The sequence below is a fragment of the Burkholderia sp. Bp9140 genome (assembly GCF_003853425.1).
Lineage (GTDB): Bacteria > Pseudomonadota > Gammaproteobacteria > Burkholderiales > Burkholderiaceae > Burkholderia.
In genome coordinates this window covers 1-110,057 of the sequence record NZ_QTPQ01000005.1, presented here as the reverse complement: position 1 = coordinate 110,057, position 110,057 = coordinate 1, and the positions used below count along the sequence as shown (strand labels likewise).

Sequence of the window (110,057 nt, the reverse complement as noted above, 5' to 3'; positions counted from 1 at the left end):
AATGAAGTCATGTCAGGCCTCCGCGCTGCGTCCCTTCGGGGCGAACATGCCCTGCGGGCGTTTCTGGATGAACAGCACGATCATCACGAGCACCGCGATCTTCGCGAGCACGGCGCCCCAGAACGGCTCGATCGCCTTGCTGACGAGGCCGAGCCCGAAGCCGCCGAGCACGGTGCCGGCGATCTGGCCGACGCCGCCGAGCACCACCGCCATGAACGAATCGATGATGTAGTTCTGCCCGAGGTCGGGGCCCACGTTGCCGATCTGCGACAGCGCGCAGCCGCCGAGGCCCGCGATGCCCGCGCCGAACGCGAACGCATACGCGTCGACGCGCGCGGTCTTCACGCCGACACACGCGGCCATCCGGCGGTTCTGCGTGACCGCGCGCACGAACAGGCCGAGCCGCGTCTTCGTCAGCACGCCCCAGGCGACGAACACGACCGCGAGCGCGAACGCGAGAATCGCGAGCCGGTTGTACGGCAGGATCAGGTTCTGCATCACGGTCACGCCGCCGCTCATCCACGACGGGTTCACGACCTGCACGTTCTGCGCGCCGAACAGCATGCGCGTTGCCTGGATCAGGATCAGGCTCACGCCGAAGGTCGCGAGCAGCGTTTCGAGCGGGCGGCCGTACAGGTGCCGCAGCACGAGCCGTTCGAGCACGATGCCGACCAGCGCGGCCGCCGCGAACGATACGGGCACCGCGACGAGCGGATACCAGTCGAACGCGGCCGGCGCGTAGCGCTGGATCAGCGTCTGCACGACATAGGTTGCATACGCACCGATCATCAGGAATTCGCCGTGCGCCATGTTGATCACGCCGATCAGCCCGTACGTGATCGCGAGGCCAAGCGCCGCGAGCAGCAGCACGCTGCCGAGCGACAGACCCGCGAACACGGTGCCGGCGATCTCGCCGCGGCGCTGCAGCGCGTGCAATGCATCGAGCCCTTGCTGCGCGGCTTCGCGCACGCGCGCGTCGGGTTCCATGTAGCTGCCGTCCGCGTTCTTCGCGACGAGCGGGCGCAACTGCTCGATCATGTCGAGATCGCGGCGCGCGGCCACCACCTGCACGGCATCGAGACGCTTCGCCGGATCGGCATCGTGCAGCGCGGCGATCGCCCACAGGGCGTCGAGGCGGCGCTTCAATGCCGGGTCGGTTTCCTTCGCGCGTGCGCGGTCGATCATCGGCTTGAGCGCCGGGTCGGGCGACTTCAGCAGCGCGTCGATCGCGTCGCGACGCGCGGCGACATCGGGCGATGCGAGCGCGAAACCCGACAGCGCGCCGGCGATCTTCGTGCGCAGCAGGTTGTTCAGCATCACGGGCTGCGCATCGCCGGCCGGCGTCGTGGCCTGCGTCAGTGCGTCGTGCGCGGTGTCGCCGGCCTGGATCAGCAGGCGGCCGTCGCCGGTCGCGAGCGCGTCGCCGGTCGACAGCGCATTGAGCAGTGCGACGGCGCGCAGATCGGCATCGGCGGCGAGCCGTTCGATCGCGGCCGTTTTCGCGTCGAAGTCGTCGCCGGCGAGCGCGGCGGTATCGGCGGCCGTCAGGGCGAACGCGGCGCGCGGCAGCGCGCACGCCAGCGCGGCACAGGCGACGACCGCGACGGCGGCGCGGCGAAAGCGTGTAGGCATCGGGAGATCCTGTCGGGCGTGGGAACGCGAATGCGTGCGGCGGCGCGCGGGCGAGTGCGGTTCGTCACCGCACTCGCGGCGGCCTGCCTGCAGCTGCGTGCGAGCGGCGCGCCACGCCGGTGCGCGGCGCGCCGCATCGCATCAGACGAGCGCCGCGCGCTGCCGGCGCAGGAACGCCGGAATCGAGCTGACGATGTCCGGCTTGCCCTGGTTGCCCGCGATGAACGGGCTCCACGGCTGCGCACGTACCGCGGTCTTGGTCTTCCACACGACGTTGAATTGCCCGTCGCCGCGGATCTCGCCGATCATCACCGGCTTGTGCAGGTGATGGTTGCCGTCCATCGCGAGCGTGAAGCCCGACGGTGCGGCAACCGTCTGGCCGATCATCGCGACGCGCACCTTGTCGACGTCGGTGCTCTTCGCCTTCTCGACGGCCTGCTTCCACATGTGGATGCCCACATAGGTCGCCTCCATCGGGTCGTTGGTCACGCGCTTCGCGCCGCCCGGCAGGCTGTTCGCCTTCACCCATGCGGCGAACTGGTCCTTGAACTTCGTGTTGGTCGGGTTCTTCACCGACATGAAGTAGTTCCACGCGGCCAGATGGCCGACGAGCGGCTTCGTGTCGATCCCGCGCAGTTCTTCCTCGCCGACCGAGAACGCGACCACCGGTACGTCGGTCGCCTTGATCCCCTGGTTGCCGAGCTCCTTGTAGAACGGCACGTTCGAATCGCCGTTGATCGTCGAGATCACGGTCGTCTTGCCGCCCTGCGCGAAGTTCTTGATGTTCGCGACGATCGTCTGGTAATCGCTGTGGCCGAACGGCGTGTAGACCTCCTGAATGTCGGCGTCCTTCACGCCCTTCGATTTCAGGAACGCGCGCAGGATCTTGTTGGTCGTGCGCGGGTACACATAGTCGGTGCCGAGCAGGAAGAAGCGCTTCGCGCCGCCGCCTTCGGCGCCCATCAGGTACTCGACGGCCGGGATCGCCTGCTGGTTCGGCGCGGCACCCGTGTAGAACACGTTGCGCGACATTTCCTCGCCTTCGTACTGCACCGGGTAGTAGAGCAGGCCGTTCAGTTCCTCGAACACCGGCAGCACCGACTTGCGCGACACCGACGTCCAGCAGCCGAACACGCACGCGACCTTGTCCTGCGTGAGCAATTGGCGCGCCTTCTCCGCGAACAGCGGCCAGTTCGAGGCGGGATCGACGACCACCGGCTCGAGCTTGCGGCCCATCACGCCGCCGTTCTTGTTGATCTCGGCGATCGTCATCAGCGCCGTGTCCTTCAACGACGTTTCGGAGATCGCCATCGTGCCCGACAGCGAATGCAGGATGCCGACCTTGATCGGGCCGGTGCCCGCATCGGCCGCGTGCGCGAACGGACTCTTGCCCGCCAGCGCGAGTGCACCGGCCATCGAACCGAACTTCAGCAGACTGCGACGTTTCATCGGGTTCCCCTTGACGTGTTGGATACGCGTGCGCCGTGGCGGCGCCGGCATCGGAGTAACGCAAGGCATGTGCCAGTCGCGCGAATGCACGCCGGGCGTGCCTGTGCGGGAGGGCGCGGGGCGTCGGTGCGGTGCGGATGACACGTCGTGCAGCATGCGCGACCCGTTGCGGTGCGCTCGTGCGGGCGCAAATGGTGCACGGTGCGCACGCTTGGGCATCGAAGCACGCGAAGGCAGGGGAAGCACGGGAGCGGAAACGGAAACGGGCGCGCAAAGCGCGCCCGTTCGGCGGACCGGCGCGACCGGCGGCAGCGTGCCGGTCGGCATGGCGGCGCGCGATGCGCCGCCGGGAAGATCAGTCGTTCAGTAACGCGGCACGGAAGGATCGACGTCACGCGACCACGCGTCGATCCCGCCCTGCAGGTTGTACAGCTTCGTGAAGCCGCGCGATTCGAGGAACATCGCGACCTGCGCGCTGCGCATTCCGTGATGGCACACGCAGACGATCTCGGCTTCGTCGTCGAGCTCCTCGCTGCGCGCGGGGATCTGCTGCATCGGGATCGACACGCTGCCGGCGATCTGCGCGGTCGAGATTTCCCACGGCTCGCGCACGTCGAGTACGACCGGCGCGGGACGGGCCGGATCGCGCAGCCATTGCGCGAGCATCGCGGGCGTCAGGATCTGCATGGAAGCTCCGCTGCTCAGAACTTGAAGCGCGACGGTTCCATCGCGTTGACGAGGTGATTGACGTAGGTTTCGAACACGTCGGCGACGCGGTACTGCTTGTCGTCGATGCGCGTGATGATCTGCGCCTTCATCACCGGGCGACCGCCGACGAACGCCGACAGGCGGCCGCCGATCTTCAGCTGTTCGAGCATTTCCTGCGGCACGACGGGCAGGCCGCCCGCGACGCAGATCACGTCGTACGGCGCCTTGTCCGGCCAGCCGCGCGAACCGTCGCCGAGCACGACTTCCGCATTGGTCACGCCGTCGTTGCGCAGGTTGTCTGCCGCGAACTTCGCGATGGCCGGATCGATGTCGACCGCCGTCACGTGTTGCGCGCGATGCGCGAACAGCGCGGCCAGATAGCCCGAACCCGCGCCGATCACGAGCACGTTCTCGTGCTTCTTGACCGCCAGTTCCTGCAGCACGCGCGCTTCGACACGCGGGAACAGCATCTTGCTGCTGCCGCCGGGCAGCGGCAGCTCGAGGTCGGCGAACGCGAGATCGCGATGTTCCGGCGACACGTAGTTTTCACGCTTGACGATCGACAGCAGGCCCAGGACGTCCAGGTCCAGCACGTCCCACGGCCGGATCTGTTGTTCGATCATGTTGAAACGCGCGTTTTCGATATTCATGGTGTGGTCACGCAGCCAGGTCGGCCATCAGCGGGGATAGAGAAACTTCGTGATTGTACCAAACGGGGCGGCGGCGAAGCCTTCAGACGGCCTGCAACAGACCTTTACCCCTTGCTCTTCTTGATCTGCGCCTCGAACGCGAGGTCGAGCTTGCTCGCCTTGCGCGGCTTTTTGGGGCCGAATTCGTCGACGAACCTGACGAATTCGTCGAGCGGCAGCGGTTCGCTGCGCTTCTCGGTGGTGCCGCTCGAGCGGTCGACCAGATAGAACAGGCCGCCCGCCATCGCGACGGCCGCGAACTGCGGGTTGCCGGAACGGGTCTTCAGGCGTTCGACCGCGTGGGTTGCTTTGGTGGTGCGCATCGTGCGGGTGCTTGCAGGGGCGTTGAGCCCCTTACTTTATCAAACCGGCCGCCCGCATGCGGCCGCGCGGCGTCAGACGGTGCGCGAATAGCGCTGGCGCGGTGTCCGGCCGAGGTAGGCGTCGAACGCCATCGCGATGTTGCGCACGACCATCCGGCCGGCCGGATGGATCGTCAGGCGGTCGCCTGCGACGGTCAGCAGCCCGTCCTGCTCGAACCCGCGCAGCGCGTCGAGCTCGCGCGCGAAGTGATCGGTGAAGCGGATCCCGTGCGCGGCCTCGATATGCGAGAACGGCAATTCGAGGTTGCACATCAGCTGCGTGATCACGTCGCGGCGCAGCCGGTCGTCGGCCGTGAGCCGCACGCCGCGCGCGATCGGCGGCCGGCCCGCGTCGAGCGCGGCGCCATAGGCCGGCAGGTCCTTCGCGTTCTGCGCGTAGACGTCGCCGACCTTGCCGATCGACGACACCCCGAAGCCGACGAGGTCCGTATCCGCGCGCGTGCTGTAGCCCTGGAAATTGCGCTGCAGCGTGCCGTTTCGCTGCGCGCGCACGAGTTCGTCGGACGGCCGCGCGAAGTGATCCATGCCGATGTACACGTAGCCTGCCGACGTCAGCATGTCGATCGCGAGGCCGAGCAGCGCGATGCGCGTTTCGGGTGACGGCAGCGTCGCGTCGTCGATCTGCCGCTGCATCTTGAACAGGTGCGGCATGTGCGCGTAGCCGAATACCGACAGCCGGTCAGGTGCGAGTTCGATGATCGTCTCGAGCGTGCGCGCGAACACGGCGACCGTCTGGTGCGGCAGCCCGTAGATCAGGTCGACGCTGACCGAATGGAAGCCCGTCGTGCGCGCGGCGGACAGCAGGTCGGCCGTCATCGCGAGCGGCTGGATCCGGTTGATCGCCTGCTGTACGACCGGATCGAAATCCTGCACGCCGAGGCTCAGCCGGTTGAAGCCGATGTTGCGCAGGTGGACGAGCGTCGCGGGCGTGACGGTGCGCGGATCGATCTCGATCGAGAACTCGGCGTCGGCGTCCGGCGCGAGCGCGAAATGCTCGCGGGTGGCTGCCATCAGTTCGGCCGTTTCGGCGTCGGACAGGAAGGTCGGCGTGCCGCCGCCCCAGTGCAACTGCGTGACCGGGCGCGCGGGATCGAACAGCGTGGCCTGCAGCGCCAGCTCGCGCTTCAGTTGCTCGAGATACGGGCGTGCGCGGCGATGGTTGTTGGTCGCGATCTTGTTGCATCCGCAATAGAAGCAGGCCGTGTTGCAGAACGGGATGTGGAAGTACAGCGACAGATCGCTCGACGACGCGCCGGGATCGCCCGCGGCGCGCACATAGTCGGCCGGGTCGAAATCGTCGCGGAACTGCAGTGCGGTCGGGTAGGACGTGTAGCGCGGCCCGTTCGCGCCGTACTTCGCGAGCAAATCGGGACGGAACAGTGTGTCTGCAGAACCGGAATTCATGATGGTCTCGCGCTTTTCAGATGCTTTCGAGTATATGAACGCGCGTTTCGGCTGCATTGTGTAATAACGTCGCAGCCGGCGGTGGCACAATGCGCGGTGGGCTGCCGCGCGCTGCGTCCGGTTGCCGCACCGTTTTTTTGGTTGTTTGTCGAGAGAGCCGAGTGTCCGTCGAAATGCCTGTCCGTCCGGCGTCCGCCGATGTCCCGCCGCCGCATGCATGCCGCGAGGCGTGCGGCGCGTGCTGCATCGCGCCGTCGATTTCCTCCCCGATTCCGGGGATGCCCGACGGCAAGCCGGCCGGCGTGCGCTGCGTGCAGCTCGGCGACGACCTGCGCTGCCGGATCTTCGGGCGGCCCGAGCGTCCCGCGTGCTGTTCCGGGCTGCAGCCGTCCGCCGAGATGTGCGGGGTGTCGCGCGACGACGCGCTCGCATGGCTGACGCGCCTCGAGATCGCGACGCAGCCGGCGCCCGGCGCCGCCTTGGCCCGCTGACACACTGCCGTGCAGCGGCTCGCGCACGGAACCGGCGGCGTGCGCGCGAGCACTAACTTCGGTCCACGCCCCACACGCGGCGGAGCCGATGGCCCGACGGCCGCTTCGCCCGATACAGGAAGGAGATTGTCCAGCATGACCGCATCTTGCACGCCCGGCCGGCGCCGTTTCCTCGCCGCCTGCGCCGGCGCCATCGGCGTGTCGGTATCGCTCGCCGCCTGCGCGTCGACGTTCCCGTTCATCCCCGATCACTACACGTTCTCGCGCGGCGACGTGCAGAAAGCCGTCGCGCGCAAGTTCCCGTATCAGAAGACGGTCGCGCAGGTCGTCGACGTGTCGCTCGCGAATCCGGCCGTCAACCTGCTGCCCGACCAGAACCGCGTCGCCGTGCAGCTCGACGCGCATTTCGCGAGTCCGTTCCTGCGCGAACCGGTGAGCGGCAAGTTCACCGTGTCGGGCCAGCTGGCTTACGATGCGCCGAGCCGCTCGGTCGTGCTGAAGGCGCCGGCCGTCGACAGCCTCGTGCTCGACGGCGACGCGCAGATGTACGCGCGGCAGGTCGGCGCGGCCGCCGGCCTGCTCGCGACGCAGGTGCTGACCAACTATCCGATCTACACGTTCAAGCCCGAGCAACTGCAATTTGCCGGAGTGAACTACGAACCCGGTACAATTACGATTCTTACAAACGGCATACGCGTGGCGATCGTCGAAAAGTGACGGCACGCGCGCGGCCGGGCGGGCCGCGGCGGTGACGCGGCCCTTTCTTTCGACTACTTCGGAGTTGGGCCACGGATGGACTGGATCCTGATCTGCAAGGCATTGATCCTCGGCGTCGTCGAGGGGCTGACGGAATTCCTCCCGGTGTCGAGCACCGGCCACCTGATCGTCGCGGGCAGCTTCCTGAATTTCAACGATGCGCACGCGAAGACCTTCGACGTCGTGATCCAGTTCGGCGCGATTCTCGCCGTCTGCTGGGAATACCGGCAGCGGATCGTGTCCGTCGTGTGCGGTCTGCCGAGCCGGCCCGACGCGCAGCGCTTCACGCTGAACGTCGTGATCGCGACGATTCCCGCGATCGCGCTCGGCCTGCTGTTCGAGAAGAAGATCAAGGCCGTGCTGTTCTCGCCGGTGCCCGTCGCGTTCGCGCTCGTCGTCGGCGGCGCGATCATCCTGTGGGCCGAGGCGCGGCAGCGCGAACGCGGCGAGCCGCCGCGCGTGCAGTCGGTCGACGCGCTCACGCCGCTCGACGCGCTGAAGGTCGGCATCGCGCAATGCTTCGCGCTGGTGCCGGGCATGTCGCGCTCGGGCTCGACGATCATCGGCGGGATGCTGTTCGGCCTCGACCGGCGCGTCGCGACCGAATTCTCGTTCTTCCTCGCGATTCCGATCATCTTCGGCGCGACGCTCTATGAAACCGTCAAGGACTGGCAGGCGTTCACCGTCGATTCGCTCGGCCTGTTCGCGCTCGGGCTGGTCGCCGCGTTCGTCAGCGCGTTCGTGTGCGTGCGCTGGCTGCTGCGCTTCGTCGCGACGCACGACTTCACCGTGTTCGCGTGGTACCGGATCGCGTTCGGCCTGTTCGTGCTGCTCGTCGGTTACAGCGGATGGCTGAACTGGGCGTGATGCCGGCGCGGAGGTGAGGGCGCTTCCAATGGAAAACGGCCCGATCGGCAGCAGATGCCGGTCGGGCCGTTCTTCATGGCGAGGCGCGCAGCGTGCGATGCGCTGTCGCAGCAGGGATTCAGCCTCCGCGCTTGCGGAACACCAGGTCCCACACGCCGTGGCCGAGCCGCAGCCCGCGCCGTTCGAACTTCGTGACGGGGCGGTAGTCGGGGCGCGGCGCGTAGTCGGCGGCCGTGTTTTCGAGCGTGGGTTCGGCGCCGAGCACTTCCAGCATCTGTTCCGCGTAGTTCTGCCAGTCGGTCGCGCAATGCAGGTACGCGCCCGGCTTCAGGCGCGACGCGAGGTGCGCGACGAGCGGCGGCTGGATCAGCCGGCGCTTGTGGTGGCGCGCCTTGTGCCACGGATCGGGGAAGAAGATGTGCACGCCGTCGAGGCTTTCCGGCGCGAGCATGTGCTCGAGCACTTCGACCGCGTCGTGCTGGATGATGCGGATGTTCGGCAGGTCCTGCTCGCCGATCAGCTTCAGCAGCGCGCCGACGCCCGGCTCGTGCACCTCGACGCCGAGGAAGTCGTCGCCCTGGCGGTGCGCGGCGATTTCCGCGGTCGACGCGCCCATCCCGAAGCCGATCTCCAGGATGCGGGGCGCGCGGCGGCCGAACACGGCGTCCCAGTCGGGAATGTCGGCTGCGTACGGGACGACGAAGCGCGGGCCGAGATCGTCGAGCGCGCGGCGCTGGCCGGTCGACACGCGGCCGGCGCGTGTCACGAAGCTGCGGATGCGGCGGCGGTGCAGCGGATTGACTTCGTCGGCGCCGTCGGCGGCTTCGTCGGGAAGGGCGGCGTCGTCCGGCGGCAGGCCGGCTTCGTTCGGATCGTCGTGCATCATCGGTGACAGAGAAAGGCTCGGTTCGGGCGCAGGCCCGTTACGCGTAGCGGTGCGCCGGATGAACGGGCACATGGTACAAAAAAGCCGCCTTCGACGAGGCGGCTCTTGCGCTGGCTGCCATGCAGCCGAAGGTGGAGCGGGCGATGGGAATCGAACCCACGTCATCAGCTTGGGAAGCTGAGGTAATGGCCATTATACGACGCCCGCAGAACGGATGATTCTACAGTGTTTCGCCGGGATGTTGCAAGCGATGCGTTTTGACCGCTTGCCGCCGTGTCAATGCGCCAGTGACGCGAGCAGGCCGACCGCGACATGATGCGGCACGCTCGCGCCAGGGTGGCAACGCGAGTCCGGCCGAACGGAACACGCCAGCGGCGCGCCGGCCCGCGAGCCGGTGTCGAAATTAGACGAGTCGGTGTCGGAAGCATACAAGCCGCGCCAACGCTTTCGAACTAACGTGACAGATCTCTTTTACGATCGTTAGTCTGGAGCCGACATGTCCGATTTCATCACCGTTCTGCGCGAAACCTGCCCGACCCCGGTCCTTGACGCGACCAAGTGGAAGCGCATCGGCGGCGATCCGCACACCGTGAACCTCAACGCTTACCTCTCCAAGGACGGCAGCAAGATCATGGGCACCTGGATCTGCACGCCCGGCAAGTTCGAGGTGAACTACGAGAAATGGGAGTACTGTCATTTCCTCGACGGCTACTGCATCATCACGCCGGAAGGCGAGGAGTCGGTGCACCTGAAAGCCGGCGATGTGTTCGTGATCGAACCCGGGATGAAAGGGACCTGGGAAGTGGTGGAGACGGTGCGCAAGTATTTCGTGTTCGCCTGACGCCCGCATGACGCGTCATGCCACCGGGATTTCAGCCGCAATGGCAACCCGGCGGATGCACGCTCAATAAAACTCGTTCCGGTTCGGAAACAACTCGCCGAGCGTGGTCGCACGCTCGGCCGGCTCCACCATCCCGCCGAGCGTGCCGGGTGCCTGACGCTCCCGATAGGCGCTCGGCGACATCCCGTACGCCCGCCGAAACTCGCGCCCGAGATGCGACGCATCGGCAAATCCGCAGGCCGCCGCGATTTCGGAAATGTTCTTGTCCAGGTGCATCAGCATCCACGCGGCCGTGCGAATCCGGATCGCCCGGTAGCAGGCGGCCGGCCCGCTGCCGGTGGCTTCCCTGAACAGCCGTTCCAGCTGTCTCGCCGATAGCTCCAGCCGCCGCGCAAGCTCGTCGATCGTGATCGAGTGGCTGATGTGTTGTTCCATCAGCAGGATCGCGCGCTTCACCTTCGGATGCGCGTTGGGCGCGACACCGGGCGGATGCGGTTGCGGCGCGCTGACTGTCTCGCGCCCGTCGACCAGCAGGATCCGCAGCGCCTTGTAGACGATCGACGGCTCGATGTGCCGCACCAGGATCGCGGCCGCGACGTCGATCGACGCGCGCCCGCCGGAGCAGGTCACGCGCCGGCCGTCCAGCACGTAGAGGCGATCGGACACCACGAGCTTCGCATCGACGGACGGAAACCGCTCGATGAAGTCCCAGTAGTGAAACCAGCTGATGCAGATCCGGTGGCCGGCCATCACGCCCGCACGCGCCAATGCGAACGCGCCCGTGCAGATGCCGACCAGCATCGCGCCTGCCGATGCGGCCGCGCGAATGAATTCCAGCGTGGCCGCGTCGAGTTCCGATCGGGCGTGCAGGAGCCCGCCCACGACGACCACGTAGTCGTATTCCTGGCGCGCATTCAACGACTCCCACGCCGGGATCTGGATCCCGCAACTCGCGCGAACGGGGGCGGCCATGTCGCCGAGGATCGTCCACGACAACCTGACCGGCCGGCTGTTATCGCCCTCGTCGGCCGCGAGCCGCAGCACGTCGATCATGCCCGAGAACGCCGTCAGCGTGAAATTCGGCAACAGGATGAAGCCGAACCGGATACGTGCCGGCGTGTCGGGTTCCGGCGGGCTTGCGACAGGCGTTGCATGAGTCATGATGACGCGCGGATCGTGCAACTGCTCGCGCAGATGCGAAACAAGGAACGCCGGCGCGATTCTCGGTGAATCGCGCCGGCCGGCCAACGTGGGCCGCAGACTCGGGCTGCGGGGCGGATCCGAGCCGCGAACGACGCGGCCCGGACCTCATCGTCCGGGCCGCGTCGAAAACATCGCGTTGCGCGGCGGTCGTCGGCGAAGGGCGCGACGCATTCGAAACGCGCGAAGCCCGATGCGACCGACTTGCCGGCCGCGGCAACCGCGCGCCCGCCTGCGCGCGACGCTTCGTCCTCAGGCCGACGACACGCCGCGGCGGTCGAGGCTCGACCGCGCATCGCGGCTGCGCTGGTTCAGCCGCCCGGCGACCAGCACGAACCCGGCGAGCACGCCGGTTGCCGCGACTTCCATCCGATGGCCGTCGAGGAACAGCATCGTGACGAGCGTCCCGCAGATGAACACGATGACTGCCCACGTGAGCCACGGGAACATCCACATCCGCAGCGTCAGCGCCGAACCGCTCACGTCGAGCATGCGGCGCATCCGCAGTTGCGACACCGCGATCACCAGATACACGAGCAGTGCGATCGCGCCGGATGACGCGATCAGCACGTTGAACACCTGCTCCGGCACCACGTAGTTCGCGATCACGGTCAGGAAGCCGAACGCGGTCGACGCGAGCACGGCCGCCCGCGGCGTGCCGGTCGAATCGGTGCGCTGCAGGAATGCCGGTGCGTCCTTGCGCTTCGCGAGCGAGAACAGCATCCGCGACGCCGTATACAGCGCCGAGTTCAGGCAGCTCGCGACCGACACCAGCACGATCACGTCGATGATCGCCTTCGCATGCGGGACGCCGAGCAGTTCCATCACGCGCTGGTAGGAGCCGTGCACCGGCAGCAGCGGATCGTTCCACGGCACGATCGCGGTGACGAACAGGATCGAGCCGAGATAGAACAGCGAGATGCGCCAGATCACCGAATTCGTCGCGCGCACGATCTGCCGCTCCGGATGCTCGGATTCGGCCGCGGCGATCGTCACGATCTCGGTGCCGACGAACGAGAACATCGTCATCAGCATGCCGGCGAACACCGCGCCGATCCCGTTCGGCATGAAGCCGCCGTGCGTGACCAGGTTCGAGAAGCCCGACGCGTGGCCGCCCGGCAGCAGCCCGAACACGGCCGCGCCGCCGATCGCGATGAACAGGGCGATCGCGACGACCTTGATCAGCGCGAACCAGAACTCGAATTCGCCGTAGTTCTTGACGGAGAAGAGGTTGGTGACCGTCAGCAGCAGCGTCACGCCGAGCGCGAAGATCCACGTTGCGATACTCGGGAACCATGCATTGAGAATGGTGGCCGCCGCCGTCGCCTCGATCGGGATCACCAGCACCCAGAACCACCAGTACAGCCAGCCGATCGTGAAGCCGGCCCAGTGGCCGATCGCGCGATCGGCATAGGTGGAGAACGAGCCGCTGTCCGGATGGGCGACGGCCATTTCGCCGAGCATGCGCATCACGAGGACGACGAGCGCGCCCGTCAGTGCATAGGCGATCAGTGCCGCCGGTCCAGCTGCCGCGATCGCGTGGCCGGAGCCGACGAACAAGCCTGCGCCGATCACGCCCGCGATCGACAGCATCGTGACGTGGCGCTGCTTCAGGCCTGTTGCCAGGCCCGTATGACTACCATTCATGTCGTCCTCCAATCCCTGTTTCCAGTGTCGGTTTGTTGTTCAATGAACTGCGCGTTGCAGGGAGGCGTCGCGACGCTTCGGCACGCTTTGGCCCGCCCGGCGACATGTATCTTCTCGGCACAAAACCATGCGATCTAGAAAATATCCGACCGCCACCCATAACAAATACGACGCGCTGTTGACCGGCAGCGACACTTTTCGCGTGCAAGGCCGATCGGCGAGGCGATGCGACAGTACAAAGGTAAATTGCGGTGCGCTATCGGTTATCGGCAAGCATTGGCGATATCGGGCATGGAGGGCGTGGAGCGACGCGTGAGTGGCGGCTTGCATCGACGAGCCGGGCCTTCGATGGCCGATGAAATTCGCACAAGCGCGTGATGGCGCGGAAGGACCTCATACCGAGGATCCGTCGTTTCGCGAGAGCGTGTCCCGCAAGCGGATCGCGCCTTTCGCGATCCTCGGGCGTGCGGTGACGATCGAAGGGGTGCCGACCGGTCTGGCCGGCTCGGCGATTCGTGCAGACAAGAAGCGCAGCCGATCGGCGGCTGTCGCAACAGGCGGGATGCGTCAGTGCATGTCGGCGAAGAGCGGTTGCTTGCCGTGGTTGCCGTCGATGATTTCCTCCGCGTAGCGAAGCGAAGCCCGGCGTGCTTCGCCCGCCGACTCGAACGGCGCGTGCTCGGGCAGCCGGAATGTTTCGCTGCGGGTCAGCGTGTCGGTGGTACCGCGCAGACAGATCTTCACGGCCGCGTCGAAGCCGGCGTCGTAGTTGTGCGTGTTGCCGTTCTGCGCCGGAACGTGCGGATATATCAGTGGATAGATTTCGAAGCCACGATAGAGATGCATGCTCATGATGAACTCCTGGGTTCGTTCGCGACAAATCGCGTGGACGAACGCGTCCGACCGGTATCACCGCTGCGCGGCGCGACGGGTAGGGTGAAAGGGCAGCAATGTGTGCGGATCAACGCGCAACGCAGCATGGGGGCAGACGGCGGGGCGAGCGGTCGGTGAAATGGCCGGTGCTCGGACGAATTCATCATACGCGCTTCGTATTGGATGTCCATCTTATTCTCGGCCGTGCCGGTGGTGCGCGCTGATCGGCCGCGCCGCGCGTCACGCGCATCGGGCACGACGAATAATTCGTCTGTACTCCGATATTGTTTGACGCGATTCGGACAATGCCGAACAAGCCGCGCGGCTTCACGGCTTCACGGCATCGCGACGGCCGCGCGCCTGCAAGACCTCGCGCAAGCGCCTATGATGCAGCGATCCGCCAGTCGCTGCCGGCCGCGATGCGTGCATGGCCCGCGAACGCCGAACGTTTTCCGCCGGAACCCTGACCATGCGCATCACCGACATCCGCGAGCAAGCGATCCCGGTTTCCCGTTATGCCGACCCGGCGATTCCGTCGGGCGGCCTGACGACGAGCGTCGTCGTGATCGTCACGGATGTCGTGCGTGACGGCCGCCCGGTGACGGGTTACGGCTACGCGTCGGTTGGCCGCCATGCGCAGGGCGGGCTGATCCGCGAACGGTTCGGGCCAAGGCTGCTGGCCGCCGCGGACACCATTGCCGACGACGCCGGCACGAACCTCGATCCGTTTCGCGCATGGCGTGCGATGATGGCAGGCGAGAAGCCCGGCGGTCACGGCGAACGCTGTGTTGCGGTCGGCGTGCTCGACATGGCGATCTGGGATGCCGCCGCGAAGATCGCGGGCCTGCCGCTCCATCGCTTTCTTGCCGGCCGGCTCGCGCGCGACGCCGCGGCCCGCGTGCGCGTCTACGCGGGCTGCGGCTACCGCTATCCGCACGACGATCTCGCGCGCCTGTCGGACGAGATGCGCCGCATTGCCGATCTCGGCTACACGCACGCGAAGATCAAGATCGGCCATCCCGATCTCGACCACGACAAAAGACGCATCGAAGCCGCCGCGGCCTGTCTTGCCGACAGCTCGCATCTCGCGGTCGACGCGATGAATCTGTACGACGCGGCGAGCGGCCGCGCAGCCGCTGCGATGCTGGCACCGTTCGCGCTCTGGTGGTTCGAGGATCTCTGCGATCCGCTCGACCTGCCGCTCCATGCGGACCTGACTGCGCAATACGTGCCGCCGGTAGCGGCCGGCGAGGCGCTGTTCTCGCTCGCGGAAGCGAAGCTGCTCGAACGCTACGGCGGCCTGCGCCCGGATCGCGATGTGCTCGTGTTCGACCCGGTGCATTGCTACGGCCTGCCGGGCTACCTGCAGATCGTCGACCATTTCGTGTCGAACGGCTGGCGGCGCGGTGCGTTCTGGCCGCACGGCGGTCATCTGTTTGCACTGCACGTCGTGGCGGCGCTCGGGCTCGGCGGTGCGGAGGTCAGTCCGTTCGCGTTCCGTCCGTTCGGCGGGCTGGCGGACGGCGAAACGGTCGACGCCGGCTGTGCGGCCGTGCCGCAGGCGCCAGGCATCGGCTTCGAGCTTCATGCCGACGCGTATCGCGCGTTTCGTACGGTAGCGGGCTGCTGAGCGGTGAAGCCGGCCACCGCGCCGCGCCACCCGGCCAGCCGGTAGCCGATCCAGATCGCGAGGTTCTTCACGTTGACGCCCGGCAGCGCCTGCGACAGCGCAAGACCGTTGAGGAAGGCTTCTTCATCGAGCCAGCGACGCTCGTGCACGAAGTCGCGCATCATGCGTCCGCTCAGCCCGCCGCCGAAGCTGGTCAGGCCGATCCGCGCGAAGGCGACGAACAGCGCGATGACACCGGGTGGCGGGGTATCGCCGTGGGGCGGCGCGGGCGCGATCGGGGCGGAGGGCGAACACATCGGGCGGACGGGACGCGGCGGGTGGGCAGTCGCCCATGTTAGCAAGCGGTACCTGTCGGCACGCTGACACCGAGCCGGCGACGATGTCGATGCAACGCCGCTGGTGCCGCCATCGAAGCCGTCGCGCGGCTATGCCCGCACGACCGTCACGCCCGCTGCCTCGATCGGCTCGGTCAGCGCCGCGTCGGTTTCCTGTTCGACCACGATGGCTTGCGCGAGCGCAAGCTCGCCGATCACGAACTGCGAAGCCGCGCGCAATTTGGATTGCGAAGCAAGGACGACCGTCTCGCCGGCGCGCCCGGCCAGGGCACGCTTGATCGCCGCTTCCTCGAAATCGCCGGTGCTCAGCCCCGCGACCGGATGAACGCCGGTCACGCCCATGAAATACAGGTCCGCGTGGATGCGCGAGATGCCTTCCATCGCCGCGGCGCCCACGGCCACGATCGAATGCTTGTACAACCGTCCGCCGATCAGGATCACGTCGATCGACGGATGCGCGGCCAGCGCGACGGCGACGCTCGGGCTGTGCGTGACGATCGTCGCGCGCAGGTCGGGCGGCAACTGGCCGACGAGCAGCGCCGACGTGGTGCCGCCGTCGACGATCGCGACCTGGCCGGGCGCGATCATCTGCGCGGCCCGGCGCGCGATGCGCCGCTTTTCCGCGGTTTCGAGCGTCTCGCGCTGCGCGAACGGCGCGACGGCGGGCGATGCCGGCAGCGCGCCGCCGTGCACGCGCTGCAGCAGGCCTTCGGCCGCCAGTTCACGCAGGTCGCGGCGGATCGTGTCTTCGGACACGCCGAATTGCACGCTCAGCTCGACGGCCAGCACCTGGCCGTCGCGGGCGAGCGTGTCGAGGATCGCTTTCTTGCGCTGGGTCGTCAGCATCGGATTTGCACGAAATTTCTTGAAATTGCACGAGTATGCACGTTACCATGAGCCTCGTCACATGTCGAATGGGGAAGCGCCATGACTGCAACGCGGGACCGCGTCCGCATCGTCGATACGACGGTGCTGTCCGATGACTGGTATGTGCTGAAGAAGGTGACGTTCGATTTTCTGCGCCGCGACGGCACGTGGCAGCGCCTGAGCCGCGAAACCTACGACCGCGGCAACGGCGCGACCATCCTGCTGCGCAACGCGGCGACGGGCGACGTGCTGCTCACGCGGCAGTTCCGGATGCCGGCGTTCGTCAACGGACACGACGGGATGCTGCTCGAAGCCGCCGCGGGCCTGCTCGACGACGCGACGCCCGACGCACGCATTCGCGCGGAAGCCGAAGAGGAGACCGGCTATCGCGTGCGCGGCGTGCGCAAGGTGTTCGAGGCGTTCATGAGCCCGGGCTCGGTGACGGAGAAGCTGCATTTCTTCGTCGGCGAATACGATGCGTCGCTGCGTACGGGCGACGGCGGCGGCATCGCGGAGGAGGGCGAGGATCTCGAGGTCGTCGAGATGCCGCTCGCCGCGGCGCTGGATGCCGTCGAGCGCGGCGAGATCGTCGACGCGAAGACGATCATGCTGCTGCAGTACGTCGCGCTAAGGGAACCCGCGGGTATGCGCGCCGCGACTGCATGATGCCGCGGCGCGGTGCTCGAACGGGCGTATGATCGCGCGACGCCCTTCGCGCACCGTTCGACGCCACCGCCGCTTCATCATGCCGCCTTCCGATTCCTCCGATTCCTCCGATTCCACCGGTTCCAGCGCCGCCGGCGCGCAACTGCCGGCCCATCTGGTCGCGTCCGCCGTCGAGGCACTCGCGCGCGCCGATGCGCTGCTGGTGACGGCCGGCGCCGGCATCGGCGTCGATTCGGGGCTGCCCGATTTCCGCGGCACGGACGGCTTCTGGCGCGCGTATCCGGCGCTGCGCCACGAGCGCTTCGAATTCCACGAAATCGCGTCGCCGCAGGCGTTCCGCGCGCATCCGCAGCTCGCGTGGGGCTTCTACGGACACCGTCTCGAACGCTACCGGCAGGCGTTGCCGCACGCGGGCTTCGCGATCCTGCGGCGCTGGATGGACGCGATGCCGAACGGCGGCTTCGTGCTGACGAGCAATGTCGACGGCCAGTTCCAGAAGGCCGGTTTCGATCCGGCGCGCGTCGTCGAGATTCACGGTTCGATTCATTCGATGCAGTGCCTGCGACCCTGCTCGGACGACACGTGGGACGCCGCGCCGTTCACGCCCGACGTCGATGCCGCCGCGTGCCGGCTGGTCGGCGAACTGCCGCGCTGCCCGCGGTGCGGCGGCCTGGCGCGGCCGAACATCCTGATGTTCGGCGACCATGGCTGGCTCGGCGAACGCTACGACGCGCAGGAGCGGGCGCTGCAGGACTGGATCGCGCAGGCAGGATGGGTGACCGTCGTCGAGATCGGCGCGGGCACCGCGATTCCGACCGTGCGGCTGCTGAGCGAACGGCTCGGGGCCGACGTGATCCGCATCAACGCACGCGAGGCCCATGCGCGCCGCACGGACGTGATCGGGCTGAAAGGCGGCGCGCTCGCGACGCTCGTCGCGCTCGACCGCGCGTGGCGCGGCGGCTGAGCGGCGCGGGACGAATCTTGCGGCGGAGGCTGCCGCCGCGCGGTTACGGTTGCGCGACGAGTGCCTGGACGAGCGCCGGCGCGTTCGGCGAGCCGAGCCCCGTCACATAGTCGTAGCTGCCCGCTGCGTTGCAGACGCTGCCGCAATTGCCGTTGGATCCGGTCGTCACGTCGTGGTAGTCGCTGCCGTAGGCGCTTTTCCCGACCGTATAGAGCGTGTCGTAGGTGCCGCTCAGCGCATGCTTGCCGGCGGCCGCGCGCAGCGAATTCGCGATCGCGACGAGCGCCGACCATTGCGGCGCGCCCGCGCTCGTGCCGCCGACCTGGAACCAGCCGGCCTGCCCCTGATAGGTGACCGAGTCGTACACCGCGAAACCGCTGGACGGGTTCGCGTCGTAGCTGACGTCGGGCACGCCGCGCTTGCCGGCCACCGGAATCGGCCAGCCGGCCTGTCCGGCCGGCTCGGCCTCGACGGTGCTCACGCCGCCGCCGCTGCCGCTCCAGGCTGCTTCGCCGACGTAGCTGCCGGACGCATCGGTGGACAAGGTCGTGCCGCCCACCGCCACCACGCGAGGCGATGCGGCCGGGTACTCGGTGCCGGCGCCGCTGTCGCCGGACGACGCGACGAACGTGACGCCCGGCACGTTGAAATGGCTGTCGAAGCCGGCTTCACTGCTGAATTCGTTGCCGCCGAAACTCATCGACACGACCGACGCGCCGCGCTTGACCGCAACGTCGACTGCGGCCATCAGGTCGTTGAAGCTGGCCGACGCGGCCTCGACGAGCACGATCTTCGCTTTCGGCGCGATCGCGTGCACCCATTCGACGTCGAGCGATATCTCGAGCGACCAGCCCGCATCGGTCCTGGGCCGCGGGCCCCGCGCATACACCTTGGTGAAGCAGCCGTTCGCCGTGGTGCAGGCGGGCAGCGAAAACGCATTGCTGAACACGCCGAGATCGGCCTCGATCTTCGGGTCGTCGTATGCGTCGACGATCGCGACGATCATACCGTCGCCCTGGTTGGCGATCGTGTCGAACCCGTATGCATGTCGTGCGAGCGCGGGCGTGAGGCCGGCTACCGCGGCCGTGCTCGCGCGCGGCTTGGTATGGAACGGCGGGCGCGCGAATCCTTTCGGCGCGCGGTTGCCTTCGACATAGGACGGTGGTCCATTGTCCTCGGCGAGCGCGATGCTCGATGCGAGCAGCGACGCGCACAGCGCCGGAATCAACATGGATGACAGGCGGATATTGTTCATTTTCTGAATCTCCATGTCGATGGAGTAGGGTGGCCAAATGATTTTACGGAATCGGCAATGCCGATTGCATCAAATATCGGCCGAATTCGGGAAAGTCTGATAAGGGAAAGTACGCGGAATGGCCGTGAGACAAGGCGTCCAAGGGATTGCTGCGAGCCGGATAAAATAATCCCCGGGATTCCAAAATCTGACAAATAATCGATCCATTCATGATGGATTTGTAATGTCCTGAGTAATGCTCCGGAAAATATCGATTGCGCGATGCGCGCGGGAATAATCGAATGCATGGTGCCGGCGCGACGCGTTCCGGCGCACGCCGGCCCGGTTCGCCGGCATTGCCGTCGCGGTGCGATTCCGCATACAGTTCGGCGTAGGCCGCACCCGCCATGCGGCGCCGTCAGCGAGGAGTTCCCTTGTTCTATTCGATCGTCGCGATCTTCGTCGGCGCGGGGCTCGGCGCGTTGCTGCGCTGGTTCCTGAGCCTTGCGCTCAACGCGTACTTTCCCGCCGTGCCGCTCGGCACGCTCGCCGCGAACCTGATCGGCGGCTACGTGATCGGCGTGGCCGCCGTCGCATTCACCACGCGCGTCGGGCTGCCGCCCGAGTGGCGGCTGTTCGTGATCACGGGCTTTCTCGGCGGCCTCACGACGTTCTCGACCTATTCGGTCGAAGTGATGACGCACGCGGTGCAGGGCGAATTCGGATGGGCGTTCGCGGTGGCTGCCCTACACTTGACTGGTTCGTTCACGCTGACGGCGCTCGGCATGTGGACCGCGCACGCGTGGTTCGCGGCGGCCTGAGCGCGCCGGCACCGGGAGGAGGCGATGGACAGGGTCTTCTTGCGCTTCTACGTGCACGAGCAGCACCGGCTGCACTGGAAGCCGCTGTGGGAGTGGCTGCTCGAGGAAGCGAACCGGATGGGGGTCGCGGGCGGCTCCGCGTTTCGCGCGATGGCCGGCTTCGGCCAGCATCGCGTGCTGCACGAGGACCGCTTTTTCGAACTGCAGGGTTCGCTGGCGATCGAGGTCGAGTTCATCGTCACCGAGGACGAGGCGCAGCGACTGCTCGAGCGGCTGTCGCGCGAGAAAGTGCGCGTGTGCTACGCGATGATTCCGGCGCGCTTCGGCGTGATCGACACGCTCGGGGCGCCGCCGGCGCAGGGGCCGGCAGCGTAGCGCAACGCGTCAGATGCCGAACATCGTCAGCGACACGGCGGCGCGCGTGACGATCATCAGCAGCACCTGGACGATCACGAACAGCAGGATCGGCGACAGGTCGATGCCGCCGAGGTTCGGGATCACGCGGCGCAGCGGGTTCAGGAACGGGGCGGTGAGCTGGTAGAGGATCGGCATCGCCGGCGAGCGCGGGTTGAGCCACGACAGCAGCGCCATCAGGATCGTCATCCAGATCACGAGATTCAGCGCCCACTTCACGACGGTGAGCAGCGCGACCACGACGAGCGTCGCGATCACCGAGGCCGGATCGAAGCCGGCCATCACGACCATCAGCACCACGTAGACGAGCGCGGTGAGCAGCGCGGCGACGACGCTCGCCCAGTCGATGCCGCGCACGCCCGCGATCACGCGGCGCAGCGGCAGCACGAGCCAGTTGGTCGCCTGCAGCACGGCCTGCGTGACGGGGTTGTACGGCGGCACGCGGACGGCCTGCATCCAGACGCGCAGGATCAGCGCGGCGCCGAACAGCGTGAAGAGGGTATTGAGCAGAAAACGGGCGATCTCGCCGAACATCGTTGGCATCCTTTTTATACAGTCGAGTAGCGTGCGGCCGCCAACGCCGGATGGCGGCGCATCGGCCGACACCTTATCACGCCTCGTCTCGCGGCGGGGAGGGGTGCCCGGTCGTGCGCGCGAGCGACGTTTCGACGGCCTGCGCGAGCGCCGGCAGCGCGGCCGGCGGCGCCGCGCGCTTCGCCGCGAGCGCGACCGCGCGGCGGGTCATCAGTGCATACAGCGTCGCGTGATCGCCGCCGCGCGCCTCGAGCAGCGCGAGCTGGCGCTCGACGATGCCGGTGTCGCCGCGCGACACCGGGCCTGCCAGTGCGTTCGCGAGACCCTTGTCGCGCGCGGTCTCGATCGTGCCGGCGAGCATCGGCAGCAGCGCGCGCAGCGCGGCTTCCTCGTCGAAGCCGAGGCCGCGCCACAGCTCGACCGCTTCCGACAGCCCGCATAGCGCGAAGCTCGCCGCGTAATGCGCGGCCGCGTGATAGAGCATCCGGCCGCCGGCCGGAATCGACAGCGGATGGCAGCCGAGTGCGGCGGCAAGCCGCAGCAGCGTCGCGTGCAGCGCGCCGTCGGCTTCGAGCGTGACCGAGCAGCCGTCGATGCGGGCGAGATCGGCGTCGGTGCCGCCGAACAGGTAGAGCGGATGGAAGCCGCCGGTCGCCGCGCCTTGCCGTCTTGCCGGTTCGAGCAGTTCGACCGCCGATGCGCCGCTGCAGTGAACGAGCGCCTGCCCCGCCGCGCGCGCCGCGTCGAACCGCAGCGCCGCGGCGCTCGACGCGAGATGGTCGTCGGGCACGGTCAGGAAGATCAGGTCGGCGGCATCGACGACCTGCTGCGACGTGTCGACTGCCCGGCAGCCGTCGATGCGCGCGGCGAGTGCGGCGGCCGATTCCGTCGTGCGGCTCGCGATCGCGACGACCGGAAAGCCGGCCGCCGCGAAACGCCGGGCGACGCAGCGCGCCAGGCGGCCGGCGCCGATGAAGCCGAGGCGGGGAGTGTCGGGGAGGGGCATGGCGGGTCACGAAGCGAAAACGGAGCAGCCGCCAGTATCGCAGGAATGACGGGGCGGCCGCGGATGGACGGTGCCGGGCGGGGACGACCTCGACGGCGGCGTTCGATGCGGGCAACCGGTCAATTCGCGCAGCGGATTCGCGGCCCGATGACGACCGTCGAATCCGGCCCCGAATCGCGCGGGGGCCGCGTCCCTCTTGAATTGTCGGCGTCTTGTCTCGAATTTGTAATCGTTCATTACGGAGGCGTGCACGCCATGCTTGCCGGATCCGGTAAGACTGACCGGCCGGTGCGTCGCGATTTTGCTGGTCGGACGGAATCGCGCGATCCGCAAGGGGGATCGCGAGGCCGGGCAGCCCTGCCGCACGGTGGCTGCAGCCGGGTGGAATTGCAATTTGCAACAAATGCGCAATACGCGCGGGGCGGGTTTTCGCTACATTGCTTGCATGCGACGTGCATGCCCGCCGTTGCCGACAGGAGCGCACAAATTACCGCTCCAGCAGGAGAATCGAAGTGAAAAAGCTCATTCCGTTCATCGCCGCCGCTGCGCTGGGCCTGGGTGCCGCGAGCGCCGCGCAGGCTCACGTGTCGATCGGGGTCGGCATCGGCGTCCCGGTCGCACCTGCGTATCCCGTGTATGCGGCGCCGCCGCCCGTGTACTACGCACCGCCGCCCCCGCCCGTGTATTACGCGCCGGCGCCGGCCTACTATGCGCCGCCCGCCGTGGTCGTCGGCGGCTATGGTGGCTACTACGGTCGTCCGTACTGGCGTCATGGTTACGGCGGCTGGGGTCACCATGGCTGGCGTCGTTGACGCATTCCGCGCGGCGGCCTGACCGCGCGCGGCAAAACGGCGCAACGTCCCTCGCGGGGCGTTGCGCCGTTGTTCATTTGGGGCGCGGCTCGGCGCGCGACGGTCACACCGCGTGGACGATCAGGTCGCGATAGCCGCCGACGATCACGCTGTACGAGAAATACGCGAACAGCAGCGCCGACGCGACATGGCACACGCGCATCAGCCCCGCGCCCGCGCGCTTGCGGCCCTGGCTCGCGAGCGTGCACATGAAGAGCGTCCACGCGAGGCCGCCGAGGAAGAATCCGGACAGGAACACCGATGCCGTCGCCGGCGTGGTCGCGCCGGCTTTCGCGATCAGCGCGCCACCGACCGCCGCGAACCACAGGATCGCGCTCGGCGACGACATCGCGAGCAGCATCCCGCGCATGAAGCTGCGCCGCGCGCTGGCCCGCGGCTGCGGCGTGTCGTCCACAGCGGCATCATCGGCGCCGCCGGCCGGGGCGAGCGCTTCGCGTGCCATCTTCCACGTGAGGAACAGCAGCACCGCACCGCCGCCGATCCAGACGATCCAGCGCACGGCCTCGAACTGCAGCAGCACGGCCATGCCCGCGAGCGCGAGCGCCGCGTAGACGAGATCGCCGACGCACGAGCCGATGCCGAGCCAGAAGCCCGGCCGGAAGCCGTGCGACAGCGTCAGCGACAGCATCGCGACGTTGACGAGGCCGATGTCGAGACACAGCGACAGCGACAGGAAGAATCCGTCGGACAGCATCGAGGCGGGAGGAAAGCTCATCGTCGTGCCTGCCGGGTGCGTTCAACGCGCGGACTCACAGGCCGATCTCCTGCCAGAGCCGGTCGACGCGCGCCTTCACGGCGGCGTCCATCTCGATCGGGCGGCCCCATTCGCGGTTCGTCTCGCCGGGCCACTTGTTGGTCGCGTCGAGCCCCATCTTCGAGCCGAGGCCCGGGACGGGCGACGCGAAGTCGAGATAGTCGATCGGCGTGCTGTCGACCATCACGGTGTCGCGCACGGGGTCGACGCGCGTCGTGATCGCCCAGATCACCTCATTCCAGTCGCGGATGTTCACGTCCTCGTCGACGACCACGATGAACTTCGTATACATGAACTGCCGCAGGAAGCTCCACACGCCGAACATCACGCGCTTCGCATGGCCCGCATAGCTCTTCTTCATCTGGACGATGGCCATCCGGTAGCTGCAGCCTTCCGGCGGAAGGTAGAAGTCGGTGATCTCGGTGAACTGCTTCTGCAGCAGCGGCACGAACACCTCGTTGAGCGCGACGCCGAGCACGGCCGGCTCGTCGGGCGGCTTGCCCGTATAGGTCGAGTGATAGATCGCGTCGCGGCGCATCGTGATGCGCTCGACGGTGAACACCGGAAACCACTCCTGCTCGTTGTAGTAGCCGGTGTGGTCGCCGTACGGGCCTTCGAGCGCGTGCTCGTACGCGGCGGCCGCGTTGCCGGCCGGACGCGGCGGTGCGCCGGCGGCGGCAGGGGCGGGCGTGCCTTCCTGCGGATGGATGAAGCCTTCGAGCACGATTTCCGCGCGGGCGGGGACCTGCAGCGTGTCGACGCCGGGCGTCAGGCACTTCGCGAGCTCGGTGCGGCTGCCGCGCAGCAGGCCGGCGAACTGGTATTCGGACAGCGAATCGGGCACGGGCGTCACCGCGCCGAGCGTCGTGGCCGGATCCGCGCCGAGCACGACCGCGACCGGATACGGCTTGCCGGGGTTCTTCAGCGCGAATTCGCGGAAGTCCAGCGCACCGCCGCGATGCGCGAGCCAGCGCATGATCAGCTTGTTGCGGCCGATCAGCTGCTGACGGTAGATGCCGAGGTTCTGGCGCGGCTTGTTCGGCCCGCGCGTGACCGTGAGGCCCCACGTGACGAGCGGCCCCGCGTCGCCGGGCCAGCAGGTCTGGATCGGCAGCTTGTGCAGATCGACGTCGGCGCCTTCCCAGACGATCTCCTGGCACGGCGGCGACGATACCGATTTCGGCGCCATGTCCCACACGGCCTTCGCGAGCGACAGCAGCTTGCCGGCGTCCTTGAGGCTCTTCGGCGGATCCGGCTCCTTCAGCGCGGACAGCAGCCGCCCGAGCTCGCGCAGCGAGCCCAGCGCGGCCTCGTCGCCTGCATCGACGCCCATCCCGAGCGCGACGCGGCGCGGCGTGCCGAACAGGTTGCCGAGTACCGGGAACGCATTGCCGGGCGGCGCGTTGAACAGCAGCGCCGGGCCGCCCGCGCGCAACACACGGTCGCACAGCTCGGTCATTTCGAGCACGGGCGACACGGGTTGCGTGACGCGCCGCAGTTCGCCGAGCGCCTCGAGGCGCTGGATGAAATCACGTAAGTCTTTGTATTTCATGAAGAAGGTCCGGGCCGCCCGCGGGGCGGGCAGCGATGGGCGGGCGCAGCGGCTGGCTGCGGCCCCGAATCGACCGACGATTTTACCCGGGCCGCCGCGCGCACGCCCGGCACAGAAAAAAGTCGATCACGCGCGGAGCCCCTGCGGCAGAGGGCTCGCGATCTGAAGGGCGACTCAAAATTACTTTTTGTTATAATTTGGAGGTTTTATAGTGTTGACGATCTATAAAACCCTGCTAGAATCCGCTCACATTGGCTGCAGGGTAAAAGGCTTCGAGCCGCCAATCACCGATCTTTGACGCAGCGCGTCACCGTCCGCCGAAACCTGCACGGCGTATTCGACGGCCTTTGTCGTAGTCCCAGCCAGCGCCACCAGACGCTGGTTTTTTGCGTGGGTGCCACCGCGTATGCCCGCCTCGCCCAGTGTGCGAAGGTGCCGGCCTTCTTACACCGTGGCCTCGAACGGTACTTATACCGTTTCCCCGATGCTTGCGCGTCCCAACCAAGGCGTGCGGCGTCGTGATTCCGCGGCGCGTTTTCTGTCTCGCCATCGAGCTGAGCGAGCCGCACGAGTCATGTTCATGGGAGATGATCTGAATGAACGCTTGGTTATCGTGGCGTCCCAGTGAGCAGCATGCGCAGTTCGTGCGCAACATGCTGCGTCGCGGGACGCGTGTCAGTCACCACCTTTTCAGCGTTGTCGGCTGTTGCGCTGTCGCGGTCGCGCTTGCCCTGTGGCTGCTGCCGACCGTGCGCGGGAACCTCGCCGCGAAGCTGATGCCGGTCGTATCCGCGGCCGTGCAGGCCGGTCCGGCCCGTCTGCTGACCGGTCATCCGCTGCCGAACTTCGCGCCTGCCGGCGCGCAGCCGCAGCAGGAAGACGCCCCCGAAACGGACGCGCTCGCCGTCGGTCTCGACGTCGCGCCGGAAACCGCCGCGCAGAACGATGCGTCCGATCCGGCTCGCAACGGCCCGTCGCCCGTCGCGCTCGCGAAACTGATCCCGACCCAGCGGGTCCCGGCCGATGCGCGCGACGATCGTGCGCTCGCGTCGAACCGCGGACAGGCGCTCGTCGCCACCTACCTGTCGCGCCGTTACCGGGTCGCGCAGGAGCCGGTCGGCCAGCTCGTCAAGGCTGCGTTCCAGACCGGCCACGACGTCGGCCTCGATCCGCTGCTGCTGCTGTCCGTGATGGCGATCGAATCGGGCTTCAACCCGTACGCGGAAAGCGGCGTCGGCGCGCAAGGCCTGATGCAGGTCATGTCGAAGGTCCATTCCGACAAGTTCGAGTATTTCGGCGGTACCGATACTGCGCTGCAACCGCTCGCGAACCTGCAGGTCGGCGCGCTGGTGCTGAAGGACTGCATCGCCCGCGGCGGCTCGCTCGCGAACGGCCTGCGCCTGTACAACGGCTCGACCAATCCGGACGACACCGTCTACGGCTCGAAGGTCATGGCCGAGCGCGGCCGTCTGCGCGACGTCGCGCGTGGCCGCAGCGTGCCGACCAACGCGCCGCAGGCGCCGGCCCAGCCGTCGAAGCCGATCGTGACCGCGGCCGTGACGGCAGCGGCAGGCGGCGCGAAGCGCGTGCACGCGACGCTCGACGCCGCGCAACCGATCACCGCGAAGGCCGCTGCCGCGCCGAAGGGCGCCCCGCAGGACGACGCGAGCGTCGACACCGCGAAGCCGTCGCACGGCGACCACTCGGAACTCGGCGCGTAACGCCACGCCGCGCCGGCCGGACCCAAGCAAAAGGCACCCGATTTCGGGTGCCTTTTCTTATTGCGCGGACGGAAACGGCCTGGCACGCCGGCCGGGAAGGCCGGCCGCGCGTCAGTGCTGGCCGAACAGCGTCGCGAGCCGCTCGACGGCCTCTTCGAGGCGCGTGTAAGCGGTCGCATAGGACAGCCGGATATAGTCGCGCGGCGCATGGACGCCGAAATCCATGCCCGGCACCAGCACGACGCCTGCGTCGTGCAGCATCGCCTGCGTGAGCGCCGCGCTGTCGCCGGCCGCCGGATGGGCGACGCCGCCGCAGTGCGCATACACGTAGAACGCGCCGTCCGGCATTACGGGTACCGTGAAGCCGAGCCGTTCGAGCGCCGGCGCGATGAAGTCGCGGCGACGCTTGAATTCGAGGCGGCGCGCTTCGTAGATGTCGAGCGCCGCCGGTTCGAAGCATGCGAGCGCCGCGTGCTGCGCGAGCGCGGACGGGCAGATGAACAGGTTCTGCGACAGCTTTTCGAAGGTGCCGACGAGCGCGGGCGGCACGACCAGCCAGCCGAGTCGCCAGCCGGTCATGCTGAAGTACTTCGAGAAGCTGTTCACGGTGACGACATCGTCGCCGAACGACAGCGCCGACACGGGCGCCGCGTCGTAGCTGAGCCCCTGGTAGATCTCGTCGACGATCGTGAAGCCGCCGCGCGCGCGCACGGCTTCGACGATCCGCCTCAGCTCGTCCGGCTCGAGCGACGTACCGGTCGGGTTCGACGGCGACGCGAGCAGCACGCCGCGCGTGCGGCTGCCCCAGCGCGTGCGGACATCGTCCGCGGTGAGCTGGAAGCGGGCTTCCGGGCCGCTTGGCACGAGCACCGGGCGGCCTTCGGCCGCCGCGACGAAGTGCCGGTTGCACGGATACGACGGGTCGGGCATCAGCACCTCGTCGTCGCGGCCGACGAGCGCGAGGCATGCGAGCAGCAGCGCGGCCGATGCGCCGGCCGTGACGACGATCCGCTCGGGGCTGATCGTGAGGCCGTAGGCGCGCGCATAGTGCGCGGCGATCGCTTCGCGCAGCGGCGCGATGCCAAGCGCGCTCGTGTACTGCGTGACGCCGCGGCGCAACGCGGCCGCGGCCGCTTCCACGACGGGCTCCGGCGCGGTGAAATCTGGTTCTCCGATGCCCATGTGGATAACATCGCGCCCGGAGGACTCGAGCCGCTGTGCCTCCTTCATCAGTTCCATCACGTAGAAGGGCTGGATCGCGTCGACGCGTGCGGCGAGCGTGACGAGCGAATCGGCGGTGGTATTCATCGGTCGGGCGGGGCGGGGAAGGGGAGGGAGAAGGAAAAACGGGCGCTTGCGCGCCCGTGTACAAACGGAATCAGCCGTTGCGGCGCGCCTGCGTTTCGGCGGGGCGCAGCTTCGCGGCGAGCTTGTCGAGCACGCCGTTGACGTACTTGTAGCCGTCGGAGCCGCCGAACGTCTTCGCGAGTTCGACCGCTTCGTTGATGATCACGCGGTACGGCGTTTCGACATGATGCGTGAGCTCGAACGTCGCGATCAGCAGCACGGCGCGTTCGACCGGCGACAGCTGGTCGACCGGACGGTCCAGCGACGGCGTGAGCGCTTCGACGAGCGTCGCATGCTCGCGAATCACGCCGTGCAGGATCGCGTCGAGCAACTCCTTGTCGGCCTTGTCGTACCCGAGCGCGCCGCGCAGTTGCGCGTCGATCTCGCCGGAGGCCGCGTTCGACAGCAGCCACTGATACAGGCCCTGCGTCGCCAGCTCGCGCGATTGTCGGCGGGCGCTCTTCTTCATGCGCGCTCCTCTTCGTCGTCTTCGTCTTCTTCTTCGTCTTCTTCGTCGTCGCCGAGCTGGTCGAGCGCCATCGTCAGGTTCGCCATCTCGACCGCGACGCGTGCGGCGTCACGACCCTTTTCGGTCATGCGCGCGACGGCTTGCTCGTCGTTTTCGGTCGTCAGGACCGCGTTGGCGATCGGCAGGTTGAAGTCGAGGCCGATGCGGGTGATGCCCGCGCCGCTTTCGTTCGACACGAGTTCGAAGTGGTACGTCTCGCCGCGGATCACCGCGCCGAGCGCGATCAGTGCGTCGAACTGGCCGCTTTCCGCGAGCTTCTGCAGCGCGAGCGGGATTTCCAGCGCGCCGGGCACCGACACGAGCAGCACGTCTTCACCGGAGACGCCGAGGCGCTCGAGTTCTTCGACGCATGCATCGGCGAGGCCGTTGCAGACGGGTTCGTTGAAGCGGGATTGCACGATGCCGATACGCAGGCCGTCGCCTTCGAGATTCGGTTGGTATTGTCCGATTTCCATGATCTGGTCCGTGGTTTGGATGAACGGTTATAGGGCGAAAGCGCCGTGGCGGGTTACGCGTTGGACGCCGGGCAGGACTTGGCTTCGCCGCCGGGCATCGGAATGAAGCCCGTGACTTCGAGGCCGTAGCCGGACATGCTGCCCAGCTTGCGCGGATTCGACAGCACCTGCATCTTGGCGACGCCGACATCGCGCAGGATCTGCGCGCCGATGCCGAACGTCTTGAAATCGACCGGCCGGCGCTTCAGCGCAGCGGCCCTTTCTTCCTCGTCGAACGCCTTGAAGACGTCGATCAGATGTTCCTTCGTGTCGCCGCAGTTGAGCAGCACGATCACGCCGAGGTCGCGTTGCGCGATGTCGCGCATCGCCGCGTCGAGCGTCCACGAGTGCGTCGAGATGCCCGTCTCGAGCAGGTCGAGGACCGACAGCGGCTCGTGCACGCGCACGGGCGTATCGACGTCGGGCGACGGCGTGCCGCGCACCAGCGCGATGTGCGGCGAGCCGCTCGGCTGGTCGCGGTACAGCACGGCGCGGAACGTGCCGTGCGCGGTCTGCATCGTGCGCTCGGCGATCCGCTCGATGATCGATTCGGTGCGGCTGCGGTACTGGATCAGGTCGGCGATCGTGCCGATCTTCAGGCCGTGTTCCTTCGCGAACTCGAGCAGGTCGGGCAGGCGCGCCATCGTGCCGTCGTCCTTGATGACCTCGCAGATCACCGCGGCCGGCGTGAGCCCGGCGAGCGCGGTGAAGTCGCAGCCGGCCTCGGTGTGGCCGGCGCGCACGAGCACGCCGCCCGGCTGCGCCATGATCGGGAACACGTGGCCCGGCTGCACGATGTGCTCGGGGCGGACGTCGTGCGCGACCGCCGTGGCGATCGTGTGCGCGCGGTCGGCGGCCGAGATGCCGGTCGTCACGCCTTCGGCCGCTTCGATGCTGACCGTGAACGCGGTGCCGTACTGGGTGCCGTTGCGGTAGGTCATCAGCGGCAGGTGCAGCTGCTTGCAGCGTTCCTGCGTCAACGTCAGACAAATCAGGCCGCGGCCGTACCTGGCCATGAAGTTGATCGCTTCCGGCGTGACGAATTCGGCGGCGATCACGAGGTCGCCTTCGTTTTCGCGGTCTTCTTCGTCGACCAGGATCACCATCCGGCCGGCTTTCAACTCCGCGATGATGTCGAGCGTGGAGGCGAGCGTCATAAGGGGGCGAGAAAGAGGAAAGTGCGTATTTTACGCCAGCCGGACGGCGTTTCGGCTGGCACCGGCTGTGCGCGGCCGGCGAGCGCGCCGGAAAGCGGTGCGACCGGCCTGCGAGGCGGGCCTGCACGGGCCGCCGCGGCACGCCCGAGGACGGGCGGCAGCAGGTCGGCCCGGGCGCGGCCGTGCGTCACGCGTGCTCGTTGCGGCCGCCGAGGTAGTCGAGCTTGCCGAGTTCGACGCCGCTGTGGCGCAGGATGTCGTACGCGGTCGTCACGTGGAAGAAGAAGTTGGGCAGCACGAAGTTCAGCAGGTACGACTGCCCGGTGAACTCGATCGGGCCGACCCGCATTTTCAGTACGACCTGGCGCGCTTCGCTGCCGTCGATCTGCGCGGCCTCGAAGCTCTTCAGATAGTCGATCGTCTTCTGGATGCGTGCATGCAGTTCGTCGAACGTCTGCTCGACGTCCGGATAGCTCGGGATGTCGACGCCGGCGAGCCGCGCGGCGCAGCCCTTGGCCGTGTCGGTCGCGATGTACACCTGGCGGACGAGCGGCAGCATGTCCGGATAGAGGCGCGCGCCGATGAACACCGACGGGTCGATCTGCTTCTCGGCCGCATGCGCCTGCGCCTTGCCGAGGATGTGCTGCAGGTTGGTGAGGCCGCGGATCAGGACGGGCAGCGAAGCCTGGTACATCGAGATGGACATGGAACGACTCCTGGAGGAAAAGGGGCAGCCGGTACGCGGCGCACCGTGCGTCGCGGCGCCGAATCCGCTGCCGTTGCATCTTAGCGCGACGGGATGACTCGTGCGCGTCGTTGGCCGTCAGGCCAGGTGTCGGGCCGAACCGCCGGCCGCCATTCCATGTCCGGGGGCGCAGCCGCCCGCTCAGTCCTGATGCACGCCCTGCGATGCCGACAGCATTCGCTCGACATACCGCGCGATCATGTCGACTTCGAGGTTGAGCTGGTCGCCGGCCTTCACGTGACGCAGCGTCGTGACCTCGACCGTATGCGGAATCAGGTTGATCGAGAATTCGCAGCCGTCCGCGCGATCGTCGACCGTGTTCACGGTCAGGCTCACGCCGTTGACCGTGATCGAGCCCTTGTACGCAAGGTAGCGGCCGAGCTCGCGCGGCGCGACGATCCGCAGCTCGTGCGATTCGCCGACCGGCGCGAAGCGCGTCACGGTGCCGAGGCCGTCGACATGGCCCGACACGATGTGCCCGCCGAGGCGGTCGTGCGCGCGCAGCGCCTTCTCGAGGTTCACTTCGCCGGGTTGCCCGAGGCCGACCGTGCGGTTCAGGCTTTCGCGCGACACGTCGACGTCGAATCCGGTTTCGGTCTTTTCGATGACCGTCATGCACGCGCCCTGGATCGCGATGCTGTCGCCGAGCGCGACATCGGCCAGGTCGAGCCCGCCGGCCTGCACGGTCAGCCGCACGCCCGCGTCGGGCGACGCGCCGAGCGGGTTGATCGACTCGATGCGGCCGACGGCCGCGACAATTCCGGTAAACATCGTGACGGCTCCGTTCAGTGGGGGGCGGGGGGCGGCGCGACACGCGCCAGGATCCGCAAGTCGTCGCCGATCCGCTCGACGCTGTGGAATGCGAGCCGCGTGCGGGCGTCGAGGCTGGCCGGTGCGGCAAGATCGAACATCGCGGCCGCGTCGCTGCCGAGCAGGCTCGGCGCGAGATAGACCAGCAGCTCGTCGACGCACTGCTCGCGCAGCAGCGAGCCGTTCAGCTTGTGGCCGGCCTCGACGTGCAGCTCGTTGACGCCGCGCGCGCCGAGCGCCGCCAGCATCGCGGGCAGGTCCACCTTGCCGTGCGCATTCGCGAGCGGCACGATTTCCGCGCCGCGCGACTTCAGCACGTTCGCGCGCACTTCACCGGCGGCATCGAGCCGGCCGCAGAAGATCAAGAGCGGAGCGCCTTCGAGCAGGCGCGCATCGAGCGGCAGGTCGAGGCGGCTGTCGACCAGCACGCGCTGCGGCTGGCGCGGCGTGTCGATGCCGCGCACGGTCAGCAGCGGGTTGTCCTCGCGCACGGTGCCGATGCCGGTAAGGATCGCGCACGCGCGCGCGCGCCATGCGTGGCCGTCGAGGCGCGCGGCCTCGCCGGTGATCCACTGGCTTTCGCCGGACGGCAGCGCAGTGCGTGCATCGAGCGACGCGGCCGTCTTCATCCGTACCCACGGGCGGCCGCGCGTCATCCGCGACACGAAGCCGATGTTCAGTTCGCCCGCCTCGTTCGCGAGCAGCCCGCAGCGCACGTCGATGCCCGCGTCGCGCAGCATCCCGAGGCCGCGCCCCGACACCTGCGGGTTCGGGTCTTCCATCGCCGCGACGACCTTCGCGACGCGCGCGTCGATCAGCGCGTTCGCGCACGGCGGCGTGCGGCCGAAGTGGCTGCACGGCTCGAGCGTCACGTACACGGTGGAGCCGGCGACGTCGTGGCCGCGCGCACGCGCGTCCTTCAGCGCCTGCACTTCCGCGTGATCCTGGCCGGCCGGCTGCGTGAAGCCTTCGCCGATCACGTCGCCGTCCTTGACGATCACGCAGCCGACGCGCGGGTTCGGCGCGGTGGTATACATGCCGCGCGCCGCGAGCGTCAGCGCGCGCTCCATGTGGGCGAAATCGGTATCCGAGAACATGCGCGCGGACCCGGGTCAGGCGGCGAGGGCCGCGAATGCGCGGCGGGCCGCCGCGAGCGTCGCGTCGATCACCGCGTCGTCGTGCGTACTCGACACGAAGCCGGCCTCGTATGCGGACGGCGCGAAGTACACGCCTTCGTCGAGCATCAGGTGGAAGAAGCGGTTGAAGCGCTCGATGTCGCTCTTCGTGACTTCCGCGAAGCTGGTCGGCACGCGCTCGGCGAAGTACAGGCCGAACATCGCGCCGATCGAGTCGGCCGCGAACGGCACGCCGGCCGCGCGCGCTTCGGCCGCGAGGCCGTCGGCGAGGCGCTTCGTTTGCGCGGTGAGCGCTTCGTAGAAGCCGGGCGCCTGGATCAGCTGCAGCGTCTTCAGGCCCGCGGCGACCGCGATCGGGTTGCCCGACAGCGTGCCGGCCTGGTACACGCCGCCGAGCGGCGCGAGGTGGGCCATGATGTCGCGGCGGCCGCCGAACGCGGCAGCCGGCATCCCGCCGCCGATCACCTTGCCGAGGCAGGTGAGGTCGGCCTTGATCCCGTAGTGTTGCTGCGCGCCGCCGAGCGCGACGCGGAAACCGCACATCACCTCGTCGAAGATCAGCACGGCGCCGTGCTGCGTGCACAGCGCGCGCAGCGCGTCCAGGAATTCGGGCGTGCCGCGCACGAGGTTCATGTTGCCCGCGACGGGCTCGACGATCACCGCGGCGATCTCGTCGCCGAACGCGCCGAACGCTTCTTCAAGCGCGGCGACGTTGTTGTATTCGAGGACGGTCGTGTGCTTCGCGATGTCGGCGGGCACGCCGGCCGACGTCGGGTTGCCGAACGTCAGCAGGCCCGAGCCGGCCTTGACCAGCAGGCTGTCCGCGTGGCCGTGGTAGCAGCCCTCGAACTTGACGATGCGGCTGCGGCCGGTGAAGCCGCGCGCGAGACGCAGCGCGCTCATCGTGGCCTCGGTGCCGCTCGACACCATCCGCACCTGTTCGATCGACGGCACGAGCTTGCAGATTTCCTCGGCGATCTCGATTTCCGCCTCGGTCGGCGCGCCGAACGAGAAGCCGTCGGCGAGCACGTTCTGGACGGCCGCCAGCACTTCCGGATGGACGTGGCCGACGATCATCGGGCCCCACGAGCCGATGTAGTCGATGTACTGCTTGCCGTCGGCATCCCAGAAATACGGGCCCTGTGCGCGCGAGACGAAGCGCGGCGTGCCGCCGACCGAACGGAAGGCCCGCACCGGCGAGTTGACGCCGCCCGGAATGGTCTTTTGGGCGCGTTCGAAGAGGATCTGATTGTTGGACATGAGCGAAACCTGCGTGAGAAGGGCGCGGGGGCCTGTGCACGGGCCGCGGCGCCTGGGCGGAACGATCGTCTGATTGTACCGGAGACGCGCGCGGCGGGCCCGCCGGGCGGTCTGCGGCCTTTCGGCGCGTGGGGGATCGGGCCGGCTCGAACGGCGGGGGCGGGCGGAATCCGACCCCTGTCCGACCGGCTTATCGTGGCGGCTTGCGCTTGCCGGTCAGCTCGGCCCAGCGCTTCTCCAGCGGGCCTTCGACCATCGGCTTGATCGACGTGCCGGAGCTCTGCGCGTCCCAGGTCTGCACTGAGTACGGATGCACGCGCAACGCGTCGCGCGGGATCACGACGTCCTGATGGGCATCGACCAGCCAATCGTAGGCGAAGTCGATGCACAGCCGGTAGCCGCGTTTCGTCGCAGGGTCCGGCACCTCGTAGGGCGCCCGCGTCACGTAGCCCGAGCCGAACACGCCCTTCGGCTCCTTCGCGACGCGGTGCAGGAACACGCGGTCGCCCGGCAGGATGCCGCGTGCGAAGCCGCAGCCCCACACGTCATGCACGGCCTCGCCGGCCTTCACGCGCGCGGCGACGTCGGGCAGCTCGGGCCACGGCCATTTCTTGGGGCTCCAGATCAGCAGGAAGGCGGTCATCGGTTCGGTCGCGCGTCGAATGGGTCAGACAAGAAAAGCAGCAAGCGGCCAGCTTAATCGAATTGGCCGGCGACCACGCACGACACCGCCGCGCGGGCGGTTCACGGCCGTGCGCGGCACACGGCCGGCGGCACGCGAAAAAGTTGCGCGTACAATCATGGGCCTGAGCGCCGTCCGCGGCGCGGTCTCCCGTCTTCACCGCCACGCGCGCCCCGATGCGCGCGGGCTCCATTCCGGATACCCATGTCCCACGTCGTCCGGCGCCGGCCCGATGCCCGGCTGATCCTGTTGCTCGGCGCGCTCGCCGCTTGCGGGCCGATCGCCACCGACATGTACCTGCCGAGCCTGCCGTCGATCGCCGACGGTTTCGCCGTGAGCCCCGGCGCCGCGCAGCGCACGCTGACGAGCTTCATGGCCGGTTTCTCGATCGGCATGCTGCTGTACGGTCCGCTGTCCGACACGTGGGGCCGCCGCCCCGTGCTGCTCGGCGGCATTGCGCTGTTCACGCTCGCGAGCATCGGCTGCTTCGTGTCGAACTCGATCGACATGCTGATTCTCGTGCGCTTCCTGCAGGCGCTCGGCGCGGGCGCGGCGTCGGTGCTGTCGCGCGCGATCGCGCGTGACGCGCACGAGCCGACCGACGCGGCGAAGGTGCTGTCGATGGTCGCGATCGTCACCGCGGTCGGGCCGCTGCTCGCGCCGCTGATCGGCGGGCAGATCCTGCGTTTCTCGGGCTGGCGCGGCGTGTTCGTCGTGCTGGCCGTGTTCGGCGCGGTGTGCGCGGCGACCGCGTACCTGCGCGTGCCCGAGACCTGGCCGAAGGAGCGGCGCAAGAGCGCGGCCGTGCTCGCGTCGTTCGCGTCGTACGGGCGCATCCTGTCCGATCCGGTCGCGTGGGGGCACATGATGTGCGGCGGGATGGCGTTCGCGTCGATGTTCTCGTACATCACCGCGACGCCGTTCGTGTACATCGAGTATTTCCACGTGTCGCCGCAGCATTACGGGCTGCTGTTCGGGCTGAACGTCGTCGGGATCATGATCGGCAACTTCACCAACACACGGCTCGTCGGCCGCATCGGCTCGCTGCGCATCATCGCGGCCGCGTCGCTCGTGAGCTGCATCGCATCGCTCGCGGTCGCGCTCGTCGCGCTGACGGGGTGGGGCGGGCTGTGGTCGATCGTCGTGTGCCTGTTCTTCGTGGTCGGCGTGGTGGGGATCCTGTCCGCGAACTGCACGACCGACCTGATGCATCGCTATCCGCACAACGCGGGCGCGTCGGCGGCCGTGTTCGGCGCGATGCAGCTCGCGCTCGGCGCGCTCGCGAGCGTCGCGATCGGCGCCCTCGCGGACGGCACGCCGTTCGCGATGGGCGCGACGATCGGCATCAGCGGCGTGCTGTGTTTCGTCGGACGCTACCTCGTGCTGCGCTGGCATGGCCGGCCGGTGAAAGCGGGCGCCTGAGCCGGCGCGGCCGCGGAATGAAAAACGCCACCGCGCGCGATGCGCCGGTGGCGTTCTTTTTCGTGCGGGCGCCAGGCCGTCGGCGCCGGACCGTGTCGAGCGTCAGTCCCGCGCGACGTCCTTCGCCGCCGGCGAAGCGCCGTGGCTCAGCCAGTCGAGCACGTCGGCCGTTTCGTCGTCGCTCGCCCGTGCGCGCGCCTGCGCGACGGCCTCCGGCAATTCGCCGTTGGTCGACGCGCGGCGGATCGCGACGCCGACCGCGAGAATGTCGATCATCAGCAGATGCAGGATCCGCGAGATCATCGACAGTTGCGACTCGCGCATCTCGATGTGGTCGGTCTCGAGCGCGACGGTCGCGCGCTTCGCGAGCGGCGTGTTGCTCGACGTGATCGCGATCACCTTCGCGCCGGCCTGCATCGCGACCTCGAGCACCCGCAGCAGCTCGGGCGCGCGTCCCGACTTCGACACCGCGACGATCACGTCGCCCTTGCCGAGCAGCGCGGCCGACGCGGCCTGCATGTACAGGTCGCCGTACGCGATCGTCGGGATCCCGAAGCGGAAGAACTTGTAGTGCGCGTCCTGCGCGACGATGTTCGAGTTGCCGAGCCCGTAGAACTCGATGCGGCGCGCGCCGTTCAGGATCTCGATCGCGTTCTCGACGTGCTCGAAGTTCAGGTGTTCGCGCAGCTGCAGGATCGCGGACACCGTGTTGTCGAGCACCTTCGCGCCGAAGTCGGTGGCCGTATCGCCGAGATGCACCTGGCTGTGGCTCATCGGAATCGTGCCGGTGAGGCCGGTCGCGAGCTTCAGCTTGAAGTCCGACAGCCCCTGGCAGCCGAGCGAGCGGCAGAAGCGGATCACCGTCGGCTGGCTCACGTCCGCCTTGCGCGCGATGTCGACGATCGGGTCGTTGATGATCGAGCGCGGATGGTTCAGCGCGAGATCGGCGACGCGGCGCTCGGCCGGCGTCAGTGCGTCGCGCATCTGGCGGATCCGCTCGAACACGGCCGACGACGCGCCGCCCGAACGGTTCGACAGCTGCTCCGCGAGAATCGCCGACACGCCGAGGAACGCCGGATATTCGGCGGTGATCAGGTAGGTCGGGATGTTCTGGAGATACTGGGTGAAACGGCCCTTCGCCTCGAAGCGCGCACGGAAGGACGAGCGCGTGAACAGTTCGCCGAGCTTCAGCGCGACGCCGCCGCCGATGTAGACGCCGCCGAGCGCGCCGAGTGTCAGCGCGACGCTGCCCGCGAACGCGCCGAGAATCCCGCAGAAGCATTCGACCGCCTCGAGCGCGAGCGCGTCGCCCGCATGCGCGCGCTCGACGATCTCGACCGTGTCGACGGTCGCCGCGACGCGCTTCTTGTCGCGCGCGGCGAGCGCACGATAGACGATTTCCATGCCGGGGCCGGCGCACACGCGCTCGAACGACACGTGCGGAAACTTCTTGCGCGCGTACTGCAGCACGAGATCCTCGCGCTCGTCCTGAGGCGCGAACGACGCGTGACCGCCTTCGCTGCCGAGCGCGATCCAGCGGTCGTCCGCCGGAATCAGGCCGGACACGCCGAGCCCGGTGCCGGGCCCGAGCAGCCCGATCACGCTGTTCTGGCGGCGCGTGCCGCCGCCGATCTGCACGCGCTGCGCGTCGGTGAGGCCGGGCAGCGCCATCGCGAGCGCGGTGAAGTCGTTGACGACGAGCAGCGTGTCGAAGCCGAGCGCGCGGCGCGTCGCCTCGATCGAGAAGCTCCAGTCGTGATTGGTCATCGTGACCTGGTCGCCGTCGACCGGGTTCGCGATCGCGATCGCCGCGTGGTTCACGCGGCTGATCTTCACGTCCTTCAGATACTTGCGGATCGCGTCGGTGAGCGTCGGATAGTCGGCGCCGGGATAGACGCGGATCTGCGTGATCTCGCCGGGGCCGGTTTCCAGCGCGAAACGCGCGTTGGTGCCGCCGACGTCCGCGAGCAGGCGCGGGCCGTCGGCATGCTGGCCCGCGACGACGGCCTTACTTTGCGCACCAGTAGACATCGAGCTGGGTCCCCTTGTCGTTGGCCAGTTGGGAAATCGCGTTGTTCTGCAGCGTGGCGGCCGCGGCGTCGAGCACGTCGCGTTTGCGGCTGCCCGCGATCAGCAGGAAGAGCCGGTCGACGCGCTTCAGCGCATCGAGCGAAAAGCTCACGCGCGCATGCGGCGCGGCGCCGGGATGCACGGCGACGAAGCGCTCGGGCGTCGCGATCGCGTGGTCCCATTCGGGCGCGTCCGCGAAGATCGACGCGGTGTGGCCGTCCTCGCCCATGCCGAGCACGGCGACGTTCGGCACGCGGTAGTCGGCGTTCGCGTTCAGCGCGGCGACGTGCGCGTCGAGCGAGACGCGCGTGTCGACGAGCGGCAGGAAGCGGGCGGGGGCCGCCGCGTGCTGCAGCAGCGTGTCGCGCACCAGGTGCGCATTGCTGGCCGCGTCGTCCTCCGGCACCCAGCGGTCGTCGACCAGCGTGACGTCGACGCCGGCCCAGCCGAGCGCCGCGTGCGACAGCGTTTGCAGGAACGGGCGCGGGCTCGTGCCGCCGGACACCGCGAGCGTCGGGCGCGCGGGGCCGGCGAGCGCGGCGCGCAGCGCATCGCCGACGGCGCGCGCGAGCGCTTCGCTTTGCGCTTCCTGGGTGTCGAAAGCGTGGATCTCGATCACATCTCCTCCGGACTGCTTTGTCTGTTCAATTCGTGTGAATCGTGGGGGCACGTTGCCGCACGCTTGCGCGCACGGCAACGGTCTGCATCAGTTTTCTTCTTCGAGCCAGCAGGTGCCGTGCTGCGCGAGCATCGCACTCGCCGCGGCCGGCCCCCACGTGCCTGCCGCGTAAGGCTTCGGCGGCTTCAGCGAGCGCGCCCATTCGTTCAGGATCGGCTCGACCCAGCGCCACGCGGCTTCCTGTTCGTCGCGACGCACGAAGAGGGCGAGGCGGCCGTTGATCACGTCGAGCAGCAGGCGCTGGTATGCCTCCATCTGCCCTTCCTTGAAGAACCGGTCGAACGCGAGGTCGAGGTGCACGCTCGCGAGGTTCATCCCTTCGCCGGGCTGCTTCGCGAGACAGTAGAGGCGAATCGTCTCGTTCGGCTGCAGCCGGATCACGAGGCGGTTCGACCCGGCGCGCAGCGCGGTGGGCCCGAGCGCCGAGTGCGGCACCGGGCGGAAGTTGACCACGATTTCCGCGACACGGTCGGCCAGACGCTTGCCGGTGCGCAGGAAGAACGGCACGCCGGCCCAGCGCCAATTCTCGATCTCGACCTTCAGCGCGACGAAGGTTTCGGTCGGGCTGTCGGCCTTCACGCCCGGCTCGGTTGCGTAGGCCGGCACCTGCGCGCCCTTGATCACGCCCGCATGATACTGGCCGCGCACCGCGACCTTGCCGATGTCGCGCGCATCGACCGGCTTCAGCGCGCGCAGCACGCGCAGCTTCTCGTCGCGCACCGAATCGGAATCCATCGAGTGCGGCGGCTCCATCGCGACGATCGACAGCAGCTGCAGCAGGTGGTTCTGCACCATGTCGCGCAGCGCGCCCGTATTGTCGTAGAAATCGCCGCGCGCCTCGACGCCGAGCTCCTCGGCGATCGTGATCTGGATGCTCTCGACCCATTCGCGGCGCCACAGCGGCTCGAACAGCGCATTGCCGAAGCGCAGCGCGAGCAGGTTCTGTACCGGCTCCTTCCCGAGGTAGTGGTCGATCCGGTAGATCTGGTCTTCCGCGAAGATCTCGCCGACCGCGTCGTTGATCGCGTTCGACGAGCGCAGGTCATAGCCGAGCGGCTTCTCGAGCACGATCCGTGCGCCTTCGTTCAGGCCGACCGACGCGAGCGCCTTGCAGATCGGCACGAACAGCGACGGCCCCGTCGCGAGATAGAACACGCGGATACCGGGCAGCTGCGCGACCGCGTCGCGCAGCACGACGTAGTCCTCCGCGCGGCCGAGGTCGAGCTTCACGTACTCGATGCGCTCGAGGAAGGACTTCCATGCGCTTTCGTCGAATGCCTTGCCGGCTGCCTTCGCTGCATGCGGCTTCACGTGCGTATCGACCCATTCGAGATAGCCGGCCCGATCCGATTCGTGCCGCGCGACGGCAACGATCCGGCCGTTTTCCGCGAGCATGTTGCCGCGGTGCGCTTCGAACAGCGCGGGCAGGATCTTGCGCATCGACAGGTCGCCGGTGCCGCCGAAAAGTACGAAGGTAAAGCTGGAATCGGTATGCATGTGTCTCCGCCGGTTGAGGTGCTGGGAAGCGATCCGTAGTGCGATAAAAATATTTTTGACACTGAATTGTAGTTTAACTACAATCCGCCGCAAGGGGTAGCACCTGGGTGAAGAAAAAAAGAAGTGCGGTCGATGAACTGCGCGAGCTTCGCCTTCGGGAACGCCTTGTGCCGAATGGTATCGGACATTGACGGTGCGCATCGTCCGCGCGCCGTCGCCCCGGGCTCGCGCCGCGGCATCGCGGCGGGCCAGAAACACAAAGAGGAGACACGCCGTTGAATCTCGATTCACGCTTTCTGTAAGAGCCCGGCCGGTCATCGGCCCCGTACGCTGCATGCGTCTCGCGGCTCGATTTCCCCGTCGTTTATCAAGAAGCCGGTTCCCCGCGGGGGAACTTCACGAGTTGATTCAGTCTGGAGGAGATAAGTAATGAAAGTTCGCTCGATCATGGGCGCGCTCTGCGCCGCGGGTCTGATGGCTGGCGCCGTGGCGGCGCAGGCGGCCGAGAATGTGACGGTGCTGCACTGGTGGACCTCGGGCGGCGAGTCCAAGGCCGTCGGCGTGCTGAAGGACGACCTGCAGAAGCAGGGCTACGTGTGGAAGGATTTCGCGGTCGCGGGCGGCGCGGGCGCGGCGGCCATGACCGCGCTGAAGACCAAGGTGATCAGCGGCGACGCACCGTCGGCCGCGCAGATCAAGGGGCCGCTGATCCAGGACTGGGCCGACCAGGGCGTGCTCGTCAACATCGATTCCGCCGCCGGCGACTGGAAGCAGAACCTGCCGCCGGAAATCGACAAGATCATCAAGTACAAGGGCCATACCGTCGCCGCGCCGTTCTCGGTGCACCGCGTGAACTGGCTCTATATCAACAAGGCCGCGCTCGACAAGGTCGGCGCGAAGGTGCCGACCACCTGGCCCGAGTTCTTCGCGGTGGCCGACAAGCTGAAGGCCGCGGGCATCCAGCCGGTCGCGATGGGCGGCCAGCCGTGGCAGGACCTGACGCTGTGGGAAGACGTCGTGCTGTCGCAGGGCCCGGCGTTCTACAAGAAGGCGCTCGTCGATCTCGACCAGGCCACGCTGACGTCGCCGCAGATGCTGTCGGTGTTCGACACGGTGCGCAAGATCCAGGGCTACTTCGACACCGGCCGCAACGGCCGCGACTGGAACCTCGCGACCGCGATGGTGATCAACGGCAAGGCCGGCATGCAGTTCATGGGCGACTGGGCCAAGGGCGAGTTCGAGAACGCCGGCAAGAAGGCGGGCAAGGACTATATCTGCGCGCCGGTGCCGGGTACGGCCAATTCGTACACGTTCAACGTCGACTCGTTCGTGTTCTTCCAGCAGAAGGGCCAGAAGGACGCGACGCCGGGCCAGATCGCGCTCGCGAAGACGATCATGACGACGGACTTCCAGGAGCAGTTCAGCCTGCTGAAGGGCTCGGTGCCCGTGCGCCTCGGCGTGAAGATGGACAAGTTCGACGATTGCGCGAAGAAGTCGTATGCCGACGAGCAGACCGCGATCAAGTCGGGCGGCTTCGTGCCGTCGCTCGCGCACGGGATGGCGCAGGGCGACGCGACGGCCGGCGCGATTACCGACGTCGTGACGAAGTTCATGACCTCGCAGCAGGATTCGAAGAGCGCGGTCGCCGCGCTCGCGAAAGCCGCGAAGGTGAAGTAAAGCGCGACAGGCGCCCGGCCGGAAACGCATCGTCGGCCGGGCGTTCCTGCATGTGCAGCAAACGGGCTCGCCCGCGGGCCCGTGCCGTACCCGGCGCCGGCCCGGCCTGCGCCGCCCTCGTTCCAGGAGTCGAATCAAGTGGCTGCCCCTCTTAGCGGAAACGGATCCGGCGCTGCCGCCGCACGGCGCACGTCGCCGATGTCGGCCTTCGCCGATCGCTGGATTCCGAAGCTCGTGCTCGCGCCGAGCCTCGCGATCGCCGTGGTGTTCATCTACGGCTTCATCCTGATTACCGGCTATCTGTCGCTGACCAATTCGCGGCTGTTGCCGAACTATGAATTCGACGGCTTCGGCCGTTACGCGGACCTGTTCCAGAACGACGTGTGGTGGACCTCCGCCGCGAACCTCGGCTGGTTCGGGATTCCGTTCATCGCGCTCTGCGTCGCGCTCGGGCTGTTCCTCGCGATCCTGCTCGACCAGCGGATCCGCAACGAAGGCGCGCTGCGCGCGATCTTCCTGTATCCGATGGCGTTGTCGTTCATCGTCACGGGCACCGCGTGGCAGTGGATCCTGAACCCGGGCCTCGGCCTGGAGAAGGTGATGCACGACTGGGGCTGGACGAGTTTCTCGTTCGGCTGGCTCGACGATCCGGACAAGGCGATCTTCTGTATCGTGATCGCCGCCGTGTGGCAGTCGACCGGCTTCGTGATGGCACTGTTCCTCGCCGGATTGCGCGGCGTCGATGCCGAGATCTTCAAGGCCGCGCAGGTCGACGGCGCGACGCTGCCGACCATCTACCGCAAGATCGTGATCCCGAGCATGCGCCCGGTGTTCTTCTCGGTGCTGCTGATCCTCTGCCACATCACGATCAAGACCTTCGACCTGGTCGTCGCGCTGACGGCGGGCGGCCCCGGCACGTCGTCGTCGCTGCCGGCCATGTTCATGTACACGTTTTCGTTCAACCGCGGCCAGCTCGGGCTCGGCGCGGCGTCGTCGGTGATGATGCTCGCGACCGTGGTCGCCGTGCTGGTGCCGCTGATGTATATGGAATCGAGGAGCACCCGCAATGCAGCCTAAGATGACGATCAGCCGGGCAGTGATCTATGCGGCGCTGATCCTGTTCGCGCTGTATTTCCTGTTCCCGATCTACGTGATGCTGTCGACGTCGTTCAAGGACCTCGACCAGCTGCGCACCGGCAACCTGCTGACGCCGCCGGCGCACTGGACCCTCGATCCGTGGGTGAAGGCGTGGAGCGGCGCGTGTACCGGCGTGCGCTGCGACGGAATGAAGCCGTTCTTCCTGAACTCGTTGCAGATGGTGATTCCGGCCGTGCTGATCTCGTCGCTGATCGGCGCGTTCAACGGCTACGTGCTCACGCACTGGCGCTTTCGCGGCGCGGATGCGCTGTTCACGATGATGCTGGTCGGCTGCTTCATCCCGTTCCAGGTGATCCTGCTGCCGATGGCGCGCCTGCAGGGGATGCTCGGCCTCGCGAACACGATTCCGGGCCTGGTGTTCGTGCACGTCGTGTACGGGATCGCGTTCACGACGATGTTCTTCCGCAACTTCTACGTGAGCGTGCCGGCCGAGCTCGTGAAGGCCGCGCGCATCGACGGCGCGGGTTTCTTCACGATCTTCACGAAGATCCTGCTGCCCGTGTCGCTGCCGATCTTCATGGTGTGCCTGATCTGGCAATTCACGCAGATCTGGAACGACTTCCTGTTCGGGATCGTGTTCTCCGGCGTCGACTCGATGCCGATCACGGTCGCGCTGAACAACCTCGTCAACACGTCGACGGGCGTGAAGGAATACAACGTCGACATGGCCGGCGCGATCATCGCCGCGCTGCCGACGCTGCTCGTCTACGTGGTCGCCGGCCGCTACTTCGTGCGCGGGCTGACGGCGGGCGCGGTGAAGGGGTAAGCGCGGCTTCATCCGATACGACGAACCGGCCGCGCACGACGCGCGGCGCATCGAAACGAACCCGACGCGGCGCCTGCGTGCGCCGCGCGAGACGAGACAGAGGATTCACAGCATGGCAAGCCTTTCCATCCGTGACGTGTACAAGACCTACCCGAACGGGGTGCCGGTCCTGAAGGGTGTCGACATCGAGATCGAGGACGGACAGTTCCTGATCCTGGTCGGCGGGTCGGGCTGCGGGAAGTCGACGCTGCTCAACATGATCGCCGGCCTCGAGACGGTCACGAGCGGCGAGATCTGCATCGACGGCAAGGTCGTCAACGACCTGTCGCCGAAGGATCGCGACATCGCGATGGTGTTCCAGTCGTACGCGCTGTATCCGTCGATGACGGTGCGCGAGAACATCTCGTTCGGCCTGAACATCCGCAAGGTGCCGAAGAGCGAGCAGCAGCAGATCGTCGAGCGCGTGTCGGCGATGCTGCAGATCCAGCATCTGCTCGACCGCAAGCCGGGCCAGCTGTCGGGCGGCCAGCGTCAGCGTGTCGCGATGGGCCGCGCACTGGCGCGCGATCCGTCGCTGTTCCTGTTCGACGAGCCGCTGTCGAACCTCGACGCGAAGCTGCGCATCGAGATGCGCGCGGAAATCAAGCTGCTGCACCAGCGCCTCGGCACGACGATCGTCTACGTGACGCACGACCAGATCGAGGCGATGACGCTCGGCGACCGGATCGCGGTGATGAAGGACGGCGTGGTCCAGCAGTTCGGCGCGCCGCAGGAAATCTACGATTCGCCGTCGAACCTGTTCGTCGCGGGCTTCATCGGCGCGCCGCCGATGAACTTCATCAACGGCCGGCTGGTCGAGCAGGGCAGCGGGATCGCGCTCGAGATCGACACGGGCGTCAAGCGCGGCGCGCTGAACCTGCCGTTCGATGCGGGCAAGCTGAAGTCGCACGTCGGCCGCGAGGTGATCCTCGGCCTGCGTCCGGAACGCATCACCGACGTGCGCCACGCGCACAACGGCGACGCGTCGCACCTGCAGCCGTTCGACGTGCGCGTCGACGTGACCGAGCCGACCGGCCCCGACACGCACGTGTTCGCGCAGGTCAACGGCAAGCGGATCGTGAGCCGCGTGCATCCGGCCGCGAACCCGCAGCCCGACCAGACGCTGTCGCTGCTGTTCGACGTGTCGAAGGCGGTGCTGTTCGATCCGGCCTCGGAAGAGCGGATCGCTTGAGGCAAGCGGAATCAGGGCATCGAAGGCGCGTCCGGATCATCGTGCGATCCGGATGCCGTCGATTGCCGCGATTCATTGAGGTAGCGGATTTGTTCGAGCAGGTGCCGCGCCCGCGCACCTCGTGATAGCCGAGGGAGGTAATCACGGATTCGGCAGTGACAAGAAGTACGAACCGATCGCGTGCATGATCGGCATGAACAGAAGGCACGCGAAGACGGCCGGAAAATAAAACCTCGAGCGGCGGACGGTAGAGAACAACCCGGCCACTGCGACGGCCAGACAGACGGTCGCGAGTGCGCCGAACAGGTCGCTATCCGCGATTACCGAAAAGAACGCGCGCATGTTTGCCCCGGCATTACTGATTGAATGCGGCGAAATTCCAGCGATACAGCTGGAATTGCTTTAGAAAGTCCTTCACTTCGGCACCGGTCGTCAACTTGATCGGCAACCCGCGCAGGGCGGCGAACTGTACAAGCAACCGTAACGCGAAGTCCTCGCATGTAAATCGGTTCGTGCGCGTGCTGCCGTTGCGGTCCCAGTACGTTTCCGTCTGCAGTTGTCTTGCCAGTTGCGGAACCGCCATCTGGTATTCGGCGACGTCGGTGTCGGTCCATGTGCGGACCGTTTTCCAGAATGTCTTGAATCGGACGGTGACAGGCTGCGGCGACACATCGTCTGTCGGCGTGGTCTTGCGTGCCGCGATTCGTATGTATCGATTGCCTTCGGGAGAAACGTGGACGCGTTCGGGCATGGTTATTCCGCGAGATAGATCGTGATGTTTTCGGCACGTGAAGTGGACGCGAGCAGGTGCGTTTGCCCATGCGCGTCCGTTCGTCCGTATTCAAACGGTCCGGTGTCTCGCTGCAGTGCATAAGCGACGTCGCTCAGAGGGGCACCCGTGGCGCCCCGAAGAATGTAGCGATCGTTATAGGCCAGCTGAGTCGTTGCCGTGGCCGCATCTGTCGTGACGAGCACGGACTCCATGCCGATGTCGCAATTCGACGCTTCTATTTTCCATTGGCGACCATATCGGGCAATGATGCGAGGAGGGCGCTCACAGCAACATCGGACCCAATCGTTGCTCAAGGCCTGAACTCTTCCCGCGGAAGTGAAGTCGTGGAGTCGCATTTTGCTGGGCGCGCCAGGCGCGGCTTCAATTGTTCCGGTGCTCTCGCAAGTGCTGCACCACGCGCGTTGCCCGACGAACGTGATTCTGCGGCGTTTGCCGTCGTCACCCACGATCGTTCCACACTCACCGCCGTCGACTACGTAGCCGCCGCTGTCCAGCGGATCGTCTTCAACTACCGCGTAAAAAATAGTCATGCCAGTCCACTCGTTTCCGTTGTCGCGTGGAACGTAGCACCGCACGGTCGATCGTGAAAGCGAAGTGTAAAGAACTGTGTCGTGACAGATCGCGTGTTTTCGCATCACCGTCATGCAGCGACGAGGGTCTTTTCAATGGCCTCTCGTGGCTCAGGCGATGGCTGGATTCAGTGCGGCAGCCGCACGTCGAACTTGAACGTCGCGAGCCGCGCGACGAGGATGAAGCCGGTCGCGAGCAGCACGCTGTACACCGAGTCGAACTGCAGCCATGCGAGCAGCAGGTAGAACCAGCAGCCGACGAACGCGCAGGTCGCGTACGGCCGCGAATCGCGCAGGATCAGCGGGATGTCGTTGCACAGCACGTCGCGGATGATGCCGCCGACCACGCCGGTGATCACGCCCATCATCACCGCGATGAAGCGCGGCATCTCGGCATCGAGCGCGATCGCGGTGCCCGAGATGCTGAAGATGCCGAGCCCGATCGCATCGGCCACCAGCAGCAGCCGCTCGGCCGACAGCCGCGACAGCATCCGCAGCACGAACGGCGCGAACAGCGCGAGCACGAAGATCGCGATCACGTAGTCGTCGTGCACGACCCAGTAGAACGGCCGGCGCTCGAGCAGGATGTCGCGCAGCGTGCCGCCGCCGAACGCGGTGGCGAGCGCCACGACGAACGTGCCGACCGAATCGAGGCGGTTCTTGCGCGCCTCGATGAAGCCCGAGATCGCAAAGGCCAGCGTGGCGATCGCTTCCAGTATCGCGATCGCGAGCGTCAGCCTAGGATGCGGCACGCGGCCCCCGGTCGCCGGGTGCCGCGACCGGCTGCAGCAGCACCAGCACCGCGCCCGCGCCGCCGTCGTGGCCGCGCGCCTCGCAGAACGCGATCACTTCTTCCTTCTGCACGAGCCACGCGCGCACCTTGCCTTTCAGCACGGGCTCCTTGCCGATCGAGCCGAGTCCCTTGCCGTGGATCACGCGCAGGCAGCGCAGCCCCTTCTTGCCGGCTTCGCGGATGAACTCGGCGAGCGCATCGCGCGCCTCGTCGCGCCGCATCCCGTGCAGGTCGATCTGCGCCTGCACGATCCACGCGCCGCTGCGCAGCTTGCGCACGACGTCGCGGCTGATGCCGGGGCGGTGGTAGTACAGCGAGTCGTCGCTGTCGAGCAGCGTTTCGGGATCGAATTCGTCGGACAGCGTCGCGTTCAGCACGGCTTCCTCGTCGCGCTGCGTCTGCTTCGGCACCGGGTCGGGCGGCGTGCGGCCGGCCGCCGCGCGCGGCGGTGCATTGAGCGGCTGGATCGCGCCGATCTCGTTGCGGAACAGGTTCGCGTCGGCTTCCGCCTTGCGCTCGGCCTTGGCCGTTTCGATGCGCTCGCGTTCGCGGCGATCGGCTTCGCCTTGCAGCGACTTGCGCAACGCGCCGAGGCCCGCGAGCCCCTGGCCGCGCAACACGGCGGGATCGGGGGCGGGCGCCGGCGCGGCGGGCGCCGGGTTCGCGGGACGGGCGGCGATCTGCCGCTTCGCGGGATCGCTCGGATGGGGCTGGTTCTTCGCCATGATTCGGTAACCGGGCAGGCGCGTTCGGACGCGCGGGCACAAAAAAAGCCGCTGCGCGGCGGCAGCGGCTTTCCGGTCAAGCCCGCTTCGCGGCAGCGGACGCCATTGTAGCGCCCGGCGCGCGAAGGCTTGACGCTTACTTCTTGTCGTGCAGGCTTTCGAGGTAGCGCTGCGCGTCGAGCGCGGCCATGCAGCCCGTGCCGGCGCTCGTGATCGCCTGGCGGTACACGTTGTCCTGCACGTCGCCCGCGGCGAACACGCCCGGCACGCTGGTCGACGTCGCGTTGCCGTGCAGGCCGCTCTTCGTCAGGATGTAGCCGTCCTTCATCTCGAGCTGGCCCTGGAACAGGTCGGTGTTCGGCTTGTGGCCGATCGCGACGAATACGCCCTGCACGTTAAGGTCCTGCTTCTCGCCGGTCTTCACGTTCTTGATGCGCAGGCCCGTGACGCCCGACTCCTCGCCCGTCACTTCGTCGAGCACGTGATCCCACTTGATGTCGACGACGCCTTCCTTTTCCTTCTCGAGCAGGCGGTCGATCAGGATCGGCTCGGCGCGGAACTTGTCGCGGCGGTGGATCACCGTGACCTTCTTCGCGATGCCCGTCAGGTAGAGCGCTTCCTCGACGGCCGTGTTGCCGCCGCCGATCACCGCGACTTCCTGGTTGCGATAGAAGAAGCCGTCGCAGGTCGCGCAGGCCGACACGCCCTTGCCCATGAACGCTTCCTCGGAAGCCAGGCCGAGATACTGCGCGGACGCGCCGGTCGCGATGATCAGCGAGTCGCACGTGTATTCGCCCGAATCGCCGATCAGCCGGATCGGCTGTTCGTGCAGCTTCGCGGTGTGGATGTGGTCGAATACGATTTCGGTGTTGAAGCGCTCGGCGTGCTCCTGGAAGCGCGTCATCAGTTCCGGGCCTTGCACGCCCCTCGCGTCCGCCGGCCAGTTTTCGACGTCGGTCGTGGTCATCAGCTGGCCGCCCTGCGCGATGCCGGTGATCAGCACCGGGGACAGGTTGGCGCGTGCCGCGTAGACGGCAGCCGTGTAGCCGGCGGGGCCGGAACCGAGAATCAGGACTTTGGCGTGTTTGGGCGTGGGCATGTGCGAATCCGTAAAAGGCGGCCGCGGCGGGCGGGGTAAGGCTCGCCGGACGATCCGGGTTGACCGGGATGCCGTCATAGATGGGTATCAGACGCGCATTATAAAGGCCCCGTTGCTGCGCTGCCGAACGAGAGTTTCAATCGTGGCGATAGCGTTCCCCGGTGGCCGGCCCGCGGCGGCGGGGCGGGCAGGGCGGGCGAGGCACGGCGGCCGCCGCCCGTGGCGGCGCATTGCCGCAGCCGGGCGCCGCGCGCCTGTCGGCGATACGCGTCGCATGTGCGGTGTGCGCGCCAGGCACCCCGGCCCTGTTATGTAACCGTCATTTACACTTGACGCCCCGGTGCAGCGTTTACAATAAGCGCGATCGAACGACAGGCGGGCGCGCGGCCCGTCCTCTTTATACGGATTCATGGCAAAAGCTCCTTATTCCGCCCAGGCACAGGCGTTGCCGCACCGGATGTCGAAGCTCCTCACGGAGATCCGCTGGATTCTCCAGGTCGCGCTCTGCGCTTTTCTGGTGATGGCCCTGTTGAGCTACAGCCGGCGCGATCCGAGCTGGACGCACGCCGCGCAGGTGGACCACATCTCGAACTGGGCCGGCCGCGTCGGCGCGTGGACGGCCGACATCATCTTGCTGCTGTTCGGCCTGTCGGCCTACTGGCTGATCGTGCCGCTCGGGCGGCGCATCGCGGTCAACTACCGGCGCATCACGCGTCACGAGGCGGCCGTCGACGAACCCGAGCGGCCGATCGGCTGGCTCACCGAGATCCTCGCGTTCGTGCTCGTCGTGCTCGCGTGCGACGGCATCGAGGCGCTGCGGATGTGGTCGCTGAAGGTGCAGTTGCCGCGTGCGCCGGGCGGTGTGATCGGCGAGGCCGTGGCGGGTGCGATGTCGCACGCGTTCGGCTTCACGGGCGGCACGCTGCTGCTCCTGATCGCACTCGCGATCGGCCTGTCGCTGTACTTCCGCTTCTCGTGGCTGTCGGTCGCCGAGCGCGTCGGCGGCGCGATCCTGTCCGCCGTCAACGTCGCGAAGCTGCGCCGCGAGGCCGAGCGCGACCGCAGGCTCGGCGAGGCCGCGGCCGTGCGCCGCGAAGGCAAGGTCGAGGAGGAGCGCGTGCGCATCGAGGATCACGAGCCCGTGACGATCGTGCCGCCGGTCGTCACGCCGGCGAAGTCCGAGCGCGTCGAGCGCGAGCGCCAGGTGCCGCTCTTCACCGACCTGCCGGGCGATTCGACGCTGCCGCCGGTGTCGTTGCTCGATCCCGCGCCGAAGACGCAGGAAGCGATTTCCGCCGATACGCTCGAATTCACGTCGCGCCTGATCGAGAAGAAGCTGAAGGACTTCGGCGTCGAGGCGAGCGTTGTCGCCGCGTATCCGGGCCCGGTCGTCACGCGCTACGAGATCGAGCCGGCCACCGGCGTGAAGGGCAGCCAGATCGTCAACCTCGCGAAGGATCTCGCGCGTTCGCTGTCGCTCGTGTCGATCCGCGTGGTCGAGACGATCCCCGGCAAGAACTACATGGCGCTCGAGCTGCCGAACCAGCGCCGCCAGACGGTGCACCTGTCCGAGATCATCGGCTCGGAGGTCTATGCGGCGGCGTCGTCGGCGCTGACCCTGAGCCTCGGCAAGGACATCGGCGGCAAGCCGGTGTGCGCGGATCTCGCGAAGATGCCGCACCTGCTGGTCGCCGGCACGACCGGTTCGGGCAAGTCGGTCGGGATCAACGCGATGATCCTGTCGCTGCTGTACAAGGCGACCGCCGAGCAGGTGCGCCTGATCCTGATCGATCCGAAGATGCTCGAAATGAGCGTCTACGAAGGCATTCCGCACCTGCTGTGCCCGGTCGTCACCGACATGCGCCAGGCCGGCCATGCGCTGAACTGGACGGTCGCGGAGATGGAGCGCCGCTACAAGCTGATGAGCAAGCTCGGCGTGCGCAACCTCGCCGGCTACAACAACAAGATCGACGACGCGGCGAAACGCGAGGAAAAGATTCCGAATCCGTTCAGCCTGACGCCGGACGATCCCGAACCGCTCGGCCGCCTGCCGAACATCGTCGTCGTGATCGACGAACTGGCCGACCTGATGATGGTCGTCGGCAAGAAGGTCGAGGAGCTGATCGCGCGGATCGCGCAGAAGGCGCGTGCGGCCGGCATCCACCTGATCCTCGCGACGCAGCGCCCGTCCGTCGACGTGATCACCGGCCTGATCAAGGCGAACGTGCCGACGCGGATCGCGTTCCAGGTGTCGTCGAAGATCGACTCGCGCACGATTCTCGACCAGATGGGCGCCGAATCGCTGCTCGGGATGGGCGACATGCTGTACCTGCCGCCGGGCACCGGGCTGCCCGTGCGCGTGCACGGCGCGTTCGTCGCCGACGACGAAGTGCATCGCGTCGTCGAGAAGCTCAAGGAGCACGGCGAGCCGAACTACGTCGAAGGGCTGCTCGAGGGCGGCACCGCCGACGGCGACGAGGGTTCGGCCGGTGCGGGAACCGGCGAAGGCGGCGGCGAGTCTGATCCGCTGTATGACCAGGCAGTCGAGATCGTCATCAAGAATCGCCGCGCATCGATTTCGCTCGTGCAGCGCCATCTGCGGATCGGCTATAACCGCGCGGCGCGGCTGCTCGAACAGATGGAACAGTCGGGGCTCGTGTCGGCGATGTCGTCGAGCGGCAACCGCGAAATTCTTGTGCCGGCGCGCGACGCGGAATGAGTCCGCGGCGCCCGCGGCGCCGGCCACCCAGGGAGAAAACCGCATCATGCAGCAACTTTCGTTCGTTCCTTCCCTTCGTTCGACGCGGCGCTGGCTCGGCGCGGCGTTCGCCGGCGCATCGCTGATGCTCGCGGCGACGCACGCGTTCGCGGGCGGCACCGAACAACTGAAGGCCTTCGTGTCGCAGGTGCGTTCGGCGAAAGGCGACTTCACGCAGCAGATCGTCAAGGCCCCGGCCAAGGGCGCGAGCGCTGCGCAGGCCGCGCCGAAGCCGAACGACAATTCGAGCGGCACGTTCGTGTTCTCGCGTCCGGGCAAGTTCATCTGGACGTACCAGAAACCGTACCAGCAGGTGCTGCAGGCCGACGGCGACAAGCTCTACGTGTACGACCGCGACCTGAACCAGGTCACCGAGCGCAAGCTGAACGGCGCGCTGGGCGCGAGCCCGGCCGCGATCCTGTTCGGCAGCAACGATCTCGACAAGAACTACACGCTGCGCGATGCCGGCGAGAAGGGCGGCATCGAGTGGCTCGAGATGCTGCCGAAGGCGCAGGACACGCAATTCCAGCGGATCGGCATCGGCTTCCGCAATGGCACGCTCGCCGCGATGGAGCTGCACGACGTGTTCGGCAACGTCACGCTGCTCACGTTCACGAACATCCAGACGAACCCGCCGCTGAAGGGCGATACGTTCAAGTTCGTCGTGCCGAAGGGCGCGGACGTGATCAACGGCTGACCGGCGCCGCACCGTTTTCCCGACACGGGCCTGCCGGCGACGGCAGGCCCGTGTCGTTTCCGGGCGGGCACCGGGCGCGGCGGCGCAGTCGTGCGGCTGTCATAATGTCGGGTCCGGCGGCCGGTTCGGCCGCCATTGTTTGATCGGGAGCGAGGGTTCATGTCCGACCTGTTTCAAGTCGAGCCGCGCCGGCCGCTCGCCGAGGCGCTGCGGCCGAAGACGCTCGCCGAGGTGATCGGCCAGACGCACCTGCTGGGCGAAGGCAAGCCGCTGCGGCTCGCGTTCGAATCCGGCAAGCCGCATTCGATGATCCTGTGGGGGCCGCCCGGCGTCGGCAAGACGACGCTCGCGCGCCTCACCGCGCTCGCGTTCGACTGCGAGTTCATCGCGCTGTCCGCGGTGCTCGGCGGCGTGAAGGACATCCGCGAGTCGATGGAGCAGGCGAAGGACACGCTGAACCGCACCGGCCGCCACACGATCCTGTTCGTCGACGAAATCCACCGCTTCAACAAGGGGCAGCAGGATGCGCTGCTGCCGTTCGTCGAGTCGGGGCTCGTGACCTTCATCGGCGCGACGACCGAGAACCCGAGCTTCGAAGTCAATTCGGCGCTGCTGTCGCGGGCGCAGGTGTACGTGCTGCAGTCGCTGAACGACGACGAGATGCGTCAGCTGCTCAAGCGCGCGCAGGAAATCGCGCTCGACGGCCTCGCGTTCGACGACAAGGCGATCGATACGCTCATCGGTTACGCGGACGGCGACGCGCGGCGCTTCCTGAACCTGCTCGAGCAGGCGCAGACGGCCGCCTCGTCCGCCCGGGTCACGACCATCGATGCCGATTTCGTCAGCAGCGCGATGACGCTGAACGCGCGGCGCTTCGACAAGGGCGGCGACAATTTCTACGACCAGATCTCGGCGCTGCACAAGTCGGTGCGCGGTTCGAGCCCGGACGGCGCGCTGTACTGGTTCTGCCGGATGATCGACGGCGGCGCGGACCCGAAATATCTCGCGCGGCGGATCGTGCGGATGGCGTGGGAAGACATCGGTCTCGCCGATCCACGTGCGCTGCAGGTCGCGAACGACGCGGCCGAGACCTACGAGCGGCTCGGCTCGCCCGAAGGCGAGCTGGCGCTCGGGCAGGCGGTGATCTATCTCGCGTGCGCGGCGAAGAGCAACGCGGGCTACAACGCGTTCAACCAGGCAATGGCGTTCGTGAAGCAGGACAAGTCGCGCGAGGTGCCCGTGCATCTGCGCAATGCGCCGACCAAGCTGATGAAGGAACTCGGCTACGGTCATGCGTATCGCTACGCGCACGACGAGCCGAACGCCTATGCAGCCGGCGAGACCTACCTGCCGGAGGGGATGCGTGAGCCGCGCTGGTACAAGCCGGTGCCGCGCGGGCTCGAATCGAAGATCGCCGACAAGCTCGCGTGGCTGCGCGAACTCGACCGCGAGGCCGGCAAGAAGGACTGACCGGCCAAGCGCGGCCGGGTGGCCGGCGCCGTCTGGAGCGCGTCAGCGCCTGCGGCCCGGCTGCTTCTTCCAGTATTCGAACGGCTCCTCGTGGCATTCGATGTCGAGTTCGGCGACCCGTGCGTGCAGGCGCTCCTGCGCATCGGCGATCGCGAGGTTGTAGATCGCCGGCGCGATTTCCTCGACGAAGAAGTGCAGCAGCGCGCCGGCCTGGATGTTGCCGATCGGCTCGTCCATGTTTTCTGTGAAATAGCGTTGCAGCGACGCGATCGCGCGGTCGCGGACATCCTTGTCCAGTTCGATGGCCATCGGGTTCCCTCGGGTGATGGTGATGCGAAGGCGGGTGCGTTGCCCGCCGCGTTGCGCCCGGCCGGGGCGGCCGTTGCGCGCGGCGCGGCGGCATCGCACGGCGCGCCTCGCCGGGTGCCGACGCGCAGGCCGACAATGCGATACTGCCACGCCCGTCGCGCGTTTGCGGCACTGTCCATCCGGCCAGTGCCGTGGCGGCCCCGCGGTGCGTTAGAATTCCCGTCTTACACAACGATTTTCCAAGTCCTCCCATGCTCGACATCCAGTTGCTGCGCAAAGACCTCGACGGCGTCGCGAAGCGCCTCGCCGATCGCGGCTACACCCTCGACGTCGCCGCGTTTTCCGCACTCGAAGCGGAACGCCGCGCGATCCAGACCCGTACCGAAGAGCTTCAGGCGCGCCGCAACAGCCTGTCGAAGCAGATCGGCGCGATGAAGGGGAAGGGCGAGGACACGTCGGCCGTGATGGCCGAAGTCGGCGGGATCGGTGACGAGATGAAGGCGTCGGAAGCGACGCTCGGCGAGATCCAGGCGCGCCTGTCAGACCTGATGCTGGGCATGCCGAACATCGCGCACGAAAGCGTGCCGGTCGGCAACGACGAGGCCGACAACGTCGAGGTGCGCCGCTGGGGCACGCCGCGCCAGTTCGACTTCGAGGTGAAGGATCACGTCGATGTCGGCACGCCGCTCGGCCTCGATTTCGAAACCGGCGCGAAGCTCGCCGGCGCACGCTTCACGATGCTGCGCGGCGCGATCGCACGCCTGCATCGCGCGCTCGCGCAGTTCATGATCGACACGCACACGCTGCAGCACGGCTACAGCGAGACGTACACGCCGTACATCGTGAACCCCGAGATCCTGTACGGCACGGGCCAGCTGCCGAAGTTCGCGGACGACATGTTCCGTGTCGAGAAGGGCGGCGCCGAGAACACGATCACGCAATACCTGATCTCGACGTCCGAAATTTCGCTGACGAACACCGTGCGCGAGTCGATCGTCGAAGGCGCCGCGCTGCCGATCAAGCTGACCGCGCATTCGCCGTGCTTCCGCTCGGAAGCCGGCTCTTACGGCCGCGACACGCGCGGGATGATCCGCCAGCACCAGTTCGACAAGGTCGAGATGGTCCAGGTCGTCGCGCCCGACGCATCGTACGCGGCGCTCGACGAGATGGTCGGCCACGCTGAAGCGATCCTGCAGAAGCTCGGCCTGCCGTACCGCGTGATCACGCTGTGCACGGGCGACATGGGTTTCTCGGCCGCGAAGACGTTCGACCTCGAAGTGTGGCTGCCCGCGCAGAACACCTATCGCGAGATCTCGAGCTGCTCGAACACCGAGGCGTTCCAGGCGCGCCGGATGCAGGCGCGTTTCCGCAACGCGCAAGGCAAGCCGGAGCTCGTGCATACGCTGAACGGCTCCGGCCTCGCGGTCGGCCGCACGCTCGTCGCGGTGCTCGAGAATTATCAGAATGCCGACGGTTCGGTCACGGTGCCGGAGGCGCTGCGTCCGTACATGGGCGGCATGGAGCGAATCGAAGCGCCTGTACAGGCGTCGTGAGATTGCTCCGCGATCGGTTTTCGAAGGCCTCGCAAAAAATTTGAAAAAAGGGCTTGTGAGGTTCAAAGAGATCGTTCTATAATCTTTTCTTTCCCGGACACGACCAACCGGGAAATGAAGCAGGAAGGAGAGGTGGCAGAGTGGTCGAATGTACCTGACTCGAAATCAGGCGTACGGTTTCCCCGTACCGTGGGTTCGAATCCCACCCTCTCCGCCAAAATACGAAGCCCCGTGATCCGGAAGGATCACGGGGTTTTTCGTTTGGGTCGTGCTGTGGTGAACGTGGCAAGGCGGGGCTGCGTCGATGCCGATGCCCGATAGCACAGGCATGCGCTCCGTCCGGCATTTGCTTGCCGGCGCCCCGCTTCTGATCGTCGCCGGATCATCACTAACATCTCGCTCGCCCACGGGATTCACGCCGCCGCTTTCCCGCTTCAGCCTTCGTTTCGCGCGCCGTTTAACGGTGGGCGTCGACCTCACGCGTGACGTCGACGCGGCCGGCTGCGACGATCTCGCCGACCGGGAGCGCGCTGTCGTGCATCACGACGCGGCCGGATACCGCGCGAGCACGCGCGCGCGGATCGATGGCTTGATGTTCGACTGCGCCATGTTGTCGCCGTAGTGCGCGACGACCCGCGGATTCATCACGCGATACCAGAGCGGCGGCACATAGGCGAACAGGATCATCGTCGCATAGCCGGCCGGCAGTTGCGGCGAGTCGTCGAAGTGGCGCAGCGCCTGGTACGAGCGCGTCGGGTTCGCGTGATGGTCGGCGTGCCGCTGCAACTGGTACAGGAACAGGTTGGTGACGACGTGATTGCTGTTCCACGAATGCTGCGGCGTGCAGCGTTCGTAGCGGCCGCTCGGCAGCTTGCGGCGGCCGAGCCCGTAGTGCTCGACGTAGTTGACGACTTCGAGCAGCGACGCACCGTACACGGCCTGGATCACGAGGAACGGGATCACGACCTTGCCGGCCATGGCGATCGCGATGCCCCACACGACGGCGGTCATCGCCCACGCGTGCAGCACCTCGTTGCGCCAGGTCCACGGCGAATGCCCGAGCCGCTCGAGACGCGTCGTTTCGAGCCGCCACGCCGAGCGGATGCTGCCCGTCACCGTGCGCGGCAGGAAGGCCCAGAACGATTCGCCGTAGCGCGCGCTCGCCGGGTCCTCGGCCGTCGCGACGCGCACGTGATGGCCGCGGTTGTGCTCGACGAAGAAATGCCCGTACGCAACCGGCGCGAGCGTGACTTTCGCGAGCCAGCGCTCGAAGCGGTTGGTCTTGTGCCCGAGTTCGTGCGCGGTGTTGATCGAGATGCCCGTCGCGGCACCGAGCGACAGCGCGAAGCCGGCGTAGTCGTACCACGCGAGCGCATGCGTGCCGACGATCCACGCGCACATGAAGAACGCGATGTATTCGACCAGTGTCGCGAGATAGACGATGTAGCGGTAGTAGCGCACCCGTTCGAGGTGCGGGACGACGGCTTCGGGCGGATTGTCGCGATCGTCGCCGATCAGCGTGTCGAGGACCGGAATCACGCCGAACGCGAACAGCGGGCCGAACCACCAGAACACGTGAAAACCCGTCGACAGCGCGAGCTGGGCCGAGAGGATCGGCAGCGTGATCGTCACCGCGCCGAGCAGCCACAGATAACGTTTGCCATCCGACCAGCCAGGGGCTGATTCGTCGGTCATTGCCATTGTCTCCCTCCTATTGGGGCCGGCGCCTGCGCTTGCGGGCGCGGCGGCCCCGGGTACGCGTTATCGTCGTTCGAATCGTTGTCGGTCCGCGGCACGGCACGCGGCACCGGATCGGTGGTCCGGTTGTGCCAGTTATACGACCGTCGCGCACGCTTTCCAAACTCTGGCGCTAGGCGTGAAGCTCCAAACGGCGGGCCGTGAATGACGCGGGTCGGGAAGGGCCGGAAAGGGGGGGATTGAAACAGGCCGGCAGATGCACGATACGTTCATGCGACCGACGTTCTCGTCAGATGAATGCGTGACGCGACACGCGCGCAACGGGAGGGCGGTCTGCAACAAATGTTGCAATGCAATAAGCATGGCGTGACGGCACGCGGCGGCACCGCTCTTTTGCGTGCTGATCTGACGGCCGCGGCGACGTAACGCCGGCCCTTCGCCGCATGAATGCCGTGCATGACAAGGCGAGCGGGGCGATGCGTCCGGCGTCGCGGTTCTGCGTGCCATGCGTCTTTGCGCTCGCCGCGCCGATGCTGCACCTGCACACCCGCGCGTGCGCGGCACCTGCTGCCTTTCGATCCGCGCTGTCATTTGAAAATAACGATTTGACTCATGCCCCGCTTTCGGTTGAAGCTACTAGCTTGCTGTCCGAAGGGGGCTGTGCCTGCATGAGTTCGACCTTGACCGTTCGTCGTATCGCTGCCGACCAGGGCGGTGTGTATCGCGAACTCCGCGCCGCATCGCTGCGTGAGCCCTACGCGCCCGGCGAAGCGCCGGAGGCCGAATTGCTGAACGTCGATTCCGACGCGGCGGCGGCCATCGCCGCGCTGCGTGCCGTGTCCGACGAGTCGACGACTTTCCTGCTGTACACCGAAGGCCATCCGGCCGGCATGATCGGCGCGTATTTCGACAATACGCCCGAACGGCGCGCGTTCGTCAGCGAGCTGTGGGTCGCGCACGCGGTCCGCCACCTGCGCGGCGGCGTGCTGCTGCTCGAAACGGCCACCGCGTGGCTGGCCGAACGCGGTGCGCAGGACGTCTACGCATGGATCGCCGATGCGAACCGCAACGCGATCCGTTTCTACGAACGCGCGGGTTTCGGCAACACGGGCGAGCATGCGCCGATCGTGCGGATGCCCGGCGCGATGAAGTCGTTGTTCGTGTCGCACTTCAACACGCCGTGACGCATGCACGCGCGGGCCGCCCGGCGCGATGAAGGCCCCGCCGCCCGTCCGGCTGCCCGCCTGCCGGTTGCGCGCTCGCCGCGACCGTTGCCACCCGGTTCCCCAAAAATAATGGCCGCACGCGTGGACGCCTGTAAAATACGCAAAAATTTTTTGCAGAGTGTCCATGTCGCTTAAAAAATCGCCATTCTTCGAGCTGCGCAGCGGATCGGTCGATACGTTGCTGTTCACCGTGAAGACGACCGATCTCGATGCGTTGCGTACCGAACTGGTCAAGCGCTTCGAAGCGACTCCCGAGTTTTTCGCCGATGATGTCGTTGCGATCGACGTCCGCCGCCTCGCGGAAGGCGAGCGTGTCGCGCTCGCCGACATCCGCCAGATGCTGAACGACGTGCGGATGCGCCCGGTGGGCGTCGTCGCGCTGGCCACGCAGGGCTGGGCGGGGGAAGCCGGCCTGCCGTTGCTCGAGGCGCGCGATCGCCGCGTGTCGGCCGCGAAGCCGGCCGACGAAGCGGAGCCGGCGGCTGCCGTTGCTGCAGCCGCTGCCGTAGCAGCCGAACCGGCGCTGGAGCCTGCCCCGACGCCGATTCCGGCGGGCGGCCAGACGCTGGTGATCGACCGGCCGCTGCGTTCGGGACAGCAGATTTACGCGAAAGGAGACCTCGTGGTGCTTGCGCCGGTCAGTCACGGCGCCGAGATCATCGCGGAAGGCAACATCCACATCTACGCGCCGTTGCGCGGCCGCGCACTCGCGGGCGTGCACGGCAATCACGACGCGCGCATTTTCTGCACGTGTCTCGAACCGGAACTGATTTCGATCGCGGGTATCTATCGAACGACCGAGAACCCGTTGCCCGCCGACATCCTGGGCAAATCGGTACAGATCCGGCTCGAAGAGGAAAAACTGATGATCGAACCGCTGCGCCTGACGTGATTCACGCGGCACGCTCCGGATCGATCGGCTCTCATTGACGAACACAGGGTATTGGGTAAATGGCAAAAATCATCGTGGTGACTTCGGGCAAGGGCGGCGTGGGCAAGACGACGACCAGCGCGAGCTTCGCGTCCGGCCTCGCGCTGCGCGGCCACAAGACGGCCGTGATCGACTTCGACGTCGGCCTGCGCAACCTCGATCTCATCATGGGCTGCGAGCGTCGCGTGGTGTATGACCTCGTCAACGTGATCCAGGGCGAAGCGAACCTGAACCAGGCGCTGATCAAGGACAAGAAGTGCGAGAACCTGTTCATCCTGCCGGCGTCGCAGACGCGCGACAAGGACGCGCTCACGCGTGACGGCGTCGAGAAGGTGCTGAACGACCTGGTCACGATGGACTTCGAATACATCGTCTGCGATTCGCCGGCCGGTATCGAGGCGGGCGCGCTGCACGCCATGTACTTCGCGGACGAAGCGCTGATCGTCACGAACCCGGAAGTGTCGTCGGTGCGCGACTCGGACCGCATCCTCGGCATCCTGTCGTCGAAGACGAAGCGCGCGTCCGAAGGCAAGGATCCGATCAAGGAACACCTGCTGATCACGCGTTACAGCCCGAAGCGCGTGAGCGAAGGCGAGATGCTGTCGCTCGAGGACATCAGCGAGATCCTGCGCATCAAGCTGATCGGCGTGGTGCCCGAATCGGAAGCCGTGCTGCACGCATCGAACCAGGGTCTGCCGGCCGTGCATATCGACGGCACCGACGTCGCGGAAGCGTACAAGGACGTCGTCGCCCGCTTCCTCGGCGAGGACAAGCCGCTGCGCTTCACCGATTACCAGAAGCCGGGCCTGCTGCAGCGCCTCTTCGGCAGCAAGTAACGGAGGCCGTCCATGTCCATCCTTTCGTTTCTCCTCGGCGAGAAGAAGAAGTCCGCATCGGTCGCGAAGGAGCGCCTGCAGCTCATCATCGCGCACGAGCGGGTCGGCGGCCGGCCGCCGGCCGATTACCTGCCGGCGCTGCAGAAGGAGCTGGTCGCGGTCATCTCGAAGTACGTCCATATTTCGAACGATGACATTCGCGTGAGCCTCGAGCGTCAGGACGATCTCGAAGTGCTCGAAGTAAAGATCGAGATCCCGCAAGCCTGACCTTTGCTGGTGTCCCTCCGCACGGCGGCGCATGCCGCCGTGCGCGTCTTACGCCCTGTTGCACTTTCGGGCTCGCCGTAACACGGTGTCTGTCGGCCGTTGGTCGACCTCCCGCATTGAACGAAGACGCTCGCGTCAATTGTCAATCAGGAGGTTGTGATGGCTGTCTCTATTGTTCAACGTCGTATCGTCTCGCTCGCGCTGTTCGCCGCGGGCCTGTCAGCCGTCGCCGCGCCGCTCGCCGCACGCGCAGACGAGATCCTCGTCGGCGCGCCGGTGCTGGTGCAGTCGGGCCGGATGGTCGTCGCCGAACCGGTGGCCGTGCCCGCCGAGGAAATCGTCGTCGTCGCGCCGAACGCGCCGCCGCCCGTGCGCTACGAGGTCGTGCCCGATGCACGCGTCGGCTATGCGTGGGAGCGCGGTCACTGGCGCTGGGATCATGGTCGCTACGTCTGGATCGGCGGCCACTGGGAAACCGAGCGTATCGGCATGCACTGGGTGCCGGGCCACTGGGATCAGCGCGGCCCGAACTGGTTCTGGACCCGCGGCCACTGGGCTTGACGGAGGCGTGCGATGAAACGAACCGCCATTGCCATCGCGCTCGTCGCGATCACGCTTGCCGGCTGTATCGTCGTGCCGGCGCGGCCTGTCTACTATCGGCCGGCGCCGGTGGTGATCTACTGAGCTACTGGGCGTCGCGCGGGCCGCCCTGCGCGTGCCGCTCGCCGTCGCCTTCCTCGCGCAGCGTGTCGAGCGGATCGGCGGGTGCGGCAGCCGCATCCTGCGGCTCGGTGACGCCAGTCGAAGCCGCCGGCGCCGCAGCGGCTGCAGCCGCAGTTTCCGCGGCGGCGGCGGGCGGCGCGAGATAGCGCTGCGCGAGCGTCTCGTAGAGCGGCGGCGCGAAGAAGCGCGCCATGCGGCTCGACACCAGCGCGGTCGCCATCAGCGAAATCACGAGCGCATGGCCGTTGATCATCTCCATCACGATCACGAACGACGTGATCGGCGACTGCGTGACCGCCGCGAGGTAGCCGACCATCGCGAGCGCGATCAGCATCGGCAGGCTCATGTCGCCGAACGCGATGTGCAGCAGGTTGCCGAACCCGGCGCCGATCGACAGCGACGGCGCGAAGATCCCGCCCGGGATGCCCGGCAGGTACGACGCGACCATCGACACCATCTTCAGGAACGGATAGAACACCGACAGCTGTTCATGGCCGTCGAGCAGGCCGCGCGCCTCGGCATAGCCGCTGCCGAACGTCGTGCCGCCCGACACGAGGCCGACGACGGCGATCACGAAGCCGCACAGCGCGGCGAACGCGATCGGGCGCTCGCGATACAGGCCGAGCAGGCGCGCGGGCAGCCAGCGCCCGGTATTGAGCAGCAGCCAGCTGAAGAGGCCGCCCGCGATGCCGGTCACGATCGCGGTGACGAGCACGGCGACGGCGAGCATTTTCGGAAAATGCTGGCCGGCGTCGATCGTGCCGAAGTACGTGTAGTTGCCGTTCAGGCCGAGTGCGACCACGCCCGCGAGAATGATCGCGGTGATCAGCACGCCGCTGGCACGTGCGGAGAAGCTGCGGGTCAGTTCCTCGATCGCGAACACGATCCCGGCGAGCGGCGTATTGAACGCGGCCGACAGGCCGGCCGCCGCGCCGGCGAGCACGAGCTGCCGTTCGATCTGCGCGTTCGAGCGCGGGTAGAAGCGCCGCAGGTTGAACATCAGCGCCGCGCCGACCTGCACGGTCGGTCCTTCGCGGCCGATCGTGAAGCCGCCGAGGATGCCCATGAACGAGATCAGCACCTTGCCGAACAGGATGCGCAGCGTCAGCAGCCGAGCGCCGAATGCGCCCGGGCTCGCATGCAGCGTCGCGATGACCTGCGGGATCCCGCTGCCCTCGGCGCCCCGGAAGAAGCGGCGCGTGACCCACGCCGATGCCGCTGCGATCGACGGCGTGAGCAGCAGCGGCAGCCACGCGGCGTGGTCGCGCATCGTGCGGAAGGTGTCGTAGCCCCAGTCGATCAGCCGCGCATACAGGACGGCCGCGAGGCCCACGGCAATCGCGCCGAGCCAGAACACGCCGTACTGGCGCCAGATCCGCAGCGAGCGGCGGGTGAGGGCGGGAAACAGGGCTGGAAGCGCGAGGCGTTGCATCGGCAGCGGGCCGGGAGGGCAAAGAACGCATTATAAAAAGAACCGGATGCGCCGGGGGCTCGACAAACTTTCACAAAAGCGATGCACTTTGTTGCAAATGTAATGATGGTGTAATGTGCGCGCACGACAACCGTCGTTAGCATGACGCATGGCCTGCCATTCCCCACAGGAAACGTGAAACGCATCCTTATCGTGAAAGTGACGTCGCTCGGCGACGTCGTCCAGACGCTGCCGGTCGTCGCGGACCTCCATCGTGCATTTCCGGGCGTGACGGTCGATTGGGCCGTGGACGAGTCGTGCGCCGAGGTGGTGCGCTGGCACCCGGGTGTGAGCGCGGTGCTCTGCGCGCCACTGCGGCGGTTCAAGAAGCTCCGGAACGGCGGCGACCTGAAGGCGATTTCCGCGTCGATCGGCGCGCTGCGCGCGCACCGCTACGACGCCGTCATCGACCTGCACGGCGTCTACAAGAGCGCGATCATCTCGGCACTCGCGCGCGCCGCGCGCCGCGTCGGCTACCAGACGCAGGATCTCGGCGAGACGGGCGCCCGTTTCGCATACTCGCATCGCTTCGGCCCCAGGCCGGACTGCGACGCGTGGCATGGCATGCGCGTGAGCGCCGGCGAGGCGCTGGGCTATGTCCCCGAAGGCATCGCCGCGTACGGGATCGTCGCGCCGCAGGATGTGACACTGCCGGCCGCCGTGACCGACGGTGCGCCGTTCATGCTGCTGTTTCACGCGACCTCCAATCCTGACAAGCAATGGCCGGCCGACCACTGGGCCGCGCTGGCCACGCAGATGATGGCGCGCGGCGTGCGCGTGCTGCTGCCTTGGGGATCGGCGGCCGAACATGACGATGCGCAGGACATTGCCGCGCGCGCGCCGGGCGCGATCGTGCTGCCGGCGATGTCGGTGCGGGAACTGGGCGCGGCGATCGGCCGGGCCGCGCTCGTGGTGGGCGTCGATACAGGATTCGTGCACATGGCGCATGCCCTGAAGCGCCCGACCGTGATGATTTTCGTCGCGACGTCGCGCCACCATTGCGGCATCGGCGGCGCGCCGAATGCGCTGTCGATCGGCGAGCCGGGCGTGCCGCCGTCGGTTGAACAGGCCCTCGACGCGATCGATGCGGTCGGCCCGGTCTATGGCGCGTTGCGTGATCGGCTGACGGCCTAGGGTCTGCGCAAGCCGCTATTCACGTGAACCGGCCCCGGGGAAGCGGGGCCGGGCGTTCAGGCGAGCAGCGCTTCGACCGTGATCACCGCGGCGATGGCTGCCAGGTTGGCGAGCAGCGCCTCGAACAGCAAACCGCGCCAGGTTTTCGGCCGAAAGCGTGCCGCGAGCAGCAGAGCACCGCCCGGCGCGAGCGCCAGGATCAGGACGAGGTCGGCGTTGTCGAGAAGGATGGTCATCGCGGCGGCTCCTTCAGGGACGGATCCCGGGGGGCGCGCGGCGGCGCACCCGGGATCGAGCATAGGCAGCGCCCCTCGTCGCACAACCCGGGTCGTCCCGCAGGCTCAGACGAGCGAGGCGTCGCGGGTTTCGCGCATCAGCAGCACGCCGCTCAGGCTGATCGCCGCCGCCACCGACACGTATCCGCCGACCCACGACAGGCCGCCGTGCGCGGCGAGCAACTGAGCGATGTACGGCGCGATCGACGCACCGAGGATCCCGCCGAGGTTGTACGCGACGCCCGCGCCCGTATAGCGGACGTTGGTCGGGAACAGCTCGGGCAGCAACGCACCCATCGGCGCGAACGTCACGCCCATCAGGAACAGCTCGAGCGTCAGGAACAAGGCGACGAGCGGCATCGAACCGCTGCCGAGCAGCGGTTCCATCGCGAAGCCGGACAGCAGTGCGGCGATCGCGCCCACGACCAGCACCGGCTTGCGGCCGAAGCGATCCGAGGCCCACGCCGAAAGCGGCGTCGCGAGCCCCATGAACACCACCGCGAAGCACAGCAGGCCGAGGAAACCCTGGCGTGGAATATGCAGCGTCGACACGCCGTACGACAGCGAGAACACCGTCGAGATATAGAACAGCGTGTAGCAGACCACCATCGCGAGCGCGCCGAGCAGCGTCGGCCGCCAGTGTTGCGAGACGAGCGTCGCGACCGGCACGCGCACGCGCTCGTTGCGGTCGAGCGCGGCCTGGAACGCCGGCGTCTCGGTGATCTTCAGCCGCACGTACAGGCCGAGTGCGACGAGCACCGCGCTCACGAGGAACGGGATGCGCCAGCCCCAGCTGCGGAACTGTTCGTCGGACAGCGACAGCGCGAGCGCGAAGAACAGCCCGTTCGACATCAGAAAGCCGACCGACGGCCCAAGTTGCGGGAACATCCCGAACCAGCCGCGCTTGCCTTGCGGCGCGTGCTCGGTCGCGAGCAGCGCCGCGCCGCCCCATTCGCCGCCGAGGCCGATCCCCTGGCCGAAGCGCAGCACGCACAGCAGCACCGGCGCGAGCGCGCCGATCGTGTCGTAGCCGGGCACGAAACCGATCGCGGTGGTGGACACGCCCATGACCAGCAGCGATGCGACGAGCGTCGATTTGCGGCCGATGCGGTCGCCGAAATGGCCGAACAGGAACGAACCGATCGGCCGTGCGATGAAGGCGATGCCGAACGTGACGAATGCAGACAGCGCCTGTGCGGTCGCGGAGCCGTGCGGGAAGAACACGGGACCGATGACGAGTGCCGCGGCGGTCGCGTACACGTAGAAGTCGTAGAACTCGATCGCGGTGCCGATGAAGCTTGCGAACACGATGCGCCGGTGGCTGACGGCGCCGGCCGAACCGGTTGCGTGTGCAACGGCCGGGGGAGATGCGGACATGGATGTCTCCGTTTTTTCATTGGGGCGGTCGGCTGAGCGTGTGCTCGGGCAGGCGGACGCCTGCCGGGAGCAGCCGAGCGGACGATGCAGCAGCGGGGTGGACGCGCGCCGTGGCGCGGACGTCATCCGCCGGTCGACGATGGAGACGGATAGGTCGCCGCCGCCCGGTGCCGGCGTAGTCGCATGCCGGGTGCGGCGCGCGAACGCATGCGCGGGAGGGTGGCCGCGCGATTGCGGAAAATTATAGCCAGCGCCGCGACGTAGCGGCAATTGCACGCGGCGCGAGGTCAGTCGAGCGATTGCGCCTGCGCCGACGCGGTGCTTTGCAACTGGAAGTGGCCGTCATCGTTGAACAGCCAGCCTTCCATCATCTCGACCCGACCATTGCCGTCGAGCAGCTTCGATGGCGGTGGCGGCAGCGGTGCCGAGCGGCGCAGCGACGCGAGCGCGAGCGCTTCCGCTTCGCTGTCGCCGTTGCTGCGATAGACGGATGCGTTGACGAGGCGGCCGGTGCGATCGACGGTGAACGCGACAACGACGAGCGAACGCAGCATCGCCTGCGGCGTCCCGTGCGATACGCCGGACGGATTGTGCTCGGCGACGCATTGCGCGACTTCCACGCGGTACTGGTCGCGATTTGCGCTGCGGATGACCGACGGAATCGTCAGGACCGAGCGCAGCGACGGGGGCGGTGTGATCGTGCAGGCAGCAAGCAGCAAGGCGGCGACCAGCGCGGCGATACGCAGCCGGTCGACGCCCGGGCGGGGAAGAGGGGGCATGGGAGGTGAACCGGAGGGTGACTATAAAAAAATGATAGGCGCCCGGGCGCGATGCGTTATCGGGAGAAACGCATAACGCGCGATTGCGGATGATGACCAGGGCAGGCACGACGTATGCGCATGCGATTCATGCGCCGACGCGCAGCGTAGCCCAGGGCGGCGCGCGATGCGAATTGAAATGCGGCATGAGCGATTCGCGTGCGGCGGCGGCCGCGCGGCCGGCCCGCTCAGTAGCCGTGTGTCACGAGCGACAGAACCGACAGATCGGGATGCGTGCCGTCGATGATGCTCTTGCCGATGTGCACGGCTTCATGAACCGCTTCGTCGATGCTCGCGAAGCTTTCCTCGCCGTCCGCGTGGAATGGCACGGCATGATCGGGCAGCGCGGGATTCGCGCCCGGATGGCATACGTAGCCGGTATAGGTGTAGCGCGCGTCGGTACCGGGGACGAGGCCCGGCACCACATGGATCTCGAAGCCTTCGTAATCGACGTGATCCGTCGCTGTCGACAGTTCGGTCATGGCGGTCTCCGTGTGCCGCACGCATGGATGGCGCGGGCGGCATCGAGTCGCGGCGGCGGTCGTGTCGCCGTGCTGATCGAATTCTAGGCGATGGCGGCCCGGGCCGGGAGGCTTCCCCGTATCGCCCGCGGCAACGTCGAGCGTGCCTTGTCGCGCGTTACCGCGTGCAGCGCGCGTCCTTGCGCTGCACGACGAGGATCACGGGATACTTCTGGCCGTGCTCGAGTTCCACCGGCGCGACGACCGTCAGCGTCGCCGGGTCGGAATCGTCGTACACGCTGACCTGCTCGTTGCGGATATACGTCACGCCGGTGCAGTTCGACGCGCGCCCGTCATCCGACACCTTGCACTGGATCTCGTTTTCCTTCAGGTAGTTGTACGGCGTCGGGCTCGCGAGATATTCGCGCAGGCTGCGCGGCGAGCCGCCGACGCCCTTCACGTACGCGATCGCGCACGACGGCGTTGGCGCGTCGGTGCCGGACGCGGAATCGGCGGCCGCAGCGTGCGTGCTGACGGCGGCCAGCAGGGCGACGAGCGACGAGGCGATGAAGGGCTTCATGACGTGGGTTTCCCGTTTCGCGAATCGGAGCGCCGGATTGTAACGGCATCCGGCGGGACGCGTCGGCCTGCGGGGCGGGCACCGCGCGCTGCGTGCGGCGGGCAAACAAAAACCCCGTCATTCGATGAATGGACGGGGTTTGGCGAACTTCCTGGCGGAAGCGGTGAGATTCGAACTCACGGACAGTTTCCCGTCGCCGGTTTTCAAGACCGGTGCCTTAAACCGCTCGGCCACGCTTCCACACGAGGCGGCATTGTAACCGAAATGCCGCCTCGTTCCGCTTCAATCGTCGCGCAGGAACAATTCCTGCAGGTCGTTGAGGAAACGCTGGCCGAGCGGCGTCGGCGCGATCTGCGCAAAATCGCGCGTGATCAGCCCGCGCCGCTCCGCTTCCTTGAGTGCCGGCTCGATCGTGCCGATCGGCAGGCCGGTGCGTTCGACGAAGCTGTGCACGGGGAAGCCCTCGACGAGCCGCAGCGTGTTCAGCATGAACTCGAACGGCAGGTCGCGCGCGCCGACTTCACGCTCTTCCTGTATCGGCGTGCCGGCCATCGCCTGTTCGATGAAGGTCGCCGGATGCTTGTAGCGCGCCTGCCGCAGGATCCGGTTCGGGAACGACAGCTTCGTGTGCGCGCCCGCGCCGATCCCGAGATAGTCGCCGAAGCGCCAGTAGTTCAGGTTGTGCTTGCACTGATGATTCGGCTTCGCGTACGCGGACACTTCGTAGCGTCCGTAACCGGCCTCGGCCGTGCGTTCGTGAATCCATTCCTGCATGTCGGCCGACGCATCGTCGTCGGGTACCGCGGGCGGAAACTTCGCGAACATCGTGTTCGGTTCGAGCGTCAGGTGATACAGCGACAGATGCGGCGGTGCGAACGACAGCGCGGTCTCGATGTCGGTCCGGCATTCGTCGAGCGTCTGGTTCGGCAGCGCGAACATCAGGTCGAGGTTGAAGTTGTCGAACGTCTTCGCGGCGATTTCGACGGCCGCGCGCGCCTGTGCGGTGTCGTGAATGCGCCCGAGTGCTTTCAGATGGCCTTCGTTGAAGCTCTGGATGCCGACCGACAGGCGGTTCACGCCGCTCGCGCGGAACTGCGCGAACTTCGCGGCCTCGAACGTGCCCGGGTTTGCCTCGAGCGTGATCTCGGCATCGGCATCGAGCGGCAGCAGCGCGCGCACGTCGGACAGCAGCCGGTCGAGGCCGGCCGCGGACAGCAGGCTCGGCGTGCCGCCGCCGATGAACACCGTATGCACCTGCCGGCCCCAGACGAGCGGCAGCGCCTGCTCGAGATCGGCACGCAGCGCGTCGAGATATTCCGTTTCCGGAAACCGCTCGCCCTTCCATTCGTGCGAGTTGAAATCGCAGTACGGGCACTTGCGCACGCACCACGGAAAATGCACGTACAGCGCGAGCGGCGGCAGCGACGTGAGCCGCACCTGCCCGGGCGACGTGAACGTCGCGACGACGCGCGCGCCGGTTTCCGCTGCCTGGCTCATGCGTCCTCCGGCTGCGAATGCGTGACGAAGACGATCATGCGGGTTCCTCTGCAAGCCGCGCGAGCAGCGCTTTCAGCGCGAGCGCGCGATGGCTGTGCGTGTTCTTCACGGCCGGCTCGAGTTCGGCCGCCGTCGCGCCGAGCGACGGCAGGTGGAAATACGGGTCGTAGCCGAATCCGTGCTCGCCGCGCGGCGTGTCGACGATCTCGCCGATCCAGCGACCTTCGGCGAACAGCGGCTCGGGATCGTCCGCGTGGCGCACCAGCGCGAGCACGCAGCAATAGTATGCGCGCCGGTCCTCGACGCCGCGCAACTGCTCGACGAGGTACGCATTGTTCGCCGCGTCGCCCCTGGCGCCGCCCGCGCGCTGCGCGTAGCGCGCCGAATAGACGCCCGGCGCGCCGCGCAGCGCGCGCACGCACAGGCCCGAATCGTCGGCGATCGCCGGCAGGGCGGTGAGCCGCGACGCATGCCGCGCTTTCGTCAGCGCATTCTCGATGAACGTGCCGAACGGCTCTTCCGCCTCGGGCACGGCCAGGTCACCCTGCGGCACGATCTCGATGCCGAGCGTCGAGAACAGCGCGGTGAATTCGCGCAGCTTGCCGGCGTTGTTCGACGCGAGCACGATGCGCGACAGCGGCGCGAGGGTGCGATCAGACATGGCCGGCGCCCAGCACGTCCTTCTGCAGTTGCACGAGCTGGCCGATCCCGTTTTGCGCGAGGTCGAGCAGCGCGTTCATCTCGGCGCGCGAGAACGGCACGCCTTCGGCGGTGCCCTGGACTTCGACGAAGCCGCCGGCGCCCGTCATCACGACGTTCATGTCGGTGTCGCAGCGCGAATCTTCCGCGTAGTCGAGGTCGAGCACGGGCGCGCCTTCGTACACGCCGACCGAGATCGCGGCGACGTGGTCGGTGATCGGCGAACGCGCGAGCTTGCCGGCCGCGATCAGCTTCGATACGGCGTCGTGCGCGGCGACGAAGGCGCCGGTGATGCTCGCCGTGCGCGTGCCGCCGTCGGCCTGGATCACGTCGCAGTCGATGTGGATCGTGCGCGCGCCGAGCGCCTCGAGATCGAACACCGCGCGCAGCGCGCGGCCGATCAGGCGCTGAATTTCCTGCGTGCGGCCCGTCTGCTTGCCGCGTGCGGCTTCACGGTCGCTGCGCGTGTGCGTCGCACGCGGCAGCATCCCGTATTCGGCCGTCAGCCAGCCCTGGCCGCGATCGCGCAGGAATTCGGGCACGCGTTCTGCGACGCTCGCGGTGCAGATCACCTTGGTATCGCCGAATTCGACGAGCACCGAGCCTTCGGCGTGTTTCGTGTAGTGGCGCGTGAGGGCGACCTTGCGCAGTTCGTCGGCGCGACGGCCGCTCGGGCGGGACAGGGAAGACGTCATGGGGGAATCGTGGACGGAAGAGGAAACCTCGATTTTAGCGCCGAACGGCAGCCTTGCCCGGCGGGGTGGGGCGCAAAAATGGGATAATGCGCGCTTCCCGCCCCGCGCCTTGCAATGCGCCGGGCGCCTCGACATATTCCGCCCCGAGAAGGGCACCCAGACGGCGAGACGAACCATGATCTACAGCATGACGGGCTATGCGAGCGCGACGCGCGAACTCGCGACGGCCACCGGCAACGGCGGCACCAGCGTGTCGGTCGAACTGCGCACCGTGAACTCGCGCTTCCTCGACCTGAATTTCCGCATGCCGGACGACGTGCGCGCGTGCGAACCCGCGCTGCGCGAAATGCTGATGAACAAGCTGTCGCGCGGCAAGGTCGACGTGCGCATCAACCTGCAGCGCGGCGAGCAGAGCATCGGCGCGGGCGCGCTGAACCAGTCCGCGCTCGGCCAGCTCGCCGAGCTCGAGCGCTCGGTGCTGGATTCGTTCCCGGGTGTCGGCCGCCTGCGCGCGGGCGAGATCCTGCGCTGGCCGGGCGTGCTGGCCGAGAGCGGCGTGTCGGCGGAAGCGATTCGTGACGCGGTGCTCGCGTGCGGCAAGGAAGCGATCGGCGAGCTCGTCGTCGTGCGTTCGCGCGAAGGCGCACAGCTGGCGACCATGCTGCTGTCGAACGTCACCGAAATGGAAGCGATCGTCGCGCGCATCACGCCGCTCGTGCCGGAGCTGATCGCGAAGCATCAGCAGAAGATCGTCGAGCGGCTGCAGGAAGCGCTCGGCATCGCGGCGCCCGAAGGCAGCGCGGCGATCGTCACGCGCGAGGAAGCCGCGGAACGCATTCGTCAGGAAGTGACGATGTACGGGATCCGGATCGACATCGCGGAAGAGCTGTCGCGACTCACCGCGCACCTGAACGAAACGCGTCACGTGATCGAGAAGGGCGGCCGCGTCGGCAAGCGTCTCGACTTCATGATGCAGGAACTGAATCGCGAGGCGAACACGCTCGGCTCGAAGGCGGCGGCGAAGGAACTGGCCGACGCATCGATGGCGCTCAAGCTGTTGATCGAGCAGATGCGCGAGCAAGTGCAAAACCTGGAGTAAAGCAACATGACCGAATCCCATCGCGACGGCCACGCGTCGCATTCGCTGCACGGTGGCGTCTATCCCGGCAACCTGTTCATGGTCGTCGCGCCGTCGGGCGCCGGCAAATCGACGCTCGTGAATGCGCTTCTGTCGAAGGACAGCGACATCTGCCTGTCGATCTCGTATACGACGCGCAAGCCGCGCCCGGGCGAACAGGACGGCCAGCACTACCACTTCACGACCGTCGAGGATTTCCGCGGACGTCACGCGGCGCACGAATTCCTCGAGAGCGCGGAAGTGCACGGCAACTACTACGGCACGTCGCGCGTCTGGATCGAGGAGCAGATGAAGAACGGCCACGACGTGCTGCTCGAAATCGACTGGCAGGGCGCGTTGCAGGTGAAGAAGCAGTTCCGCAACGCGGTCGGCATCTTCATCCTGCCGCCGTCGCTCGACGCGCTCGAGGAGCGCCTGAAGAAGCGCGGGCAGGACGAGCCGAACGTGATCACGCGGCGCCTGCTGGCCGCCGGCAGCGAGATCGCGCACGCGTCGGAAGCGGAATACGTGGTGATCAACGAGAATTTCGAGCGTGCGCTCGCGGAGCTCGAATGCATCGTCGCGGCGACGCGCCTGCGCTTTGCTTCGCAGTACGCGCGACATGCGGAGCTGTTCATCGAGCTCGGTATCCATCTGCCCCACGCGGAATGACGCGGGGGTAGAGGGACATAAGGTAGAATAAGCACTATATTCAGAAGGAATTACCAACATGGCTCGCATTACCGTCGAAGACTGCCTGAAGCAAATCCCCAACCGCTTCGAACTGGCGCTCGCCGCCACCTACCGCGCGCGGCAGCTCGCGCAAGGCCATACGCCGAAGATCGAGAGCCGCGACAAGCCGACCGTCGTCGCGCTGCGCGAGATCGCTGCCGGGCAGGTCGGCGTCGAGATGCTGAAGAAGGTGCCGGTTTAACGCGCATCCGGCCCGTTCCAGCCATGTAGTCCACGCGCGCAACGACTCGACCTGGAGGCGAATATGAGCACCACCCCATCGTCCGCCTCCGCGGATTCGACCACCGAAGCCACGGCCCAGTCGCCTGCGCGCCAGTACATCGACGCGGTCCTCGAACAGTCCTTCCGGCACCTGTTCGGGCCGACCGCCACTCCGGAGCAGCCGCGCAAGCACGGCGTCGTTTCGATCGCGAAACTGACCGCCGCGCTTGCCGAGTATCTCGCTCCGGATGAAATCAAAGAGGTCAAGGCGGCGTTCCACTTCAGCGACGAAGCCCACCTCGGTCAATATCGCCAGAGCGGCGAACCCTACATCACCCATCCCGTCGCCGTCGCGGAAATCTGCGCCGGCTGGAAGCTCGACGCGCAAGCCGTGATGGCGGCGCTCCTGCACGACGTGATGGAAGACCAGGGCGTGACCAAGAGCGAGCTGGCCGAGCGCTTCGGCCCGAAGGTCGCCGAACTGGTCGACGGCCTGTCGAAGCTCGACAAGATGGAGTTCCGCAGCCGCGAGGAAGCGCAGGCGGAAAACTTCCGCAAGATGCTGCTCGCGATGGCGCGCGACGTGCGCGTCATCCTCGTCAAGCTCGCCGACCGTCTGCACAACATGCGCACGCTTGGCGCGGTGCCGATGGAAAAGCGCCGCCGCGTCGCGCGCGAGACGCTCGACATCTATGCGCCGATCGCGCACCGCCTCGGGTTGAACAACACGTATCGCGAGCTGCAGGACATGAGCTTCGCGAATTTCAACCCGCATCGCTACGCGACGCTCGAGAAGGCCGTGAAGGCCGCGCGCGGCAACCGCCGCGAAGTGATCAGCAAGATCCTCGAGGCCGCGCAGCGCGCGATGGCCGACGCGAAGATCGACGCCGAGATCACCGGCCGCGAAAAGACGATCTACAGCATCTACCGCAAGATGCGCGACAAGCAGCTGTCGTTCTCGCAGGTGCTCGACGTGTACGGCTTTCGCGTCGTCGTCGAGAGCCCGCTCGACTGCTACACGTGCATCGGCGCGCTGCACGCGCTGTACAAGCCCGTGCCCGGCAAGTTCAAGGACTACATCGCGATCCCGAAGATCAACGGCTATCAGTCGCTGCACACGACGCTCGTCGGCCCGTTCGGCGCGCCGATCGAGTTCCAGGTGCGCACGCGCAAGATGCACGAGATCGCCGAGGCCGGCGTGGCCGCGCACTGGCTGTACAAGAACGGCGGCGCGGATCTGAACGACGTGCAGAAGCGCGCGCACCAGTGGCTGAAGTCGCTGCTCGACATCCAGAGCGAAGCCGGCGATTCGAGCGAATTTCTCGAGCACGTGAAGATCGACCTGTTCCCGGATGCGGTCTACGTGTTCACGCCGAAGTCGAAGATCATGGCGCTGCCGCGCGGCGCGACGGCACTCGATTTCGCGTATTCGATCCACAGCGACCTCGGCAACCAGTGCGTGGCCGTGAAGATCAACAACGAGCTGCTGCCGCTGCGTACCGAGCTGAAGAGCGGCGACATCGTCGAGGTGATCACCGCGCCGTATTCGAAGCCGAACCCCGCGTGGCTCGGTTTCGTGCGCACCGGCAAGGCGCGCTCGGCGATTCGTCACTACCTGAAGACGATGCGCCTGAACGAGTCGGTGCAGCTCGGCGAGCGGCTCGTCGACCAGAGCCTGAAGGGTTACGGGCTCGCGCTGGCCGACGTGACGCCGGAAGTGTGGGAAAAGCTCGTGCAGTGGACGGGCAACAAGAGTCGCCAGGAAATCTTCGCGGACATCGGCCTCGGCCGCCGCGTCGCCGCGGTGATGGCCAAGCGCATCGAGGTGCTGATGAGCGGCCGCGATGCGGACGACGATCTGCCGAAGTCCGAGCGACATCCCGCGCACAATGCGCCGCCGGTCGTGATTACCGGCACCGAAGGGATGTCCGTGCAGCTGTCCGCGTGCTGCCGGCCGATTCCGGGCGATGCGATCATGGGCTATATCGGCATCGGCCTCGGGATGGCGATTCATACGACCGATTGTCGTGTCGCGCAGCGCATCCATCGCCGCGATCCGGGCCGCTGGATCGACGTCGAATGGGCGCCGCAGCCGGGACGTCTCTTCGACGTCGCGGTGAAGGCACTCGTGAAGAACACGAAGGGCATCTTCGCGCGCGTCGCGGCGGACATCACGTCGGCCGACGCGAACATCGTCCACATCGCGATGGACGAGGACCTGACGCACGAATCGACGGTGCTGCGCTTCGTGATCCAGGTCAGCGATCGCGTGCACCTTGCGAACGTGATGCGGCGCGTGCGGACCAATCCGGACGTGATGCGGATCATGCGCGAGCGCTCGACCGACGACAGTGTGCATGCGCGTCACGATGGCGGCATGCGCATCGAGCGCGAGCGGCAGGATTACTGACCTGCGCGTTGCCTGGGCGGGATACGACGGCGGCCGCGGGCCGCCGTTTTCGATTGTGACGCGGGCCCGGCGGCGTTGCGCGGTGACAGCGCGGCTCGAGTCGAGCGAGCAGTGATCGTCGGGAAGGGGGGGCGGAAAAGAAAAAAGGGCCTTCCCGGAGGAAGGCCCTTCTGAGGTGGCGCGGCTGGCAGGATTCGAACCCACGACCCCTTGGTTCGTAGCCAAGTACTCTATCCAACTGAGCTACAGCCGCACGCAAAAACGAAACTACTACTGCTTCGAACTGAAAGGGCCTTCGGTTCGGAAGGCCCTCGAAAAAGGTGGCGCGGCTGGCAGGATTCGAACCCACGACCCCTTGGTTCGTAGCCAAGTACTCTATCCAACTGAGCTACAGCCGCACGCAAAAACGAAACTACTACTGCTTCGAACTGAAAGGGCCTTCGGTTCGGAAGGCCCTCGAAAAAGGTGGCGCGGCTGGCAGGATTCGAACCCACGACCCCTTGGTTCGTAGCCAAGTACTCTATCCAACTGAGCTACAGCCGCACGCAGAAGCGGAAGTATAGCAGAGTCGCATAAAAAGGGAAGCCTTATTCGCAAAATATGTCGCACGATCTTGCGCGGCCGCCTTCGTGTACCCTTGGAGCATCAGTCATCCAGGTATTGAATCCGCATCATGAACAAGGCGTTTGTCAAAGAGTCGGACGGCGACGACGACGATCTCGACCCCGGTCAACCGGCGATTCCGGCGGGCACGAAGAACTACATCACGCCGGCCGGCCACAAGCGGCTCAGGGACGAACTCCTGAACCTGATCGACGTCGAGCGTCCCGAGGTCGTGCGCCTCGTGTCGTGGGCCGCGTCGAATGGCGACCGGTCGGAGAACGGCGACTACATCTACGGCAAGCGGCGGCTGCGCGAGATCGATCGCCGGATCCGCTTCCTGACGAAACGGCTCGATCTCGCCGAAGTCGTCGACGCGAGCCGGCAGGAGAACGTCGACCAGGTGTTCTTCGGCGCGACCGTCGATTACGCGACGCCGGACGGCGAGGATCACACCGTCACGATCGTCGGGATCGACGAGGTCGATCTCGATCGCGGTTGCGTCAGCTGGATCTCGCCGGTCGCGCGGGCGCTCATCAAGGCGAAGATCGGCGATACCGTCACGCTGATGACACCCGCCGGTCCGCAGCCGATCGACGTGCTCGACGTTCGCTATCCGGCATCGGGCAGCGCATGAGCATGGCGCGACGCATCCGCGCAACGGCGCGCTGAGGCGAACAGGCGTCCCGGGCGGGGCGCTTCGTCACGACGGTCCGGGCGAGTGCCCGGGGCCGATCGTCTCGCTCAGAAGCGGTGGCGCATGCCGGCCGTGACGGCGATCTGCTTGTTCGTCGACGACGCGGTGCCCAGCCCGTTGATGTTCGCGCCGATCGCCAGGCCGTCCGCATTGACCCGCTGGTATTCGCCCTGCAGGTACAGGTCGGTGCGCTTCGACAGCGCATAGTCGGCCTGCAGGTTGAACTGGTGCCAGCTCGGCGTCTGGCCGTCGAGACGGCTGTCGGTATACGTGTACGAGCCTGCGAGCGAGAACGCCGGTGTCAGCGCGTAGCGGCCGTTCACTTCGTAATTGTTGAAGCGCGTGCCGCCGACGAGCGGGATGCCGCCCGACACACCGGACTGCCCGGCGCTGACCCTGGCCGAATCGGTCAGGCGCGTCTGCGTGAACACGAAGCCGGCCGTCGCGGGCCCGAACGTGTAGTTGAGGCCCGCGCCCCAGGTGCGCTGCCGGCTGGCCGCGAACGTCCAGTCGCCGGCCACCGCGCCGGGATCGCTGGCCGCGAGTGCGAGCGAGTTGATGTTGTTGTTGAGCTGCATGTAAGCGGCTGCGACGTTGAAGCCCAGGTAGCTGTACGACGCGCCCACGCTGTACGCGCGGTTGTTCGAGAAATTGCTGGAATTCGAGAAGCCGTACAGCGCGCCGAACTTCAGGCCGCCGTAGTTCGCGCTCTGGTACTTGACCGAGTTGTTGATCCGGAACGAGTTGTTCAGGTTGTCGTTGTCGAACGGGTGCGCGAACTGCGTGCCGCCGTACTGGGTGCCGGTCAGCGACAGCGGACCGAGGAAATCGACGACGCTGTCGTACTGGCGGCCGAGCGTGACCGAGCCGTAGCGGTCGTGCGCGATCCCGACAAACGCCTGGCGGCCGAATTCGCGGCCGTTCTGCTTCAGTGAACCGTTGTTGATGCCGAAGCCGTTCTCCAGCGTGAAGATCGCCTTCAGTCCGCCGCCGAGATCCTCGGTGCCGCGCAGGCCCCAGCGGCTGCCGTTGATCGAGCCGCTCGTTTCCTGCCACGCGCTGTGACCGCCCTGGTTGTTCGTATAGGTGATGCCGGCATCGATCAGGCCGTACAGCGTGACGCTGCTTTGCGCATGGGCGGCGGTGGCCGCCACGCTCGCCAATGCGGCGACGATCAGGGACTTTTTCATGATCTGTCTCCAAACAGGATGATGTCGATCGAACCTGCTGCGGGCATCGGCGGTGTCGCGGGTCGGCGACGCCGTGCGCGTGGGGCGCGGCACCCTCGTCGGAATCCATTTGCAGTGTAAGGATCGGTCCGGGCGCAGAGGAAAATCGCTTCCGGCAATACTGTATTTTGAATCGCGCAAGAATGACGATGGGCGCCGAGAGCCGCGGCCATCAAGGCGTTGCGGCGGCGCAGCAGGGGGGAAGCTGATCGGGACTGCCGTCAGGCGCGTTGCGCGATCGCGACAGGCGATCAGTGGCGGGCGAGGGTAGCGCCAGCGCGATTATTGACACAACGGCAATAGAGGTTTGTGTGTAGCATGGATAATGAAAGGATGTTATCTCGCTATACTGCGATCTCTGCTTTCCGAAGCAGACTTTTTCGTTGACGGAAAAGATCTCCAAACCTTTGTCGGCGCGACTTCCCAGTCGCGCTTTTTTTTTGCCCGTCTTCCCGATCCCTATTGCGCGTGCGAGCGCCGCTTGCGCTTGCCTGTCGGCTGCGCGTCGTCGGCTTCGGCCGGCGGCGGCGTGTACGTCCAGTCTTCCATCACGTAGTGACGGGCGTCCAGCGGTGACGCCAGCAGGTTCTGCCAATGATCGCCGTGCCAGGTCGGATCGAACTCGGTATCGCACGGCGCTTCACGGGACTCGGCCAGCGCGCGGGACTTGCGGCGTACGCGTGCGAGCCGGCTCGCAAGGCGCTTGATTCCGTCCAGCCACATGACCTTCTCCTTCCATTGCCTGGCACCAGCATCGCAATGTCCTCCGTTGTCTGCAATCCGGAAAAAACCCGAGGATTTTACCGGCTTGATTTGTCCCCGGTAGGTTTTTCACGGTCCCGATTATCGGCGACCTGATCCCGGTAACATTGACAGGTTTTTGATGCGAATCAATTAATAAAAGACGATGGTGTACCGATTCCAGTGGTATTGACGTATTTTTGATAAAGAAGGCGCTAAAAATTCCCTTGACGCACCCGGATTGTCCAATTTATAAAGTCAGCACTCCGTCCCCGGGCGGGGCGCTGCGGGTGAGTGTCGGCGTGCTGTTGCGGGATTTCGGGAAGCGGCTATAAACAGTAGCTTTTTTGATCTAAACGAGTGGGGAACGAAGGTATGGATACCGGTATCGTAAAATGGTTTAACGATGCTAAGGGTTTCGGTTTTATTACGTCCGACAATGGCGGCGAAGATTTGTTTGCGCACTTTTCCGAAATCCGGATGGACGGCTTCAAAACGCTGAAGGAAAACCAGCGCGTTTCCTTCGACGTGAAAGTCGGGCCGAAAGGCAAGCAGGCAGCGAATATCCAGGCGGTCTGACGCGCCACGCATTGCCGATCATGTCCGGCCCCCGCATCGCGGGGGCTTTTTGCTTTTCGGGGGCACGAAAACCGGCAGCCGCCGAATCGATTCCGGTTCGGACTGGTCGCGAACATGCATGCCGGTGCATACTCACGAAAGCATCGTTTCCCTGTCTTTTCATGTCCGATTCCCGCCCGTCCGATCCCGCCTGCGAACTGCCGCTCGTCTTCGTCGACCTTGAAACCACCGGTGGCTCGTCCGCCGAGCACCGCATCACCGAAATCGGCGTGGTGGAAATCGGCCCGCTCGGCGTATCGACGTGGACGACGCTGGTCAATCCGGGACAGTCGATTCCGCCGTTCATCCAGCAACTGACGGGTATTTCGGACGAGATGGTGCGCGATGCGCCGTCCTTCGCATCGCTCGCGCCCGCGCTGTTCGAGCGGCTCGACGGCAAGCTGTTCGTCGCGCATAACGCGAGCTTCGACCGTGGCTTCCTGCGTGCCGAATTCGAACGTGCCGGCATCGCGTTCAATCCGGACGTGTTGTGCACGGTGCGGCTGTCGCGCGCGCTGTTTCCGCGCGAGGCGCGGCACGGACTCGATGCGCTGATCGAGCGTCATGGCCTCATCCCCGCCGCCCGCCACCGGGCGCTCGCGGATGCCGATCTCCTTTGGCAGTTCTGGCGGCAATTGCACGAGATCGTGCCGCTCGAGCGGCTGCGCGACCAGATCGCGCGCACGACGCGCCACTTCCGTCTCGGGGGGAACCTGACCGAAGCGTGGCTCGATACCGCGCCCGCCGGATGCGGCGCGTACGCGCTGTTCGGGGAGGGCGACGAAGCACTTTACGTCGGGCGCAGCGTGCGCGTGCGGCAGCGCTTGCGCGCGCTGCTGACCGGCGAGCGGCGCTCGTCGAAGGAAATGCGGCTTGCGCAGCAGGTGCGGCGTGTCGAATGGCGGGAAACCGGCAACGAGTTGGGCGCGATGCTCGCCGAAGCGCAATGGATCGCACACCTGCGTCCGTCGTACAACCGGCGTCCCGCGGCCGACAACGCTCGTGCAGGCAAGGCGCCCTGGCCGTTCGACGGCGCGGTCGCGTTCGAAGCGTGCGGCGAGCGCCGCCTGTTTCACGTGATCGACGGGTGGCGCTATCTCGGTGCGGCCGAATCGCTCGACGCGGCCGTGCGCCTCGTGACCGATGGCGTGGACGGCGCGTTCGAACCCCATACCCATCGCCTGCTGCAGACCCATCTCGCACGCGGCCTGCAACTGATTCCGCTCGCGGCGCTTACCCCTGCCGATTGAGCACCGCTTGCTGCCGCGCGCGATGGCCGTGCGCGCTCAGCTGATCGCGCTGGCGCCGCCGGCGGAGCAGACGTGCGACAGCGCGGTGCCGAGCGCCTGCGTCCGGGTGGCGTCGTAGCGGGTGAGCGTCTTCCAGTTCGCGATGCTGCGTGCGAGCCGCGCCTGGCAATCGGGCGCGTCGCGCAGCGGCGCGACCCGGGCGAGGCCGGTCAGCATCTTTTGCGTGAGCTGGTCGAGCGCCGGCCGCGTGCTGGTCGCGAGGTCGGGCGGCGTGCCTTCGGGCGGCCGCGTCGCGCGCCAGGTGGCAAAGAGCGCATTCTGCACGTCCTTGCTCGCGGCGATCTGATCCTCGAAGAACGTGCGCGCGAATGCCGGATCCACGCCGGCCTGTGCGGCGCGCTTCTCCATCGATGCGAGCAGTGCCGCTTCGCGGGGCCGGTCTTCGATCGCCTTGTGGTTCGCCCATTTCCATCGTGCGACGGGTTCGGCAAGCGCGAGCCGCTGCGATGCGAGCGCGACGAGATTGGTGAGCGCGGTGTCGTCGCCGTCCGCGCGCGCGATCTGCGGTGACGAAAAGAGGGCGACGCCGAGCGCGGCGACAGCGACGCTGGCACGAATGGCTTGTTTCATCGGAACGATCGGGAAAGCCGGGCGGGCCGGAGGTGGAAAACCAGAAGGATAGACGAAGACAGTCGCGCGGCGGAACGACGCGACAGAAGAATCAGCGGACGCGCTGACCCGGCACCGTCAGGCCGTTGCAGCCCGGGTGCGAAGCGATCTGCGCCGAAAACGCAGCGATGAACCGCACGATCTCGATTGACACGTGGCGGTTACAGAACGGAATGCGGGTTCACTTCGGCGAGTACAGCTTGTGCTGCTCGTCGAAGAATGCCCGGACGTGCTCGGGCAATTCGGCGAGGAATTCCACGCCGACAGGTTCCGGATCCGGGCTCATCACTTGCTCGGGCGGGGGCATGCGGGTTGGTCTTTCGTCCATGGTCGTTTCTCCAGCAGGTTCAATAATTATCAACCTCGTGCTCGGATTTATGCCAGTGGCGAATCGTTAGATTTTGTCTCTGTTGTATTAACGGCACATGCGCTGCTGCGCGCCGTGCGATGCCGACTATTGCACCCTGCACGATCGGCAACGATTGAGTCGCTTGCTATACTTGCGCGCACTTTTTCCTGGACCGCGATGAAACGAACGACGCGATGGATCGGCCTCGTCTGGCTGGCGCTGGTACTGAACGTACTGTCGCCCGTCGTCGGCTATGCGCGTCTCGCGTCGAGCGGTTCCGGCGAGCTCACGCTCGAATTGTGCAGTGCGGCAGGCGCCCGCCAGGTCGTCCTCGCGCAGCCCGGCGACGACCGCGGTGCGGCGTCGTTCGACCATGCGGACGTGCCGCACTGCGTGTACTGTCCCGGCTTCGCGGCGAACGTCGCGCTCGGCACGAGCCTGCCCGCGTTGCCGGGCTTCGTGCGCGCGTTCGCGTACCGGGCGGCCGCCCCGGCCGTTCCCGATTTTCCCCGCCAGGGCATCCGTCTCGCGCAGCCGCGCGGTCCGCCTGAAAACGTCCCGATCTGATTGATATCGTCCGCGCGCCCCGGTGGCGCGCGTGCCGCCCGCGGTCCGGTCCGCGCGCCGCGCCGTGTGCGCGCGGCGCGTCGGCTCGCGTCCGGTGGCGGCCCCCGGTCACGTTTTCAGGAATTCATCCATGTCGTTCACTTTCGCCGCGCGGCCGTCGCGCGGTCGGCTCGCGCTCGCCTGCGCGGCCGCTTTTGCCTGGCAGACCGCGCAAGCGGCTCCGACCGATGGTGCATCCGCCGACCCGGTGCCAACCGGCCCGGACAACCGGGCCGGCCGCGCCGCATCGATTGCCGTGCCCGGGCCCGCGCCGACGGGCGACACGCTGACCGCCGTCAGCGTCACCGCCCAGCGGCAACCCGTCGATCCCGATACGCCGGCCGTCGTCGAGTCGATCACGCGCGAGCAGATCGACGCGCACACCAACGTCACCACCGAGGACGCGCTGAAGTACGCGCCCAACCTGATGGTCCGCAAGCGCTACATCGGCGACCGCAACAGCGTGTTCGCCGGTCGCGACTTCAACGAACTGCAGAGCGCGCGCGGGCTCGTGTATGCCGATGGCCTGCTGCTGTCGAACCTGCTCGGCTCGAGCTATGCGTACCCGCCGCGCTGGTCGCTGATCGCCCCCGACGATATCGCGCGCGTCGATGTGCTGTATGGCCCCTTTTCCGCGCTGTATCCGGGCAATGCGATCGGCTCGACCGTGCTGCTGACGACGCGGCGCCCCGACAAACTCGAGGCGTCGCTATCGACGCAGTTCTTCACGCAGCGCTATCACGACGGCTACGGGTTCGCGGATAGCTTCGGCGGCAATCACCAGACCGCGCGGATCGCGAACCGCGTCGGCAAGTTCTGGTTTTCGCTGTCGCTCGACCGGCTGGAGAACGACGGTCAGCCGATGCAGTATGCGAGCCCCAATTCCGCCTACAACTCGCGGCTCGGCGCCGCGGTGCCCGTGACGGGCGCGGCCACCGACATCGGACCCAACGGCAAGCCGCGCACGATCGTCGGCGCGCAGAACATCGAGCGGACCGAGCAGCTCAACGAGACGGTGCGGATGGGCTATGCGTTCACGGACCGCGTCGACGCGACGCTGACGCTCGGGCACTGGGAGAACCATTACCGGCAGCATGGCGAAACCTTCCTGCGCGACGCGGCCGGCAATCCCGTCTACGGCGGCAACGTGTCGATCGGCGGCCGGAACATGACCGTCGCGCCGAGCGCGTTCGCGCCGCAGCGCGGCGACCAGGAGAACTGGCTGTATGCGCTCGGCCTGAACAGCCGGCTCGATTCGGGCTGGCGGCTGTCGGGCATCGTGTCCGCGTACGACGTGTCGCGCGACGTGCTGCGCGCGGCATCGACCGCGCAGGGCGGGGCGGGCACGCTGTTCCAGGGCGACGGCACGGGCTGGCGTACGTTCGACCTGAAGGCCGAGGCGCCGCAGGTGAAGGGCCACACGTTCACGTTCGGCTATCACTACGACAACTATTTCCTGCGCAACGTCACGTACAACACGGCCGACTGGCTGGCCGGGCCGACCACGTCGCTCGCGAGCGTCTACCAGGGCGACACGCGCACGCAGGCGCTGTACGCGCAGGACGCGTGGCGTTTCGCGCCCGGCTGGCTCGCGACCCTCGGCCTGCGCTACGAGCGCTGGGATGCGTACGGCGGCGCGCTCGGCAACGCGAACGGCACGCTCGGCTACGCGGACCGCAGCGCGAATGCGCTGTCGCCGAAAGTCGCGCTGCAATGGGACGCGACGGACGTCTGGCGCTTCCGGCTGTCATTCGCGACGGGCACGCGCTTCCCGACGGTCGGCGAACTGTTCCAGGGCACGATCTCGAACAACGCGATCGTCAACAACAACCCGAACCTGCGGCCGGAAAAGGCGATCGACTGGGATTTCACGGCCGAGCGCGACGTCGGCGTCGGTGTCGTGCGCGCGAGCGTGTTCCAGAGCGATCTGCGCGACTCGATCTACAGCCAGACGACGGTGTCGGGCGCGTCGACCGTCACCAACATCTCGAACGTCGATCGCGTGCGCGTGCGCGGCGTCGAACTCGGATTCAGCGGCCGGAACGTCGGGCTGCGCGGGCTCGACATCGACGCGAACGTGTCGGCGAGCAATGCGCAGATCCTCGCCGATACCGCGAATCCCGCGTACGTCGGCTCGCGCTTTCCGCGCGTCCCGCGCATGCGCGCGAACCTGCTCGCGTCGTACCGCTTCGACGAGCACTGGCTCGCGAGCGTCGGCGTCCGCTACTCGGGCCGCCAGTTCAACACGCTCGACAACAGCGACGTGAATCCGGACGTGTACGGCGGCACGAGCATCTTCACGGTCGTCGACCTGAAGGCGCGCTACCGGTTCGACCGTCACTGGACCGCGTCGGTCGGCATCGACAACCTGACGGACCGCCGCTACTACGTGTTCCACCCGTATCCGGGCCGCACTTTCTTTGGAGAACTGAAATGGTCGCTGTGAAATCGCTCGCGGCAGGCTGCGCGCTGTGGCTCGCGGCGCTGTCGCCCGCCCGCGCGCACGACGCACCGAAAGCCGCCGATCCGCATGCGGCGCACATGAGCATGCAGGCCGCGCCGGCGCAACAGAAGCAGCCGCTCGCGACCGGCGCCGCGTTCGACGCGCGGCACCGGCTGTGGGTCGCATGGGTCGAAGGCGCGCACGTCGTCGTCGCGCACTCGGACGACGCGGGCCGGACGCTATCCGCGCCCGTGACCGTCAACGCGATGCCCGAGCCGATCTACACGAGCGCGGAGAATCGGCCGAAGATTGCGACGAGTCCCGACGGTCGCGCGGCGTACGTGTCGTGGTCGATGCCGCTCGATGCGCCGTACACCGGCATGGTGCGCTTCTCGCGCTCGCTCGACGGTGGTGCGACCTGGAGCGTGCCCGTCACCGTCCATCGCGACCGGCAGGCGATCACGCACCGCTTCGACATGATGGCCGTCGACCCGGCCGGCAACATCGCGATCGCGTGGATCGACAAGCGCGATCTCGCTGCGGCGAAGGCGGCGGGGCAGGCGTACGACGGCGCGGCCGTCTACTACGCGGTGTCGCGCGACGGCGGCGTGTCGTTCGAGCCCGAGCGCAAGGTGACCGACCACACATGCGAATGCTGTCGCATCGCGATGGCGATCGATCCGGCCGGACACATCGAGGCCGTGTGGCGCAACGTGTTCCCGGGGCAGATCCGCGACCATGCGCTCGCGGTGTTGCCCGTACCGGCGTCGGAGCCCGTCGTGCCGATCCGTGCGACGTTCTCGAACTGGCATGTCGAGGCCTGCCCCGAGCACGGGCCGGCGCTTGCGATCACGCCCGACGGTACGCGTCATATTGCGTGGTTCGGTGTCGTCGACGGCCGCGCCGACGTGTTCTATTCGCGCATCGGCGCCGACGGCCGGCCGCGCGGCACGCCGTGGGCATTCGGCGCGAATCCGGCGGTGCCGGCCGAGCAGGCATCGCATGCGGCGCTCGTCGCGCGCGGCGACGTCGTCTGGCTTGCATGGAAGGCGTTCGATGGCGACGCGATGCAGATCAAGCTGCGCCGCTCGGACGATCGCGGCGAGCACTGGTCGGCGCCGCACGTGATCGCGTCGACGTCGGGCGCGAGCGACAATCCGCAACTGCTCGACGATGCGGGGCGCATCTACCTGTCGTGGCGCACGCGTAACGACGGCTACCGGCTGATTCCCGTCGAGGGCGCGCAATGAAACGGCTGATGATCCTGATCGGCGCCGTGCTCGCGAGCCTGCCGGCGTGGGCCGGCGAACTGCAACCGCTGCGCGCGGCCGAGGTCGCGAAGTTGTATGCGACGGCGCACGATCGACCGCTCGCGGTCGAGATCTGGTCGCTCGATTGCGGATACTGCCGCGAGAACGCCGCGCATCTCGTCGCGTGGCAGCGCCGGCATCCGGACGTGCAGCTCGCAATGGTCGCGATGGACGCTTATGACGACAACGGTGCGGCGATCGCGCAGGTGCTCGCGCAAATGAACCTGCCGCCGCAGGTCGCGCAGTATGCGAACGCGGAGCCGATGCCCGAGCGTCTGCGGGCGGCGCTCGATGCGGGATGGCGGGGAGAGATGCCGCGTACGGTGTGGATCGGACGCGATGGCGCACGCGAAGCGCGCAGCGGATTGCTGACGACCGGCGTGCTCGACGGCTGGTTGCAGCGCGGCAAGCGCCGCTGAAACGGAAGGCGGCGCGCGCGCAATGCAGCGCGCCGCTTCGATGCAAGAACGAAACGAAAGCGCGCCCGAAGGCGCGCAAGAAGAGCATCAGGCCGCGCGCCTGAATAGCCGGATCACGAACAGCAGGATCACGGCGCCGATGACCGCGACGATCACCGAGCCGATGAAGCCGCTGCCGAGGCTGATGCCGAGCAGCCCGGCCAGCCAGCCGCCGATCACCGCGCCGACGATACCGACGATGATGTCGACGATCAGCCCGAACCCGCCGCCCTTGACGAGCAGCCCGGCCAGCCAGCCGGCGATCGCACCGATGATGAGCCACATAATCAAGCCATGAGTCATGGTGATCCTCTCCTTGTGTTGAGTCGAAATGACCGGACGTCGGCTGTTTCGCCGCAAGCAGCCTGTAGGCGGCATGCGACCTGCCGCGCCGCCCACGCAATGTAACGCGATAGACGGGTCGGAATAGTTAAGTAATGTTATGCACCCTTAACGGGTTTTTCCAGAGGATTCGTCTGCCTACGGCGCGGTGCATACGCAGACGATGCGTGGCGAAATGAAGATGTAAGGAAAGGATGGCGACCGCGCGGCGGTGCGTCGTGCGTCATTGTCCGTGCGACGGCGCCGGTGCGCGCGTATCTGGCAGGCCGTCGCCGGCGTCGGCAATCAGGCGGCCGACGGTCTGCGCATCGCCGATCGTCTCGATCGCCAGCAGCGCGAAGCGCGCGAGAAAGAGCGGGGTATCGGCTTCGCCGATACGGGTCATCGTGCGGCACAGATCGGTGTAGAGGGCGTCGCGTTCGGTGTCGGTCATCATGCGTTCTCCTGAAGATCGGCTGACGTGCGCGGGTGGAGCGCGCGTTCGAGTGCGGTGCTCAGGTCGGCGGCGCGTGCGTCGTGCCAGCGGCCGAGCACGTGTCCGTCCGGACGCACGAGGTAGACGGTGCCGTCGCGCGCACCGTACAGGTCGAATAACCGGCCGTCTGCATCGTAGCCGCCGCATCCCGTCTGTTGCGGTGCCGCGTGCCGCGCGAGCGTAACCAGCGTGAACGGTATGCCGGCGTCGTGCAGGCGCCGCGCGAGATCGGCGAACGACGGATCGGGTGCGCCGTCGCGGGTGAAGCGGAATGCCGTGAAGCACGGGCCGACGAGATCGGTCAGGTGGCCGCGACGCGCGCCGTCGGCGTTGCCGATGTCGCGCGACGCCTGCAGCATCAGTGGACATTCCGCGAGTACCGTGCCGGGCGCCGGCCCGGCCGAAAATGCATCGCGCTTGGGTGCATTGAGCGGCGACGCCGTGTACGCGATCGCCGACGTCTGGCGCGGATTGATCAGCGAACGCAACGCCGGATGCCGGACCGCGAGCGTGAGCACGGCCTTGCGCATCAGGTCGAACGCGAACGACGGCGGCGCCATGAACTCGGTGCTCTTGGTGCCGTAGCGCAGGTTCTCGTGCGTCGCGAACACGCGTTCGTCCGAATAGCTGTCGAGCAGCGCGTCCGACGCGAGGCCGCGCATCACGTACGCCAGTTTCCACGCGACATTGTCGGCGTCGTCGATGCCCGAATTCGCGCCGCGCACGCCGAAGATCGGCACGAGGTGCGCGGCGTCGCCGCAGAACAACACGCGGCCGTGACGGTAGCGTTCGAGCGTCAGCGCGTTCGCCTTGTAGATCGTGATCCAGATCGGCGACCAGTCGCCGCGCTCGCCCATCATGTCGAGCAGGTTCTGTACGCGCGGGAGCACGTTCTCGGGCTTCACGGCCGCTTCGGGATCCTCGTCGTCGCGCAGCTGGTAGTCGATCCGCCATACGTTGTCGGGCTGCTTGTGGACGAGCACCGTCGAGCCGGGGTTCGACGCCGGGTCGAAATACGCGAGCCGTTCGGTCGGACGGTCGCTGTCGAGCGCGATGTCGACGATCACGTAGCGGCCTTCGTAGCGGGTTCCTTGCAGCGACAGGCCGAGCGCATCGCGCATCGTGCTGCGCCCGCCGTCGCTCGCGACGATCCAGTCGGCATCGAGTGCGTAGCCGCCGAGCGGCGTATCGACGTCCAGCCGCACGCTGTCCGGGTGCCGCGTGACGCCGGCGACTTTCGTCTGCCAGCGGATCTCGATGAGCCCGGGGCGGCGCAGCGCGGCATCGAGCAGGAACTGCTCGATGTGATACTGCGCGAGGTTCACCATCGGCGGCAGCTTCTGGTTCTCGTCCTGCGGCATCGTGAAATGCAGCACTTCGTCGCGACGATGGAAGCTGCGTCCGCCGCTCCACGGCAGCCCGACGCGCATGAAGCTGTCGAGCGCGCCGAGCCGCTCGATGATCTCGAGGCTGCGTCGCGAGATGCAGATCGCGCGGCTGCCGTGGCAGACCGAATCGTCTGCTTCGAGCAGCACGCTGCGGATGCCGTGGTTGGCGAGGCCGAGTGCGACGGCGAGGCCCACCGGCCCGCCGCCGACGATCGCGACGCGGTGCCGCTGCGTATCGACACCGTCGCTGCAGGTCGGCAGGTGCGCGGGATGACGCGCGGCGACGAAAGGATATGGCTTGAACTCGATGCCCATCGTTGGCTTCCAGGTTGCACTGATCGGACGCGCACGCTCGACGACGCGATGCGTGCGGGCAGGTTGGATGCAGTATGGAAGCCGCGCCGGACACCGCTGTCCCCATTCCGGGTACAGCGAACGGCTGGCGGCGGGCCGGGATTTACCCCGACGCGTTCAGGATCGGCCAGCGCCGTTCACGGCTGCAGGCACAGCGCAAACAGCTGGCGCTGGCTCGAGATGCCGAGACGCCGGAACGCGCGCTTCTGGTAGGTGACGACGCTCGATGCCTTCACGCCGATCGTGTCGCCGATCTCCTGCGCGGTCTGGCCTTCGAGCACGCCGCGCAGCACGTCGAGTTCGCGCTTGGACAGGGTCGGGCATGCGCCGCGCAGCCGCGCGAGCATCAGTTGCGGGATGCCGATCTGCGTCGAGCCCGCGAGCGCGTAGTGATGCTGCGCAGCCTGCGTGATCAGCGGCGCGAGCGTTTCGATGGCCGCTATTTCGCGCGGCTGGAATGCGCCGCTGCGATGCGCGCGATACAGGTTGATCGACAGCCAGGTCGAGTCGTTCGGCTGCATCAGCAGCGCGAGCCGATCGGATACGTCGGGGCCGCGGTAGCAGGCCGCGCGATACGCGTCATGACCGATCTCGTCGCCGGTCTGCTGATGCAGCAGCACGTCGCGGCGCTGTGTGCCGCGACCGGCGGCCGAGACGATCTTCTGGTTGCCGTCGAGCGCATAGAAATGTCGCGCGTAGGTGTCGGCGACATCGCGCAGGTAGCGGCCGCCGCGATGATCGGCGACCGACACGGTGCGCGGCCGGTTGCCGAACTCGTACGCGAAGATCGTGCACTGCGTGACGGACAGCGCATCGTCGAACAGCTTCAGGATTTCCGCGGCGAACGCGTTCGGCTCGCTGCCGCCGATCGCGGCGACGAGACCGGTCGCGCGGAACACGTCCAGTTGTCCGCCGAGGTTCGGTCGATCGAGACGCCAGGTGCGCATGATGCAGGGGGAGGGCAGGGTGGTCCGGCGATTGTAGTCGGCGGCGCGCGGCGCGGGAGTCGGGAGATGCCCGCAAGTGAAAACGACGGGGCGGGCGCACGATTTCGTGTATCGGAAAGCGTGGAGAAACGTGGCCGGAAAAGAGAAAAGGCCTGGCAAGCGATGCTTGTCAGGCCTTTATATCTTGGTGCCGGAGATAGGAGTCGAACCTACGACCTTCGCATTACGAATGCGCTGCTCTACCAACTGAGCTACACCGGCAGCAGAGAAATGAAATTATATGGTGAAATCCGAAATCTTGGCAATAGGTTTTGCGAATTTTTTTCAGCTTCCTGCTGCTGCTTCGCGAACCCTCGATCCGGCGGACTTCCCGCTTTCACTTCACTGCGATGCGGCCTGTCAGGGCCACATCGCGAAGGCGCGATTGTACTGACGTCTCGCACCTCCGTCCAGTGCTGCAGTGCAAATTTATTGGCCTTCGTTGTGATAGCCGGTCACGCGCTCGACTTCGTTCTTCGAACCGAGGAACACCGGCACGCGCTGGTGCAGGCCGGTCGGCTGCACTTCCATGATGCGCTGCGTGCCCGTGGTCGCGGCGCCGCCCGCCTGTTCGACGATGAACGACATCGGGTTCGCTTCGTACATCAGGCGCAGCTTGCCCGGACGATCGGGCGTGCGCTTGTCGGCCGGGTACATGAAGATGCCGCCGCGGTTCAGGATCCGGTGCACGTCGGCCACCATCGACGCGATCCAGCGCATGTTGAAGTTGTCGCCGCGCGGGCCTTCCTTGCCGGCGTTCAGCTCGTCGACATAGCGCTGGACCGGCTCGTACCAGTGGCGGGCGTTCGATGCGTTGATCGCGTATTCGCGCGTATCGGCCGGGATCTGCATGTTGCTTTGCGTGAGCACCCACGAGCCGACTTCGCGGTCGAGCGTGAAGCAGTTCACGCCGTTGCCGGTCGTCAGCACGAACACGGTCTGCGGGCCGTACACCGCGTAGCCGGCCGCGACCTGCTCCGTGCCCGGCTGCAGGAACGATTCCTCGGTGGCCTGCTTGCCGTCCGGGCAGCGCAGCACCGAGAAGATCGTGCCGATCGACACGTTCACGTCGATGTTCGACGAGCCGTCGAGCGGGTCGAACACGAGCAGGTATTCGCCGCGCGGATAGTTCGCGGGGATCGGGAAGAACGTTTCCATTTCCTCCGACGCCATCGCGGCGAGGTTGCCGCCCCATTCGTTCGCGTCGAGCAGGATCTCGTTCGACAGGATGTCGAGCTTCTTCTGCACTTCGCCCTGGACGTTCTCGCTGCCGGCGGTACCGAGTGCATCGCCGAGCGCGCCCTTCGACACGTTGTAGCTGATCGCCTTGCACGCGCGGGCGACGACTTCGATCAGCAGGCGGAGGTCGGCGGGGAGGTTGTTGGTCTCACGCTGCTGCTCGATCAGGAACTTGGACAGCGTGGTGCGGCGGGCAATGGACATGACAGACTCCGAAAGGCCAAAGAATCCTTGAATTGCCGCAATTTTACCCGGCGCGCCTGCCGGCCCGTCGCCTTTTTTCGTCCGGTTACATGGCCGGGCGGCCGATTCGGCCGGGTTGCGGCGTGCGCCGCAGCCGGGATTCGTGCCGTCGCGGCCGGAAATCACGGCGTTCGAGCTGCCGTCGGGCCCTGACCCCGACCACGCTTGCGGCAACAAAAAAAGCCGGCGCCGCAACGGGGCGGCGCCGGCTTCGTTGCGCGCGAGCGCGAGGCGAAGCGCGTGCGTGACGTTACGCGAGCGCCTTCTCGACAATCTCGCGCACGTCGCGCGATTTCGCGCCGGCCGCGACCTGCTCGAGCGCTTCGCGCATCCGGTCGCGCAGCGCCGGCGTGAAGCGGCGCCACAGTTCGAGCGAGCGGGCGAGGCGTGCGGCGACCTGCGGGTTGATCGCGTCGAGCGCGAGCACCTGCTCGGCCCAGAACGCGTAGCCCGAACCGTCCGCCGCGTGGAATTGCGCCGGGTTCGCCGCGCAGAAGCTGAAGATCAGCGAGCGTGCGCGGTTCGGGTTCTTGAGGTTGAACGCGGGGTGGGCCATCAGCGTGCGGACCTTCGCGAGCGTCGGCTGGGCGGACGTGCCGCGCTGCGCGGCCTGCATCGCGAACCACTTGTCGATCACGAGCGCTTCCTTCTCGAAGCGACGGTAGAAGTCGTCGAGCGCACGCGTGGCCGCGTCGTTCGCGCCCGAGGCCGCGGCGGACAGCAGTGCGCCGAGCGCGGCGGCGCGATCGGTCATGTTGTTCGCCGCGTCGTACTGCGCGGTCGCGATGCGCACGGCGTCGGCCGGATCCTCGAGTTCGGCGAGATACGCGAGCGCGAGGTTCTTCAGCGCGCGGCGGCCGGACGCTTCGGGCGTCGGCTCGTACGCGCCCGGCGTCTGGTGCTGCTCGTACGCGGCGAGCCACTCGGCGCGCAGCGCGGCCGCAAGCCGGCGGCGCACGAACTGGCGTGCGCGATGCACGGCGGCCGGATCGGCTTCCGCCATCTGGTCGGCCAGGTAGGTTTCCGACGGCAGCGTCAGCGCGAGTTCGCGGAACGCGGGAGACAGGTTTTCGTCGGTCAGCACGCGGCGGAACGCGGCGACGAAGTGCTCGCCGAGCGTGAGCGGTTCGTTCGCGGCGGCGCGCGTGGCGAGCGTCAGCAGCGCGCGCGTCGCGAGCCGCTGGCCGGCTTCCCAGCGGTTGAACGGGTCGCTGTCGTGCGCGAGCAGGAATGCGAGATCGTCTTCACTGTAGTCGTACTCGACGATCACCGGTGCCGAGAAATTGCGCAGCAGCGACGGCAGAGGCTGTTCCGGCACGTCGACGAACGTGAAGGTCTGTTCGGTGTCGGTGAAGTCGAGCACGCGCGTCGTGCCCGACGCGGCGGCTTCGCCGTCGAGGCGCAACGGCAGGTCGCGGCCGTCGCGGCCAATCAGGCCGATCGCGAACGGGATCAGCAGCGGCCCCTGTTGCGTCTCGCGCGCCGCCGGCGACGCGTCGCCGTAGCCCTGCGCGAGCGTGACCGCGTAGCGGCGCGCATCCGCGTCGTACGCGGTGCGCACCGACACGCGCGGCGTGCCGGCCTGACTGTACCAGCGCTCGAACTGCGCGAGATCGCGTCCGTTCGCGTCGGCCATCGCGTGACGGAAGTCGTCGCACGTCACCGCGTGACCGTCGTGGCGCTTGAAGTACAGGTCCATCCCCTTGCGGAACCCGTCGCGGCCGAACAGCGTCTGGTACATCCGCACGACTTCCGAGCCTTTCTCGTACACGGTCATCGTGTAGAAGTTGTTGATCTCGACGTAGCTTTCCGGACGTACCGGATGCGCCATCGGGCCCGCGTCCTCGGCGAACTGCAACTGGCGCAGCACGCGCACGTCCTCGATGCGCTTGACCGCGCGCGCCGCCGATGCGACGTCGTCGCCCGCGGCCATGTCGGCCGAGAACTCCTGGTCGCGGAACACCGTCAGGCCTTCCTTCAGGCTCAGCTGGAACCAGTCGCGGCAGGTCACGCGGTTGCCGGTCCAGTTGTGGAAGTACTCGTGGCCGACCACCGACTCGATGTTCGCGAAGTCGGTGTCGGTCGCGGTCTCGGGGTTCGCCAGCACGTACTTCGTGTTGAAGATGTTGAGCCCCTTGTTCTCCATCGCGCCCATGTTGAAGTCGCCGACCGCGACGATCATGAAGCGGTCGAGATCGAGCTCGAGACCGAAGCGCTTCTCGTCCCATCGGATCGAGTGGACCAGCGAATCCATCGCGTGACGGGTCTTGTCGAGATCGGCCGGTTCGACCCACACCTGCAGCAGCTTTTCCTTGCCGGAGCCGGACGTGATCTTCTCCTCGATCGCGACGAGCTTGCCCGCGACGAGCGCGAACAGGTAGCTCGGCTTGCGGAAAGGGTCTTCCCATTTCGCGAAGTGGCGGCCGTCGGGCAGCTCGCCCGAGTCGACCAGGTTGCCGTTCGACAGCAGCACCGGATACGCGGCCAGGTCGGCGCGCAGCGTGACGGTGTACGACGCCATCACGTCGGGGCGGTCGAGGAAGTAGGTAATGCGGCGAAAGCCTTCGGCCTCGCACTGCGTGAAGAAGTTGCCGCTCGATACGTAGAGGCCCGACAGCGTCGTGTTCTGGTCCGGCGTGCACGCGCTGTCGAGCGTGAGTTCGAACGCGTCGGGCACGTTTTCGACGGTCAGCCCGTGTTCGTGTGCGCGCACCGCACCGTACGGCGCGCCGTCGAGCTGCGCGCCGAGGAATTCGAGCGCTTCGCCCATCAGCTCCAGATGCGGGGTGGGCACCGCATCCGGATTGCGGCGCACGCGCATCGTATTCCTGACGATCGTGCGGGCCGGCGCGAGATCGAATTCGAGTGCGACGGAATCGATGAGGAAGGCCGGCGGCGTATAGTCGGCGCGGCGGATCACGGTGGAGGAGGCGTTGTCGGACATGGTCGTCGAGATCGGTGGAGTGGGGATCGGGCCCGCTGCGCGGGCCGGGTGAACCGGGCCATTGTACAAAGGCTTGCGGCCGCGTGCCGGGCGAACTTTTTACCGGTTCCGGCAGTCCGCGTATTATCGGCATCCCGTGCGGTTCGCGTGGTGCGACGAACGGGTGACGGATCGACGAGGATCGACATGAAACGTGAATGGATTCAACGCGGTGCGGGCTGGACGGCGGTGCTGTGCGTGGCGCTGCTGACGGGCTGCACCAGCTACGTGACGACGCAGGTCACGGCCTTCTCCGACTGGAGCGGCAGCGACGCGACACGCACTTACGCTTTCACGCGCACGGATGCGCAGAAGCACAGCATCGAGCAGTCGACCTACGAGCCGATCGTCTCGAACGAGCTGTCCGCGTATGCGTTCCGGCAGGTGCCGGCCACGCAGGCGCGCTATCTGGTCGGGCTGGCCTACGGGGTCGGCAGCGATCTGGTGACGGTGCCGCAGCCGGTCTACTACGATCCGTGGTTCATGGGGCCGGGGCCGTACTGGCGGGGCGGGCCGTGGGGCCCGTGGGGGCCCTGGGGGCCGATGCCGGCCGGCTACGTCGCGCAGACCTATCAGGTCTTCGACTACACGCTCGGCATCCGGATTACCGAGCGCGCGACCGGCAAGGAGGTCTATAACGTGACCGCGCGCACTACCGGCGACAACGGCGCGCTGCTTTATGCGATGCCGTTCCTCGCACGCAGCGCGCTCGCCGATTTCCCGTTGGCGAACGGCGCGATCCGCACGGTGCGGCTGCCGGTCGACAAGCGCGGCGGGCCGGCTGCGCCGCCGGCCGCCAACGAGCGAGCGGTGCCGGCCGTGCCGGCATCGGGCGCGGCGGTCGCGAAGTAACGCGCCATCTCGTCACCGGCGCGGCCGTCTGGCCGCGCCGCCTGTTGCCTGCCTGCGTCAGGCCCCGACGCCCAGCAGCGCCAGCGCGCCCAGCACGACGAACAGCGCGGCCGCGATGCCGTGCACCAGCTTCGTCGGCAGGCAGTGCGCGAAACGGTCGCCCAGCAGGATCGCGGGCACGTTCGCGAGCATCATCCCGAAGGTCGTGCCGGCCACCACGCCGATGTAGTCCTGGAAGCGCGCGGCGAGCGCGACGGTCGCGATCTGCGTCTTGTCGCCCATTTCCGCGAGGAAGAACGCGACGAGCGTCGCGCCGAACACGCCGAGCCGCGAGCGGTTCGTGTTGGCTTCGTCGGCATCGAGCTTGTCCGGTACGAGGATCCACAACCCCATCGCGATGAACGAGAACGCGAGCGCCCAGCGCATGATCGACGGCGTGACGAGTACCCCCAGCCATTCGCCGAGCGCACCGGCGAGGCCATGGTTCACGAGCGTCGCGACGAGCACGCCGAGAATGATCGGCATGGGCTTGCGATAGCGCGCGGCCAGCACGAGGGACAGCAGTTGGGTCTTGTCGCCGATTTCAGCGAGGGCGACGGCGCCGGTGGAGATCAGGAAGGCTTGGGACACGTACGGGGTTCCACGGGCCGGTGTTGTGCGTGCGAGCGACGATCCGCCGCGCGCCGGGCCCTGATGCGGCGCGCAGTGAACCATCGGTCTCGCCAGGCCTCGGTGGCTGCATCCGCCATGGCCGAACGGCCAAGTCTGTTGACGGACGCCCCCGTCACGATGCGCGCCGGGGGCGCGGGACATCGAGCGGAGCGGCTACTCCCCAATGAGCGGCGAATTCTAGCACGGCGCGTGCCGTGCGCGGTGCGGATTCGGCGGCCCGGCATGCGCTGCAGCGCACGCCGGAGCAGGGTGAGGCAAACGCGCGTGAGTTACGCGGCGGCGCGGCGTGCGGCGCCGCGCTCGTGCACGAGCCGGCCGGCCGCGTACGTGCGGTACACGGCGCGGTCGTCGCCGAGCAGCGCGAACGCGAACAGCAGTTCCTCGAGCGACTCCGCGCGCTTCGTGCGGCGCGCGAGCAGCGGCGTGGCCTGCGGGTCGAGCACGACGAAGTCGGCTTCGGTGCGCGGCGCGAGCGTGCCGACCGTGTCGGCGAGATCGAGCGCCTGCGCGGCGCCGGCCGTCGCGAGCCAGAACATCCGCGTGGCGGTCAGATGGTGGCCCGACAGCCGCGCGACCTTGTGCGCCTCGTTCATCGTCTGCAGCATCGAGAACGACGTGCCGCCGCCGACGTCGGTCGCGAGCGTGACGGGCACGTCGTATTCGCCGGCCTTGTCGAAGTCGAACAGCCCGCTGCCGAGGAAGAAGTTCGACGTCGGGCAGTGCGCGACGACAGTGCGCGTCTCGGCCATCCGGCGGCGGTCCTCGTCGTCGAGGTGGATGCAGTGGCCGTATACCGCGCGCGGCCGCAGCAGCCCGTAGTGGTCGTAGATGTCGAGATAGCTGCGGTGCCCGGGGAACAGCTCGGCCACCCATTTCACTTCATCGACGTTTTCCGCGACATGGCTTTGCACGAACACGTCCGGATGGCGGCGCGCGAGTTCGCTGCACGCCTCGAGCTGCGCCTCGGTGGACGTCGGCGCGAAGCGCGGCGTGAGCGCGTACATCTGGCGGCCGTTGCCGTGCCAGCGGTCGATCAGCTCGGCGCTGTCGTCATAGCCCGATTGCGCGGTGTCGCGCAGGAACTCGGGGCAGTTGCGGTCCATCAGCACCTTGCCCGCGATCATCCGCAGGTCGCGCGCGTCGCTCGCCGCGAACAGCGCGTCGGCCGACTGCTTGTGCACGGTGCAGTAGACGAGCGCGCTCGTCGTGCCGCAGGCGAGCAGTTCGTCGACAAAGAAGTCGGCGACCTCGCGCGCATGCTCCGGATCGCCGAACTGGCGCTCGGTCGGGAACGTGTACTTGTCGAGCCACGGCAGTAGGCCGGGGGCCGGCGACGCGATCATGTCGGTCTGCGGATAGTGGATGTGCGTGTCGATGAAGCCGGGCACGATCAGCTTGTCGCGCAGGTCGTGGACGACCGCGTCGCGCGCGAGCGTCGCGGCGAGCCGCGCATGCGGGCCGGCCGCGACGACCTTGCCGTCGTCGACGATCAGGAGGCCGTCGGTCTCGTGGATCGCGGCCTGGCTCGACTGTGCCGGGTCGCCGTTGAAGGTCAGCAGCTGGGAACGGAAAGCGGTTTGCGTCATGACGAATGGTCCTGCATCAAGGTGAGGCGAACAGAAGAAAACGGTCGGCGCCGCGCGGGCGACGGCATGGAGGGCGCTGCCCGCGCATGCGCGATGGCGGGGGCGCCGCGGCAAGCGCGCACGCGAGCGTGGCGGCCGCAGCCGCCATCGCTGGGTGGCCGGCAGGCAGCGCCGCGACGGCGGGCGCAATCGCGACCGGCGCGGCAGCGCGCTGCATGACGAACCGCAACGACAGGCTTCGGCGCGCGACGACGCACGACGCCGTCGCCGCGCGGGCGACCGGCGCGATGCCGGCGTGCATGGGCCGCGCACGCATGCGGCCAGCGCGGCGCAGGGCCGGACCGGTCGTCGCGAAGCGGATGTCGTTGCGGTGTTTCATCTGTCTAGCGAACCTCGATGCCGGCCGTCACGCGGCCTGCCAGTACGTATCGAGACGCGCGATCAGCGCATCGCGCTGCGCCGCGTCGACGAACGACGCCTCGAAGCCGTTGCGGATCACCGCGTGCACTTCGGCGTCCGTCAGTTGCAGTCCGTCGACCGTCGCGAAGTAGTTGTCGTTGACGTAGCCGCCGAAGTAGGCCGGATCGTCGGAGTTGATCGTTACCGCGACACCGCGATCGAGCAGCGCCTTCAGCGTGTGCTTCGCCATGTCGTCGAACACGCACAGCTTCAGGTTCGACAGCGGGCACACGGTCAGCGCCGTGCGCGTGCGCGCGAGGCGTTCGACGAGCGCCGCGTCCTCGATGCTGCGCACGCCGTGGTCGATCCGGTCGACCTTCAGCACGTCGAGCGCTTCGTGGATGTAGGCCGGCGGGCCTTCCTCGCCGGCATGCGCGACGAGCTTCAGCCCGAGCGCGCGCGCCTTCTCGAACACGCGCGCGAACTTCGTCGGCGGATGGCCGAGCTCGGACGAGTCGAGGCCGACGCCGATCAGCCGATGGCGATAGCGTTCGAACAGCGGCAACGCGGATTCGAACGTCGCGAGCGCGTCCTCTTCGGACAGGTGGCGCAGGAAACACAGGATCAGCTTGCTCGACAGCCCGCGCTGCTCGGCATCGGCGAGCGCGCGGTCGATGCCGGCCACCACCGTTTCGATCGGCACGCCGCGTTCGGTGTGCGTCTGCGGGTCGAAGAACAGTTCAGTGTGGACGACGTTGTCGGCGAGCGCGCGCTCGCAGTACGCGGCCGTCATGTCGTAGAAATCCTGCTCGGTCAGCAGCACGCTCGCGCCGGCGTAGTAGATGTCGAGGAACGACTGCAGGTCGGTGAACGCGTAAGCGGCGCGCAGCGCGTCGATCGACTCGTACGCGAGCTTCACGCCGTTGCGCTGCGCGAGCGCGAAAATCAGTTCGGGCTCGAGCGAGCCTTCGATATGGATGTGCAGCTCCGCTTTCGGAGCGCGGGCAATCTTGTCCTTGAATGTCGGGGTCATGGCGTTGTTCTTGGTCGGTCAGAATGTTGGGGAAGCCTGCGCGGACGCGTTTGCCTCGACGGCCTGCAGCAATTGCGCAGCCACCGAGATTGCGATCACTTCGGGCGCCTTGTCGATGATGCCTTCGACGCCGATCGGGCAGCGCATCCGCGCGACCTGGGCCGGGTCGATGCCGATCGCTGCCAGCCGATGATCGAACTGCACGCGTTTGGTGTGCGAGCCGGTCATCCCGAAGTACGCATAGTCGCCGCGCCGCAGGATGCGCTCGGCCAGCACGAAGTCGAGCGTGTGATCGTGCGTCATCACGACGAAGTACGCGTGCGGCGGCGCCGTGTCGACGGCATCGGCCGGGCTGGCGACCGCGTCGATCGCGAGATTGCCGATCCCGGCGAGTGCCTCGGCCGGCGGGAACACCGCATCGGGCCCGTCGATCCAGCGCACGTGGCACGGTAGCGTCGCCAGGATCTTCACGAGCGCGGTGCCGATGTGTCCGGCGCCGAACAGCACGACCGGGAACGCATACGGCGCGATCGTTTCGGTCATCAGCGACACGCCGCCGGTTTCCCACAGCAGGCAATCGGCACGCGCGGCGGGCGATTCGGGCTCGCTCAGCAATGGCACACCCGGCGAGGGGCCGAATGATACGCTACGCACGGTCGCGGCGCCGGCCGCGACGCGCTTCGCGAGCGACATGATCCAGCCGAGGTCGCCGACGTCGAGCCGCTCGAACGCGAGCACGACCGCGCCGCCGCAGCACTGGCCGAGGCTCGGGCCGAGCGCGAGCCGTTCGAGCCTGCGCGCGTGGGGCACGTGCGCGCCGTCCTTCAGCAGATGCCGCGCGATCTCGATCGCCTTCCATTCCAGATGGCCGCCGCCGATTGTATGGCGGGCCGTGTCGCGCGTGACGAGCATCTTGGTGCCGGCCTCGCGCGGCGCGGAGCCGTCGGTATGCGCGACCGTCACGAGCACGGCCGCTTCGCCGTGCGCGAGCAGTTGCTGCAGATCGCCAAGCCAGGCTTCCATCAGCACGCTCCGTTCGGGGCGACGCGGCACGACGCGCGGTGCGGGCGGGCGGGCGTGGCGGCAGCGAGGACGGATGGGAGCGAGGCGGGCCTGCCGCACGACTGATGCCGTGCGGTGGCCGTGCGCCGAAGGCGCGCGCGAACGACGCCGCGGGATGCGCGGACGCCATGAGGGTGACGGATGCGGATGGTTTGCGTTGTCATGATGAATCCAGTCGACATTGCGGATCGGGCGCGCGTTACGCTGGAGGTGAGACCGCCTGGCCTCGCGCACGTAGATCGCCATCCAGTCGCGAAGATAGCACCGCAAAGCGACGGGAACATTGCCGGGCGGTGATCCGGGCTATCAGACAGCGATCATGTCGATCATAGGCCCGCCGCGCGGGATCGGGGCGCCGATGCGCACGCATCGGGCCGAAACGCTTGCGCGGCGGGGCGTGCGCGCGGATGTCGCGCGATGCGCGTTCGCCCGGAAATCCGGGCTGCGGCGGCGGTAGGTGTTTACGCGCGGCCGGCAGGGTGCGGCCGCGCGGGGACGTTGCCGGCGCAGGCGGGCGGTGCGGCTTCGCGGCCTCGACCGGTCGGCCGGACCGCGTGGCGCGGCCGGTCAGCCTGCCAGCTTGCGGCGATGGCGCCAGAGGCTCGAGACGACGGCAACCAGGATCACGGCGAAGCCGATCAGCGCCCAGCCGGGCAGCAGGATGCCGAAAATCGGCGGGTAGACCGTCTCGCACAGGCCGGCGACCTTGAACATGCCGGGGAACCACTGGGCGGGCGGCAGGCTGTCGACGATCGGCTGCAGCGTGTCGAAGCCGCAGCTGAAGCCCGGATTCATCTGGATCGACAGATGGCGCGCCGCCGTGCCGACGCCGCCGGCCGCGGCGATCGCGATCAGCAGTTCGAGCACCCAGATGCCGCGCCAGTTGCGCATTCCGGCGGCGAGGAACGCGAAGATGCCGATCGCCGCGAAGAAGTAGCGCTGGATGATGCACAGCGGGCATGGGTCCTCGTTCTTCACGTACTGCAGGTACAGCGCGCCGGCCAGCAGGGCGATGCACACCCAGCCGAGCAGCATCAGCAGGCGGCGTTCACGGCGGAGGGCGAGCGTGGTGTCGTTCATGTCGGCGGGATTCCTGTCGTTGGTCGGTCCGAGAAACAATCGCGCGATTTTAGCGCGAACGATCTGGCACGAAACTGACAGCGCGCGTGCGGCACCACGCCGCAGCCGCTTCGTCCGCTCCATCGCCCGCCGTCATTGCGCGGGTGCGCTCAGCGGATCGTGTTCAGCACGGCCTCGACTGCCTGGCCGATCGCGAGCAGCGCGTCGTCGCGTTGCGGCGCGGCCGCGAGCATCAGGCCGACCGGCGCCGCGTCGCGCGGATGGCAGGGCAGCGACAGCGCACATGCGTCGAGGAAGTTGAACGCGCTCGGGTTGCGCAGGATCAGCGCATTGGTGCGCGTGAACACGGCGTCGTCCGCTTCGAGTTCCGCGATGCGCGGCGGCACGACGGGCACGGTCGGCGCGACGAGCGCGTCGAAGCGCGCCCAGACCGTGTGCGCCGCTTCGTCCAGCATCGCGTGGCGGGCGGCGAGCAGGTCGAGATAGTCGGCCGCGCTCGCCGGCTCGCCCTTCAGGATGCGCGACAGCACGCGCGGGTCGTATTGGTCGCGGTGCTGCGCGAGCAGCGGGCGATGCCACGCGTACGCCTCGATCGGCGAGAAGCCGAAGCGGTTGATGTCCGGCAGCCGGTCGAGCGCGGAAAAGCGTACTTCCTTGACGATCGCGCCGGCGGCTTCGAGATGCTTCAGCGATGCGTCGAGCGCGGCGGCGACGTCCGCGTCGACGCCGTCCGTCACATAGTTGGTCAGCACGCCGAGCCGCACGCCTTCGAGCGGCCGCGTTGCAGGCACGTGCGGCTCGAGGCCCGCGAGCATCCGGTCGACGAGCGCGCAGCACGCAACCGTCAGGCCGATCGGGCCGAACGAGTCGAGCGTCGTCGACAGCGGCACGCCGCCTTGCGTCGGAATCCGGCTCGCGGTCGGCTTGAAGCCCGTGAGCCCGCACAGCGCGGCCGGAATCCGGATCGAGCCGCCGGTGTCGGTGCCGAGCGCAACGGCCGCCATCCCGTCGGCGACGGACGCGGCCGCGCCGGACGACGAGCCGCCGGCAATCCGCGCGTCGCCCGGTACGTCGCGGCGGTATGGCGAGCGCGGCGTGCCGAAGTGCGGATTCAGGCCGAGCCCCGAGAACGCGAACTCGCTCATGTTGGTGCGGCCGACCAGCACCGCGCCCGCACGCTTGAGCCGCGCCACGGCGACCGCATCCGCCTGCGCGGGCGGCGCGCCGTCGAGCACGCGCGAACCGGCGCGCGTCACCTGGCCCGCGACGTCGAACAGGTCCTTCACCGACACGGGGATGCCCGCGAGCGGCGACAGCACGGTGCCCGCGGCACGCAGGCGATCGTGCGCGTCGGCGGCTGCGCGCGCGTTGTCGGCGTCGACTTCGGTGAAGACGGCCGCGCCCTGGCCCGACGGATCGGCGATTCGTTCGAGCGCGACGTCGACGAGCGCGCGGCTCGTGGTCCGGCCGGCGGAGAGGTCGGCGGCGAGCTGGGCGAGCGGGGGGAAGGGCGTGAAAGTGGTCATGGGCGGCTCAGGGGCGAAGCTGTTGGACAAGGGTGGCGCGAAACGAATCGATATGGCGTTCGACGGCCGCGCGCGCGCCGGCGGCGTCGCGCGCGGACAGCCGCTCGAACAGTTCGCGGTGTTCGCGCTGGACGTCGGACAGGTGGTGCGGTTCGGACAGCGTGACGAACCAGAAGCGCAGCGAGCGTTCGTGCAGCGCGCGCAGGATCTCCGCGAGCACCGTATTGCGCGCCGCCGCGGCGATCGCCTGATGAAGCGCGCGGTCGAGTTCCATCATGCCCTCGACGTCGTGCGTGTCGACGCACGACTGCCCGTCGTCGAGCAGCACGGCGATGCGGGCGAGATCGTCGGGCGTCGCGTGGCGGGCGGCGAGTTCGACGCAGTGCGCTTCGTTGATGCGCCGCACCTCGATCACCGCGACGATGTCGTCGAGCGACAGCGGCTGCACCAGCAGCCCCTTGCGCGGCATCACGGACAGCAGCCCTTCGAGCACCAGCCGGTGCACGGCCTGATGGACGGGCGTGCGGCCGATGCCGGTGCGTGCGACGAGGTCGGCTTCGTTGAGCGCGGCGCCGGGCTTCAGGCGCATCGTGATGATGTCGCGCTGGATCAACGCGTACGCGCGGTCGGCGAGGCTGAGCGTCGATGCGGCGGGCCGGCTTTGCGGCGCGTCTGTCAGCGCGTTCATGCGGACGGCGGCGCGGTGGCCGGACGGGGCACGATCATGGCGGGGCGATCGGGAAGCGTGGATGATTCGTGGATATTATTGTGATATATCAGCGATGTCCAGTCAGCTTCCCGATCTCGGGAAGCAGCAGAACAGGGCCGGCGACGCGTTCGGTGCGGGATGCGACAGCTTGCAACAATATCGACAGGATGTTGCAGGTTTACCGCGCGATCGTGCGCTGACGCATAATGAATCCTCGTCAATCCAATACGCGCGAGCGACGTACCAGACCATCGTCATGAGCGAAAACACGTCTTCCCCGGCCGGTCTGCCCGGCACCTCATCCGCTTCTTCCTATTCCCCCCGTTTCGATCCGGCGAACACGCCCGCCGCGCAGGCTGCCGCTGCGCAGCACGTCGCTGCGGACGGCGCATCGACGGTCACGGCCGCGTCCGAGCCGGGCGCGCCGGGTGCCGCCGTCGACGGTGTTGCAGCGTCGCCGAAACCCGGCGCACCGCCGCCCGGCTTCGGCGCGCAGCCCGATTTCGAGACGCCGCGACCGCCGCCCGCGAGCGCGCAGAATGCGCCGCCGGCTTACCTGAAACAAAGCGACACGCCGTGGTCGGTGTTCGGCCGGATTGTGGCGGCGCGCGCGCGCCGGCTGTTCGACCGCGCCGGCCAGCGGATCACGCAGCGCACGCTGCGCATCGGCGTGTCGGCGCGGATCTTCCATCCGGAGCCGGGCGCGAAGGGGCTGCGCGGCAAGACGCTGCAATATCTCGAGGAATCGATCGCGCACTGGGTGATGTCGCGCGACGTGCTCGTGTTCATGATTCCGACCGTCGGTCACCAGGGCATGCTGCACCCGAGCAACATCCGTCTGCGCGATTACGCGAAGCATCTCGACGGCCTGCTGCTGCAAGGCGGCGCCGACGTGTCGCCGCAAACCTACGCGGCGTCGGATGCGCACCCCGAATGGCCGGGCGACCGCGTGCGCGACATGTACGAGCTCGAGCTGTTCCACGAGTTCGTCGAGTCCGGCAAGCCGGTGCTCGGCGTGTGCCGCGGCGCCCAGCTGATCAACGTCGCGTTCGGCGGGTCACTGTACCAGGACATCGCGACCGACGTGCCGACCGCGAATGCGCACGTGAGCGAGCATTACGACCAGCATCGCCACGCGATCCGCTTCCCCGACTCGTCGACGCTCGCGAGCATGTTTCCCGGGCGAAGCGAAGCGATCGTCAACTCGATCCACCATCAGGCGATCCGCGATCTCGGCCGCGATCTGAACATCGAGGCCGTGTCGGCCGGCGACGGGATCATCGAGGGCATCCGCTACCGGCGTGCGCCGTTCGTCGTCGGCGTGCAATGGCACCCGGAGTTTCATCGCGCGGGCGGCTCGGAACTGCTCGACTGCACGCCGCTGCTCGATGCATTCCTGCGGGCGGCGCGCGAAACCCGCCTGTAGCCGGCGCTTGCACTGCCGCGCAGGCAGGCCGGCCGCATCCCGTTAATTTCGAGATGCGGCCGTTTCCTTTTGAACGATAATCGCGACTCCCGATTCGTTCGCCGGAGTCTGACGTTGGCCTGCCGATATTTTTCCCTTGCACGATGCGCAACCTGGATCGTTGCGATGGCCGCCTGCGCGCATGCGGGCGCCGCGTGGTCCGCCGACGCGAGCGCGCCCGTCGCGGGCACCCGCCCCGCGGTGACGAGCCTGAGCGGCGATACCGCGCCCGCGACGTCGGCGTCGGCCGCAACCGCGACGGACGCCGCCGCGCAAGGCAATGTGGCCGAACTCACGCGGATGCTGCACGACGGCCGGATCGTCGAGATGCGCACCACCTACAACGGCAGCTACGGCGCGAGCCTGATGTTCGATTCGCGCGAGATGACGTATTACGTCGCGCTGTTCCAGGACAAGCATCTGTGGCGCGTGATCCGGTCGCAGGAGAAGAACCGCGCGGAGATGGTGTACGCGAACTTCGTCCAGCAGACGGCGCAGCTTGCGGACGTCGAGATCCGTCGCACCGAACTTCAGGCGCAGAAGACGTTCCTCGAACGCGTGATCGGGCTGCAGGCGAATCGCGCGCAGCAACTGCAGGCCGATCTGAGCGTCGCGCGCAGCCAGCAGGCCGAGGTGGCGCAGCGGCAGAAGTCGGCGCAGGAGCAGACGCAGGCGCTGCAGGTCGAGAAGCGGGCGGCGCAGATGCAGTTGCGCGATCTGCAGGAGCAGGTGCGGCAACTCGAGCGGCAGGCCGAAACGGGGTTGCCCGCGCACAAGTAATCTTGTATCGATCCAGCGGGATCGAGATGAACGAAACCCGGCGAAGCAGGCTTCGCCGGGTTTTTTATTGGGTGGGCGTCAGCAGGGGAACGTGCCGGGTGCGTCGATCGGGCGGCGGTGCGACGGTTGCGACGAGCGGTTGAAGTGAGCCGCGGGCGCATCCGCCGCCCGTACAGGGGCGATCGGTCGATCAGAGCGATCGGGTTCTGATCCGCCTGTCGGGATGATTCGTCCGAGCCGAATGCGGCGACGGCAACCGCGGGCCCGGTCCAAGGCAACTGTTGGCTTCGCGTGGCTTCAGGCGTCGCGCAACGCGCACGCGACCGTCGCCGCCACGTCGAGCCACTGTCCCGGTGCGGACTGCCGGGCGAGCCTGGCGTGCGGATACCAAGGGCAGTCGTCTCCGGTGAACCAGCGCCAGTCGGATGCGAACGGCAGCATGATCCACAGCGGCTTGCCGAGCGCGCCCGCGAGGTGCGCGACCGCCGTATCGATCGTGACGACGCCGTCGAGCCGTGCGATCAGCGCGGCCGTGTCGGCGAAGTCGTTCAGCCGCCCGTCGAGGCGATGCACGCGCGGATGCGCGTCGACGCGCGCCTGTTCATCGTCGTCGAGCGCCGGCTGCAGCACGACCCAGTCGATGTCCGGCAGCGCGAGCAGCGGCGCGAGCGCGTCGAACGGCATCGAGCGGTTTTCCTGCGCCTGCCGGCGCCCCGACCACGCGAGACCGAACTTGCGCTTCGACTGCCCGCCGAGCGAGCCGCGAAAGCGCCGGTGCGCGCTGTCCGGCGCATCGAGGTAACGCTCGCCCGCGACGATGTCGGCCGGCTGCAGACCGAGCAGGAAAGGCAGGCTCATCAACGTGCACGCGACGTCCGCCGCCGGCGGCTTCGCGGCGCCCTGTGCGACGAGCGTCACGCGCCAGCGCGTCGCGGCAGGTGCGAGCAGCGCGACGAGTTCCGGCTGCACTTCGAGCACGACGCGCGCGCAGCGCGCGCGGGCCAGCGGCACGAAGCGGACGAACTGCAGCGTGTCGCCGAAGCCCTGTTCCGCACGGATCAGCAGCGTGCGCGACGCAATCGGCTCGCCTTGCCAGCGCGGCAGCGTGCCGAGCGGCGTCGCGCCCGGCGTGTCGTGGCGCGTTTCGTACGCGGGCAGGCCGCGTGTGAAGTCGCCCAGCGTCAGCAGCGTGACGGCGCGGTGCAGTTGCGCGAGTTTCAGGTCGGGGGCGACGCGCAGCGCCTGGTCGAACGCGCGCAGCGCCATCTCGTGCGCACCGAGTGCGTGATGCGCATTGCCGAGGTTCAGCCACGCGAGACTGAACGCCGGATCGAGGCCGACCGCGCGTTCGTAGTAGGGCAGCGCTTCGCGCTGGCGTGCCTGCGCGCACAGCGCGTTTGCGAGCCCGAACAGGGCGAGCGGGAACGGCGGGTGCAGCGCGAGCGCGGCCTCGAACGCCGCCGCGGCTTCACTGTGACGGCCGAGCGCCTCGAACGTGTTGCCGAGATTGAAATGCGCGGCGACGAAACGCGGCTGCGCGGCGATCGCCGCCTGGAAGTGCGCGATCGCGTCGTCGGCCCGGCCCATCGCGTTCAGCGCCATCGCGAGATTGTTGTGCGCGCCGGCATGTCCGGGACGCAGCTCGAGCGCGCGATGGAATGCGGCGATCGCGTCGTCGTGACGGCCGAGCGCATTCAGCGCGTTGCCGAGGTTGTTGTGGATCGACGCATCGTCGGGCGTGAGCCGAAGTGCGCGGCCGAACGCGTCGACGGCATCCTCGTGGCGCTGCAGCGCCGCATACGCGTTGCCGAGGTTGTAGTGCGCGAGCGGAAATTCGGGCGCGAGCGTCAGCGCGTTGCGAAACCGGTCGATCGCTTCGTCGAGCCGGCCGAGCGCCTTCAGCGCGTTGCCGAGATTGAGCTGCAGCGCGGCGTCGCCCGGGCGCAGCTCGACCGCACGCCCGACGAGATCGGCTGCCTCGGCATGCTGGCCCTGCTGATGCCGCAGCACGCCGAACAGATGCAGCGCGTCGGCGTCGGCGGGATTGGAGGCGAGTGCGGTGCGATAGCCGTGCTCGGCCTCGGCGAGGCGGCCCGCGCGGTGCGCGGCATACGCTCGGTCGAATGCGGAATCCATGACGCGAAAACTGGCGGAAAGCGCGTATTTTCCCACATTGCGCGCGGGTACCCCGGATCGGCCGGTCAGCATATGGCCCCGTCACGCAGAGCGGCGTAGACTTGCAGGATCGCGTGTCATCGAGGCTCTCATGGCTGACACACTGCTCGATATCCCGCCCGTGCTGATCGTCGGCGCAGGCCCGACCGGCCTTGCCGCTGCGATGAGTCTCGCGCGTGCCCGCGTGCCGGTGCGCATCATCGACCGGCTCACCACGCCCGCACCGTATTCGCGTGCGATCGGCATTCAGGCGCGCACGCTCGAACTGCTGGAGCAGCATCGCGCGGTCGAACCGTTTCTCGTGCTGGGGCATCGCGCGCATGCGGCCGCGTTGCATGCGGACGGCCGCGTGATCGCGCGGCTCGATTTCGATCCGCTGCAAACGCGCTATCCGTATCTGCTGTTTCTCGACCAGAGCATCACCGAGCGGCTGCTCGCCGAGCACCTGGCCGGGCTCGGCGTGACGGTCGAACGCGGCGTCACGCTGACCGCGTGCGACGCCGGCGGTACATCGCTCGACGTGACGATCCGCGGCGCCGACGGTCGTGAACAATCGTTCGCGCCGTCGTACCTGATCGCCGCCGACGGCGCACATAGCACGGTGCGCCATCTGCTTGGCCTCGGCTTCGCCGGGCAAGCGTTCGAGCAGACCTTTCTGCTCGCCGATTTCGCGGCGATACCCGACTGGCCGGACGAGGAGATCCACCTGTTCACGACGCCCGACGGCATCGCCGGGCTGTTCCCGATGGGCGGCGGCCGCTACCGGCTCGTCGCCGACCGGCCGCCCGAAGGCGACGCATCGCCCGATGCGCCGCCTCCGTCGCTCGCGGAATGCGAGGCGATCGTGCGCGCCCGCGTCGGTGCGTCGATCGCGCCGAGCGACCTCGCGTGGTCGTCGTATTTCCACCTGCATAGCAGGATGGTCGACCGGCTGCGTCACGGGCGCGTGTTCTTCGCGGGCGACGCCGCGCACGTTCACAGTCCGGCCGGCGCGCAAGGCATGAACACGGGCATCCAGGAAGCGTTCAATCTCGGCTGGAAGCTCGCGCGCGTGCTTGGCGCGGGCACGCCGGACCGGCTGCTCGACACGTATCACGCGGAGCGCCATCCGATCGAGCGCGACGTATTGCGGCAGACCGGCCTCGTCACGCAGATCGTCGAAGCCGACCATGGCGCGATGAAGCTTCTGCGCGATCATGTCGTGCCGCTGCTGGCGTCGTTCGGGCCGGTGCGCGACGCGGTGCGGCGCACCGTCAGCGAGCTCGGCGTGCAATACCGGAAAAGCCCGCTCACGCTCGAACGCGTGCTCGACGGCGGGCCGCGCGCGGGCGAGCGTGCGCCCGATGCACTCGTGCATGTGGTCGACGGGCCGCTCGGCCGGGCGCCGGGAACCGCGCGGCTATACGATCTGCACGACCCGGCGAGCTTTACGCTGCTGCTGCTCGAGGAGCCGGCAAGTGTCGACACGGGCGATACGAGCGACGTGCCGCCGATGCCCGCGGATGCGCAGACGCTTGCGCAGGGGCTGGCGCGAATCATGCCGGGCGCCGTGCGGACGTGGCGTGTCGCCGATGCCGAAAGCGACGGTGCGGAAGGGCTTGCGCAGGCATACGGCCGCTCGAGGCCGTCGTTCTACCTGCTGCGGCCTGACGGTTACATCGCGGCGCGCGGCCGCACCGCCACTGACGCGACCGCGCTGCTGCGCCACTGCGAAAGCTGGTTCGCGGGCATGTCGGTGCCCGCGTAGCGGGGCGCTCAGGCGGGAGCTGCGGCCGGCACGAGCGATGCACGGTGCGCGGCGATCGCGTCGCGCACGATCGGCGCGGCGCGTCGTGCGGCTTCGCTCGACGGATCGTCGAGCGAAGCGAGAAGCGCACGCCGCATCCGCGGCTCCCAGAAGCGCCGGATATGCTCGGCGATTCCGGCCAGCGCTTCTTCGCGATCGGG

107 protein-coding genes, 7 tRNA genes, 1 pseudogene and 1 riboswitch (1 of these 116 running past the window's edge) are annotated in these 110,057 nt (G+C 67.5%); of the genes and pseudogenes, 42 read left to right on the top strand and 73 right to left on the bottom strand.

Annotated features, from left to right (window positions below; genetic code table 11):
* The 7 genes from urtC to hemN all read right to left on the bottom strand — a co-directional run.
* Nucleotides 1–11, bottom strand: partial view of an urea ABC transporter permease subunit UrtC gene (gene urtC / locus DIE21_RS06270; RefSeq protein ID WP_124496870.1) — the 5' end (the start) only. Its footprint begins 1,177 nt before the window's first position; 11 of the gene's 1,188 nt are visible here — the first part of the coding sequence; the start codon lies at nt 9–11; the stop codon falls past the left edge of the window.
* 1 nt (nt 12) lies between these two features.
* Complete coding sequence (gene urtB / locus DIE21_RS06265; RefSeq protein ID WP_124496869.1) at nt 13–1,632, bottom strand: urea ABC transporter permease subunit UrtB; 1,620 nt, start codon at nt 1,630–1,632, stop codon at nt 13–15.
* Nucleotides 1,633–1,773: 141 nt separating this feature from the next.
* Nucleotides 1,774–3,081, bottom strand: coding sequence for an urea ABC transporter substrate-binding protein (gene urtA, locus DIE21_RS06260; protein ID WP_124496868.1), 1,308 nt, complete (start codon nt 3,079–3,081; stop codon nt 1,774–1,776).
* A gap of 363 nt (nt 3,082–3,444) precedes the next feature.
* Complete coding sequence (locus DIE21_RS06255) at nt 3,445–3,768, bottom strand: rhodanese-like domain-containing protein (protein ID WP_124496867.1); 324 nt, start codon at nt 3,766–3,768, stop codon at nt 3,445–3,447.
* A 14-nt stretch (nt 3,769–3,782) separates the two neighbouring features.
* Nucleotides 3,783–4,439: a protein-L-isoaspartate O-methyltransferase gene (locus DIE21_RS06250; RefSeq protein ID WP_124496866.1), complete on the bottom strand. Its 657-nt coding sequence runs from the start codon at nt 4,437–4,439 to the stop codon at nt 3,783–3,785.
* 104 nt (nt 4,440–4,543) lie between these two features.
* The gene (locus DIE21_RS06245) at nt 4,544–4,801 is read right to left on the bottom strand and encodes a hypothetical protein (RefSeq protein ID WP_124496865.1); all 258 of its coding nucleotides are present in this window, start codon (nt 4,799–4,801) and stop codon (nt 4,544–4,546) included.
* A gap of 72 nt (nt 4,802–4,873) precedes the next feature.
* Entirely contained in the window at nt 4,874–6,265 is a 1,392-nt protein-coding gene (hemN, locus tag DIE21_RS06240) for an oxygen-independent coproporphyrinogen III oxidase (RefSeq protein WP_124496864.1), read from the bottom strand.
* Nucleotides 6,266–6,438: 173 nt separating this feature from the next.
* Here hemN and DIE21_RS06235 point away from each other — a divergent pair, with 173 nt between their 5' ends.
* The 3 genes from DIE21_RS06235 (at nt 6,439) to DIE21_RS06225 (ending at nt 8,379) form a co-directional block, all read left to right on the top strand.
* Nucleotides 6,439–6,756, top strand: coding sequence for a YkgJ family cysteine cluster protein (locus DIE21_RS06235; protein WP_124496968.1), 318 nt, complete (start codon nt 6,439–6,441; stop codon nt 6,754–6,756).
* Nucleotides 6,757–6,891: 135 nt separating this feature from the next.
* Entirely contained in the window at nt 6,892–7,473 is a 582-nt protein-coding gene (locus DIE21_RS06230) for a DUF1439 domain-containing protein (RefSeq protein WP_124496863.1), read from the top strand.
* Between the two features lie 75 nt (nt 7,474–7,548).
* Entirely contained in the window at nt 7,549–8,379 is an 831-nt protein-coding gene (locus DIE21_RS06225) for an undecaprenyl-diphosphate phosphatase (protein WP_124496862.1), read from the top strand.
* Between the two features lie 118 nt (nt 8,380–8,497).
* Here the strand turns inward: DIE21_RS06225 and trmB are convergent, their stop codons facing one another.
* A complete protein-coding gene (gene trmB / locus DIE21_RS06220) occupies nt 8,498–9,265 on the bottom strand; it encodes a tRNA (guanosine(46)-N7)-methyltransferase TrmB (RefSeq protein WP_124496861.1) in 768 nt (255 codons plus the stop codon).
* 132 nt (nt 9,266–9,397) lie between these two features.
* Nucleotides 9,398–9,472, bottom strand: a tRNA-Gly gene (locus DIE21_RS06215).
* A 289-nt stretch (nt 9,473–9,761) separates the two neighbouring features.
* Here DIE21_RS06215 and DIE21_RS06210 point away from each other — a divergent pair.
* Nucleotides 9,762–10,106 (top strand): cupin domain-containing protein, encoded by a 345-nt coding sequence (locus DIE21_RS06210; protein ID WP_027788152.1) that lies wholly within the window; start codon nt 9,762–9,764, stop codon nt 10,104–10,106.
* A gap of 63 nt (nt 10,107–10,169) precedes the next feature.
* Here DIE21_RS06210 and DIE21_RS06205 read toward each other — a convergent pair whose 3' ends face one another.
* The 3 genes from DIE21_RS06205 to DIE21_RS06195 all read right to left on the bottom strand — a co-directional run bounded on the left by DIE21_RS06205 (nt 10,170) and on the right by DIE21_RS06195 (nt 13,805).
* The gene (locus DIE21_RS06205; protein ID WP_124496860.1) at nt 10,170–11,267 is read right to left on the bottom strand and encodes a GlxA family transcriptional regulator; all 1,098 of its coding nucleotides are present in this window, start codon (nt 11,265–11,267) and stop codon (nt 10,170–10,172) included.
* A 291-nt stretch (nt 11,268–11,558) separates the two neighbouring features.
* On the bottom strand, nt 11,559–12,953 hold the full coding sequence (gene gabP, locus DIE21_RS06200) for a GABA permease (protein ID WP_124496859.1): 1,395 nt from the start codon (nt 12,951–12,953) through the stop codon (nt 11,559–11,561).
* Between the two features lie 567 nt (nt 12,954–13,520).
* Nucleotides 13,521–13,805, bottom strand: coding sequence for a hypothetical protein (locus DIE21_RS06195; RefSeq protein WP_124496858.1), 285 nt, complete (start codon nt 13,803–13,805; stop codon nt 13,521–13,523).
* Between the two features lie 490 nt (nt 13,806–14,295).
* On the opposite strand from DIE21_RS06195, the gene DIE21_RS06190 reads away from it, so the two are divergent.
* A complete protein-coding gene (locus DIE21_RS06190) occupies nt 14,296–15,456 on the top strand; it encodes an enolase C-terminal domain-like protein (protein ID WP_124496857.1) in 1,161 nt (386 codons plus the stop codon).
* Nucleotides 15,457–15,458: 2 nt separating this feature from the next.
* Here the strand turns inward: DIE21_RS06190 and DIE21_RS06185 are convergent.
* Nucleotides 15,459–15,752, bottom strand: a pseudogene (locus tag DIE21_RS06185) (chromate transporter); the annotation flags it as partial.
* A gap of 129 nt (nt 15,753–15,881) precedes the next feature.
* On the bottom strand, nt 15,882–16,637 hold the full coding sequence (locus DIE21_RS06180) for a DeoR/GlpR family DNA-binding transcription regulator (RefSeq protein ID WP_124496856.1): 756 nt from the start codon (nt 16,635–16,637) through the stop codon (nt 15,882–15,884).
* 81 nt (nt 16,638–16,718) lie between these two features.
* Between DIE21_RS06180 and DIE21_RS06175 the strand changes: the two genes are divergently transcribed.
* Nucleotides 16,719–17,324: an NUDIX domain-containing protein gene (locus DIE21_RS06175; RefSeq protein ID WP_124496855.1), complete on the top strand. Its 606-nt coding sequence runs from the start codon at nt 16,719–16,721 to the stop codon at nt 17,322–17,324.
* Between the two features lie 79 nt (nt 17,325–17,403).
* Nucleotides 17,404–18,288 carry a Sir2 family NAD-dependent protein deacetylase gene (locus DIE21_RS06170; RefSeq protein ID WP_124496854.1) on the top strand — a complete coding sequence of 295 codons (885 nt, stop codon included), beginning with the start codon at nt 17,404–17,406 and terminating at the stop codon, nt 18,286–18,288.
* Between the two features lie 43 nt (nt 18,289–18,331).
* On the opposite strand, the gene DIE21_RS06165 is transcribed toward DIE21_RS06170, so the two are convergent.
* Nucleotides 18,332–19,543: a S53 family peptidase gene (locus DIE21_RS06165; protein ID WP_124496853.1), complete on the bottom strand. Its 1,212-nt coding sequence runs from the start codon at nt 19,541–19,543 to the stop codon at nt 18,332–18,334.
* A 413-nt stretch (nt 19,544–19,956) separates the two neighbouring features.
* Here DIE21_RS06165 and crcB point away from each other — a divergent pair, with 413 nt between their 5' ends.
* Together crcB and DIE21_RS06150 are read left to right on the top strand one after the other, a co-directional pair.
* On the top strand, nt 19,957–20,343 hold the full coding sequence (gene crcB / locus DIE21_RS06155) for a fluoride efflux transporter CrcB (protein WP_124496851.1): 387 nt from the start codon (nt 19,957–19,959) through the stop codon (nt 20,341–20,343).
* Between the two features lie 24 nt (nt 20,344–20,367).
* Nucleotides 20,368–20,718 (top strand): DUF190 domain-containing protein, encoded by a 351-nt coding sequence (locus DIE21_RS06150; protein ID WP_034183430.1) that lies wholly within the window; start codon nt 20,368–20,370, stop codon nt 20,716–20,718.
* Nucleotides 20,719–20,727: 9 nt separating this feature from the next.
* Here the strand turns inward: DIE21_RS06150 and DIE21_RS06145 are convergent, their stop codons facing one another.
* Together DIE21_RS06145 and DIE21_RS06140 are read right to left on the bottom strand one after the other, a co-directional pair.
* Nucleotides 20,728–21,291 (bottom strand): YggT family protein, encoded by a 564-nt coding sequence (locus DIE21_RS06145; protein ID WP_124496850.1) that lies wholly within the window; start codon nt 21,289–21,291, stop codon nt 20,728–20,730.
* Nucleotides 21,292–21,367: 76 nt separating this feature from the next.
* Nucleotides 21,368–22,297 (bottom strand): Rossmann-like and DUF2520 domain-containing protein, encoded by a 930-nt coding sequence (locus DIE21_RS06140; protein ID WP_124496849.1) that lies wholly within the window; start codon nt 22,295–22,297, stop codon nt 21,368–21,370.
* A gap of 512 nt (nt 22,298–22,809) precedes the next feature.
* Between DIE21_RS06140 and DIE21_RS06130 the strand changes: the two genes are divergently transcribed.
* Nucleotides 22,810–23,109 carry a hypothetical protein gene (locus DIE21_RS06130; RefSeq protein WP_124496847.1) on the top strand — a complete coding sequence of 100 codons (300 nt, stop codon included), beginning with the start codon at nt 22,810–22,812 and terminating at the stop codon, nt 23,107–23,109.
* A 103-nt stretch (nt 23,110–23,212) separates the two neighbouring features.
* Here the strand turns inward: DIE21_RS06130 and DIE21_RS06125 are convergent, their stop codons facing one another.
* Nucleotides 23,213–23,884 carry a LysE family translocator gene (locus DIE21_RS06125; protein ID WP_124496846.1) on the bottom strand — a complete coding sequence of 224 codons (672 nt, stop codon included), beginning with the start codon at nt 23,882–23,884 and terminating at the stop codon, nt 23,213–23,215.
* Nucleotides 23,885–23,918: 34 nt separating this feature from the next.
* A complete protein-coding gene (locus DIE21_RS06120; protein WP_124496845.1) occupies nt 23,919–25,475 on the bottom strand; it encodes a UbiD family decarboxylase in 1,557 nt (518 codons plus the stop codon).
* Between the two features lie 596 nt (nt 25,476–26,071).
* Between DIE21_RS06120 and DIE21_RS06115 the strand changes: the two genes are divergently transcribed.
* Nucleotides 26,072–27,196, top strand: coding sequence for a lytic transglycosylase domain-containing protein (locus tag DIE21_RS06115; RefSeq protein WP_124496844.1), 1,125 nt, complete (start codon nt 26,072–26,074; stop codon nt 27,194–27,196).
* Between the two features lie 111 nt (nt 27,197–27,307).
* On the opposite strand, the gene DIE21_RS06110 is transcribed toward DIE21_RS06115, so the two are convergent.
* From DIE21_RS06110 to DIE21_RS06070, 9 genes are all read right to left on the bottom strand, one after another.
* A complete protein-coding gene (locus DIE21_RS06110) occupies nt 27,308–28,504 on the bottom strand; it encodes a pyridoxal phosphate-dependent aminotransferase (RefSeq protein WP_124496843.1) in 1,197 nt (398 codons plus the stop codon).
* A 70-nt stretch (nt 28,505–28,574) separates the two neighbouring features.
* Complete coding sequence (gene nusB, locus DIE21_RS06105; protein ID WP_059530215.1) at nt 28,575–29,012, bottom strand: transcription antitermination factor NusB; 438 nt, start codon at nt 29,010–29,012, stop codon at nt 28,575–28,577.
* Nucleotides 29,009–29,527 carry a 6,7-dimethyl-8-ribityllumazine synthase gene (gene ribH / locus DIE21_RS06100; protein ID WP_124496842.1) on the bottom strand — a complete coding sequence of 173 codons (519 nt, stop codon included), beginning with the start codon at nt 29,525–29,527 and terminating at the stop codon, nt 29,009–29,011. The genes nusB and ribH overlap by 4 nt, the downstream gene beginning before the upstream one ends.
* A gap of 53 nt (nt 29,528–29,580) precedes the next feature.
* Nucleotides 29,581–30,723 carry a bifunctional 3,4-dihydroxy-2-butanone-4-phosphate synthase/GTP cyclohydrolase II gene (gene ribBA, locus DIE21_RS06095; protein ID WP_124496841.1) on the bottom strand — a complete coding sequence of 381 codons (1,143 nt, stop codon included), beginning with the start codon at nt 30,721–30,723 and terminating at the stop codon, nt 29,581–29,583.
* Between the two features lie 187 nt (nt 30,724–30,910).
* The gene (locus DIE21_RS06090; RefSeq protein WP_124496840.1) at nt 30,911–31,429 is read right to left on the bottom strand and encodes a DUF1993 family protein; all 519 of its coding nucleotides are present in this window, start codon (nt 31,427–31,429) and stop codon (nt 30,911–30,913) included.
* A 180-nt stretch (nt 31,430–31,609) separates the two neighbouring features.
* Nucleotides 31,610–32,239 (bottom strand): riboflavin synthase, encoded by a 630-nt coding sequence (locus DIE21_RS06085; protein ID WP_124496839.1) that lies wholly within the window; start codon nt 32,237–32,239, stop codon nt 31,610–31,612.
* Between the two features lie 14 nt (nt 32,240–32,253).
* The gene (ribD, locus tag DIE21_RS06080) at nt 32,254–33,375 is read right to left on the bottom strand and encodes a bifunctional diaminohydroxyphosphoribosylaminopyrimidine deaminase/5-amino-6-(5-phosphoribosylamino)uracil reductase RibD (protein ID WP_124496838.1); all 1,122 of its coding nucleotides are present in this window, start codon (nt 33,373–33,375) and stop codon (nt 32,254–32,256) included.
* A 15-nt stretch (nt 33,376–33,390) separates the two neighbouring features.
* Entirely contained in the window at nt 33,391–34,674 is a 1,284-nt protein-coding gene (gene hemL, locus DIE21_RS06075; RefSeq protein ID WP_124496837.1) for a glutamate-1-semialdehyde 2,1-aminomutase, read from the bottom strand.
* A gap of 190 nt (nt 34,675–34,864) precedes the next feature.
* Nucleotides 34,865–35,317, bottom strand: coding sequence for a hypothetical protein (locus tag DIE21_RS06070; protein ID WP_124496836.1), 453 nt, complete (start codon nt 35,315–35,317; stop codon nt 34,865–34,867).
* A gap of 243 nt (nt 35,318–35,560) precedes the next feature.
* Here DIE21_RS06070 and DIE21_RS06060 point away from each other — a divergent pair, with 243 nt between their 5' ends.
* Nucleotides 35,561–36,778 carry a Bcr/CflA family multidrug efflux MFS transporter gene (locus DIE21_RS06060; protein WP_124496835.1) on the top strand — a complete coding sequence of 406 codons (1,218 nt, stop codon included), beginning with the start codon at nt 35,561–35,563 and terminating at the stop codon, nt 36,776–36,778.
* A 102-nt stretch (nt 36,779–36,880) separates the two neighbouring features.
* Here the strand turns inward: DIE21_RS06060 and DIE21_RS06055 are convergent, their stop codons facing one another.
* The 3 genes from DIE21_RS06055 to zwf form a co-directional block, all read right to left on the bottom strand.
* Nucleotides 36,881–38,809: a bifunctional transcriptional regulator/glucokinase gene (locus DIE21_RS06055; RefSeq protein ID WP_124496834.1), complete on the bottom strand. Its 1,929-nt coding sequence runs from the start codon at nt 38,807–38,809 to the stop codon at nt 36,881–36,883.
* Nucleotides 38,787–39,467, bottom strand: coding sequence for a 6-phosphogluconolactonase (pgl, locus tag DIE21_RS06050; protein WP_124496833.1), 681 nt, complete (start codon nt 39,465–39,467; stop codon nt 38,787–38,789). The genes DIE21_RS06055 and pgl overlap by 23 nt, the downstream gene beginning before the upstream one ends.
* An 87-nt stretch (nt 39,468–39,554) precedes the next feature.
* Entirely contained in the window at nt 39,555–41,024 is a 1,470-nt protein-coding gene (zwf, locus tag DIE21_RS06045) for a glucose-6-phosphate dehydrogenase (RefSeq protein WP_124496832.1), read from the bottom strand.
* 429 nt (nt 41,025–41,453) lie between these two features.
* Here zwf and DIE21_RS06040 point away from each other — a divergent pair, with 429 nt between their 5' ends.
* The 4 genes from DIE21_RS06040 (at nt 41,454) to DIE21_RS06025 (ending at nt 45,856) form a co-directional block, all read left to right on the top strand.
* Nucleotides 41,454–42,701, top strand: a complete 1,248-nt coding sequence (locus DIE21_RS06040; protein WP_124496831.1) for an ABC transporter substrate-binding protein — start codon at nt 41,454–41,456, stop codon at nt 42,699–42,701.
* Between the two features lie 138 nt (nt 42,702–42,839).
* Entirely contained in the window at nt 42,840–43,778 is a 939-nt protein-coding gene (locus DIE21_RS06035; RefSeq protein WP_124496830.1) for a carbohydrate ABC transporter permease, read from the top strand.
* Nucleotides 43,768–44,625 carry a carbohydrate ABC transporter permease gene (locus DIE21_RS06030; RefSeq protein WP_124496829.1) on the top strand — a complete coding sequence of 286 codons (858 nt, stop codon included), beginning with the start codon at nt 43,768–43,770 and terminating at the stop codon, nt 44,623–44,625. The genes DIE21_RS06035 and DIE21_RS06030 overlap by 11 nt, the downstream gene beginning before the upstream one ends.
* Nucleotides 44,626–44,737: 112 nt before the next feature.
* Nucleotides 44,738–45,856, top strand: a complete 1,119-nt coding sequence (locus DIE21_RS06025; RefSeq protein ID WP_124496828.1) for an ABC transporter ATP-binding protein — start codon at nt 44,738–44,740, stop codon at nt 45,854–45,856.
* A gap of 141 nt (nt 45,857–45,997) precedes the next feature.
* Here DIE21_RS06025 and DIE21_RS06020 read toward each other — a convergent pair whose 3' ends face one another.
* From DIE21_RS06020 to trxB, 6 genes are all read right to left on the bottom strand, one after another.
* Complete coding sequence (locus DIE21_RS06020) at nt 45,998–46,198, bottom strand: hypothetical protein (RefSeq protein WP_124496827.1); 201 nt, start codon at nt 46,196–46,198, stop codon at nt 45,998–46,000.
* Between the two features lie 13 nt (nt 46,199–46,211).
* A complete protein-coding gene (locus tag DIE21_RS06015; protein WP_124496826.1) occupies nt 46,212–46,607 on the bottom strand; it encodes a hypothetical protein in 396 nt (131 codons plus the stop codon).
* A gap of 2 nt (nt 46,608–46,609) precedes the next feature.
* Nucleotides 46,610–47,179: a hypothetical protein gene (locus tag DIE21_RS06010; protein ID WP_124496825.1), complete on the bottom strand. Its 570-nt coding sequence runs from the start codon at nt 47,177–47,179 to the stop codon at nt 46,610–46,612.
* 167 nt (nt 47,180–47,346) lie between these two features.
* Entirely contained in the window at nt 47,347–47,970 is a 624-nt protein-coding gene (locus DIE21_RS06005) for a trimeric intracellular cation channel family protein (RefSeq protein WP_124496824.1), read from the bottom strand.
* On the bottom strand, nt 47,957–48,736 hold the full coding sequence (locus DIE21_RS06000; protein WP_124496823.1) for a Smr/MutS family protein: 780 nt from the start codon (nt 48,734–48,736) through the stop codon (nt 47,957–47,959). The genes DIE21_RS06005 and DIE21_RS06000 overlap by 14 nt, the downstream gene beginning before the upstream one ends.
* A 136-nt stretch (nt 48,737–48,872) precedes the next feature.
* A complete protein-coding gene (gene trxB / locus DIE21_RS05995) occupies nt 48,873–49,835 on the bottom strand; it encodes a thioredoxin-disulfide reductase (RefSeq protein WP_124496822.1) in 963 nt (320 codons plus the stop codon).
* A gap of 409 nt (nt 49,836–50,244) precedes the next feature.
* Between trxB and DIE21_RS05990 the strand changes: the two genes are divergently transcribed.
* The 3 genes from DIE21_RS05990 to DIE21_RS05980 all read left to right on the top strand — a co-directional run bounded on the left by DIE21_RS05990 (nt 50,245) and on the right by DIE21_RS05980 (nt 54,760).
* Entirely contained in the window at nt 50,245–52,554 is a 2,310-nt protein-coding gene (locus DIE21_RS05990; protein ID WP_124496821.1) for a DNA translocase FtsK, read from the top strand.
* Between the two features lie 46 nt (nt 52,555–52,600).
* The gene (gene lolA, locus DIE21_RS05985; protein WP_124496820.1) at nt 52,601–53,290 is read left to right on the top strand and encodes an outer membrane lipoprotein chaperone LolA; all 690 of its coding nucleotides are present in this window, start codon (nt 52,601–52,603) and stop codon (nt 53,288–53,290) included.
* Between the two features lie 159 nt (nt 53,291–53,449).
* Nucleotides 53,450–54,760, top strand: coding sequence for a replication-associated recombination protein A (locus DIE21_RS05980; RefSeq protein ID WP_124496819.1), 1,311 nt, complete (start codon nt 53,450–53,452; stop codon nt 54,758–54,760).
* A gap of 42 nt (nt 54,761–54,802) precedes the next feature.
* Here DIE21_RS05980 and DIE21_RS05975 read toward each other — a convergent pair whose 3' ends face one another.
* On the bottom strand, nt 54,803–55,069 hold the full coding sequence (locus tag DIE21_RS05975; RefSeq protein WP_124496818.1) for a DUF2164 domain-containing protein: 267 nt from the start codon (nt 55,067–55,069) through the stop codon (nt 54,803–54,805).
* Between the two features lie 251 nt (nt 55,070–55,320).
* Between DIE21_RS05975 and serS the strand changes: the two genes are divergently transcribed.
* Both serS and DIE21_RS05965 read left to right on the top strand, forming a co-directional pair.
* On the top strand, nt 55,321–56,622 hold the full coding sequence (serS, locus tag DIE21_RS05970) for a serine--tRNA ligase (protein WP_124496817.1): 1,302 nt from the start codon (nt 55,321–55,323) through the stop codon (nt 56,620–56,622).
* A gap of 126 nt (nt 56,623–56,748) precedes the next feature.
* Nucleotides 56,749–56,839, top strand: a tRNA-Ser gene (locus tag DIE21_RS05965).
* Nucleotides 56,840–57,162: 323 nt separating this feature from the next.
* Here DIE21_RS05965 and DIE21_RS05960 read toward each other — a convergent pair.
* Nucleotides 57,163–58,323: an alkane 1-monooxygenase gene (locus tag DIE21_RS05960; protein WP_124496816.1), complete on the bottom strand. Its 1,161-nt coding sequence runs from the start codon at nt 58,321–58,323 to the stop codon at nt 57,163–57,165.
* 527 nt (nt 58,324–58,850) lie between these two features.
* On the opposite strand from DIE21_RS05960, the gene DIE21_RS05955 reads away from it, so the two are divergent.
* The 5 genes from DIE21_RS05955 to DIE21_RS05935 all read left to right on the top strand — a co-directional run bounded on the left by DIE21_RS05955 (nt 58,851) and on the right by DIE21_RS05935 (nt 62,141).
* Entirely contained in the window at nt 58,851–59,504 is a 654-nt protein-coding gene (locus DIE21_RS05955; protein WP_260432331.1) for a GNAT family N-acetyltransferase, read from the top strand.
* A 166-nt stretch (nt 59,505–59,670) separates the two neighbouring features.
* Nucleotides 59,671–60,438 carry a septum site-determining protein MinC gene (minC, locus tag DIE21_RS05950; RefSeq protein ID WP_124496815.1) on the top strand — a complete coding sequence of 256 codons (768 nt, stop codon included), beginning with the start codon at nt 59,671–59,673 and terminating at the stop codon, nt 60,436–60,438.
* Nucleotides 60,439–60,497: 59 nt separating this feature from the next.
* Nucleotides 60,498–61,313, top strand: a complete 816-nt coding sequence (minD, locus tag DIE21_RS05945; protein WP_124496814.1) for a septum site-determining protein MinD — start codon at nt 60,498–60,500, stop codon at nt 61,311–61,313.
* A 12-nt stretch (nt 61,314–61,325) separates the two neighbouring features.
* Entirely contained in the window at nt 61,326–61,580 is a 255-nt protein-coding gene (gene minE, locus DIE21_RS05940; protein ID WP_006486661.1) for a cell division topological specificity factor MinE, read from the top strand.
* A 159-nt stretch (nt 61,581–61,739) separates the two neighbouring features.
* Nucleotides 61,740–62,141, top strand: coding sequence for a YXWGXW repeat-containing protein (locus DIE21_RS05935; RefSeq protein WP_124496813.1), 402 nt, complete (start codon nt 61,740–61,742; stop codon nt 62,139–62,141).
* Between the two features lie 124 nt (nt 62,142–62,265).
* On the opposite strand, the gene DIE21_RS05930 is transcribed toward DIE21_RS05935, so the two are convergent.
* Nucleotides 62,266–63,735, bottom strand: a complete 1,470-nt coding sequence (locus DIE21_RS05930) for a chloride channel protein (RefSeq protein WP_124496812.1) — start codon at nt 63,733–63,735, stop codon at nt 62,266–62,268.
* Nucleotides 63,736–63,909: 174 nt separating this feature from the next.
* On the opposite strand from DIE21_RS05930, the gene waaC reads away from it, so the two are divergent.
* Nucleotides 63,910–64,908, top strand: a complete 999-nt coding sequence (gene waaC / locus DIE21_RS05925; RefSeq protein ID WP_124496811.1) for a lipopolysaccharide heptosyltransferase I — start codon at nt 63,910–63,912, stop codon at nt 64,906–64,908.
* A gap of 56 nt (nt 64,909–64,964) precedes the next feature.
* Here waaC and DIE21_RS05920 read toward each other — a convergent pair whose 3' ends face one another.
* The 9 genes from DIE21_RS05920 to rph all read right to left on the bottom strand — a co-directional run bounded on the left by DIE21_RS05920 (nt 64,965) and on the right by rph (nt 71,310).
* A complete protein-coding gene (locus DIE21_RS05920) occupies nt 64,965–65,144 on the bottom strand; it encodes a hypothetical protein (protein ID WP_124496810.1) in 180 nt (59 codons plus the stop codon).
* Nucleotides 65,145–65,249: 105 nt separating this feature from the next.
* Nucleotides 65,250–66,560, bottom strand: a complete 1,311-nt coding sequence (locus DIE21_RS05915; protein ID WP_124496809.1) for an MFS transporter — start codon at nt 66,558–66,560, stop codon at nt 65,250–65,252.
* Between the two features lie 287 nt (nt 66,561–66,847).
* Complete coding sequence (locus DIE21_RS05905) at nt 66,848–67,339, bottom strand: energy transducer TonB (protein WP_124496808.1); 492 nt, start codon at nt 67,337–67,339, stop codon at nt 66,848–66,850.
* Nucleotides 67,340–67,566: 227 nt separating this feature from the next.
* Complete coding sequence (locus tag DIE21_RS05900; RefSeq protein WP_124496807.1) at nt 67,567–67,860, bottom strand: hypothetical protein; 294 nt, start codon at nt 67,858–67,860, stop codon at nt 67,567–67,569.
* A gap of 157 nt (nt 67,861–68,017) precedes the next feature.
* The gene (locus DIE21_RS05895) at nt 68,018–68,419 is read right to left on the bottom strand and encodes a hypothetical protein (protein ID WP_124496806.1); all 402 of its coding nucleotides are present in this window, start codon (nt 68,417–68,419) and stop codon (nt 68,018–68,020) included.
* Nucleotides 68,420–68,571: 152 nt separating this feature from the next.
* A tRNA-Ser gene (locus DIE21_RS05890) sits at nt 68,572–68,659 on the bottom strand.
* A 42-nt stretch (nt 68,660–68,701) separates the two neighbouring features.
* Nucleotides 68,702–69,916, bottom strand: coding sequence for a radical SAM family heme chaperone HemW (gene hemW, locus DIE21_RS05885; RefSeq protein WP_124496805.1), 1,215 nt, complete (start codon nt 69,914–69,916; stop codon nt 68,702–68,704).
* Nucleotides 69,917–69,950: 34 nt separating this feature from the next.
* A complete protein-coding gene (gene rdgB / locus DIE21_RS05880) occupies nt 69,951–70,577 on the bottom strand; it encodes an RdgB/HAM1 family non-canonical purine NTP pyrophosphatase (RefSeq protein ID WP_124496804.1) in 627 nt (208 codons plus the stop codon).
* On the bottom strand, nt 70,570–71,310 hold the full coding sequence (rph, locus tag DIE21_RS05875; RefSeq protein ID WP_124496803.1) for a ribonuclease PH: 741 nt from the start codon (nt 71,308–71,310) through the stop codon (nt 70,570–70,572). Before rph ends, rdgB begins: the two co-directional genes overlap by 8 nt.
* Before the next feature lie 175 nt (nt 71,311–71,485).
* On the opposite strand from rph, the gene DIE21_RS05870 reads away from it, so the two are divergent.
* From DIE21_RS05870 to DIE21_RS05855, 4 genes are all read left to right on the top strand, one after another.
* Nucleotides 71,486–72,409: a YicC/YloC family endoribonuclease gene (locus DIE21_RS05870; protein WP_124496802.1), complete on the top strand. Its 924-nt coding sequence runs from the start codon at nt 71,486–71,488 to the stop codon at nt 72,407–72,409.
* Between the two features lie 6 nt (nt 72,410–72,415).
* Nucleotides 72,416–73,099, top strand: a complete 684-nt coding sequence (gene gmk, locus DIE21_RS05865; RefSeq protein ID WP_124496801.1) for a guanylate kinase — start codon at nt 72,416–72,418, stop codon at nt 73,097–73,099.
* A 58-nt stretch (nt 73,100–73,157) separates the two neighbouring features.
* Complete coding sequence (gene rpoZ / locus DIE21_RS05860; protein ID WP_006025620.1) at nt 73,158–73,361, top strand: DNA-directed RNA polymerase subunit omega; 204 nt, start codon at nt 73,158–73,160, stop codon at nt 73,359–73,361.
* A gap of 63 nt (nt 73,362–73,424) precedes the next feature.
* On the top strand, nt 73,425–75,791 hold the full coding sequence (locus tag DIE21_RS05855) for a bifunctional (p)ppGpp synthetase/guanosine-3',5'-bis(diphosphate) 3'-pyrophosphohydrolase (RefSeq protein ID WP_124496800.1): 2,367 nt from the start codon (nt 73,425–73,427) through the stop codon (nt 75,789–75,791).
* Nucleotides 75,792–75,967: 176 nt separating this feature from the next.
* On the opposite strand, the gene DIE21_RS05850 is transcribed toward DIE21_RS05855, so the two are convergent.
* From DIE21_RS05850 to DIE21_RS05840, 3 genes are all read right to left on the bottom strand, one after another.
* Nucleotides 75,968–76,044: transfer RNA gene (locus tag DIE21_RS05850), tRNA-Arg, on the bottom strand.
* A 68-nt stretch (nt 76,045–76,112) separates the two neighbouring features.
* Nucleotides 76,113–76,189: transfer RNA gene (locus DIE21_RS05845), tRNA-Arg, on the bottom strand.
* A 68-nt stretch (nt 76,190–76,257) separates the two neighbouring features.
* Nucleotides 76,258–76,334: transfer RNA gene (locus DIE21_RS05840), tRNA-Arg, on the bottom strand.
* A gap of 130 nt (nt 76,335–76,464) precedes the next feature.
* Here DIE21_RS05840 and greB point away from each other — a divergent pair.
* On the top strand, nt 76,465–77,028 hold the full coding sequence (gene greB, locus DIE21_RS05835; protein ID WP_124496799.1) for a transcription elongation factor GreB: 564 nt from the start codon (nt 76,465–76,467) through the stop codon (nt 77,026–77,028).
* Nucleotides 77,029–77,135: 107 nt separating this feature from the next.
* On the opposite strand, the gene DIE21_RS05830 is transcribed toward greB, so the two are convergent.
* Together DIE21_RS05830 and DIE21_RS05825 are read right to left on the bottom strand one after the other, a co-directional pair.
* Nucleotides 77,136–78,278 (bottom strand): porin, encoded by a 1,143-nt coding sequence (locus DIE21_RS05830; protein ID WP_124496798.1) that lies wholly within the window; start codon nt 78,276–78,278, stop codon nt 77,136–77,138.
* Between the two features lie 498 nt (nt 78,279–78,776).
* Nucleotides 78,777–79,040 (bottom strand): hypothetical protein, encoded by a 264-nt coding sequence (locus DIE21_RS05825; protein ID WP_124496797.1) that lies wholly within the window; start codon nt 79,038–79,040, stop codon nt 78,777–78,779.
* 393 nt (nt 79,041–79,433) lie between these two features.
* Here DIE21_RS05825 and DIE21_RS05820 point away from each other — a divergent pair, with 393 nt between their 5' ends.
* Complete coding sequence (locus tag DIE21_RS05820) at nt 79,434–79,637, top strand: cold-shock protein (protein ID WP_006476615.1); 204 nt, start codon at nt 79,434–79,436, stop codon at nt 79,635–79,637.
* A 161-nt stretch (nt 79,638–79,798) separates the two neighbouring features.
* Nucleotides 79,799–80,926: an exonuclease domain-containing protein gene (locus DIE21_RS05815; RefSeq protein WP_124496796.1), complete on the top strand. Its 1,128-nt coding sequence runs from the start codon at nt 79,799–79,801 to the stop codon at nt 80,924–80,926.
* A gap of 36 nt (nt 80,927–80,962) precedes the next feature.
* Here DIE21_RS05815 and DIE21_RS05810 read toward each other — a convergent pair whose 3' ends face one another.
* Nucleotides 80,963–81,556: a chorismate mutase gene (locus DIE21_RS05810; protein WP_124496795.1), complete on the bottom strand. Its 594-nt coding sequence runs from the start codon at nt 81,554–81,556 to the stop codon at nt 80,963–80,965.
* 220 nt (nt 81,557–81,776) lie between these two features.
* Entirely contained in the window at nt 81,777–81,923 is a 147-nt protein-coding gene (locus DIE21_RS37105) for a hypothetical protein (RefSeq protein ID WP_009690993.1), read from the bottom strand.
* Between the two features lie 198 nt (nt 81,924–82,121).
* Between DIE21_RS37105 and DIE21_RS05805 the strand changes: the two genes are divergently transcribed.
* The 4 genes from DIE21_RS05805 to DIE21_RS05790 all read left to right on the top strand — a co-directional run bounded on the left by DIE21_RS05805 (nt 82,122) and on the right by DIE21_RS05790 (nt 86,722).
* On the top strand, nt 82,122–82,511 hold the full coding sequence (locus tag DIE21_RS05805; RefSeq protein WP_124496794.1) for a DUF2946 domain-containing protein: 390 nt from the start codon (nt 82,122–82,124) through the stop codon (nt 82,509–82,511).
* A gap of 130 nt (nt 82,512–82,641) precedes the next feature.
* Complete coding sequence (locus DIE21_RS05800; protein WP_124496793.1) at nt 82,642–84,996, top strand: TonB-dependent receptor; 2,355 nt, start codon at nt 82,642–82,644, stop codon at nt 84,994–84,996.
* Entirely contained in the window at nt 84,984–86,243 is a 1,260-nt protein-coding gene (locus DIE21_RS05795) for an exo-alpha-sialidase (protein WP_124496792.1), read from the top strand. The genes DIE21_RS05800 and DIE21_RS05795 overlap by 13 nt, the downstream gene beginning before the upstream one ends.
* Entirely contained in the window at nt 86,240–86,722 is a 483-nt protein-coding gene (locus DIE21_RS05790) for a TlpA family protein disulfide reductase (protein ID WP_124496791.1), read from the top strand. The genes DIE21_RS05795 and DIE21_RS05790 overlap by 4 nt, the downstream gene beginning before the upstream one ends.
* 87 nt (nt 86,723–86,809) lie before the next feature.
* Here DIE21_RS05790 and DIE21_RS05785 read toward each other — a convergent pair whose 3' ends face one another.
* The 7 genes from DIE21_RS05785 to pepN form a co-directional block, all read right to left on the bottom strand.
* Nucleotides 86,810–87,064 carry a GlsB/YeaQ/YmgE family stress response membrane protein gene (locus DIE21_RS05785; protein WP_057928536.1) on the bottom strand — a complete coding sequence of 85 codons (255 nt, stop codon included), beginning with the start codon at nt 87,062–87,064 and terminating at the stop codon, nt 86,810–86,812.
* Between the two features lie 262 nt (nt 87,065–87,326).
* Nucleotides 87,327–87,539 (bottom strand): hypothetical protein, encoded by a 213-nt coding sequence (locus DIE21_RS05780; protein ID WP_124496790.1) that lies wholly within the window; start codon nt 87,537–87,539, stop codon nt 87,327–87,329.
* Nucleotides 87,536–89,281: an FAD-dependent oxidoreductase gene (locus tag DIE21_RS05775; RefSeq protein ID WP_124496789.1), complete on the bottom strand. Its 1,746-nt coding sequence runs from the start codon at nt 89,279–89,281 to the stop codon at nt 87,536–87,538. Before DIE21_RS05775 ends, DIE21_RS05780 begins: the two co-directional genes overlap by 4 nt.
* Nucleotides 89,282–89,457: 176 nt before the next feature.
* A complete protein-coding gene (locus DIE21_RS05770) occupies nt 89,458–90,267 on the bottom strand; it encodes a LuxR C-terminal-related transcriptional regulator (protein ID WP_124496788.1) in 810 nt (269 codons plus the stop codon).
* A 185-nt stretch (nt 90,268–90,452) separates the two neighbouring features.
* Nucleotides 90,453–90,528: transfer RNA gene (locus tag DIE21_RS05765), tRNA-Thr, on the bottom strand.
* A 207-nt stretch (nt 90,529–90,735) separates the two neighbouring features.
* Nucleotides 90,736–91,749 carry a class 1 fructose-bisphosphatase gene (locus DIE21_RS05760; RefSeq protein WP_124496787.1) on the bottom strand — a complete coding sequence of 338 codons (1,014 nt, stop codon included), beginning with the start codon at nt 91,747–91,749 and terminating at the stop codon, nt 90,736–90,738.
* Nucleotides 91,750–92,038: 289 nt separating this feature from the next.
* A complete protein-coding gene (gene pepN, locus DIE21_RS05755) occupies nt 92,039–94,732 on the bottom strand; it encodes an aminopeptidase N (RefSeq protein ID WP_124496786.1) in 2,694 nt (897 codons plus the stop codon).
* Nucleotides 94,733–94,918: 186 nt separating this feature from the next.
* On the opposite strand from pepN, the gene DIE21_RS05750 reads away from it, so the two are divergent.
* Complete coding sequence (locus DIE21_RS05750; RefSeq protein ID WP_124496785.1) at nt 94,919–95,623, top strand: DUF4136 domain-containing protein; 705 nt, start codon at nt 94,919–94,921, stop codon at nt 95,621–95,623.
* 57 nt (nt 95,624–95,680) lie between these two features.
* On the opposite strand, the gene DIE21_RS05745 is transcribed toward DIE21_RS05750, so the two are convergent.
* The 8 genes from DIE21_RS05745 to DIE21_RS05705 form a co-directional block, all read right to left on the bottom strand.
* Nucleotides 95,681–96,253: a TMEM165/GDT1 family protein gene (locus tag DIE21_RS05745; RefSeq protein WP_124496784.1), complete on the bottom strand. Its 573-nt coding sequence runs from the start codon at nt 96,251–96,253 to the stop codon at nt 95,681–95,683.
* 78 nt (nt 96,254–96,331) lie between these two features.
* Nucleotides 96,332–96,469: riboswitch (yybP-ykoY riboswitch) on the bottom strand.
* Between the two features lie 95 nt (nt 96,470–96,564).
* On the bottom strand, nt 96,565–97,881 hold the full coding sequence (gene guaD, locus DIE21_RS05735) for a guanine deaminase (protein ID WP_124496783.1): 1,317 nt from the start codon (nt 97,879–97,881) through the stop codon (nt 96,565–96,567).
* A gap of 16 nt (nt 97,882–97,897) precedes the next feature.
* Nucleotides 97,898–98,260 carry a hypothetical protein gene (locus DIE21_RS05730; RefSeq protein ID WP_260432324.1) on the bottom strand — a complete coding sequence of 121 codons (363 nt, stop codon included), beginning with the start codon at nt 98,258–98,260 and terminating at the stop codon, nt 97,898–97,900.
* Between the two features lie 27 nt (nt 98,261–98,287).
* Nucleotides 98,288–99,313, bottom strand: a complete 1,026-nt coding sequence (locus DIE21_RS05725; protein WP_124496782.1) for an adenosine deaminase — start codon at nt 99,311–99,313, stop codon at nt 98,288–98,290.
* Nucleotides 99,314–99,331: 18 nt separating this feature from the next.
* The gene (xdhC, locus tag DIE21_RS05720) at nt 99,332–100,336 is read right to left on the bottom strand and encodes a xanthine dehydrogenase accessory protein XdhC (RefSeq protein ID WP_124496781.1); all 1,005 of its coding nucleotides are present in this window, start codon (nt 100,334–100,336) and stop codon (nt 99,332–99,334) included.
* 606 nt (nt 100,337–100,942) lie between these two features.
* Nucleotides 100,943–101,455, bottom strand: a complete 513-nt coding sequence (locus DIE21_RS05715; RefSeq protein ID WP_124496780.1) for a disulfide bond formation protein B — start codon at nt 101,453–101,455, stop codon at nt 100,943–100,945.
* Between the two features lie 149 nt (nt 101,456–101,604).
* Nucleotides 101,605–102,981 (bottom strand): amidase, encoded by a 1,377-nt coding sequence (locus tag DIE21_RS05710; protein WP_124496779.1) that lies wholly within the window; start codon nt 102,979–102,981, stop codon nt 101,605–101,607.
* 7 nt (nt 102,982–102,988) lie between these two features.
* Nucleotides 102,989–103,669, bottom strand: a complete 681-nt coding sequence (locus DIE21_RS05705; RefSeq protein WP_124496778.1) for a GntR family transcriptional regulator — start codon at nt 103,667–103,669, stop codon at nt 102,989–102,991.
* A 277-nt stretch (nt 103,670–103,946) separates the two neighbouring features.
* Between DIE21_RS05705 and DIE21_RS05700 the strand changes: the two genes are divergently transcribed.
* Entirely contained in the window at nt 103,947–105,116 is a 1,170-nt protein-coding gene (locus DIE21_RS05700) for a gamma-glutamyl-gamma-aminobutyrate hydrolase family protein (RefSeq protein ID WP_124496777.1), read from the top strand.
* A gap of 165 nt (nt 105,117–105,281) precedes the next feature.
* Complete coding sequence (locus tag DIE21_RS05695) at nt 105,282–105,935, top strand: DUF2968 domain-containing protein (protein ID WP_260432323.1); 654 nt, start codon at nt 105,282–105,284, stop codon at nt 105,933–105,935.
* Nucleotides 105,936–106,232: 297 nt separating this feature from the next.
* Here DIE21_RS05695 and DIE21_RS05690 read toward each other — a convergent pair whose 3' ends face one another.
* Nucleotides 106,233–108,071, bottom strand: a complete 1,839-nt coding sequence (locus DIE21_RS05690; protein WP_409364617.1) for a tetratricopeptide repeat protein — start codon at nt 108,069–108,071, stop codon at nt 106,233–106,235.
* Nucleotides 108,072–108,201: 130 nt separating this feature from the next.
* Between DIE21_RS05690 and DIE21_RS05685 the strand changes: the two genes are divergently transcribed.
* The gene (locus tag DIE21_RS05685; protein WP_124496774.1) at nt 108,202–109,857 is read left to right on the top strand and encodes an FAD-dependent monooxygenase; all 1,656 of its coding nucleotides are present in this window, start codon (nt 108,202–108,204) and stop codon (nt 109,855–109,857) included.
* Between the two features lie 8 nt (nt 109,858–109,865).
* On the opposite strand, the gene DIE21_RS05680 is transcribed toward DIE21_RS05685, so the two are convergent.
* The coding region (locus tag DIE21_RS05680) for a formate dehydrogenase subunit delta (protein WP_124496773.1) at nt 109,866–110,057 on the bottom strand (192 nt) is incomplete at its 5' end.

What these genes read in the sequence shown, in the direction of transcription:
- xdhC (WP_124496781.1), bottom strand. Translation starts at nt 100,336, where the DNA reads ATGGAAGCCTGGCTTGGCGATCTGCAGCAACTGCTCGCGCACGGCGAA.
- DIE21_RS05800 (WP_124496793.1), top strand. Translation starts at nt 82,642, where the DNA reads ATGTCGTTCACTTTCGCCGCGCGGCCGTCGCGCGGTCGGCTCGCGCTC.
- DIE21_RS05975 (WP_124496818.1), bottom strand. Translation starts at nt 55,069, where the DNA reads ATGGCCATCGAACTGGACAAGGATGTCCGCGACCGCGCGATCGCGTCG.
- DIE21_RS05730 (WP_260432324.1), bottom strand. Translation starts at nt 98,260, where the DNA reads ATGAAACACCGCAACGACATCCGCTTCGCGACGACCGGTCCGGCCCTG.
- rpoZ (WP_006025620.1), top strand. Translation starts at nt 73,158, where the DNA reads ATGGCTCGCATTACCGTCGAAGACTGCCTGAAGCAAATCCCCAACCGC.
- DIE21_RS06170 (WP_124496854.1), top strand. Translation starts at nt 17,404, where the DNA reads ATGCCGCCTTCCGATTCCTCCGATTCCTCCGATTCCACCGGTTCCAGC.
- DIE21_RS06000 (WP_124496823.1), bottom strand. Translation starts at nt 48,736, where the DNA reads ATGGCGAAGAACCAGCCCCATCCGAGCGATCCCGCGAAGCGGCAGATC.
- DIE21_RS06030 (WP_124496829.1), top strand. Translation starts at nt 43,768, where the DNA reads ATGCAGCCTAAGATGACGATCAGCCGGGCAGTGATCTATGCGGCGCTG.
- DIE21_RS05795 (WP_124496792.1), top strand. Translation starts at nt 84,984, where the DNA reads ATGGTCGCTGTGAAATCGCTCGCGGCAGGCTGCGCGCTGTGGCTCGCG.
- DIE21_RS06120 (WP_124496845.1), bottom strand. Translation starts at nt 25,475, where the DNA reads ATGAAATACAAAGACTTACGTGATTTCATCCAGCGCCTCGAGGCGCTC.
- DIE21_RS05930 (WP_124496812.1), bottom strand. Translation starts at nt 63,735, where the DNA reads ATGCAACGCCTCGCGCTTCCAGCCCTGTTTCCCGCCCTCACCCGCCGC.
- rdgB (WP_124496804.1), bottom strand. Translation starts at nt 70,577, where the DNA reads ATGTCTGATCGCACCCTCGCGCCGCTGTCGCGCATCGTGCTCGCGTCG.
- DIE21_RS05810 (WP_124496795.1), bottom strand. Translation starts at nt 81,556, where the DNA reads ATGAAACAAGCCATTCGTGCCAGCGTCGCTGTCGCCGCGCTCGGCGTC.
- trxB (WP_124496822.1), bottom strand. Translation starts at nt 49,835, where the DNA reads ATGCCCACGCCCAAACACGCCAAAGTCCTGATTCTCGGTTCCGGCCCC.
- DIE21_RS05725 (WP_124496782.1), bottom strand. Translation starts at nt 99,313, where the DNA reads ATGACCCCGACATTCAAGGACAAGATTGCCCGCGCTCCGAAAGCGGAG.
- gabP (WP_124496859.1), bottom strand. Translation starts at nt 12,953, where the DNA reads ATGAATGGTAGTCATACGGGCCTGGCAACAGGCCTGAAGCAGCGCCAC.
- DIE21_RS06090 (WP_124496840.1), bottom strand. Translation starts at nt 31,429, where the DNA reads ATGTCCATCTCGATGTACCAGGCTTCGCTGCCCGTCCTGATCCGCGGC.
- DIE21_RS06180 (WP_124496856.1), bottom strand. Translation starts at nt 16,637, where the DNA reads ATGCTGACGACCCAGCGCAAGAAAGCGATCCTCGACACGCTCGCCCGC.
- DIE21_RS05825 (WP_124496797.1), bottom strand. Translation starts at nt 79,040, where the DNA reads ATGTGGCTGGACGGAATCAAGCGCCTTGCGAGCCGGCTCGCACGCGTA.
- DIE21_RS06230 (WP_124496863.1), top strand. Translation starts at nt 6,892, where the DNA reads ATGACCGCATCTTGCACGCCCGGCCGGCGCCGTTTCCTCGCCGCCTGC.
- DIE21_RS05700 (WP_124496777.1), top strand. Translation starts at nt 103,947, where the DNA reads ATGAGCGAAAACACGTCTTCCCCGGCCGGTCTGCCCGGCACCTCATCC.
- DIE21_RS06110 (WP_124496843.1), bottom strand. Translation starts at nt 28,504, where the DNA reads ATGAATACCACCGCCGATTCGCTCGTCACGCTCGCCGCACGCGTCGAC.
- DIE21_RS06145 (WP_124496850.1), bottom strand. Translation starts at nt 21,291, where the DNA reads ATGTTCGGCGAGATCGCCCGTTTTCTGCTCAATACCCTCTTCACGCTG.
- DIE21_RS06245 (WP_124496865.1), bottom strand. Translation starts at nt 4,801, where the DNA reads ATGCGCACCACCAAAGCAACCCACGCGGTCGAACGCCTGAAGACCCGT.
- DIE21_RS06175 (WP_124496855.1), top strand. Translation starts at nt 16,719, where the DNA reads ATGACTGCAACGCGGGACCGCGTCCGCATCGTCGATACGACGGTGCTG.
- DIE21_RS06250 (WP_124496866.1), bottom strand. Translation starts at nt 4,439, where the DNA reads ATGAATATCGAAAACGCGCGTTTCAACATGATCGAACAACAGATCCGG.
- DIE21_RS05790 (WP_124496791.1), top strand. Translation starts at nt 86,240, where the DNA reads ATGAAACGGCTGATGATCCTGATCGGCGCCGTGCTCGCGAGCCTGCCG.
- DIE21_RS05690 (WP_409364617.1), bottom strand. Translation starts at nt 108,071, where the DNA reads ATGGATTCCGCATTCGACCGAGCGTATGCCGCGCACCGCGCGGGCCGC.
- DIE21_RS05935 (WP_124496813.1), top strand. Translation starts at nt 61,740, where the DNA reads ATGGCTGTCTCTATTGTTCAACGTCGTATCGTCTCGCTCGCGCTGTTC.
- pepN (WP_124496786.1), bottom strand. Translation starts at nt 94,732, where the DNA reads ATGTCCGACAACGCCTCCTCCACCGTGATCCGCCGCGCCGACTATACG.
- DIE21_RS05770 (WP_124496788.1), bottom strand. Translation starts at nt 90,267, where the DNA reads ATGCGCACCTGGCGTCTCGATCGACCGAACCTCGGCGGACAACTGGAC.
- DIE21_RS06055 (WP_124496834.1), bottom strand. Translation starts at nt 38,809, where the DNA reads ATGTCTACTGGTGCGCAAAGTAAGGCCGTCGTCGCGGGCCAGCATGCC.
- DIE21_RS06255 (WP_124496867.1), bottom strand. Translation starts at nt 3,768, where the DNA reads ATGCAGATCCTGACGCCCGCGATGCTCGCGCAATGGCTGCGCGATCCG.
- DIE21_RS06060 (WP_124496835.1), top strand. Translation starts at nt 35,561, where the DNA reads ATGTCCCACGTCGTCCGGCGCCGGCCCGATGCCCGGCTGATCCTGTTG.
- DIE21_RS05780 (WP_124496790.1), bottom strand. Translation starts at nt 87,539, where the DNA reads ATGATGACCGACACCGAACGCGACGCCCTCTACACCGATCTGTGCCGC.
- DIE21_RS05895 (WP_124496806.1), bottom strand. Translation starts at nt 68,419, where the DNA reads ATGAAGCCCTTCATCGCCTCGTCGCTCGTCGCCCTGCTGGCCGCCGTC.
- serS (WP_124496817.1), top strand. Translation starts at nt 55,321, where the DNA reads ATGCTCGACATCCAGTTGCTGCGCAAAGACCTCGACGGCGTCGCGAAG.
- DIE21_RS06040 (WP_124496831.1), top strand. Translation starts at nt 41,454, where the DNA reads ATGAAAGTTCGCTCGATCATGGGCGCGCTCTGCGCCGCGGGTCTGATG.
- DIE21_RS06085 (WP_124496839.1), bottom strand. Translation starts at nt 32,239, where the DNA reads ATGTTTACCGGAATTGTCGCGGCCGTCGGCCGCATCGAGTCGATCAAC.
- DIE21_RS05960 (WP_124496816.1), bottom strand. Translation starts at nt 58,323, where the DNA reads ATGGCAATGACCGACGAATCAGCCCCTGGCTGGTCGGATGGCAAACGT.
- DIE21_RS06125 (WP_124496846.1), bottom strand. Translation starts at nt 23,884, where the DNA reads ATGAGCTTTCCTCCCGCCTCGATGCTGTCCGACGGATTCTTCCTGTCG.
- DIE21_RS06140 (WP_124496849.1), bottom strand. Translation starts at nt 22,297, where the DNA reads ATGCCCCTCCCCGACACTCCCCGCCTCGGCTTCATCGGCGCCGGCCGC.
- DIE21_RS06235 (WP_124496968.1), top strand. Translation starts at nt 6,439, where the DNA reads ATGCCTGTCCGTCCGGCGTCCGCCGATGTCCCGCCGCCGCATGCATGC.
- minD (WP_124496814.1), top strand. Translation starts at nt 60,498, where the DNA reads ATGGCAAAAATCATCGTGGTGACTTCGGGCAAGGGCGGCGTGGGCAAG.
- DIE21_RS05815 (WP_124496796.1), top strand. Translation starts at nt 79,799, where the DNA reads ATGTCCGATTCCCGCCCGTCCGATCCCGCCTGCGAACTGCCGCTCGTC.
- DIE21_RS05750 (WP_124496785.1), top strand. Translation starts at nt 94,919, where the DNA reads ATGAAACGTGAATGGATTCAACGCGGTGCGGGCTGGACGGCGGTGCTG.
- DIE21_RS05695 (WP_260432323.1), top strand. Translation starts at nt 105,282, where the DNA reads ATGGCCGCCTGCGCGCATGCGGGCGCCGCGTGGTCCGCCGACGCGAGC.
- DIE21_RS06150 (WP_034183430.1), top strand. Translation starts at nt 20,368, where the DNA reads ATGGACAGGGTCTTCTTGCGCTTCTACGTGCACGAGCAGCACCGGCTG.
- DIE21_RS05990 (WP_124496821.1), top strand. Translation starts at nt 50,245, where the DNA reads ATGGCAAAAGCTCCTTATTCCGCCCAGGCACAGGCGTTGCCGCACCGG.
- DIE21_RS05805 (WP_124496794.1), top strand. Translation starts at nt 82,122, where the DNA reads ATGAAACGAACGACGCGATGGATCGGCCTCGTCTGGCTGGCGCTGGTA.
- DIE21_RS05685 (WP_124496774.1), top strand. Translation starts at nt 108,202, where the DNA reads ATGGCTGACACACTGCTCGATATCCCGCCCGTGCTGATCGTCGGCGCA.
- DIE21_RS05855 (WP_124496800.1), top strand. Translation starts at nt 73,425, where the DNA reads ATGAGCACCACCCCATCGTCCGCCTCCGCGGATTCGACCACCGAAGCC.
- DIE21_RS06010 (WP_124496825.1), bottom strand. Translation starts at nt 47,179, where the DNA reads ATGACTATTTTTTACGCGGTAGTTGAAGACGATCCGCTGGACAGCGGC.
- urtB (WP_124496869.1), bottom strand. Translation starts at nt 1,632, where the DNA reads ATGCCTACACGCTTTCGCCGCGCCGCCGTCGCGGTCGTCGCCTGTGCC.
- DIE21_RS06165 (WP_124496853.1), bottom strand. Translation starts at nt 19,543, where the DNA reads ATGAACAATATCCGCCTGTCATCCATGTTGATTCCGGCGCTGTGCGCG.
- DIE21_RS06195 (WP_124496858.1), bottom strand. Translation starts at nt 13,805, where the DNA reads ATGAGCATGCATCTCTATCGTGGCTTCGAAATCTATCCACTGATATAT.
- ribD (WP_124496838.1), bottom strand. Translation starts at nt 33,375, where the DNA reads ATGTTCTCGGATACCGATTTCGCCCACATGGAGCGCGCGCTGACGCTC.
- guaD (WP_124496783.1), bottom strand. Translation starts at nt 97,881, where the DNA reads ATGACGCAAACCGCTTTCCGTTCCCAGCTGCTGACCTTCAACGGCGAC.
- hemL (WP_124496837.1), bottom strand. Translation starts at nt 34,674, where the DNA reads ATGTCCAACAATCAGATCCTCTTCGAACGCGCCCAAAAGACCATTCCG.
- gmk (WP_124496801.1), top strand. Translation starts at nt 72,416, where the DNA reads ATGACCGAATCCCATCGCGACGGCCACGCGTCGCATTCGCTGCACGGT.
- hemN (WP_124496864.1), bottom strand. Translation starts at nt 6,265, where the DNA reads ATGAATTCCGGTTCTGCAGACACACTGTTCCGTCCCGATTTGCTCGCG.
- DIE21_RS06015 (WP_124496826.1), bottom strand. Translation starts at nt 46,607, where the DNA reads ATGCCCGAACGCGTCCACGTTTCTCCCGAAGGCAATCGATACATACGA.
- hemW (WP_124496805.1), bottom strand. Translation starts at nt 69,916, where the DNA reads ATGAGCCAGGCAGCGGAAACCGGCGCGCGCGTCGTCGCGACGTTCACG.
- DIE21_RS05775 (WP_124496789.1), bottom strand. Translation starts at nt 89,281, where the DNA reads ATGGGCATCGAGTTCAAGCCATATCCTTTCGTCGCCGCGCGTCATCCC.
- nusB (WP_059530215.1), bottom strand. Translation starts at nt 29,012, where the DNA reads ATGAAGAAGAGCGCCCGCCGACAATCGCGCGAGCTGGCGACGCAGGGC.
- DIE21_RS05980 (WP_124496819.1), top strand. Translation starts at nt 53,450, where the DNA reads ATGTCCGACCTGTTTCAAGTCGAGCCGCGCCGGCCGCTCGCCGAGGCG.
- DIE21_RS05820 (WP_006476615.1), top strand. Translation starts at nt 79,434, where the DNA reads ATGGATACCGGTATCGTAAAATGGTTTAACGATGCTAAGGGTTTCGGT.
- DIE21_RS05915 (WP_124496809.1), bottom strand. Translation starts at nt 66,560, where the DNA reads ATGTCCGCATCTCCCCCGGCCGTTGCACACGCAACCGGTTCGGCCGGC.
- DIE21_RS05760 (WP_124496787.1), bottom strand. Translation starts at nt 91,749, where the DNA reads ATGTCCATTGCCCGCCGCACCACGCTGTCCAAGTTCCTGATCGAGCAG.
- DIE21_RS06210 (WP_027788152.1), top strand. Translation starts at nt 9,762, where the DNA reads ATGTCCGATTTCATCACCGTTCTGCGCGAAACCTGCCCGACCCCGGTC.
- minE (WP_006486661.1), top strand. Translation starts at nt 61,326, where the DNA reads ATGTCCATCCTTTCGTTTCTCCTCGGCGAGAAGAAGAAGTCCGCATCG.
- DIE21_RS06070 (WP_124496836.1), bottom strand. Translation starts at nt 35,317, where the DNA reads ATGACCGCCTTCCTGCTGATCTGGAGCCCCAAGAAATGGCCGTGGCCC.
- lolA (WP_124496820.1), top strand. Translation starts at nt 52,601, where the DNA reads ATGCAGCAACTTTCGTTCGTTCCTTCCCTTCGTTCGACGCGGCGCTGG.
- rph (WP_124496803.1), bottom strand. Translation starts at nt 71,310, where the DNA reads ATGACGTCTTCCCTGTCCCGCCCGAGCGGCCGTCGCGCCGACGAACTG.
- DIE21_RS06190 (WP_124496857.1), top strand. Translation starts at nt 14,296, where the DNA reads ATGCGCATCACCGACATCCGCGAGCAAGCGATCCCGGTTTCCCGTTAT.
- DIE21_RS05900 (WP_124496807.1), bottom strand. Translation starts at nt 67,860, where the DNA reads ATGACCGAACTGTCGACAGCGACGGATCACGTCGATTACGAAGGCTTC.
- DIE21_RS06025 (WP_124496828.1), top strand. Translation starts at nt 44,738, where the DNA reads ATGGCAAGCCTTTCCATCCGTGACGTGTACAAGACCTACCCGAACGGG.
- DIE21_RS05830 (WP_124496798.1), bottom strand. Translation starts at nt 78,278, where the DNA reads ATGAAAAAGTCCCTGATCGTCGCCGCATTGGCGAGCGTGGCGGCCACC.
- DIE21_RS05920 (WP_124496810.1), bottom strand. Translation starts at nt 65,144, where the DNA reads ATGACCATCCTTCTCGACAACGCCGACCTCGTCCTGATCCTGGCGCTC.
- DIE21_RS37105 (WP_009690993.1), bottom strand. Translation starts at nt 81,923, where the DNA reads ATGGACGAAAGACCAACCCGCATGCCCCCGCCCGAGCAAGTGATGAGC.
- DIE21_RS05710 (WP_124496779.1), bottom strand. Translation starts at nt 102,981, where the DNA reads ATGACCACTTTCACGCCCTTCCCCCCGCTCGCCCAGCTCGCCGCCGAC.
- DIE21_RS05870 (WP_124496802.1), top strand. Translation starts at nt 71,486, where the DNA reads ATGATCTACAGCATGACGGGCTATGCGAGCGCGACGCGCGAACTCGCG.
- DIE21_RS05955 (WP_260432331.1), top strand. Translation starts at nt 58,851, where the DNA reads ATGCTGCACCTGCACACCCGCGCGTGCGCGGCACCTGCTGCCTTTCGA.
- urtA (WP_124496868.1), bottom strand. Translation starts at nt 3,081, where the DNA reads ATGAAACGTCGCAGTCTGCTGAAGTTCGGTTCGATGGCCGGTGCACTC.
- minC (WP_124496815.1), top strand. Translation starts at nt 59,671, where the DNA reads ATGTCGCTTAAAAAATCGCCATTCTTCGAGCTGCGCAGCGGATCGGTC.
- trmB (WP_124496861.1), bottom strand. Translation starts at nt 9,265, where the DNA reads ATGATGCACGACGATCCGAACGAAGCCGGCCTGCCGCCGGACGACGCC.
- DIE21_RS06115 (WP_124496844.1), top strand. Translation starts at nt 26,072, where the DNA reads ATGAACGCTTGGTTATCGTGGCGTCCCAGTGAGCAGCATGCGCAGTTC.
- DIE21_RS05905 (WP_124496808.1), bottom strand. Translation starts at nt 67,339, where the DNA reads ATGCCCCCTCTTCCCCGCCCGGGCGTCGACCGGCTGCGTATCGCCGCG.
- DIE21_RS05705 (WP_124496778.1), bottom strand. Translation starts at nt 103,669, where the DNA reads ATGAACGCGCTGACAGACGCGCCGCAAAGCCGGCCCGCCGCATCGACG.
- DIE21_RS06205 (WP_124496860.1), bottom strand. Translation starts at nt 11,267, where the DNA reads ATGACTCATGCAACGCCTGTCGCAAGCCCGCCGGAACCCGACACGCCG.
- greB (WP_124496799.1), top strand. Translation starts at nt 76,465, where the DNA reads ATGAACAAGGCGTTTGTCAAAGAGTCGGACGGCGACGACGACGATCTC.
- ribH (WP_124496842.1), bottom strand. Translation starts at nt 29,527, where the DNA reads ATGGAAATCGGACAATACCAACCGAATCTCGAAGGCGACGGCCTGCGT.
- DIE21_RS06020 (WP_124496827.1), bottom strand. Translation starts at nt 46,198, where the DNA reads ATGCGCGCGTTCTTTTCGGTAATCGCGGATAGCGACCTGTTCGGCGCA.
- zwf (WP_124496832.1), bottom strand. Translation starts at nt 41,024, where the DNA reads ATGCATACCGATTCCAGCTTTACCTTCGTACTTTTCGGCGGCACCGGC.
- ribBA (WP_124496841.1), bottom strand. Translation starts at nt 30,723, where the DNA reads ATGACGCTCGCCTCCACGCTCGACATCATCGCGGAGTTGAAAGCCGGC.
- DIE21_RS05785 (WP_057928536.1), bottom strand. Translation starts at nt 87,064, where the DNA reads ATGACTCATGGCTTGATTATGTGGCTCATCATCGGTGCGATCGCCGGC.
- DIE21_RS06225 (WP_124496862.1), top strand. Translation starts at nt 7,549, where the DNA reads ATGGACTGGATCCTGATCTGCAAGGCATTGATCCTCGGCGTCGTCGAG.
- DIE21_RS05715 (WP_124496780.1), bottom strand. Translation starts at nt 101,455, where the DNA reads ATGAACGACACCACGCTCGCCCTCCGCCGTGAACGCCGCCTGCTGATG.